Below are 104,418 nucleotides of genomic sequence, written 5' to 3' on the forward strand. Positions count from 1 at the left end.
TCTCTCCACCCCTGCCACATTTTAAAGCCTCGACTTATGTCGGGGCTTTTTCATTTCTAGTTTTGCTATTTCTTTTGTTACTCATTTAATAAACATGTTCCCCTAAAAAGCGAAGCTATAAGAAACAGTAAAGATCGTTGCGCTATAATTACTTGATTTATATTCAGATGGAATATCAAATAGATTTGAAGCATCATTGACTTGCACCAGCATTACTTCTGCTTTTAATGCACTCAAAGGGGTAAAGTGGTAAGAGGTGCCTAGTGCGATTGAAAACTGATCATAGCCTTGATAAAAGTCCGCTAAAATATGTTGCGATGTATTAATCTGCTGCGTTTGCATGTTGCTAAAAATGCCATTAGGTATCTGATTATTATCTATTTTTGTGTAGGTATTTAAGGTGTCATTTTCGGTTTTTATTTGAGAATAAAATAGGTAAGGGGTCCACTTATTGATTTTTTTTCGTAATGATATGTATCCAGAGAGAGTATTAAGACCAATATCAAGATCATTATTTTTTCTTAATATTATCTCAGAGGCTAATCTAAAATCATTACCTAGGTGTATATCGGCCCCTAAATTAAAAATAAACATATCATAGCTACTTACCGCAACTGCGCCATCATTGGGATCATTATTATAAAATCCGATATCAGGTGTTATCGCTTTGTATCCAACTTCCTTAAGCCATAGGCTAGCACCATCATTTTTGATAGTGGCCATATGCAATCCCGCTAGGTAAGTGTTTTCTGTTGTCTTATAGGTAATCGATGTACCGATCAGATCCATTGTTACTTTATTATAAGTTGCACCTGTGGAGTATGAGTTATCAAGGTCATCACCAATATAATATCGCCACTTATGTTTTGCTCTACCTGCATAGGCATCAATAATAAGCTCACTATTAGCAAATGCATAAGTATTGCTAATTGAAGCTCCTAATACGTTATAAACAGGTGATTTTGAATCAAATTCGGCAGGTAGACGAGCATAATCATAGGTGACGCCCACGTCTCGATTTACGGAATTAAGATAACCTGGAATAGGCAACATGCCTAAATTAATAACCCATTCATTATTAGGGCGATAAGATAAAAAAGCCCATGTCAGGGCTGGGGCAATGCCATTTTCTTGTGATCTATCTGCTGCTAATTTAGCTTGCATTGTTGCAGTCAATTTAGGTGAAAATTGTATGTCTAGCTGTCCCGCAAGAAGGCTATCTCGTGAAAATGTTCCTTCATTATCAATATATTGCATATATGAATAAGGTTTATCTGATATTGCATAACCTACTGTCCCAAAAGCTGAGAATGTATAATTAATTGCTGCACTGGCATTGCCATGAAACAAGATTGCAATACTGATTGCTAATAGTATTTTTATCAACAAAATCCACTCCAATTGGATGTATAATTTAAGTCCGTTTTATTACTTCAAATATGCTTTAACTTTTCGTTTTCATTATCTGTTCTAATTATCTGTTCTAGTTATCTGTTTTGATTTTTAGTTTGCTGAACGCATTCATTGCCGCATTGAGTCGCGACTGTTGATTTTTTTGATTAACACTTAGAATTTTTTCAATAGTTTAAATGAGTTAGCTCTCAATATCACTGTTTACTAATGATTTTTATATCCTTAGGAAGTGTGAGTAGGTTGGTATCGATATAACCAATTGCGCCGGGAGTCTCGACAATAAAATCAAGTGCTGAGGTGACCGATAAGAACTCTTTCGGAGGCGTTCCTTTACCAATGAAGCGCCTTACTGTCCAATAAGCTGCGTATTTATCTTCATCCTGGGATAAATATTTTTGTAAAAAACGTGCTCTTAATGGATTTGATGGATCTTGGTTAATAGGAATGACCGAAATACCATTGATTTCAATTATTTTACCCGTATAAAGTCGACTGATAATACGCGCATCAAGATCTGTAATATCCGTTTGATAGGAAGTAATCATGACAACTTCTGCTTTAACGGAGATAGATATCACAAAGGTTAATAGCAGGGAGATAAGTGTGAAGTGTTTATTTTTCATACATTCTCCCTAAAAAGCAAAACTATAAGAAATTGAAAACACAGTCGCACTATAATCCTGGGAGGCATTGCCTGAAGGAATATCGAAAAGACTAGAGGATTTATTGACTTGTACCATCATTATTTCAGCTTTCAATATATTAACAGGCGTAAACTGATATGACGTCCCTATCGCAATAGAAAACTGGTCAAAAGCTTCAAAGGAATCTGCAATAACGTGTTGTGAAGCGTTAATGTTGTTAAATGAAGGTACTTGGTTATTATTAATTTGAGAATATTTTTTCAAATCAGCACTGTTTGTTTTGATTTGAGAATAGAAAATATAAGGTGTCCAGTTATTAATTTTTTTCTTTAATGACACATAGCCTGAGATGCTATTAAGCCCTGTTTCTAAGTCATCTGAATTCCTCACTGCCAATTCCGAGGCTAATCTAACACCATCACCAAGGTAGATATCTGCACCAATATTGGCGATATATAAATCAAAACTGTCGACTGTTAAAGTGCCGCTACCTTCATCTGTATTATAATAACCAGAACCTGGAATGGCATCAGAATAACCTACATTTGCATCCCATGAATTGCCATTTCTTTTCTTTATTCTTGCTCTGTGTAAACCTGCTAAATAGACATTATCGGTAGTTTTGTAAGTGATTGATGCACCTATTACTTCAACATCTACTTTATAATAATCAGCTCCTTGATTGATGCTGTTTTCAATACTCTCGCCGATATAATATCGATAACTCGCTTTAGTTTTACCTGCGTAGGCATCAACAATAATTTCACTATCGGTAAGAGTGAAAGTTTTATTAATTGAAGCCCCTATAAAGTTATAAACAGGAGATACTGAATCAAATTCGCTAGGGAGGCGAGCATAGTCATAGGAAATACCTAGATCTCTATTTACCGAGTTTAAGTAGCCAGGGATCTGTAGTTTTCCTAATCGAATTAGCCAGTCATTGTTTGGTCGATAAGATAAAAAAGCCCATGTAATACTTGGTTCAACACCATTTTCTTGTGAGTTATCTGCTGCTAATTTTGCTTGTATTGTTGCACTAAATTTAGGATTAAATTTAATGTCTAGTTGTCCCGCAATCAAACTGTCCTTAGCAAAGGAACCTTCATTATCTATATGTTGTACATATTTAAAAGGCTGGTCTGAAATGGCATAACCCAATGTGCCAAAGCCTGAAAAATCATAACTTATTTCAGCTTTAACAGAGGGTATAAAAAGCGATGACATCAATATAATTGTTATCAGTCCTTGATAATAATAAAGATACTTTTTACTCAACTTTCATCCTTAACATATTGCTTACCATTAGATTACTTCAATTCATCCATGAACTTCTAATTTACTGTTCAACTATACTGTACGTTGGAGATTGATCTTAGTGCCTAGAAGTTATTTGCCTTAGTTGTTGATTATTTTATATTTTGTATGATAAATAATATTAATATATACCTAAATAGAGGTGTTTAACAGGTGTTGAGTCTATCAAGAGATCCCTTTAGTGCATTAATGTGAAGTTAAAAATATAAAATTAGTTGATACTAATGATTTAAGCTTTCTGTATCAGGCTTTTATTTATTCTTCGTTTGCAGTGGAGTCGTTAGTAATGACCTACTGGTTTATTATTTTTACAGAGCTAGGGACAGAAATTAAATCGGTGTCGATATAACCTATTGCACCGGGTGTTTCAGCAACGTAAGTAATAATATCTGTTACTGATGCAAATTCTTTAGGTGGGGTTCCCTTGCCAATGAAGCGTCTCACTGTCCAATATGCTGAGTATTCATTTTCATTCTGTGACAAATACTTTTCTAAAAATCTATTTCGTAAAGAAGTTGTCTGCGTGCTATTAACAGGTATCACGGAAACGCCTTCAATTTCTATTACTTTACCCGTATAAATTCGACTGATAATACGCGTATTGAGCTTTGAAAATACTGTTTTATCATTGCCTATTATTACTAGCTCTGATTGAGCAGGAGCGGAAACAAAAAGCATTAATATGAGTGAGGTAATAATGAGTCCTTGATTAGTCATTTGTCACCTCCTAAAAAGCAAAGCTATAGGAGAGAGAAAATATTGTTGTCGAGAAATCACTACTTTCATTCTGAGATGAAACATCAAATAGACTTGATGTTTGATCAACTTCAACAAACATTATTTCAGCTTTTAATACACTCACTGGGCTAAAGCGATAGGATGTACCAATGGCAACAGAGAATTGGTCATATGCTTGATAAATATCCGCTATAACATGTTGTGATGCATTGATTAAGCCTGCGTAAAGAGTTGCACTTGGGACTTGATTACTATCTATTCGCTGATGTTTCTTTAAATCATTACTGAATGTTTTAATCTGTGAATAGAAGATATAAGGAGTCCATTTATCTATTCTTTTCTGTAGGGAGACGTAACCTAAAACACCATTTATACCAATATTGAGATCATTAGTTTTTCTATATACTAACTCTGAAGCTAAGCGAAGGTCATTACCAAGAGAAATATTTGCTCCAATATTAGCAATATATAAATCAAAACGATTGGTTACAGAGGCTCCACTGCTAGGAAAATTGTTATAATACCCGATATCTGAACCCGGTATAGTCTCTTTGAATCCGATCTCTTTTAACCATTCTTCACCTCCTTCATTTTTTACTTTTACTCTATGGATTGCTGCAACAAAGGTATGTTTAGGTGTTTTGTAACTAAAGGCCAAGCCTGCAAGATTAATTTTCACTTGGTTATAGCTGCTGCCTTGAGTGTAAGCACCTGGTATCTCATTACCAATATAGTAGCGAAGATCTGTTGTTTTTTTACCAGCATAGAGATCTATAGTGAAGTCGCTGTCATCAAAGTTGAATGTTTTACTAATTGCAGCTCCTGTGAAGTGATATATGGGAGAGGTTGAATCAGCTTCTGCAGGTAAGCGGGCGTAATCATAAGTGACACCCACATCTCTATTGACTGAGTTTAGGTAACCAGGTACTTGTAATTCGCCGATACGGAATAGCCAGTCATTGGTTGGGCGGTAAGATAAAAAAGCCCAGGTGATATCAACATCCACTCCGTTAGCTTGTGAGTTATTGGCTGCGAGTTTAGCTTGTATTGTTGCACTTAACTTGGGAGAAAATCTAATGTCGAGTTGCCCTGCGATTAGACTGTCTCTTGAAAAAGTTCCTTCGTTATCAATATATTGAAGATATGGTGAGGGATTATTTGAAACAGCATAACCTAGGGTACCAAAGCCTGAAAAATCATAACTTATCTCTGCGTTTGCATTGTTATGATAAAGCATAGCCAGAGGTAACATTTTAATTAGGAGTTTGTAATGAGAAAGACTATTGATAGCCAAGTTATATTTCCAACATAAATTATTTAGTCCACTTATTGATATCAGTATTTCACAGAATCGTATTCTTTTTTATCTACTCTGTTTTGTGTTGTAAGGGTTTAAATTTAAAAAATTTATGAGTCATTTAGCTTTTGTAAGCACTTATCATTCATTATATACCCTATATTAACTATATATTAGACCATTTTATTTTTTTTATTTGATCTTTTTGGTTGTTAAATACTTATTAGAACGGGCATTTAATTTTTATTAACATTCTTAGTGACTTACATCGATATCTAAAATTTTTGAAAATAAAAATATGTCACTTTTTATTCTCAAAAGAGTTCGCCTAGTTGTAGTCTGTATTGCCGGAGTATTTATGCGGGAGAATAGGGTGATGCTTCACGTATTACGTTACCGCATCACCTAATGGGGTTTTTAGTTAATAATCATTTCAATTTTTAGGTTGGAGAAAAAAGAATAAATTTTGGCTATTTAATTCATTGATATTAAAGTTATTCATTTTACCTCCATTATTCCGCTTTCAGTTTAGGTGTAACAGCGATAAAAAGGTGAATCAAAGTAGTACGCTTTAATCATCTGGCCAGTTATCTATGATTGATATGCATTGATCTTCAATTACAAATAAAGCTTCAACAATTTCAGGGTCGAAATGATGGCCTTTACCTTTAGCAATTATCTCCATTGATTGCTGATGTGAAAAAGGTTCTTTATATGGGCGAGCACTGCGTAAAGCATCATAGACATCGGCGACAGCCATTAACCTAGCCGCTAATGGGATATTATGACCTACTAATGCTTCTGGATATCCTGAACCATCCCATTTTTCATGGTGATACAGTGCGATATCCATAGCATAACTGAGTAGTTCACCTTGCCCACCCATTAAGCCACTGGCTTGTTTTAGAATGTCATAACCACGTTGTGAATGAGTTTTCATTATTTCAAATTCAGCCTCTGTATGCCTGCCTGGTTTAAGCAAAATATTATCTGGTATGGTTATTTTACCGATATCATGCAATGGCGATGACTTGGTGATCAAGTTAATGACTTCAGGTGTTAATGTAGATGCATAATGAGGTAATTTAGACAGCTCCTCTGCTAGTGACCGAACATATTCCTGTGTGCGACGAATATGGTTACCTGTGCACTCATCTCGAAACTCTGCAAGCGAGACCATCACATATATAGTGGCATCTTGTAGTTGGTTCACTTGAGCTAAACGTCGTGACACTTCTTTTTCCAACCAAGTGTTATTATCAAGTAAATAACTTTGCCAAGCTTTCAGCTTAATATGCGTATTCACTCTCGCCATCACTATTGAGGGGCTAATAGGTTTATGTATAAAATCTACGGCACCTAATTCAAAACCATGCTCTTCATCTTCTACCGACACTTTAGCTGTTAAAAATATGATAGGGACGTGCTGTGTTATTTCACTTTCTTTTAGGCGAGTACATACTTCATAGCCATCGATATCTGGCATCATGATATCAAGTAATATCAAGTCTGGAGGAGAAGCAAGTGCAAGTTCAATCGCTTTTTTTCCATTGTTAGCCGCTACAATCCGATATTTATCTTTTAGTAAGCCCATTAAAAGGGTTAGATTTGCCGGTGTATCATCCACAATTAAAATAGTAGGTTTGTCATTTAACCCTGTCATTAATACATTCCTTCTCTATTTTTATATTCTTGTAAGTGATTTAAAGCACTATCAAATTCAAAATTATTGATGCATTGGTTAATTTGTAAAAGAGTTTTTTCAGGTAATACATCTGTTAATAGTGGATAGTTTCTATTCCATTGTTCGATAACTTCTACATCGCTCTCTAAAAGTAGACGCTCTAATAATATAAGTACATCGTTAATTGCAGTTTTTGTTGAAATATTTTGAGGTTCACTATCAAGCTGTATTTTTTTTAATTCGATTAATAATGGGGTTAATTCAGTGAGTAGTTTATTTAGGATCACTGTCGCCGAAGAGTAGCTTGCATGTTTACACACTTGCTCAAGCTCAACGGCAGGTTGAGTCAATTGATTAGCACCTATTGTTTCCGTTAACCCCTTTAAGGAATGAGCCATTAACTCCGCGTTCTTCCAATCTCTTGCTTCTAATAATAATGTAAACCTTTCAGGGAAATTTTTGAAATCGTTGAAAAAGTTAACTAACACTTTTTGGTATAAATCAGTTCTTCCGGCTGAATTTTTTAATCCCTGGGCGGTATTCAACCCTACAATAGGAGCAAATGTGTCCTTGTTATTGATTGTTTCATTCGTTTTCACTGCATGGGGCAACAGAGTCATTTTATTATGCAATTCATAAATTGTGGCGTAGAGTAATTCGGGAATTATTGGTTTTGATATATGTCCGTTCATGCCATAAAGACGGCTTTTCTTAATATCTTGCTCCATCGCATGCGCTGTCATCGCCACAATAGGCAAGCCTGCAAATTCTTGATGTTCTCGTAATAATTTAGTCGCTGCATAGCCATCCATGATAGGCATTTGCAAGTCCATTAACACGATATTATATTGCGTTATTTTGCCATTTAATATTTTTTGTACTGCTTCTTGCCCGTTATTTGCAGTATCAATTAACGCGCCCTTCATTTTTAATAATTCTATCGCGAGCTGTTGATTGGTTTTATTATCTTCTACTAATAAAATCCTAATACCCTGTAGACTTAATTCGCTTTTAGTTGAATCAGACTGAGTGAATTTGCTTTCTAAAGCGGTAATGGAGTTGAATACATTCTTCAGCGTAGTCGGCAAAATAGGTTTAGATAATAAATATTCAAGTGCATATTTTGTGGCTATTTTATGCATATTTCCATATTCATTGGCAGACATCATAATCAACTTAGTTTTCTCTAAATATCTTTTCTCGCAGTGGGATTGTAAAAACTGCTTTCCTGAAATATCTTTATTAGTCCAATCAAAAAAGACTAAATCATAAGGTGTTCCTGCATCATATTCATTTTGTATCATGAGAAGGGCTTCAAGGCCGCTGTCGGTCATTTCAATGTCATGCTCAACCTCACTGCCGACTTCAAGTTGTTGCATCATTGCTTGTAGAAGCAACCTTGATTTTTGTTGTTGATCAACAATTAACACGCGTAAATTTGCAACGTTGATTTGGTTATGGCAAAGAGGCTGCTTTTCTGGTAAATCAAATTTTGCGCTGAATGAAAAAATAGTTCCTTCATGTGGCGTGCTGTTAACCTTTATTTCTCCATCCATTAACTCGATTAAATTCTTTGTGATAGCAAGGCCTAAACCTGTACCGCCATACTTACGTGTAGTTGAGCTATCAGCTTGCTCAAACTCTAGAAACAACCGACTCACTTGCTCATCTGTCATACCTATACCAGTATCCTCCACTGAGAAGTTAAGTGTAGTTTGTGTAGCGGTGTTTTCTACCGTTGAGATAGTGAGTTTAATGTAACCACGTTGAGTAAATTTAATCGCATTTGATAATAGATTATTTAATATTTGACCGAGTCTAATGGAGTCGCCAATAAGCACTTTAGTGTCATTCAATAATGAATTACCTTTTATCTCTACTAACATTTCAATGTCTTTTTTCGCTAAGCTTTGCTTGACCAAGGACAATGAATTGGTCACCGTCGTTTCTAATTGAAATGAGGTTTTTTCCAGTTCTATTTTGCCTGCTTCTATTTTTGAAAAGTCTAAAATATCATTAATAATATTAAGTAAGGATTGTCCCGCATTATGAATCGTTTCTATGTAATTGGCTTGTTGTGAGGAAAGTTTGGTATTCAACGCTAAGTAGGCCATACCGATAATAGCGTTCATTGGCGTTCTTATTTCATGGCTCATATTCGCTAAAAATATCGATTTGGCTTGTGTTGCTTCCTGTACTATCAGGTTTGCATGTTCTAATTTCTTTTGGCTTATGTTTCTATTATCTATATCTTTGCCAATGGATTCAGACATGTGGTCCAGCGTTTTTCCTAACGTTAATAACTCTTCTGCCGCTCGCATTTTAGAAACGCGTGTCGAATATTGCCCCGCTGCTAAACATTCAGCGACTTTTGAAAGTAAACTTATAGGGTTTAAAATAAATTGCCTAAACAACAGGTAAATAAGAAAAATGAGGATAAAGGTTAATAGCAAACCGATACTCGCTTTTGTTATTAAAGTATTTAAAAGTGTGCTCGCTTCCTGTACTGCATTATCGGTTCGCTTTTGTACTTGTTGTGATAAGTTGAATAAAGCGTGTGAGAGTGTGGCTTTTTTTGCGTTATACGTATTGCTGTATATTAATTTATTCGCATACTCTACATTCGGTTCTCCGTCAGAAACATATTCATTAGCCTTAATGTCATATAACCCCTGTGTGCTGGCAAAGGCTATTTGTTCAACATTTTTTAATGTTTCGAGTGCCTTTAAAATCTCTTGAAGTAATAGCAATTCTTGTTGAGTAAAGCCTAAGCCTTTCATTTTTGTGGTTAACGAAATACCTCCTTGTGTTGCTAATGCAGTGTGAGGTTTCCTTTCGGCAATTACGTCTGCCCAATATAATGACGGGATATAGTTGTCAGGTGCATGCCTAGTGCCATTTCGAATTGCAATAATATCGTAATAATAAAAAAGATAACGTGTTTCACTGGTCGAAATAAAAAGCCTAACCAATTGCGCTAGCTCGTTAGTTTCTACTTGTAATCCATTGGTGAGGCTAATAGATGCTTTACTATGTTGTTGTGTTTGTATCAGATTGTTGTAAGCTTTTTTCACTTCCAAAGTGACATAATAATTTGCACAGAGGATCAGTGAGAGAAACAAGGAAACATAGATAGATGCTTTTGAAAGTTTCATGTTTGCCTAGATCCTCTTTAAGCACATTTTTTAATAATATTAATGGCTGATTAATGTTAATAGTGGTTACTGTTAGTATGTCTTGAATGCTCGAAAGATCATCATGTTAGAGTCAATTGTAGTGATAACGGCGCTCTTTTATGAAAAATAGCTTTGCAATAAAAGTCAAATATAACTGATTTATTGTCGATTGTTACAGGTCGTTCATTACTTTAAGTAAGCAACAAATCAGCTCCCTCAATTCATCGTAAAATGTCACTTATGTCTATTTTTTACCTCTTGATAGTTAATAGTAGGCTTTTTACTTCATTTGTACATGATCAAATTAATAAATACTGTGATTAAACATTATAATATCGAGCTTTTTTTTCTACGAATAGAGTGTTGATTATGTGATGGGCATAACTATTTTATGGTATATTATTTATCAAAAGTAATTAAATAAAACAGGAATAATATTATTATGATTGATTATGTCGCGACTTTTATTTTCTTGTTTGCAGTTATTGACCCGATTGGTACGGTTCCTGTGTTTATGGCTGTTACTAGTCATTTTGACCATAAAGAGAAACGTAAAGTAGCGCTAAAAGCGACAGGTTATTCAGCTGTTATTTTGCTTTTTTTCTTAGTCGCCGGTGAATTTATCCTGACCTCTATTGAAATTCCTCTCTCTGCTTTTCAAATAGCGGGAGGGATAGTACTGTTTTTGTTTGCTTTATCGATGATATTTGGAGAGAGTAAACCAGATATTGAACTTAAGATGTCAGCCAAGCAAAATGAAGCTGCCATTTTTCCCATCGCGACCCCATCAATAGCCAGTCCAGGCGCGATGCTAGGCATTGTCTTATTAACTGAAAATTCAAGTTATAGTATTTGGGAGCAAACTCAAACCGCGTTAATTATGCTTCTAGTCCTGTTGATTACAATGTTACTGATGTTAGCGGCGAGCCAAATACACCGGGTTATTGGCAATGCGGGTGCGAGCCTTATTAGCCGAGTGATGGGCATGATATTAGCCTCCGTAGCGGTGGCCAATGTCCTAGCAGGTATCAAGCAATACTTTTTACTTTAATTTTTTGCTCGTATGAATATGTATGTCGCTTTATTGGCGTTGTTGAATAAACTGCTCCAACTCTTTGATCGATAAAGCTCTAGAGAAATGGTAGCCTTGAAATAAATCACATCCGTATTCAGCAAGGATCTCTGCATGTTCCGCTGTTTCAACGCCTTCTGCTAATACTCGCATGTTTAAGTTTTTTCCCATACCAATAATACTTTTCACCATCGCTTTATCTGTTTTATTTTTGTTGATGTCTTGGACAAAGCTTTTATCTATTTTTAATTCATCAATGGGCACGTCTCTAAGCATGCTAAGAGAGGAGTAGCCTGTGCCAAAATCGTCTAAAGCTAAGGAGATATTGTGATCTTTCATTTTAGTAAAAATGGGGCGAAGTACATCAATGCTTTCAATAAATAAACTTTCAGTTATTTCGATAGTAATAGGCAGGTTTTTCTCACCAAAATAGAGAATACTTTTAATTAACACTTCAAAAAAATTTGTCTGTACAAACTGCCTCACTGATACATTGATCGACAAAGCAAACGTTGTTTTTGACTTGCGTTGTAAGCTACTTATTTCATACATAGCTCTGTTCATTATGTGTTGGCCTAGGATTGGCATTAAGCCAGTTTTTTCTGCAATAGGTATAAAAATATCCGGTGCTATAACACCTAACGTTTTACTTTCCCAGCGTACCAATGCTTCTACGCCGTAGAGTTTATTAAATGTGTCCATTTGCGGTTGATAAACGAGACTGATTTCATTTTTTTCAATAGCAGTACGTAATGCTTGTTCTATTTCAGTTTGTTTGAGCAGATGTTGATGGACTTCTTGTGAAAAGAAAAGATAGTGATTTTTGGTTTTTTTCGCTATCAACATACTATTTTCAGCATAGCTTATTAAAGTGTCTAACTGTTTTGCATCGCGCGGATAACAGGCTATGCCTATTGAGCTAGTAATAGTTAAGCTGCGATTAAAAATACAGTGCATCTCAGCTAAATCATCAAGTAGTTTTTTAGCAAAATCAGATATGTTTTGTTTATTTTCCATTTCTATTAATAAAATGAATTGGTCACCACTATAACGAATTAAATCACCTAATTTCCCTTTTTCCACTGTTAAACTCTGTTGAATTCGAAGACTAACTGCCTTTAATAAAGCATCCCCATACTTGTGTCCAAAAGAGTCATTAATATTTTTAAAGTTATCTAAATCGATATATAACATTGAAAATGGTTTTTTAACGTTGGTTAGATCATGGATTAAATGGGGTAATACTGAACGATTATAACAACCAGTCAAATCATCATGTTCTGTTTTATAGGCCAATTCTGTTAACTTATTTTTTTCTATTCTGATTATCCATTTGAACAGGAAAAAAATCACCGCTAAAAAGATAAAATATAAAATGAAGTAATAGGCTGATGTGTAAAGTAATTGACTGGTAATACTGGTTAATGAGCGGCTAGCATGGGTCCAGAATTGATATTGTTTATTAAAGGATAAACTATGTAATTCCTCTTTATCCTTGCTATTGAAACCAAATTGAACCACTTCTTCTGTATCACGTAACATTTCAAGCGTTAAATTTTGTTTCTTGAGTTCTTTTTCTATTTCATTGCGTTGTTGTTCTGTAAACGGAGTTGAAAAATTCTCTGCGTATTCTTTAGAGCCCATTGCAGTGTCTAAAAGACGATAGAAACTTTGATCGAGAGTCAGCATTAGTGAGTTGCCAAAGGACTTTGATTGGGGCCACTTGGGTTGTAATTTATTAATAAGAATCGCAGAAAATAAAAAACCTGTCACAGAGCCCTGTTTATCAATCAATGCTTTTCGTATCGGGATGATCCATTTTTTAGTGATAGGTGAAAAAATAGGACGGCTGATCATTAATTTATCAGCGATGACAGGACCATAAAACCCTTGTTCAATGTAGCGATCGCCTTTCAATTCAAAAAGTTTTTGCGGAAGGTTGTCACTTTTTGCACGTAAAGTACCGTCTAAATTAAATACAGCAAAACCTGCTAATAAATCCGATTTCTTTAGTATTTTTTGTAACACCGATTGATTAAATTGATGGTCTTCATTAAATCCAACATTGATAAGATCTAATATAGACTCATAGGTAGATAATAAAGAATTGATATCTGCTTTAACTATTTTAGTTATATACAGTTGTTCATATTTTCTTTTTGTTAATAATTCATCATATTTACCATATACAGTAGTGAGCAATAGAATAGTTGTGAACACGACTAGGCAAAAATAGATTAGCCAGGTATGGCGAATTAACTGAAAAATCTTCATTAATTAACGGTACTCTTTTATTTTGTGTGTATAAATAACTGATATAAATAATAAGGCGTGATTTTATCATCTAATTGGCGGTGTTAATATGAGAATAAATTCATATTTTACTCATTTAGGGTAGGAGTAAATCTATTTTTTGCATTATTTAGCCCGTTTCATGTAATAAACTATATCTTTTTGTGCCATTAAAGAAACTGATTTTCTGTCGTTTTTTTAAACGTTTTAAAAGAAGTCTGACTTAGATGATATAAATCAAACCACTGCACCCAATTAAAAGGGTAAATTACACACCATTGCGATTTGTGATCGATGTAACAAACACTTTGGTTTATAATGCGCTCCAATATTCAGAATATAACGACATAATGTTGTATTTTAGACTGCGTTAATGCAGAGCCTGTCATTATCTAGGTAACGATTGGGCCGGTAGAGAATAGGTAAGAAATTTTATAGTTTTTAAAATAGTTTTCAAAAAAGTTTTTAAAATGATTTCAAAAATAGTTTTCAAAATAAAATGAGAGGACACATCATGTCAGTAAAAAAAATGGTTGATCTAGATTTAGCCGGTAAACGTGTATTTATCCGCCAAGATCTTAACGTTCCAATTAAGGATGGCAAAGTAACATCAGATGCGCGTATTCGTGCTTCAATTCCAACAATCAAATTAGCCTTAGAAAAAGGCGCTAAAGTGATGATTACGTCACACTTAGGTCGCCCAACTGAAGGCGCGTCTGCTGAAGAAAACGCAGCGTTCTCTCTACAACCTGTTGTTGATTACTTAAATGAAGCGCTAGACGTACCAGTACGTTTAGCAACTGACTACTTAAATGGCTTAGAACTTAATGCTGGTGAAGTGGTTGTGCTTGAAAATGTTCGCTTTAACAAAGGCGAGAAGAAAAACGATGAAACATTATCTAAGCAATTAGCAGCATTATGTGATGTATACGTAATGGATGCATTTGGTACGGCTCACCGTGCTCAATCTTCTACTAACGGTGCTGGTCTATTTGCTCCTGTTGCTTGTGCTGGTCCTTTATTAGCCGCAGAGTTAGAAGCACTAGGCAAAGCAATGGATAACCCTGCTCGTCCATTAGTTGCAATCGTTGGTGGTTCTAAAGTATCAACTAAACTAACAGTATTAGAGTCATTATCTAAAATTGCAGATCAACTAGTTGTTGGTGGTGGTATTGCGAATACATTTATCGCAGCACAAGGGCACAATGTTGGTAAATCATTATACGAAGCTGATTTAGTTGAAACAGCTAAAAAATTAATGGTTGATTGTGCAATCCCTGTTGCTACAGACGTTGCCTGTGCAAAAGCATTTGATGAAAACGCTGAAGCTGAAATCAAAAATGTTGCAGACGTACAAGATGACGACATGATTTTCGATTTAGGTCCTGAATCAACAGCGGCATTAGCGGCTATCTTAAAAGATGCTAAAACAATTCTTTGGAATGGCCCAGTTGGCGTATTCGAATTCAAAAACTTTGAAGCAGGTACAGCTGGCATCGCTAAAGCGATTGCTGAATCAGATGCATTCTCTGTTGCTGGTGGCGGTGATACGCTGGCTGCAATCGACAAGTTTGGCATTACTGCAGATGTTTCTTACATATCTACTGGTGGCGGTGCTTTCCTTGAGTTTGTTGAAGGTAAAGAGTTACCGGCAGTGGCAATGTTAGAATTGCGTGCTAACGATTAATTCAAATGTTTAGAGCGAGATTTTATCTCGCTTTTTTATGCGTATTCTTTGTGACATAATTGCCTTAGAATCGCGAAACGAAACAGATTTTAATTTAAAACAATAGATAGGGTATATCTCATGACTAAGATTTTAGACGTTGTACAACCTGGTGTTATCACTGGTGATGATCTTCAAAAGGTATTTGCTGTTGCAAAAGAGCATAAATTTGCACTTCCAGCGGTAAACGTTGTTGGTTCAGATTCAATCAATGCTGTACTTGAAGCTGCTGCTAAAGTTAAAGCGCCAGTTGTTATTCAATTCTCTAACGGCGGTGCTGTATTTAACGCTGGTAAAGGTCTTAAACTTGACGGTCAAGAAGCAGCTGTTTTAGGTGCTGTTTCTGGTGCTAAGCACGTGCATGCAATGGCTGCTGCTTACGGTGTTCCAGTGATTCTACATACTGACCACGCTGCTAAAAAATTACTACCATGGATCGACGGATTATTAGATGCTTCTGAAGCACATTTCGCAGAAACAGGTAAACCATTATTCTCTTCTCACATGATCGATCTTTCTGAAGAACCATTAGAAGAAAACATCGAGATCTGTGGTAAATACCTAGCGCGTATGGCTAAAATGGGTATGACGTTAGAAATCGAACTAGGTTGTACTGGTGGCGAAGAAGACGGCGTTGATAACTCAGATATGGATGATTCTTTACTTTACACTCAACCATCTGAAGTTGATTACGCATACGTTGAATTATCAAAAATTAGCCCACGTTTCACTATCGCGGCTTCTTTCGGTAACGTACACGGTGTATACAAGCCAGGTAACGTTAAACTGACTCCAACAATTTTACGTGATTCTCAAAAATTCGTTTCTGAAAAACACAACCTACCAACTAACTCATTAAACTTCGTATTCCACGGTGGTTCTGGTTCTTCTGAAGCAGAAATCCAAGAGTCTATCGGTTACGGTGTTATCAAAATGAACATTGATACTGATACACAGTGGGCATGTTGGGATGGCGTTCGCGTTTACGAAGCAGCTAACCGTGATTTCTTACAAGGTCAAATCGGTAACCCAACGGGTGAAGATGCTCCTAACAAGAAATACTACGATCCACGTGTTTGGTTACGCGCAGGTCAAGCATCAATGGTTACTCGTTTAGAGAAAGCTTTCTCTGACCTTAATGCAGTAGACGTTCTATAATTTAACGCTTTATTCGTTAATATTATAAGAATAGAGCCAGCTTAATTGCTGGCTTTTTTTTGCCATTTTTTGCAGTTCACTTTCGACTATAAAAGCTTATGTTTTTGAAGCAATATAGATAGGCTCAATAGTCGCAGATAAAGCGCTGTTAAAGTCCGCGTCTGCTTGCTCTGCAAAGAGATTGTTGGTTAATACACGCGAGAAGCTAGCAATCACGCCATTATTTTCGGTTAATCGACGGTTTGCTTCTTCAATTGGATAACCGCCAGATAAAGCAACGACTTTAACCACATTAGGATGAGTAATACACGCTTGGTAGAAGTTTGCAGTCTCCGGCAGAGATACCTTAAGCATTACCAATTCATTACTGTTCAATAGATCTAACTGTTTTAAAATCTCTTGTTTTAATAATACTTCAGCAGCGCCTTTCTCCGGGCTATTTATATCTACTTCTGGCTCAATGATTGGCACTAAACCCGCAGCACAAATTTGTTTAGCAACTTTAAATTGCTGCTCAACTAGCGCTTGTATACCAACCGGATCTGCTAATTTAATGACTGAACGCATTTTAGTGCCAAATACATCTTTAGCTTTTGCTTTCTTTAATAAAGCGTCGAGGCCTGGAATGGCTTTCATTAATTGCACGCCATTAGCTTGCGCTTCTAAACCTTTGTCCACTTTAAGAAATGGCACTATGTTTTTTTCTTCCCATAAATAAAGTGAGGATGCCTTTCCTTCAATTTCACGGTCTAAGGTATTTTCAAATAAAATAGAACCAATCACGCGGTCACCCCTAAAAGAAGGACTAGTGATAATACGAGAACGCATTTTATGCACTAAATTAAACATCTCTTCGTCGGTATCGTAGGCATCTTCGTTTACCCCGTAAGCTTTAAGTGCAGTAGGTGTACTGCCACCGCTTTGGTCTAATGCAGCTATAAATCCTGGTTCTGTTTTAAATCTATTAAGTTGTTTCTCAAATGTTTGCATGGCTGAGCCTCTGAAAGTTAGTTATACACAACATACATTGAATATTGCTTAAATACAAATGATTATCATTTGGATTTAAGGTTCAACTCAGATTTGAATCACTTAGTATTTCCATGGTTTGAAAGGATCTTAATTTATTTTTGGACAAACAAACGTTAACAAAAATTAATAAATATCCGCTCAAAGAGACTGTCCCTATATTGAAACAAGTGGAGTTGATACATTTAACTGTATGAGTACTTACTCTATACCTAACAATCTTTGGTTAACATTAATTTTTATTAGGTTAGCGCATTTATTTTTACTGTAAATTACCAACTAAAAATAGTTAGAAAAACAGTTAAGAAAAGTAGCTAAATACGATAAATATTTAACGAATCAATAATCAATAATCAATAATCAATAATCAATAAGGAGTATCTTGTCTTTTCTGAACACTTTATACGAGCAAGGTTTGATAAAACTAGGGCGGTGCTTTACTTATAACTTAGATCGATGCTCTATCTATAAGTGAATTGATGTCATTTAATTATTTACAATCTTACACTTCTGCTACTTGGTATTAAGTGACGAACCTAGGTAATATATAGCTTTATTATTAACCGCCTAATCTGAGAGGAAACATGAAAATAATCAATGCAATACTGCTGAGCTGCTTATTAACGGTGACAACATCGGGGCAGGCTGCAACATTACCTGAACAACCGCATATATCAGTTTCAGGCGCGGCAAAAATAGCCGTGAAACCAGATACTGTTCGTATCCAATTTCAGTCTATTGCCTTAGAAAATGATGCAGATAATGCTAAACAGGTAGTGGATTTGCAAGTACAACAAGTGCTGTCTCAATTACAAAAAAATGGCTTTGATCAAGCGCTGCTAACTCGTGCTGATGTGCAATTACGCCCTGAGTACGAATATATCGAGAAAAAGCGTACTCAAGTAGGCATTAAAGCAACGCGTAATTTAAGTTATCAGTTAGACGATGTAGAAAAAATAAATAAGTTTTTACAGATTTTAGTGAAGAATGATATTTCAAATATTGGCCAAATTAACTATGCACTTAAAGACCCATTACAGTGGCAAATAAAAGCGCGTGACTTGGCGGTGCAAGATTCTATTAATAAAGCTGAAGGATTGGCTAAAAGCTATCACGCTTCATTAGGCAGTGTGTATTCAGTTAATTACCATAACAACAATGCACAGCCTATTTTGATGCGAGCAATGGAAAGTGATCAAATTGCACAAAGTTATCAAAATAATCAGATAGAAATAAATGAGCGAGTGGAAGCCGTATTTTTATTAAACCCTTAATCAACACTGATCAATAACTGTTGTGACAGTGAGTTGAAGTGCATACTTTTCAGCTCACTGGGTAAAAATAGTTGTTGTAAATGGCTGATAAAATGGGCACATCGTTGTTTTGAAAAACTGCTTTCAATGCTGAGGTAGGTACTCATTTTTTCTGGAGTTAAGTGCAGAGTAATATAGTCTGCACCACAAATAGCATTCAGAGAATAACCTTTTGGACTAAAGCTATAATGATCAATTATTAAATTACTCAGCCCTGGGCTGCATAGCGACTTATCCAATAACGAGTCATCAGATATTGAATGCTCAAATAACAATTCGATCTTTAATGCAGCTAAAACGGCTTTTTTGTCTAATATTTTTGTTTGGAGTGTGTTGGCAAAGGCGCTATTTAATCCATGTAGCATATAAATACTTTGCGTTATTATACTATTTTCAGATACCTCGCCGAATACAAATAAATCCCCTTGATAGCCGTCTCGCCAATGCATGTTTTGGCCCTTAAACTGCTTTTCTAATAGCAATGTGTCCTGTTGGAAGTTAGAACGCTGTAATTGTGGTTTTAAGGCTTGATGACGTTGAAAGAGAAGGGTGTTGATATGTTGCTTAGTAAATTGTTGCTGAACAAATAAAGCGGCTTTAACCAGTTGCGTATTGCCGCAGGTAATTAAAATCAGTTTATCTTGCCATACAAACAAACTTGATTCCGAAAGTAAGTAAGCTTTTACGTTTGCATTAGTGATGCTTGATAATACTTCTGCACCAGAGTGCGCGACTAAGTCTGACCAAAAGCTATCTGCAAAATCAAACAAGTTAAGGCCTTTAGTGCTGATCACTAAACGTTTTTCCGTCCCTTCATAAAACATTTAAGTTCGCCCTAACAACGTGCAGAAAAGACAACTTTTTAAAACAGAAAGTCTTTTCAGCTATGCACTGTTTTGAATACAAGGGCTTACTTTTAATCTTGCTGTGATCTCTTTGCATTTTACAAAATACTTTTAGGCACAATGGTGCGCGTTTTAACTTTTAAGCGTTTACTTAAATCAACCTCTTGATCAGGGTTCCAATCTACTGTTGTTTGCCATGCATTCTCTGGCTGCATTTCAACTAACATCACCTTTTTTACCTTTTTTGCAACAGGCTTTGAAGGGATCACAACAATACTTTCAGTGTTTAAGTTTGCGCTACGTGGATCTAAGTTAAATGTACCAATGACCGTTAAATGATCATCAATGACCATTGATTTTGCATGTAAACCAAAAATAGGTTGCTGTTTTAATTGACGAACCATCTCTTGAGACATGACTTTTTGCCTGATCTTGGCATCTGGCTTAAATTCAAAAATCTGTATTCCTGTTGCAAGTAATGCCTTGCGACTTCTTTGATATCCGCTAAAAGCATCTAAGTTATCATTAGAGGCCAGGCTATTGGTCAATATCTTTATTTCTACTCCCTTAGCGACGAGGGACTTAAAGAGTTCTTCACTGAGCTCTGTAGTGATCAAATAAGGGGATTGTATGGTAATAGAGCTTTTAGCTTGTTTAATCAATTGTATTAAGCGTTCAGTAGCGATCCCACTGCCACCCAGAAATGTTTTTGCATTGTTTTTACCCGGAGCATCTGATACATACTCAACATTATTTAACCAATACACATCGCCTGACTCAACCGCCAGATTAAAGGCAGCGGGCATCGCTTCTATTTGTGCTCTAACCTCGGGTAAAAAGTGTTTAGGGTTACAGGCATATTGATGTAATTTTTCAAAGTTAGGCGTTATATTAGTATCAGTTTGAGTTAATAACTCAGTGACCGGTACACTTAATTTATGCTGCCAAAATTGATTAAATGATTGCTCAATGTGTTGTGTTGCTTGACCGACTAACAAAGCATCCCTATCTCTAAAATTATACTCATGGTCATAACCAAAATATTCATCAGCTACATTACGGCCGCCAGTGATCGAGACCAGGCTATCAACGGTAAAAGTCTTATTATGCATACGTTGGTTGAATGCATGGAAGTCAGTGGCAAGGTTAGTTAGCTTTTGTAATAGATTTTTGCCAACATTAGCCAAGGGGTTATATATCTTAATACTAATATTATGGTGCGCATTTAAAGTTAATAATTCATCGCCTTTAGCATCCAACATAATATCATCAACTAATATACGTACTTTGACGCCTCTATCTGCAGCTCGTACTAAATAATCGATCGCTAATAACCCAATATTATCAGTGGAAAAAATAAAGTACTGCACATCAATCGTCTTCTCGGCATGCTCACTTAACCACGCCCTTGTAAACATCGCTTCAGTACCTTGCTCCAATACATAAACACCGGTTTTGTTATCTTTAATATAAGGTGAGTAGGGCGCAAGCTGCTCTGTTATGGTGGTATTAGTTTGAAAAGTAATATCTTGGCAATAATCTTCAGTACTAGCACTAAAACGCTCTTCTGGAGGCGTACAAGCAGACAGCAACAGTAAACTCACCGTTAAACTGAATAGCTTAAAAGAATTACAATAAGAAAATAATGGCACTCGATGTCCTTGCTTAGTCATTATGTTGATAGCGATTGATTCGCAAATAATAACAAATCTTAATCCTTTCTATTGTTTTAATTATAGATTGTTGATGATCGCTTTGTTTCTGCGCTCCTGAAGACCGCTGATAAAAGGCTGATTCAAATAAAGTAATCGCAATGACTGAGTGATCGGGGGTTGTTTTGAGGGGTTAAATAAAGAGTTAAGCCAAGGACTTTCCATTTTAGATACAAAAAAAGCCCATAGTAATAAATTACTATGGGCTTAAATGATGGTGCTTGGTCCCGCTGATTTTTAAACAAAAAGTTAAACCAAGGACATTTCCGCTCAGATACTGAAAATCCCTAAATTTTTCATACCTACGGCTTGAATGATGGTGCTTCGTCTCGCCGATTTTTAAACCAATAGCTAACCAAGGACATTTCCGCTTTAGATACAAAAAAGCCTCAAACATTTGCATGCTTGAGGCCTAAATGATGGTGCTTCGTCTCGAGGGGTTAAATAAAGAGTTAAACCAAGGACATTTCCGTTTTAGATACAAAAAAGCCCATAGTAATAAATTACTATGGGCTTAAATGATGGTGCTTCGTCTCGGAATTGAACCAAGGACACGAGGATTTTCAATCCTCTGCTCTACCGACTGAGCTAACGAAGCAAAACTTTTATTTACTAACAAAGTTAATAAATTTCATCTTACGATGATTTGTAAATGGTGCCGACTACCGGAGTCGAACTGGTGACCTACTGATTACAAGTCAGTTGCTCTACCTACTGAGCTAAGTCGGCACATAAACCGTTCTGAGCTTTCGCTCTTATTTATCGACTAATCAATAAACTTAAATAATGGTGCTTCGTCTCTGATATTAAAAGATGAACCACTTGGTGAGAGTTTTTCACTCTCTTTACTGATTGAAATAAATCTTTTCAATAAAACTAAATAATGGTGCTTCGTCTCGGAATTGAACCAAGGACACGAGGATTTTCAATCCTCTGCTCTACCGACTGAGCTAACGAAGCATCTTTTTATAACTTTTCAACTCTGTCTAATCTATTCGACTGAGTTAACGAAGTGTCTCGTTTTTACTTTTCAACTCTGCCTAATCTATTCGACTGAGTTAACTAAGTATCTTGTTAATGATTATAACTTCAATCTATGTGACCGAGCTAATGAATCAGGAACGAGGCGTATTAAATAGATTTTAGCGTCGAGCGTCAACCTATTTTTACGCATTTATTCATAATTTAATGCGTTTGTTCGTACTTTGAGCATTATGTGCTCTAAATGTAGTCACAAACAACATGGGCTTATTTGTTCTCTGGTGTGAAACCTTCAATCTCTACATCTTTATCTTCAAACAAATAACCAATCATTGCTTCTTGGATAATAGCTCGGTCATCTGGATTGAGCATTTTTAGTTTCTTTTCGTTAATCAACATGGTTTGCTTTTGTTGCCATCCCGCCCAAGCTTCTTTACTGATATTATCAAAAATACGTTTACCAACTTCACCTGGAATTAATTGAAAGTCTAAACCCGGTGCTTCTTTTTTTAAATAAGTACAAAATACAGTACGAGACATTATTTATTCCTTGTGCGTGATTTTATTAACGGCAGCAAATATCTTTTTTGTGGCAGCGGCTAATCCAATTTTTTGTGGTTGTTGTAGGTTATACCAAAGCTGGTCATTTTGTTCCATTACTTGATTTAATTCTTGTTGGGTAAAGTCCACCAAGATAGGTGAAATATCAAAATGGTAATGACTAAAAGTATGGCGAAAAGTCGCTAGTTCTGTTGTTTGATAATTTTTGATACCTAACTCAATTAAATGCGCTAAAGCAGCTTCACTATCTGTAAATTCAGGAAAACACCATAAACCACCCCATATTCCAACTGGCGGTCTCTGTATTAACTGTATTCGTCCTTCTTTATTTTTAAGTACCAACATCACCGCTGTTTTAACCGGGATTTTTTTCTTAGCTTTAGGTGTGGGGTAAGCGGTCATGCAATCGCCTGCTAATGCTAAACAATCATCGGCGACAGGGCACTGATCACATTTTGGTTTGCTTCGTGTGCAAATCATCGCGCCCATATCCATCATGGCCTGATTAAATACATTGGTATCTTTTGCTGGCGTTACCGAATCAGCGAGTGCCCACAACCTGTTTTCAACTTTCTTTTCACCCGTCCAGCCTTCAATTTTTTGATGGCGTGTCAAAACACGTTTTACGTTGCCATCTAAAATAGAGAAATGCTTATTCAAAGTTAACGATAATACAGCACCAGCTGTTGAGCGGCCAATGCCCGGTAATGCAATCACATCGTCAAACTGTTCAGGAAATTGTCCATCAAATTGGTCACGAATAATCTGTGCAGCTTTATGCAGATTACGGGCTCGTGCGTAATAACCTAACCCTGTCCAATGATGTAATACTTCATCAATAGGGGCATTCGCTAAATATGAAATAGAGGGAAATGAACGCATAAACTTATTAAAATAAGGGATCACTGTCGCCACTTGAGTCTGTTGCAACATCACTTCACTGACCCATGTCTTATACAAACTTTTGTCTAACTGCCATGGTAAGGTTTTACGGCCATGTTGTTGGTGCCAATCATTGATTCTTTGGCTAAAATGCAACTCACTCACTAGAAACTCTTCGCTAATAAAAAAGAGCAACAGTCTAGCAGAGTTGCACAATTAATATAACATTGCATAATGCACGGCAAATATTCACTCCACTAAAATAGCTGAGTAATTTAATTGGTTTTACTAAACCATGACAGCATTAAAAATTTTATAAACAGAACAATTGCTTACAGGAAATATTGCTTTGTATTGGCTGAAGTTCTTTGTTTAAAATTTAAGCTCATAATCAATGGAAGTGATATCATTAGCCCAATTACAGTTATAGCTGACCAATTAAAGGTAAAAAAATGACAGAGCACGACCAGTCTGCGACAGATAATGGAACAGAAGAAAACAGCATTGAAAGCACTAAAGAAAAATATATTCGTAAAATTCGTTCTTTTGTAAAGCGCGAAGGCCGAATGACCAAACGTCAGCAAACTGCGATCGATGATTTGTGGCCAACAATGGGTGTGGATTACCAAGAAAAACAACTCGATTTTACCGCGTTGTTTGGTAACAGCAATCCAGTAGTATTAGAAATTGGTTTTGGTATGGGCAAGTCATTAATTGAAATGGCCTTAAATGCACCAGAGAAAAACTTTCTAGGTATTGAAGTACATGGGCCCGGCGTTGGTGCATGTTTAGCGGATGCTGGTGAAGCTGGCGTAACTAATTTACGCGTGATGAATCATGATGCAGTTGAAGTATTAGAGTTTATGATCCCTGACCAAAGCTTATCGACGTTTCAATTATATTTTCCAGACCCGTGGCATAAAGCGCGTCATCATAAACGCCGTATCGTACAACCTGAGTTTATTGAAAACATGCGTCCGAAATTAGCGATTGGTGGTGTTATTCACATGGCAACTGATTGGGAAAATTACGCAGAACATATGTTAGAAGTCTTACAAGCAGCAACCAACTTCAAAAACATTAGTTCAGAAGGTGATTACGCACCTCGTCCAGACTGGCGTCCGCTAACTAAATTTGAATCTCGTGGTCATCGTTTAGGTCATGGCGTATGGGATTTATTGTTTGAGCGTGTTAGCTAAGAAAGTTATTTTTAGCGGTTGAGTACGGTCATTCTAGTTGGAAATACGCACCATCTAATTGGAAACTAACAATCTAGCTGGAAACTCCAAACAACTATTTATGAAGCGAATATTGTGAAAACAGTATTCGCTTTTTTTATGCATAAATTATTGAAAGTTTTTGTCATTATCTATAAAAACTAATTTAGAGCACTTTTTGATTTACGTTATTTTTACGTTTAATGAATATAGTCTTTTTAACTACGATTTGATTTTAAAAGTAATTAGCTGTCCAAGAAAAAGTGTCTCTCTAATTTTTAGTCATCTCTCACTAAAAATTAGAGGTGATAACTTATTCTGAAAGAGCGGGGGTAGTTGCCTATAAAATATAGATATATAAAAAAATGAGAATAATTTATCTGTTGTCTGCAGGGAGTGGTATATCTCTGAAAGCCTAGTAGTTAAGGCGTTCTATAAACATCAGAGAGCTAATGTGTTAATGAATGCGATGTTAAAGAGTTGTAAAAGTTTAAAGTGTAGCGATATTTTTTTGATGCTAATAATGTAAATTAGTGTAACTTTAATATTAAAATCAGATGAAGAAGGGCGTGTCACTTGGCAAAATCATTCACAGCACCTATTTTTCACGTCTTTATTATAATTTTTACAATAAGCTTCGTTTTTAATGCAAGTGCAAATGAAAATGCATTAAGCAACCCCAAAGCCGATGAAATTTATAACTTGTTAGAAACTGGCTATTTTATATCTGATGAAAATAACCGTGAGTTACTCGACAAGTACAAAGCTATTTTGGCTGCAGATGATGTTACTCGGCAAAAACGCTATATCCGCCTAAATTGTTGGAATTTGCCTGAGGAAACAACAGAAGATATCCAAGCTGCTATCAGCTATGCAGATAAATACCTGCAAATATTCATGCACTCTTCAACATCACCGGTTCAAATTGATTTGCAATATTGCAAAACTTGGTATCTGCATATACTGGGTGAAAATGAAGGAGTCGTTGCCCAAATTGATACCGCTATCAAACATGCTTACCAGATAGAAAATCCTCGTTTAATTGCCGACGGTCGAAGTATTAGAGGTTCAATATTGTCTTATCTAGGCAATTTTACTGATGCACTTGAAGATTTGATTGTTGCGCAAAATATATATGAATCGCTTAACTTACCTTATCAGGCTAATAATAATTTAGCTGAGTTAGCAAATAGTTATCGCCGTTTTGGGGATGTTAAAACGGCACTTAAATACCAAATAATATTAGAGCAGATTTATCTAAATAATAAGAATTTTTACGATGCGAATATGATAACTAATGATATTGCGCTTTCTTTAGAAAAACTCGAACATTACGAAGAAGCCATATTGCGTTTTCAAAAAGTTCATGACTTTTGGTTAGCAAAAGATGATCCATTGAATGCTGTTGACGCGACTATTAGTATTGCCGCTAACTTAATCAGTTTAGGTAGGCTGAAAGAAGCTGATCAATTTCTGCTACAAGCACAGCAAATAGTAAAGCCGGGCAATGATGATATATACAGTTACCTTAACTTCTTTCTGGCTCAACTTCATTACAAGCAAGCAAATTATGAGCAGGCAATAAAAAATATTCTTATTGCTGAAAAATCATTTGAATTGAGTGACCATATTCGTGGAACGCTTGATACGTTGCGTCTAAAGAGCAATATTTATGAAGCTTCTGGTCATTGGTCACTTGCTTATCAAGCATTAAATGAATTTATCACCAGACATTTATTAATAGATGAAAAGGTTTTTACTGAACGTAATGCGAAGATGCAAACACAGTTTGATACAAACAAAATTAAAACTGAAAACGAAGTACTTATTCAACGATCTAAAGATAAAGAAAGGCAATTAGATATATTGCAGAGTAACGAAAAAATGCAAGTCATCATTTTAATTTTGGTTTTTATTATTTTAGTGATTGCATTGATCTTCGCTTATAAGCAATTAAAAAGTAAACAACAATTTAAATATCTAGCCTGCACCGATGAACTTACCAAGCTTGTAAATAGACGTGAAATTTATGTACAAGGCAATCAATTTTTAAATCAAGCTAAGGAATCAGCAACACCGTTTTCAATTATCTCATTTGATGCCGATCATTTTAAAAACGTTAATGATACTTTTGGACATGATATGGGCGATAAAGTACTCACAAAAATTGCCTTAATTAGTAAAAGTATGATGCGAGATTCAGATGTAGTCGGTCGTATCGGCGGTGAAGAGTTTGTGGTGTTATTGCCTAATATCGATAAAACTAAAGCGATAGAAATCGCTAATAGGTTAGTTGAGAACATTGCTAAGTATGACTGGTCAACTATTTCTCCTAATTTACAGCAAACCGTTAGTGCGGGCGTCGCTGATTATAGTGATGAAGAAGATTTGTCGCCATTACTGATCAAAGCAGATAAAGCTCTCTATTGTGCTAAATCTGCGGGACGAAATTGCGTTAAAGTTAAGTAAATCAAAGCTGGGAGAACTGTATTTACATTGATTATTTATCTGAAATTTTTAAGCGCCGAAAGAGCTTATTAATAAAATGATCTAGATCAATAGAGTGCTTAAAAGGCTGATATTTTTGTATTTATGTTAGGTAAATACACAATCAGTTATACGTTCAGTACTAATATTATAAAGAGGCAAATAACTGAGGAGAAAACAGATGAGCTACCGTCATATTTTAGTTGCTATCGATTTCGATGAGGGGAGCCAGAATGTTCTTGAAAAAGCGGTCAATCTGGCTAAAGCATTAAATGCTAAGTTATCTTTAGTCCATTCCAACAGACAAATGTTTCATGAGTCTGGATACGGTGGGTTAATTGATATAGAGCTTGCAGGGCTGGAGTTTGAGAATCCAAGTTCGAAAGAACTGAGTGATAAATTGGGGACTTTTTCCGCTGATATTGGTTACCCTATTGAACGTAAGTTTATCGTTGAAGGGGACATCAGTCATAGTTTAGAGAAACCGGTTAAAGAAGCGGGTATAGACTTGATCGTATGTGGTCATCACCATGATTTTTGGAGTCGATTAAGTCCATCTGCTAGTGGATTAATGAATTCTTCCACGGTTGACCTACTAGTCATCTCATTGGATGGATAAAGCTTTAATACTAATAGCAAATTACTTATCAATTACTTAGTAATCATTAAACCATCACAGTTAACTCTGCTGGTGGCTTTTATTTTCTGAGATTTGTTTTCTGAGAGTTATTTTCTATATTTAGTTTCTGAAATGTATTTTCTATATTAAGTCACTGCGATTTATTCGCCATGATTTATCCGCAGCAATTTATTTATCAGTAATAAACATGCTCAATACCAATGTATCGAGCATGTTTTTTTATTGTCCTTTCAAAATCAATACCGACAAATTAATAGCGTTAACATTAGTTCGTAATCAACGCCATTATCCTTGTATCGATCTTTAACTACCGATCACACCACCATCCTCTTTACTGATCATGACAATGGTTGAGCGGGGTTTACTCGTATTACCATTAGGAAAGTGTCCACTTGGATGCTGTACTCCGACGAACATGGTTTTTTGATCTTCTGAGAAGGTTAAGCCTGTGATTTCACAACCAACTGGACCGGTTAAGAAGCGACGTACTTCACCTGTTTTAGGATCGCCACATAACATTTGGTTATTACCTTGGCCTGCAAAGTCACCTTCATTTGAGTAATTACCATCGGTTTGGATCCATAAACGTCCTGCTTTATCAAAGCCGATACCATCTGGGCTATTAAACATATTATCTTTATTAATATTGTTACTGCCTGCGTATAGGTTATCTTTATGGACGGTTGGATTACCCGCGATTAAGTATAAATCCCATTTAAAAGTTGCACTAGTGTGGTTATGGTTTGTTGGTGCCCAGCGGACGATTTGACCGTAGTGGTTTTCGGCACGAGGGTTAGGGCCTTCAACATCTTGCCCTTCTTTTACGCCTCGGTTTTTATTATTAGTTAAGGTACAGAAAACATGTTTTTTATCAGGATGAACAGCGACCCATTCTGGTCTGTCCATGGTAGTTGCGCCGACTTGTGTTGCTGCACGTCGTGCAAAAATCATCACTTCTGCTTGGCTATTAAAGCCATTTTCTTTGGTTAAGCCATTCATGCCGTAAGTGAGCTCTAACCACTGACCGTCACCCTCTAGCTTGTCTGCTTGCATTGCAAACTTAGCCACATAAAGCGTTCCTTCTTCAAGTAAGTTACGATTTTCGCTGTGGTTGCCTTCTTGGTATTTATTTTTAGTGACAAATTTATATAAATGCTCTCCACGCTCGTCGTCACCAAGGTAAACAACAACATGACCATCATCATTAACCACTAATGCGGCATTCTCATGTTTAAAGCGCCCCAAAGCAGTACGTTTTAATGGCGTTGAAGTAGGATCGTTTGGATCAATTTCAACCACCCAACCATGGCGGTTAGGTTCATTTGGGTTTTGAGCAAGGTCAAAGCGTGGATCAAAGTTATGCCATTGATATTTACTTTGCTCTGCTTTAATTCCATAACGTTTATCATCAGCTGTTAATGGCACATCAGCTTCTGCACCAAAGAACCCATTAAAATTCTCTTCACAGGTTAAATAAGTTCCCCAAGGTGTTTCACCGTTCGCACAGTTGTTAAAGGTGCCTAATACCTTTTTACCCGTTGGATCTGCTTTGGTTTTTAATAAATCGTGGCCTGCAGCTGGCCCTGTCACTAACATTTCAGTATTGGCTGTAATACGGCGATTTGCTTTGCCGTTTTTATCCATCGTCCATTGACCATTCTGTTTAGTGATTTCTACTATGGTTATACCCACTGCAGCTTGTGCTTTTTTAACATCCTCAGCGGTCATTGCTTTACCTTGATGTGCAAACAGATACTCATAATTAGTGTATTCATTGTTCACCGCAAGAATAGCGCGATCTTTGGAAAGCGGGAAAATACTCATGCCATCGGTATTATCACCAAATTGCACCGCTTGGGCTGCTGAGTCTTGTTGACCATTTGCATTAAAAGCCGGTGCATGATTGAAAATAGGATCTCCCCATGACATTAAGTTGCTCACACTGTAGCCTTTTGGCACCACAATACTGTCACTTGTTGAAGTCGGAATAGCGGTAAAGTTTAATAGAGTGCTATCCATCGTTGCCGCCACTGCTTTCGCGACAGGATTGAGTGCTAAAAATGCACCTGCACCGACTGCTGCTGAAGCAAATAAAAAATTACGGCGAGATAAACGAGCATCAACCATTTTACTGAAATCAGTTTCTTTCTCTAAAAAATGCGACATTAGACTTCCTTATTCTTGGGGGGAGTATTTATTCAATGTGCAGTAGCCTAAAGGACCTGTATGACAGCTTTATTACACTTCAAAAAATTTTACAGCCGACTTAAATAACCTTAGTCAAATATTAAAAGCCCAATAATAAAAATTGAGTAATCACGTTATTTTTTATACCAGTAGTTAAACCCAGATTGCTTGTTCAACGTATTCATTTGTTAAATAACAGTGTGGGTTCGTTTTGCTTATGCAGAACGGAGGTTAAATATTAAGGTAGGAATTTGAATGACAGTATTTAGTGAAAGTGAAGAGTCTAGGGTGATAGAAATGGCCTGGGAAGATAGAACCCCCTTTGAAGCGATTAAACAAGAGTTTGGTCTTGATGAGCAAGGCGTCATCAAACTCATGCGTAATAAAATGAAAGCGGGTAGCTTTAAATTATGGCGTCGCCGTGTCAGCGGTCGCAAAAGTAAGCACCTTAAGTTAAGGTCGCCTGAGATAAGTCGAGCCTATTGCCCAACACAATATAAGCAGCGTTGATATAAACAACATTAATTCGTTTTACTTTTAATGCTGTGTGAATAATTGTGCCGACTGGCTTTCTAAAAAGCGTGTGCCAATTTCATATCCCATTTGATAATCTGCCGCTAATGCTTGATCGCTGCTTCCCAACAAGCGGCTAGATAGCTTGTTAGCGGGCGCTATTTCAATAATCTGAGTATCTGCTGGTGGTTGATGTATAAAGTCTACTGCTTCGCTGTAGGCATTCTCATGTCCTGTAATTAAATCTAATACACGAGGGCAGCGTTGTGTTTTACATACCCAAGATTTGATCTTATGTGCCCATGGAGAATGTGCACTTTGATCGGTTGGAACGGTTCTAATTACTATTATTTTTTTAGCGCCGCGTTGATAAGCCTCTTGAATGGGTATTGGTAGTGCAACACCACCATCGACATAATAATTTCCATCAATCGCAACCCCTTTTTTATATAAATAAGGTAACGCGCTGGATGCTTTAAGCATTGTTAACCAACTGTCTGCTGTTGGTTCAAGCAACGCAGGGCGAAAGCCATTAGTGTTGGTTGCAGAGAAAAGCAGCTGACGATGTTGCAGTTGAGCTTGTGCACAGTTTAAATTAAGTTGGTATTCAGGCTCTTGAGCCTTATTAAAATACCAATCAAGATCAACCGTATGCCCGCCTAAAAATGAACGCTTCATATTAAAGAATTCTGGGTGCTTTGATAACTGCATTATTGAACGTTTAGCGTAACCCGATTGCTGAGTGAGATAAGCTGATAAATTTTGTGCACCTGCTGATGTTCCAATTAGTAATGCAAAGGGATTAAAGTCATGTGCTAACCAACTGTCTAATACTCCTGCTGTAAAAATACCTCGTTGTCCTCCTCCTTCAACCACTAGCGCAGTACCTTCAATTGGCAAGGGTGCAGAGCAATTACCAACTTTCATCGGTGAGTGGTTTTTAGACAAAGTATTATTAGTGAGTTGGTTCATTATTTCTCCAAGGTTATGTCCTAATAATTTATCCTTTTATAAGAGTTAGGTTAAATCGTTTATTGTCATTAGTGCAATAGCCAAAGACTATGTTACTAAATCTGCTGATTTTTTGTGGCAGGTCACTACTTAAGTGAGTTTGACGACTTTATGGACCGAATAGATTGCTAAAAATATTCGCTTAGGTAATCTACGCGTTTAATAATTACTTAACCTAATAGAAGAACATTATGAAACCGTCTAAGTTAACCCCTTACCGCCTGCCGCTAACAATACTTGTCTTTTTTATTGCCTATTCTCTACTGACACGTACGCCATTATTTGTTATTCCATCGGCGATCAGCCTTATGATTGGTGACATTTTTTCTGCTTTTGATGGTGCAAAAGAAGGGGAGCAAATTGCCTTGATTTTGGCTATTTTACTGTGTGTATTTGCTCATTTTGGTTCTGGTAAATATATGAAGGTCGATGATCAAGCTAATAAAAAGGGCTTACTGAAAGGCATTGGTATGGTGATTCTGATCACCGCTGCTTACATTTACAATATTGTGCAATAACACTCATTAATAGAATTGCTTGATGGCATTCTTTAACGGCATTGTTTAAGGACATTATTTAATAATATTGTTTAAGGGTGCTGTCTAAAGGCTACGTTCAATCGCTATGTTTAATCGAAATATTCAAGAATATGGCGCTGCCAAAGGAAGTTTGTAACAAGTATTTACGAGCTTAATAAAGGAGGGCAGTGTCGAAGCTTGTATTCACTTGGGTTCATACCAAAGAACTTTTTAAAGCTGCGGCTAAAGTGACTGGTATTTAGGTAACCTGTCGCAAAACAGACTTGTGTTACTGATTTATTCTTTCTTAATAAGTCGGCTGCTTTTTTAAGACGTAGTTGAAATAGAAACTCTCGTGGCGTGCTCCCTATTACCTGTTTAAATTCGTTAAAAAACTTAGTGCGACTCATGCATGAAATTTTACTCAAACTATCTATATTAATCTCTTCTCTTAAGTTTTTATGTAAATGATCAATGACGCTATTAATACCGTTATGATCGGGCTGAGCTAAACTGTGGCAAATAATAAAGTCACGGGTTTGGTGTCGCAGTAAGCGTGTAATTAACTCACTCACCGCCAAATCAATCATAAAGCTTCTGTCTTGATGGTTTTCGCTAAATATACCTATCATGCGGTCCAGTAATGCTTGAGTCTGAGTATTATGGTGAGTGTGCATTAATTTATTGTCATAGCGCCATTCTTGTTCGTAAACTGAAAGTGGCGCGCTATTATTCAATTGCTTACAAATCTTCTTTATACGTTTCTGGCTTATTTCGATAGCGATACATGTAGTAGGGCTGTCAATCGTTGCCGTAGGAAAGTCTATTTCAACCATGCGATTAGGGGCAATAATAAAGGATTCGTGCGGTAAAAAATGCGTTTCAAAATCACGCTGATTATTGTGCATTATTTTTTTACCCGTCAACATTCCACAAAACATGAGTTGATCAGAAACCAGTTCAATATTGGTTGCCTGCTCAAAAGTGTCATAAACACTCAACTCAGCTTGCTCTCCAGCAAAGGATATTTTGCTTTCTATTAAGACTTGATGTGCTTTACGTTGCTTATTAAGGCTTTCACTTATCATAAATATCATTCTCTTTAGATTTGGAACTGACAGTCAACAATTGTGAATTTACAGTCACGCAGACTACAAATTAATGAATATGATAACTATTACACAATGGAGTGAAAATAACTGAGAGGTGTTCATGATTTATCCAAATCCTGGTTCAATGGAATCGACAGTGGTCTTTAAAGCACAATACAATAACTATATCGGCGGGCAGTGGGTTGCGCCGGTTAATGGTAAGTATTACACCAACAAGACACCTGTAACCGGAGATGATGTTTGTGAAGTTGCGCGTTCTGACGGAGACGATATTGAACTTGCTTTAGATGCCGCGCATCAGGCGAAAGAAGCATGGGGTAATACCTCAGTGACTGAACGCTCTAATATATTATTGAAAATAGCAGATCGTATTGAAGCAAATCTAGAATTGTTGGCGTTAGTAGAAACATGGGATAACGGCAAATGTATTCGTGAAACAATGGGCGCAGATGTACCGCTAGCCGTTGATCATTTTAGATATTTCGCAGGCTGTATTCGTGCTCAAGAAGGCTCTATTGGTGAAATAGATCAAAATACCGTCGCCTATCATTTCCATGAACCATTAGGCGTGGTGGGGCAAATTATCCCTTGGAATTTCCCATTATTAATGGCGGCTTGGAAAATCCCACCTGCGTTAGCAGCAGGAAACTGCATTGTTTTAAAACCTGCGGAACAAACCCCTCTTTCTATCTTATTCTTGATGGAGCTGATCTGTGATCTGTTACCGCCTGGTGTGTTAAATATAGTTAATGGCTTTGGTGCAGAAGCAGGACAAGCTTTAGCCACATCAACGCGTATTGCTAAGATTGCTTTTACTGGTTCAAGCCCAGTTGGTAAACATATTTTGAAATGTGCAGCGGAAAATATGATCCCTTCGACCGTAGAGTTAGGCGGGAAATCACCTAATATCTTCTTTGCAGATATTATGAATCACGAAGATACTTATATTGATAAATGTGTTGAAGGTGCGACTTTAGCATTCTTTAACCAAGGTGAGGTTTGTACTTCCCCATCACGTTTATTGGTGGAAGAGTCAATTGCCGATGAATTTATTAAACGTCTTATTGCACGAACCAAAGCAATTATTCAAGGTAATCCGCTTAATACGGAAAGTCAGGTTGGAGCACAAGTCTCTAAAGCCCAATATGACAAAATTCTTTCGTATATTGATATCGGTCGTGAAGAGGGCGCTGAAGTACTTGCTGGTGGTGCCATTGAAAACGTAGAAGGGGCTCATGCAGGTTTTTACATTCAGCCAACGTTATTAAAAGGGACCAATGATATGCGCGTGTTCCAAGAAGAAATTTTTGGACCGGTGATCAGTGTAACAACCTTTAAAGATGAAGCCCATGCATTGGAAATTGCTAATGACACACAGTTTGGTTTAGGAGCCGGATTATGGACGCGCGATAGTAACCGAGCTTACCGAATGGGCCGAGGTATTAAAGCCGGTCGTGTATGGACAAACTGTTATCACTTATATCCTGCACACGCCGCATTTGGTGGTTACAAGCAATCGGGAATAGGGCGAGAAAATCACAAAATGATGTTAGAGCATTATCAACAAACGAAAAATATGTTGATCAGCTACGATATTAACCCAATGGGATTTTTCTAATTATTATTGCGCTTAATTGAGTTTGAATTAACTATTCAATGAACCTACCTTAATCAATAAAAGCGATTGAATAATCTATTCACTCGCTTTTATTTAAGTTTTATTAAACTAAAAATCGCTGGTGGTCAGTGTAAACAGCTGAGTCTAGTAGTAACTTGCCATTTTAATGTTTAAAAAATAACTAATTATATTTGTTAAGTCATTGCTTTCTATGTAGTTAAAATTTCGCGATCTAATACTTTTATAATATTTGCACTATGTCGGTGCTAAAAATAACCATATTGGGTACATTGCTGTACAATAAGCCGCCAGAATAAACGCTAGCGAGAAGTAAAGCAGGGATGAAAGAAACAAAAATGGAGGTGTTAAACCACCAAGGTGAATCCATGGAAGTGGATAAAGGATACCGCTTTGGGTACTCCTTTTTTAGCTTACTCGTATTTATAAAACAGACATGTTTAGAAGATAAAAACCGTAATTGCCCTGAACTGCAATGTGATATTTTTTATCGCGATATTATGAATTACGGCTTTCTTGATTCTCATAATCAGCATATGGCCGATGGTCGTTTTGACCTTGCTGCTAAAAACCTCAATGCCATGCATTATATCTCTATCGATGCACTGACGGGTCTACGTAAAAAAGAATATTTACAACGTAAATTAACCAGCCTCGAAAACCAAGTATATTACGATGAAGTTTCAGATTTTTCATTAATTATGTGTGACTTAGATAAGTTTAAAGTGATCAATGATAACTTCGGACACAGTGTGGGTGACGATACGTTAACTTTATTTGGAGAACTAATTCGGGAGAGTATTCGACCTACAGATTATGCTTATCGTTTTGGTGGTGAAGAGTTTCTTATCTTACTGCCTAATAGTAACTTAGAAGAGGCGGTTTGCGTTGCAGAGCGCGTACGCATAACCATAGAAGATAGACTGCAGCTGGGACACTACGGTTTAAGTCAGGTCACCGCCGTTGATATGCAAATATCGAATATTTCTGTACAGGAAGGGGAAGAAGCAAATGCTTTCTTTTTAGCGCGATCTGTTACCTGCAGTTTTGGCGTCTCTAATTACAGTGAGTGTGGGCAATCAACGGAACTACTCTTTACCCAAGCTGATGACAATCTTTATGTTGCGAAGAATAATGGGCGTAATCGCGTAGCGTATTAGTTTTACTTTTTAGTTTCACATCTATTCATCTGAACGCTGCAAATCAATATTTCGCTTTACCCGCTATTTTACTTATTATCGTAAAGTTCTGTTAACTGTTTAATGAAATTAACCTTGTTTGGTATTGATATTGGTATTGTGTTTATTGTTTGCTGGATGAACCAAAAGGCTTGAATGCCGACAGATAACGCGGGCTTAATGTCTTTCTCGAAGTTATCACCGACCATTGCTACTTCAGTTGCACTAATATTTAATTGATTAAGAATTGCATTTAGAAATGCAGGTGTGCCTTTTGATAGACCTAAATTAGCTTTGCAAAAGTAGCCCGAGATAAATTGATTTAAATCGACGCGTTCAAAGGCTTGTTGAATTTCTAATTCAGTGGAATCTGCGGCACCTGTTGCGATATATATCTTTGCATTTTTAGACAAAGCGGCAAGCGTTTCTTTAGCGCCTGAAACTGCTTCAACTACTTCCCAGTCATACATTTTTCCTACTGCATCGGGGAAATCAACCATCAACGTGTCACCCCAATCAAATAAATATACATTTATCATCTTAACTCCATCTTTCATCTTTGATTCATATAAAGCTTTTTGGTCACAGTGTCGTCATCTAAGGCATGATTATTGACAATAAAAAAGCCTGCGGTTAAGCAGGCTCATTAACGTGGTTAATTAACTGGTTACGTCATTAGCTCGCACTATTCATTTGTTTAATAAACTTGTTTGATTCGGCAATTGATTCATTCATATCGTTCATTAGCTGCTGAATATCACGTTTTAGATTGGTGAATTCACCTTTTATTTCTGACACTGCTTGCGCGTTTAAATTATGTTTTAAGTATAAAACGTTATCGTTTAAAGAAGATAATACCGGCTCCATCTTGCTTTCAGCGTTGCGCATAGAGCGTAAAAGAGTGCTAAATTGACTCTTTGTTTCTGCTAGCTTTTGACTGCTTTGGCGTTTTAAAGATGCACTTTTATATTGCTCAAGCTCTTCGTTCCATTCATCAAATAATGCATTAGCCACCTCTTCCACTTTATCAATGTTAGTTGATACTTCGTTTGCTGCTTTTAGGCTTGACTGGTAATCATCGTTTAATGCATCGTAAGTTTTTTGTAGTTCGCCACCTTTAAAGTCGATTAGTGTAGTTAGCCCTTCAAGTGCGGATTGAAATTCTTCTTGCGACTCTTGCTGTGACTCTTTTGTTTCTTCAACACGGTCAATAAGAATATCTCGCTTATGAAGCCCGACCTTTTCCATAGCCGAGTAATAAACTGATTCACAGCCTGATAATGTAAATGTTAGTGCAAGCAATGAAGCACATAATAGTGTCTTTTTTTTCATTTTTAACCCCTGTTTATAAGCATCAATACTATAAATTACGATAATAATCAAAGCACGATAATGACATGGATAATATGATCTCTCCTGATAAACAGCAAGCTAAGCCCAGTGGACTTAAGACATCAAACTAAGCATTCAATATTTGGACGTTCCGAACTATCCCAATTCATAGCCTGTGCGAAGGTTTATGCTCGGTAGTGTGGAAGGTTAGATACCTTTGTCTGCCCAACTAGGTAAATTACACCATAAAATAGGGTTCATGCTCAATTGCATGTAGGCATTCTTGTAAAGTTAGGTTTCGGTGCAATTCAAGCCATTTATCATTGTATCGCATATAAGATAGATTGAACTTTCCATCGCCTACATGCACCATTTTGGCAAATTTAATTTCAAAGCTAGGTGAAATTGCATTTTTTCCTGGGCTATTATGTTTAGAACAAAAATAAAAAGAATTCCCATGCCATTTAGTATATATATCGACAAGATAATTAGAGCTGCTTTCTGGAAGAGGTACTTTAACACTTCTCGGCTTCAAAATTTTATCTATTAATTTCTCTGCTTCTTTATCCAAAGCACTTTTAATTAAACTTGTAACCTTTACTGGCTTGGTTACTGAAGCCATCCATCTATTCATACCTGCAACTTCTCAATTATATTTAGGAAACGAATTATTTTTGCCTTCTCTGGAATCGCTTGTTTTTGATAGTGAAATGTAGCGTTTCTAAATAATCTCATGCATCGACAAAAGCTTTCATTAGTTAAAAGTAAATCTACACCTTCATTTGCAAAATCAAGTTCAATGTAACCTTTAATTACAACAAATATCAGACCATAAAATACTGATAAACGAGAAAATGAAGAATGCATTTCTTTAAATTGAAGCATTTCTTTAGGAAGATCTGATTTACTTTCAATAGGTGTCCAAATCACTTGTTTTACTGCATCTGCATTTAACTAATGTTTATGTGATGATATGAGTTTATCCGCACTGACTTCTGAAGGCCTGCATCGTTTTAAGTTGTTAATTACAGTTGGTTAAAATGTGGAGGCACAAACAGCAGTCAACTAACTTGCCCATCTTGAAAGCTCTTATATTATGTGCGAGCTTTAACTAGAGAGAGATACTTGCTTTCGCACTCAGAGAAAAGCGTGAATGAATTCATGCTATTACCGTAATTTTGAATTGTTAAGGTATCACCTTGCTGCATCGCACTTACTTCGATTTTTGAATTACGTGGCGATTCTGAGGCATACAACCCGGAGAATACAATTTGTTGGCCCTTTTTCATAAAAGTGCCTTTAGCAGATCGAGCATTTGTTTTAACTTTGTATACAAGCTGATTACCTTCTTGTGATAGCCCAACAACTAAGTTACATGATGATGGTTCCAAACTTTTGTAGTAAACAAAACTGGATTTAGGCAGCATAGAACACCCTGAAATGACGGTGAAACAAATGATCAAATAAAACAACTTTTTCAAATTACCTCCTAGTATATAACGCCCGCACAAACGGACAAACATTGTGGTTTATAATGTTAATCAAAATGGAATCTAATTAACTGTTTTTGTTGCGATTTGATGCACTTTTGTACGTCCAGCATGGACTAATGAGATGAAAGTCTTCTGTAGGAAGGTCACCATTTAATCACTTAGGTGATTAAACGCTAACGACTAGCGAATGGCAAGGGCTTATCCGTGAGGATGAGGCTAGTGGAGGCTGCTAGCCATCCTTGTGAATAAAGAGGGGAGCTGATGAACAAGAACATCATATGAGGCGTAGGTTAGAAGTGAGTTGGCACAAGACAATGAAACCATGTGATCTAATGACCACCGTAAATGATGCAGTGCAAAGAAAGTACATGCTCTTATCTGGGGAGATCGGCTTAACACGCGAGCGTTAACTAAACTTGTTAATGTGGGATGGTAATGAGAAAACAGATCTACAAGCTCAATCTGTATTTACGAGGATAGGGGAATTATTTTCTGATAGCCAAGGGTTGCCAATTAACGATTGAGCTGATCATTGGATCCGCCGCCGACGGTGAATGTTTTTCTCATCAATAAGTGGGGCGGTAATGGCGTAAACCAAGGACGAAATTGAGATCATTGATCAAACTTGGTGTTAGTTAGCGTTTAACTATTTTCTGTGCCAGTGGATTTATAAAAAGTACCAGCAAAGGACCTTGTCGTAGTTCGAAAACCAAAGGGATCAATATAGCGATCAGTAATGCGTTTTTAGCCTGACAAGGCTTGATACCATTAAAGGATTTGTGGATTAATATTCACTATTCATCATAAGATTAACCGACCTGTGAAGAGCCGCATGTAGGGTGGTGTGGGGCTGGAGGCTAGATAGATTAGAAAAACTCGGTTTTAATCGTTTAATGTTGATTCGTCTGCGCTCACCCTGACAGCTAGCTATTTATTTGCAGTGTTTTCGCCCTGTCGGCGACATCCTTTCTTTTACCAGAAAAGAAAGGATGCAAAGAAACTGGCCACCGAAGCGCTTTCTTATCCAAACGCTAATTGCCTTTCTTAACGCACCAGTTCATACAGCACATCCATGTGCTGAATGAACTTACAGCAAACGTCCTGTTTGCTGTTGCTGAAAGTCATTTATCGTTTGGGAAAGCTCAACGGTAGGGGAGTGACAGCCACATTGAGCATCGTTTTTCTTGAGGTTTTGTGGAAAAGTGTTTTTAAAAGGTAAAAAATATTTGAACCGATTTTCTTATTTTTTAGTTGGGTAAGGTCTTCAGCCATTAAAAGAGAAGTGGATTAGCACTTACTATTTATCATAAAATGAATCGCCTTGTTCTGAGCGGCATGCGTTGTGATGTTGATACCTGAGGCTAGATACCTCCGGCTGCCCTATTAGCTGTATTCACTTGAGTCTTACTTATATTTACGAAAAACCTAAGTAAAAAGTTGTTAAATTTAGCTTTAACGTAATCCTCGAAGAGCTCGTCTAATATCAGTTTCGACATAGCCAAGCTCGTTTTAGCCTTTTTTGTAAGTCCATTTAATTCTCTATTAAATAGTTGGCAAACTCAGGTAGTAACACCTAACGTTTTGCTCATTGCGATAACTGTATCGAGTCAATGTGCTACAACTTGTTACATTTCATCATCTGAATCTTCATTTGCCTTTTTTAGATGATTAAGATATTTTTTAAACAAACCTACTTGTTCATAGTTGTCTATATTTTTTAGCTGATTTAAATTAAATAGTTCAGAGTTTTCTATATTTTTTAGATAATTTAAATTAAATTGTTCAGAGTTAATAATTTGATTATCATTATCATGATGAAACAAGGTTTCAATACTATTTTTTTGAAATTTTTCTAACTCTTTCATTTTTTGATACTCTAATAACTCCTTTTCTCTAAGGTATTTTTCACTCTGAAGTTCCATCAATTCTTTTTGTTTAAAGAGCTTTTTCTTCTGTAATTCGAATAACTCTTTCTCTCTTTGTATTTCTAAAAATTCATTTTTTCTACGTTCATTTTCCAATGACTGTTTGAACTGTGAATTTGCATCAATTATCGAACTTTCATGAATTCCAATATTTAACCTATCTTTACCATCATTAAGAAACTGATATGTATTATACATGTGGAACATGTCAATCTTGGATTCTTTGTATATTTCATTTTGTAAGCTAGCATGAGGTCCTATTTGCTTTTTTCCTCTAGAATCAAGTATGTACCACCAATCCTCTTTGGAATCATCGGTTACAAATATAACACTCTTTATGGAGTCTTCTTTTGCTTTTATAATTAGCTGTTTCCATAAAATCAAATCACCAAATTGCCGTTGATAAGCCAGTTCGTCATAATCAAAAGTATTATCTGGAGCTTTCCCTTTAACTGCGTCTTTAAAGCCTGGTGGAATGCAGTTTTCATAACGCTTTTCCCCTTCTTTATATAAATTATCAAGCCATTCTTGACTATCTGGTCTAGCTCCAACTTTATTTTCGAAAATATCATTTATCGCCGATCTGATTATGTCGTGAGACCTAACACAGGGTTGTTTTTTGTCCCAATAATCCACAGATTTTTTATAATCTCGTAAACTTTTCTTAACTTCTGATTTTAGCTTGTCTGTATTCTCGTGCAATTTAGGGAATCGTCTTTTTAAAGCGAACTCGTTGAAGTCGTTATCAAATGTTTTTTCTATTTTTTCTAGTAGATCATTAATTTTGCTGAATACAGCCTTTTCATCTTTTACAACTTCTAAACGTCTTCGTTGATATTCAAGACCTACATGGTATGGAATCCATACTTTTTCCCCTAGACTTTTAAGGACTTCAAAAAAATCTTTTCTTGTCTGCTCCTCATATCCATACAAATTTAGAAAAACATTAGTATCAAATATAAAAAGTGTACTTTCGCTTGACCAAGCGTCAGTAAGAGAATCCGTTGTAGGGGTATGAAACCCTTTAAACATACTTTTCAATGAATTTTACTCCATAATTAAGAAAGAAATGTAACAGCTTCTTAAGCCTGAAAATTCCATACTTCTGGTAGAAATACGGAATATATTTCTTTGTTAAAAATCAATTGATAATACGCTTAATTAACAGTACATCAAATGTTTAGAGTGAAAAGTCAAAATTTAATGATGTGGAAAAACAGAATAGTTCTTTATTAACAACGTAAAGGCAGAGTAGTGTTGGTTTATTTACACTGCCTAATTTTAAGCGCCCGTCATTCGACAAGCAATACGTCTACAACTCTCCACCGTTAAGCTTTTCCAAGTAATAACCCATTTTAGCAAAACCAAGCAGGATGTTTGGATTAGTTGAAACTAGCGCATGGATATACATTTGATACGTTACGTTTAAGTTGGTTAGTTTTGGTAAAGTGCTATTTTTAAAAGATATTGAGTGTTTTGGAACGCTCAACGCGGCTACATCAATTTCCCCGTTATATTTTTCTGAATCAATGATTGCCTTTAGCAAGGTTAGGCAAGGATGCCGTTGCTAGCGAACTTCGCGGCATGGACGCCGCGTATGAGCGGTGCGTTAAGAAGGTACTCATTTATTCAGATTAAAAAATATTCGGTGTGGCCTTTTCTTTGGTTACTTTCTTTTGGCCACTCAAAAGAAAGTAACACGCCGATAAGGCGGAACACCAAGTAATAATTATTCATTAAGCTAAGTTGAGCGTAGACGAACCAACTCTTAAATATCACTGAACAATATAAAAAACACACTGTTGTTGCGACAACAAAAAAAGGCCATCTATATTTCTATAGACAGCCCACTAATTCATCACTTATTTCAGTTTTAGACGTTTTAGCTGCCCAAAACTAAACCTAATCCAAAACCTACGCTACTTGCTCAGCTTGAAGATAATTCACTAAATCATCAATACTCATTACTGGAATATTGTGTTGCTGTGCAAACTTCACCACTTCTGGTAAACGTGCCATCGAGCCATCTTCATTGCTTAACTCACAAATAACACCCGCTGGCGTAAACCCTGCTAATGTTGCTAAATCAACTGCAGCTTCCGTATGTCCTCTTCGTACTAATACACCACCTGCAACTGCTTGCAGTGGGAAAACATGACCTGGTCGAGATAGGTCATCAGCTGTTGCATTGGGTGCTACTGCGGCTTTAATAGTAGTCACACGGTCTGCTGCTGAAACGCCTGTTGTCACACCATGCTTTGCTTCAATACTGACAGTATAAGCGGTGGTATTTTGGCTAGTGTTATTGCTGACCATTTGTGGAAGTTGAAGCTTTTGCGTGGTTTTGGTGGGTAAGCATAAACATACTATGCCACTGCCTTCACGGATCATCATGGCCATTTGTGGGGTTGTTAATGTTTCAGCAGCAAAAATAAAGTCACCTTCATTTTCTCTGTCTTCATCATCGACTACTAACACGCCTGAACCATTTTGGATTGATTGAATGGCATTTAATACACGAGAATGTGCATCACCGAATAAACTTAATAGAGACTGACTCATGGTATTTTCCTTTGAATAGTTACCAGAATCAGGGCATTGAGAATCACATCATCCAATTATTAGATGATGTAAATTAGCACTACACATGCAGCACTTTGGTTTCTCTTTCATCCGGACTTTAACCGTCGGCTCTGGAATTAAACCAGATCTGCTGACCTTTATTACTACTATTACTACGTTAAATAATCAATAAAGCGCTCGCGGGCTCACCTATTAGGTTTACCGCCGGTGGGGAATTTCGCCCCGCCCTGAGAATTGCTAAGTTAAATTAGCGTGCGGATTTTAACGCTTACTCAATGAGGAAGATAGTTGAAAAAGAAGATAGTTGGATAAATTAAGGTAAGACGAAACTCAATGCTGCTAAAATTCCTCACCGTGAGTTTCCCCAAGCAATTAATTCATTTTAGTAAAACCAAACAGGATGTTTGGGTTAGTTGAGGCTAGTGCATGGATACACTTCCGAAACAGTGCGTTTAAAAATGATTACTTGATTGGGATTAAGAAGCGATTCGGTGCCAGCTTTCTTTGAGTTATTTATAGGTACAGGTTCTCTACTGTTCTAGAGAAATTAAAGCTAATAAATAGTAAGCAGCATCGATGAGCACAGACGAAACAATACTCATAATGGTGGCAACTTCCGCCGTTGAGCTTTCCCAAGCAATTAACTTATTTTAGTAAACCCAAACAGGATGTTTGGATTAGTTGAGGCTTTAAGGATCATATGCTAACTAGGTCGCTCAATATGGCTACATCAATTTCCCCGTCATATTTTTCTGAATCAATGATTACCTTCAGCAAGGTTAGGCAGCGAATTATACGACAGTATTGTGTTATGAGCAGGCGTTGCTAGCGAACTTCGCTGCATGGACGCCGCGTATGAGCGGTGCGTTAAGAAGGTACTCATTGCTATATTTTAAAAAGAGGAGATTAAAAAATATTCGGTGTGGCCTTTTCTTTGGTTACTTTCTTTTGGCCGCTCAAAAGAAAGTAACACGCCGATAGGGCGGAACACCAAGCAACAATTATTCATTAAGCTACGTTGAGAGCAGACGAATTCTGATGCTAATTAAATAGGACTTTAATTTGAAAAAGCTTCTGTTGTTGCGACAACAAAAAAGGCCACCTATATCGCTATAGATGGCCTTTTTAATCGTTACTTAACAGCAGTGATTAAAGTTCGATAGTTACTACTTCACCATCAATGGTTAACTCTAACGTGTTGCCAACCAATTTATGTGACACTTCAGTTTTAGGACCATTGATTTTGCTTGGCACTAACAGCGTTAAAATATTGTGCTCTTTCTTCGCTTTAAATTTAGCTTCAACATGGCGATGAACTTCAAGGTCTGCAAATTCAGAAGGGTCAACTTCCCCAAAGCCTTCAACGTTTTCAATGGATAAAAGATCATTCTTACTCTCATTGATAAATGACACGTCTAATAGGGCATTGTCACCGATGATTTGGAATGAGTCTTGAGCCGTTTCTGTTTTGAATGTTGTGTGTAATAACCAAGTGAGATCTTGCTCTGTTTTTAACGTCGCGGTATCACGCATTACAAAGACTTTGCCTTTAGCAAACCAAATTTTACGTTTGTAAGATTCTAAATCTGGGTTATGGAATTGGTACGATGTTGATGCATCGCCTTCCACAAATAATACGTCAGATTCTGTATCGTAATCGCTGATTTTTCCGCCTGCTTCAACACAGTAACGATCTTGGTGAACACCTTCAAACTTAGTGGTGGTGTTTTCTGCGTACTGACCTTTACCACCAAATAGCGGTAAGTTTTTAGAAAAGGTACGACGACGCCATTTGATGTGCATATCCACACCAAAACCACCGTAATAACCTGTGATTGCGGCTAAAGTATCGCCAAAGGCATGTAATGTGTAAGCATTTTGGTCACCGTGTGAATGGCTGATAGAACCAAATGGACTACATTTATAAACCATGTGAATGTGTTCTTCACGGTTGGTCATATTACTGTGAAATGCTGCCCAGCCAGTGGTTGGGAATACTTTAAGTAATGGTTTGTCTGAAGGTTTAACCTCAGGCATGTCATTCCATAGGTAATCAAAACGTAGGTCATCGTAACCAAAGTCCCACCAACCAAAGTTGTAGAATTTAGTATGTGCTTCAGTATCACGCGCTTTTAATTGGTTGTAGTACCAAATGTACTCAGGTTTGTTGTTAACGCCGGCAAAATGTTTGATGTTGTAAGCGAGTTTAAGGCCTGGGAAATCACCAATACTTGATTGGTCACAAAAGCTTGCTCGTTTTGAGTGAACAGGCATGCAATATAGCGGGAAATCACCGGTATTTTTATAGAACTCTTTATTAAACATATTGATCGAGGTGTAGCTTTTCAGTAAATCAAAAGACTCACCGAGGAATGCCATTTGCGTGTTCCAGTAATCAGGGCCTTCTGCCCACGCGCCATCTTTGCCGCCCCATGGTGGGTAATGCACTGCGTAATATTCAATACCGTATTCAATATACTCGCGCGCTTTAGGGTATTCATTGTAAAGTGCAATACAAGTAGGAATAACTGCTGAGCTAATACTACGCACACCGTGACTGTTTAGCGGGTTCGCCAATAGGTCAACGGTCACTTTGAGGTGATGCATGATCTCTTCTAAACGCACAATTAATGCGGCTTTTACAATTTCACGCTCTTCTTCTGAGAAGTAAGCGTGCAGCCAGTCATAACCCCAAGCCATTGCTGCGATAACACGGAATGCAGCTTCATCGTTATAACCGCGAGACGTTACACCTTCAGGATCGTAAGAAGCTAATTGTAATGTCCACGCTTTTGCTTTTGCGATCATAGCTTGGTCTTCTAACACTACACCAGCAATTGAAAGATTGCGGGTTGCATTGAACGCTTCTTGACAGCTAACGTACATTTGACGCCAGTAAGGACGCCATAAAGAGGCCTTGCCTACGGTTTCTTCCGGATAAGCTTTTGGCTCTGAGTAGGGGGTTGTTTCTAGGAACTTGTTTGTTGAGTTATTCAGGAATGCATCAAATTTACAGTAACCTGCGTCATTTTTAAGTTTAGTTCTGAATGCTGGAAGGTCTTTGCTTTGAACTAATAGACGAGGGTGCTCAACACTTAAATTATCAAGGAAAGACAGGTCAATATCTGCTTTTTGAACTTGAACTGGCATTACATCAAGTAGATTGCCAGCAGACTTGTCATTCTCTAGTTTGATCGCTTTTATTGCATCAAAAGACTTGTTAGACATTTAATACCTCTAATTTATGAAATTAATAAATCTATGTAATAGCCTCGTTCAATGTCACTTATTTACTGTGCTGAGCAAGGTATGTTAAATAATGCCAATGCTTTTAAGTCGCTTTATTATCTCGCAGGTTAATCGCGTTGGGGTAAAATATTGAGCTGAAATAAGGTAAATCATTCATTTGTAATGATTTCACCGTTTTATCACTCATTCGTATTGGTTGTATTGCAAGTGTGAGAGTTATTCAACACGTCATAGTCTGTATTTTATATCATTTGTATTACTTAATTACAATATGACTAGGTCGGCAGGGTGTTAATTTTAGGGCTAGCTCACAAGCTATAAAAGTCATTTAACAGGTTGAGTGCTGATTAAAGGGGAGTAGGCAATAAAAAAGCGACGGGATAAGCGTCGCTTGTGGTTTTTAGCGTTAAGACTGTGTAGCAATAAAATGTTACTTTGTTATTTTGTTGTTTTGTAACTACTCAGGCCGTTGCTATTTAAGCCTATTTCTTCGTTGAAAAATGCTCATTTAAACCACTAAACTGCGCTTTTTCGCCTTGAACTAAGCATACATAGCTTAGCCCTGAGCATTTACGTTTTTATTTTGGTAAAAAGCACTCAGTTTTAATGGGCTGAGTAGTTACGTTATTTTTACGTAAGGTTTATAGCTTTTCTATTTTTTTCTCAATCTCTGATATTTTGCTATCTACCACTAATTGTAAATGTTTTAGATCCGACAAAATTTGTTGTTTAAGTTCTTTCTCTGAACTCTCTTGTAGGCTAAGGCTATCTAGCTCTTGAATAATTTTATGTAATGTTGGATTGATTTCAGATAAGTCAGTAAACCTTTCAGTATTCTGGCCTCCACTCACTCTTTTAACTTGGCGCTGAAATTTAAATTTACTGCTTCGACCGATTAACATGCCGCTATGTTTACGGAAATATACTTTTAAAATATCTTTTTCACCTTCCTGACGTAATGAATAGCGTTTGATATTTTCTGGATTACGGATGCCGACATCTTTAAGATTTGGGTACATTTTTTCTCCTTTCAGTCTAATGCTAATGTTAATAGTATTTAAAATATTATGACTTTCAGTGTGGACTATCGAAAAAAAAGATCAATTCATATTATCTCTAATTGTTTAGTTATCCCGATCCAAGTCAATTTATAATTTTTACTATTGGTTTTATCTTTTATGCTTGAAAGTTATTAGTAAAGTTTATTTACAGTTTGAGTGGCCAGTGAATTTAAAGATTGAGTGGACAGTGTATTTAAATATTGAGTGCCAGTGTATTTAAATATTGAGTGCCAGTGCGAGAAAAGTATTCATTGAAGGAGGGAGTTAAAAGTACTGAGAGAGAAAATAAACAGCTCCAAAATAAGGACTTATTTTGGAGCTGTTATAGATTTGAGCTTGTTATAGCCTTGTATCTGCCATAAAAGCTACTTTATTTTTTTACTTCCCAAACACCTGGTTCGATTTTTTTATCTAATTCAGGCAGTTTAGTGCGATCAAAAGTCGGTACTTTTCCGGCATCAAGTTGCTGGTTGTAATCTTTTGCTAATTTAATCACTTCATTTGAAAGCAATAGAATAGCAATCAAGTTGACGATCGCCATTAATCCCATTGAAACATCTGCTAAAGACCAAATAACGCTATTACTTTGCGTTGCACCAAAAAGGATCATGGCCAATACCGTAATACGTAAAACAATTAAACCGCGTGTATTTTTATGCTGTAAAAATACAAGGTTGGTTTCTGCGTAAGAGTAATTTGCAATAATAGAAGTAAAGGCAAAGAACAATAAAGCAATGGCTACAAACGAACCACCCCAATCACCTACCTGTATATCCAGCGCGCGCTGTGTTATTTCTACGCCACCCATACCAGTGAATGATTCTAATCCACCTGATAATAGGATGATTGATGCCGTTGCTGTACAAATGATGATGGTGTCGATAAATACACCTAACATTTGTACATAACCTTGTGATGCTGGGTGTGGTGGGTAAGGAGATGCGGTTGCTGCTGCATTAGCTGCACTACCCATACCCGCTTCATTAGAGAATAAACCACGTTGTACACCGGTCATGATCATGGCACCAAAAGCACCACCTGCCGCTTCCTGCCATCCAAAAGCTGAGTCGATAATGAGACCAATGATTGCAGGTAACTGAGTTATATTAGTCACCACAACAAACAATGCGATCAATAAGTATACAAAAGCCATCGCCGGTACAATTCTTTCTGCTACTTTAGCAATACCACGAATACCGGTAAAAATAACCGCACCAGAAATAATGGCTAAGACGATACCAACTGTTAATTTATCAAACTGAAATGATTCATGTAATGCGGCGGTGATAGAGTTTGCTTGTACGGCGTTAAATACTAAACCAAAGGCAATAATGAGGAAAATAGCAAATAGGCTACCCATCCAACGTGCATTTAACCCTCGTTCCATATAATAAGCTGGTCCACCTCGAAAATTGCCATCTTCATCGTGCACTTTATAAGCTTGAGCGAGTGTACTTTCGGCGAAACTGGTTGCCATCCCCAATAAGGCGATCACCCACATCCAAAAAATAGCACCGGGACCACCAACAGTGATCGCGATTGCAACACCTGCTAAGTTACCTGTTCCCACACGTGCGGCTAAACTGGTTGATAATGCTTGAAAAGAAGAGATACCTTCTTTGTCTGATTTACGACTGCCTTTCATGACAGTGAAGGTATGAAAGAAATGACGGAATTGGATAAAACCTAATCGTATAGTGAAGTAAACCCCTGTACCGATCAGTAAATAAACGAGGATTTGTCCCCATAATAAACCATTGATGGCGTTAAGTAGCGTTAACATAAAGATACCTTTTTAATAGATTGCGCCGATCCTTTTAAATAATTAACACGCAATAGGGTGATGTATAAGGGCGGGATATTATCAAATATTAGTTTTCTTTTCTTATTTTTATGAACTGGCTTGCAGCTTTCAAAAAAATGCTTATTTTTTCTTCAGTTTTAGCGTGTTGTGCCGATAACGCTTTACATTATTTAGATTGATGAAGGTGTCTATGCAAATTAATTCGCGTCAAACTTATGTTGAAGTTGAACAAAGTGATAAAAACCCTAAAAATGAATCTGTAGCGGCTAACAATGAACCGGCTAGTACTGAAAGCTTGCAACAAATTAATAAAAAGCAGCTCAATGCAGCGATATTACAAAGTGCGATTGATCAGTCTAATAAGACGAGTAGTAGTATCAAAGATCAACCCTTAGCCCTTGTTTTAAAAACCGCATTACAAGGTATTAATGATGCATTAAAAGAGATTGAGCCAACTCAATCACTGCAACAAAGTTATGAGTCTGAAGTCGACTTTAGTCCTGAGGCAACGGCAGAACGTATTGTAACTTTTAGTACTAATTTTTTTAATGCTTATCAAGAGCAACATCCAGAATTAGATCCACAGCAGGCTCGTGATACGTTTGCTGATTTAATGTTAGAAGGTGTTGAGGAAGGAATTGGCGAAGCAAAAGATATCTTAAAAGCATTGTCGGTGCTAGAGGGCGATGTTGAACAAGATATCGACCTAACCATGTCATTCATTCTAGAAGGATTTGAAAAATTTAGAAACCCTGAGCCTACGGTAGAAAGCGAAGCTGCCGAAAGTAAGGTCGTTTAAGGTAAGGTAATTTAAGGTGGTGTCCGGAATTTAGATTCCAGTAACTTGATGAGTGCTGGGATTTTGCTCGCCCCTGTTAATAAGAATCTGTAAATAAGCCCCTGTAAATAATTCTGCTAGTTAGCCTATAACTAATTTATTGAGTATAGCTTTCTCATTTTCCTTACCTCTCCTGAAGCCCTGTCAATCCTGGCAGGAGTATTTTTTTATTGCTTTTTAAAGAAATAATTCACAATACTTTTATCAATTAAATTAATGTTGTCATAAAACTGTAACGTAACACGAATTTTGACTATCTACTTTCTTCTATTGCATCGAATCTGTTTATATTTCTTGCATAATATGAGTTAATATAGGGCTGTTTTTATTTATTGTTGATGTAGTCAATTGCGTTAACCTTTTTCAGATTGATCGTATATATGGCCCGGCATGATTTTTTTCGTAAGTTAACCTTTTTTCATCTGTTTTATTCTGTACTTTGTTTTTATTTATTAATGACTAGTTTTGCTTTTGCAATTGAAAATGAACAGTCGATTATCGATCCTGAAAAATTACATATAGGCCTGACTTTAGAGCCTACTTCATTAGATCCGACCACAGATGCTTCCGCCGTTATTCAACGTATTACCTATCAAAATATTTTTGAAGGCTTAACTCAGATTAATCAGAAAGGGCAAGTTTTACCTAGTTTGGCAAAAAGTTGGGTGGTCAGTGATGATGGCTTAACTTATACCTTCCTATTGCATGAGAATGTGTATTTTCATAATGGTGTTTTGCTTACTGCTGATATTGTTCGATCCTCTTTATTACGTCTAACGAGTAAGGATAGTAAAAACTCCATCAAGCATAAATTTACGCATATCAATACTATTACTGTAAATAATGACAATGAAGTCGAGGTGCAACTGCAATGGCCAGACATCCATTTTTTGTTTAACTTAGGTTTGGGTTGTGCGGTAATTCAAGAGCCAACGAGTTATTCGACTAATAGCCAAAAACCAACGGGGACTGGGCCTTATATTTTTCAGGAATGGGAAAAAGGAAATTTTCTAAAGCTTAGGGCTAACCCTAATTATTGGCAAACCTTACCCTCCATCAAACAAGTGCTTATTACTTTTGCGCCTACACGCTCAGAAGTCGTTGAGTTATTAGCGCAGAGTACAATTGATGGTTATGACAATATGTCGGAAATTAATTTTTTACAGACCTTGAGTACACAATCTCGTTATCAGCAAGTGTTTGGGCAGACGCAAGGTGAAATTATTATCGCCTTTAATCATGCTAATAAAATGTTAGCTTCTTTGCCGATCCGCAAAGCCATTAGTTATGCGATAGATAAAAATAAAATAAAATCTAATTTGTATTTTGGTGAAAGTGAATTGATTAGTAGTTTTTTTCCTGCTTCTCACGAAGCTAGTTTACATTTGTCTGAAGGGTATTCATTCAATTTAGATAAAGCAAAATCGTTAATGGGAGGCAATAAAGTAGCGATAAAACCATTACGTTTAATTATTCCACCAACCACCTACGCACGTTACATAGGGGTATATATTCCACAAATGTTAGAACAGATTAATATTCCAGTGACTGTGGAGTCGTTGACTTGGGAGGAATGGACAAAAAGAGTGTATATTGACAAAGACTATGATTTGTCAGTCGTTGCACATACGGAAGCGAATGACTTAGAGATTTTTGCTAAAGACAATTATTATTTTAATTATAGTAATGTTGAATATAAGCAGCTTATGAAAAAGTTAATGCAAACAACGCAGCAGTTACAGCGCAACCCTCTGCTGAAAAAGGCACAAAGGTTATTAATTGAAGATGCCGCTAGTGTCTTTTTAATGATGTTGCCGAAAACAGGTATTTGGGATAGTCGTTTGCAGGGATATTGGATAGATGAGCCATTACCGGCTCTGATTTTTTCACAAATTTCTTGGAGAAGTAAGACCATGAATGTAGTAGTGCAATAATAATATGGTACGCATACGAGACAGACTAAGTTTACGCGTCATTACCTTGACCATCGTTTTAGCTGCAATGAGTGGCATTGTTGGGGTTTCTGGCATTCTCTCGCTGCAAGAGTTCAAAGAGGATTATCAAAAAGTAAAAGATGATCACTTTGAAACACTACTCGATATAACAGAGTTAAAAGGCCAAGCTAATGAGATGTTAAGAACTACCAGTGGTATGTTTTTGGCTGAAAATAAAAATGATCTGCAGTGGGATGTTTTGCATGTCACGGATAAAAAACAATGGACGGAAAAATTATTTAAAAAAATTGCTGATGCAACCGATAATTACCAAGACTTAGATAAACTGAAACGTAGTCTGTATGAGCAGACTGATGATACCTTGGCTGCGATGTTGAATAAGTATGATATAGCCGATGATTTTTATATCCAATATACAAAAGTAGAAGCCTACAAGCATCAAAAAATGCAGCAAGGTGACCATACGTTAGTGAGTACGACTGAAAATATCCTATCTCTTTTTAATCCTATGAATAATAAAAATTTGGCCATAGAACAAACGGTGAAGTTGGATGATGTAAGCGCACTGATTAATGAAATTAAAGATAAGATACCAGAGCAAGAGTATGCCCAGTTAACGGCTTTATTTATTGCCGATGATTCGCTTTTTTCTATCTATTCAAGCTATGTTGCGCAACTTGAACGTATCAAAAAATTACGTTTGGATAATAGACAGTTGAGTTATTTAATTGCCTCTGTCACCGGTAAGAGCATTTTATCAATACAGAAAAAATTCCTGATTAATCTCCATAAAATAGAAGAAGAAATAGCAGTACGTAAAACGCGTTTGTATATTCTATTATTTATTTGTTTTTCAACGGCATTGGTTTTAGCCTTATTACAAATTGGATTTTTAAAACGTGTAGAGCTGATCCGTAAAGTGATTAACGCAGGATATAATAATACCCAGCATGAAATCCCAATTAAAGGCAAAGATGAGTTCAGTGAAATGGCTATTGCCGTTAAAAGTTATATCGATGAGCTGTTAAAAAAAGAACATGAAATATCTGAGAATAATAAAAAATTAAAACATTTAGCAACCCATGATGGTTTAACTAATATCTATAATCGTCGTTATTTTGATGCGAATTTTTTGAAGGAGCATGTACGTTATTTACGCTACAAAGAGGCTTATTGTTTAGCAATGTTCGACTTAGACCATTTTAAGCATATTAATGATGTTCATGGTCATGATATCGGAGATAGGGTGCTAATTGAGTTTACTAAGCGAGTATCTGAAAAAATGCGTAAAACAGATATATTTGCGCGTTTTGGTGGTGAGGAGTTTGCATTATTAATGCCGCGGACTAATAAGCATAATGCGACGATATTAATGCAACGCATCATTGAAGAGACTAATTCTACACCCTGTATTATTGGTAAGTTAAAAATTAGCTTTACGACCAGTATCGGGTTAGTAGAAGTGCAAAAAATAGAAGATATTCAAGATGCATCAAAACAATTGATATTTGCCGATAAAGCACTTTATCAAGCTAAGCAGACTGGGCGTAATAAGCTTTGTGTGTACAGTCCTGACATCGAGGATAATGAGTAGCGGTTGTTTATGGCATGAATTCATAACACACTTTATGACATGCGAGCATTCAGGTCGCATGTCACTGTCTTATTCTACTGCTTTGCTTTTAAATTTTCTTTAAAAGCATTTAGCGTTTTAAACAATAATTCAATCTTAACCACAATCGCTGGCAGCTGCGTCTTGTAGTGTTCTTCGTTATCCGTTTGAATGGCTTGTAAGTCTGCCGCTAATTCTTCTACGTAGGGTAAAAAAGTATCTGAGTGGTTAGTAAACGGCGTATCATTAGTGAAAATATGAGCAAAACCGGCAGTTTTTTGTTTACGTAATTCAGCTAGCGCTTTATCTGCATCTACTGCGCGGTGATAAATTATTTTAATATTCTCTTGAAGCTGTGCTTGTACGTTTTCTTTGCTCATCAGATTCTCCTGTGTGAACTTGTCGATATCAAAATCGATCTTATTGAGTGTTATTAATTCGTTGTTATTAATTCGTTGTGATTAATTACTGTTATTAATTCATTGTAATTATTTATTATAACGAATGTATTAACGTTTTACTTTGTTGTCCTGCAATTTCTCTGCTTAAGCGCGGTACTAAATAACCGGGTAGCTCTACTTGCATCGCATTATGTAGCTTTTGTGCATCTATTTCATCAATATCAAAATGTGCGGCACCTTGTACTTTATCTAATAAAAACAAATAATAAGGTAAGATATTGACGGAAAATAGTGCTTCGCTCAATGCCACTAATTGACTTGCGTGATCATTCACACCTTTTAATAGAACACTTTGATTTAATAGATGTATGCCTGCCTGATGACAACGCTGCATTGCATTTGCAAAGTCTGCATCAATCTCTTGCTGGTGGTTGATATGTAATACCAAGACGATGTTAAAGCGGCTTTTTTGTAAACGAGTCACTAGGCCTTGCGTGATACGAGATGGAATCACCACGGGTAAACGAGTGTGTATACGTAAACGTGTTAACTGTGGCAAGGCTTCAAGTTGATCAAATAACTCAAATAGCTGCTTATCCTTGGTCATTAGCGGGTCACCGCCACTGAGAATAACTTCATTCACATCAGGATTATTTTGGATATAAGCAATAATATTAGTTAGCTCTGATTTGTTAATACTATTTTCAGCATAAGGGAAATGTCGTCTAAAGCAATATCGGCAATTTACCGCACAACCTGTTTTTAAAATGAGTAAAACACGGCTTTTATATTTATGTAATAACCCTTGCTGTTGATTATTTTGCTCCACCAATGGGTCGGTAGTAAATCCCTTAACAGTCAATTCTTCATCGCTAATGGGTAATACTTGCTTTAATAAAGGATCATTAATATTGCCTTTTTGCATCTTCTTTACAAAGGGCATGGGCACCAGCATCGGGAATTGTTTTCTCGCAAGTTGACTGATTAGGTCATTTTCCTGCTCAATCTCCAATATTTCTAACAGTTGTTGCGGATTTTTCACTGCTTCTGCTAGTTCCTTTTGCCATGTTGGCAAGTCAGCGGTATTATTCACGTTAATAATTTTGGGCATTTTTTATCAGTTTAGTAATAGAGGTTATAATGGCAACATATAGTACCAGTGATTTTAAAGGCGGGCTAAAATTCATGCTCGATAATGAACCATGTGTGATCATGGAAAATGAATATGTTAAACCTGGTAAAGGCCAAGCATTCAGTCGAGTTAAATACCGCAAACTTATTTCAGGTAAGGTAGTGGATAAAACATTTAAGTCAAATGAAACAGTAGAATCTGCTGATGTAATGGACTTTGATCTTGCTTACTTATACAACGACGGTGAATTTTTCCACTTTATGGATAACAACACATTTGAACAAATCGCTGCAGATGTTAATGCAGTAGGAGATATGGACAAATGGTTAGTAGAACAAAATATTTGTACTATCACTACGTGGAATGATTCACCGATTGCGGTTATGCCTCCTAACTTTGTTGAATTAGAAGTGACTGAAACAGATCCTGGCTTAAAGGGCGATACGGCTGGAACTGGTGGTAAACCTGCAACGTTGTCAACTGGCGCGGTTGTACGTGTGCCTTTATTCATTCAGATTGGCGAAACAATTAAAGTGGATACGCGTAGCGGTGAATACGTTGGTCGTGTTAAAAAATAAGCGATTGAATGTATTGAATATTTAGCGTTGTTCATACTACGTTTAAACAAAAAAACCAGCATCTGCTGGTTTTTTTATAGCTTTAATTAAAGTAATAATAAGCCCAAATTAAACACTATTAAATAGTATTAAATAGTATTACAGACTGAGCATTTGTAATAATAAAGTAAAAACAAATACACTGACCGCAAATGCAAACCCATAACAAATTACCTGTTGCCAATCTCGACCACGTTTAATACCTAGGTCATGTAATGAATGGAAGATACGGTGTAGGGTATGCCACAAAGGTAGTGCCACTAATACCAATACGATTGGTGCGCCATACCAACTGCTTACAAACTGATGCAGTTTTTCATAGCTTAGATGCTCAGCATCAATCAGTCCTAGTGGTATTAATAGCCCTGTGACTAATACCATCACAGGTGTTAAGAAGGCCGTTAACATGCCTCCCGCGCCAAATAATCCCCAAAATATCGGTTCATGGGAGCGAATATATTTTTTCTCTGGTAATTGATTCGTTGTTGTTTGTTGAGCGTTCATGAAACCCCCTCTAGAGCATGATCAGCACTAGGCAAAAGATAGTGACAATAATGAATGAAATGTAATGACCCGCAACAATGAATTTTGCATCGAGTGGTTTACCTTTGATGTAGAGATCCACGGCTTTAGGCGCTAATGAGAACCAAGTAATGGTGTGGTAAAGGGCAATCAATAAAACCAATAAATGGAATATGATTGAAATAGGGTGTTGTAAGGCACTTAACCATGCGTTGAATGCCTCTTCACCTTGGCTCAAGCGAAACACTCCCCAAGCTAAAATAAGGCTGTATACAGTAATTAAAATACTGCTGCCTTCGCGGATCATATATTTGCTATAGAAGGCATTCTTTAACCACCAGTCATTGTTCATTTCACGTTGATACGGTTTACGTTTACTCATTTTACTTACTCCAAAATAACTGATAGCAAACTTACTGTGATCGGCATGAATATTAATACGAGTCGATATAAATAGTTTGCTATGACCTGATCAATGTTTTGTATCGTGTCTTTAGTCCGGTTTAAACATACCAATTAAGTAATCTTTACTACTTTCCACTTTTAATAGCTGGATAGCCGCTGCGGGATCAACTCCTTTTGGGCAAACTACGGAACAATAACCAACAAACGTACAAGACCATACACCTTCTTCTTGATTGACTATTTTCATACGTTCAGCGCTACCTGCATCACGGCTATCTCGGTTATATCGCGCTAATAATGCGAGTGCCGCAGGACCGGTGAACTTACTATCAAGGCCATACTGAGGGCATGCTGCATAACATAAGCCACAATTGATACACATCGAGTATTGTTTATATTTTTCCATTTGTTCTGGGGTTTGTTTGTAAGTACCTTCCGACAAGCATTTATCATCAGTTGCAGGAATAATATAAGGTTTAATCTCTTCTAACTTTTTAATGAAGTCACCCATATCGACTACTAAATCACGCTCGATAGGAAAGTTAGCTAATGCTTCAAGTTTTATTTTTTGTGGATAATAGTCTCGTAGGAAAGCTTTACAGCCGAGTTTAGGGACATTGTTAACCATTAACCCACAACTGCCACAAATTGCCATTCGGCATGACCATCTAAAACTGACGGTACTATCAAGATGATCTTTAATATATTGCAGTGCCTCTAAGATTGACATATCAGGGCTATAAGGCACTTCAAACAATTGTGGAAATGGCTTTTCATCTTGCTCTGGACGATAACGAAGGATCTCGACTTCTATTACTTTATCTGACACTGCTTGTTGAGTAGGCATAGTTTGCGCTGACATAATCATTTCTCCTTCGCTTCAGAAGCTGCACCATACACTCGTTCTGCTGGTTGGCTTTTGGTGATAGTGACATCTGCATATTTAATCACCGGTGCTTTATCTGCTTGGTAATAAGCTAGTGAATGTTTTAAAAAGTTGATGTCATCACGGGTTTGGAAGTCATCAATTCGTTGATGTGAGCCGCGTGACTCTTGGCGTAAAATCGCACTATGCGCCATTGCTTCTGCGGTATCTAATAAGTAGCCTAGTTCAATCGCATATAAAAATTCAGTATTGAATACACTGGATTTATCATTGATTTGAATGTGTTTGTAGCGCTCTTTTAACTCAGCTAATTTATCAATAGTTTGCTGCATTGATTCCTGTGTTCGGTAAATCCCAACACCTTGCTCCATACAGTCGCCCATTTCTTGGCGGATATCTGCCATTTTTTCTGTGCCATTACTGTTTAATAATGCTTCGGTGCGGGCAATTACTTGCTCTGCTTGTTCGCGTAGTGGGGCGATATCTTGGTGTGTGGTTTGTTGCGCATACTGCGCTGCCTGTTGGCCAGCTAATTGGCCAAATACCGCGAGTTCACTTAAAGAGTTTGAACCTAAACGATTAGCGCCGTGTAATCCTACCGATGCACATTCTCCAATCGCATATAAACCCGTTAAGCTAGTGGCTGTTTTTGCGTCGGTAGCAATGCCACCCATGGTATAGTGTACGGTTGGGCGTACTGGAATCGGTTCGTGCACTGGGTCAACACCAACATAAGCTTTAGCAAGCTCTCGAATAAAAGGTAAGCGTTCGTTGATTTTCGCTTCACCTAAGTGGCGTAGGTCTAAATACACCACATCACCTCGATCACCACTGATCACATTACCTTTTTGTTGTTCTTGCCAAAAACATTGGCTAATTTTATCGCGCGGACCGAGCTCCATATGTTTATTTTTAGGCTGACCAATCGGTGTCTCTGGTCCAAGCCCATAATCTTGAAGATAACGGTAACCATCTTTATTGATTAATACACCTCCCTCACCACGACAACCTTCGGTCATTAAGATGCCAGAACCAGGTAAGCCCGTTGGATGGTATTGTATAAACTCCATATCACGTAATGCCACACCATGGCGGTAGGCTAGTGACATTCCATCACCAGTTACTATGCCACCGTTGGTATTGTAAGTATAAACACGTGCTGCACCACCAGTGGCCATGATCACTGATTTAGCTTGAATAAGTTTCGCTTCGCCTTCTGAGATATCTAAAATCACAACACCTTGTATTTTGTTATCTTCAACAATTAAATCTAGGCAAAAGTGTTCATCGAATCGTGTGATCTTAGGATGTTTAATCGAAGTTTGAAAAAGCGTATGAAGAATATGAAACCCGCTTTTATCGGCAGCGAACCAAGTGCGTTCTTTTTTCATACCGCCGAAGGCACGTACGTTAATGCTACCGTCTTCTTTGCGGCTCCAAGGGCAACCCCAATGCTCTAATTGTGTTAATTGCTTGGCTGCATTTTCAACAAAGTATTGCACCACATCTTGTTCACATAACCAGTCTCCGCCAGAGACAGTGTCATCGAAATGTTGATCTAATGAATCACTATCTTGAACGACACCGGCAGCGCCACCTTCTGCGGCAACGGTGTGACTGCGCATGGGATAAACTTTTGAGATCAGGGCTATCTCAAGTTGGGGGTGATTTTCTGCAATTTCGATGGCCGCTCTTAACCCTGAACCGCCTGCACCAATAATTGCAACGTCTGTTTTGATTATCTGCATAAAACTCTCCAACAAAATGAAATATTTGTTCGAAAATCAGTCTATCAGTTTGATCCTTAAAAACATTGATCGAAACATGGTTAATTAACGTGAAATTAATATAAAAACAATGTATTAAAAATACGTCTTAAAAAACCTAATAAATGAGTTTAAATTGTTTATAAAAGTGTGTGCTTGGTAATATCTTTTTCGTAAAATTTATGAGCTTGTTTTTATGAATGGCAAGATCAAAATCAAGCCATGTTGATAAACGTTAATCGCTTTAATCTTTCTTATAATTGTTTCCTTTTTAATGTTTTTAAAGCACTATTTATGAGTCTCATTACTATCAAGCTTGCGCTCAAAAAAGGAAACAAAATGAATTGGTTACCAAGTGCCTCATTAGCACAATTACAGGCACGTGCCGATATGCTAAAAACAATCAGAGAGTTTTTTAGCGAACGGCAAGTATTGGAAGTTGAAACACCTTCTTTAAGCCAAGCAGGCGTTACGGATGTACATTTACAATGTTTTAAAACAAAGTTTGTAGGCCGTAATATTAGTGATAAACCTTTGGTTGATGGTGGCGTGGCTTTGTATTTACAAACATCACCCGAGTTTCATATGAAACGCTTACTTGCTGCTGGTAGTGGCTGTATTTATCAGATCTCAAAAGTTTATAGAAATGAAGAATCGGGACGTTTTCATAACCCTGAATTCTCTTTATTAGAATGGTACCGAGTTGGCTTTGATCACCATCAGTTGATGGATGAAATGTCTATCTTGCTCAGTGGTATTTTACACTGTGACACGCCGCTACGTTGCACTTATCAACAAGCCTTTTTAACGCATTTAAATGTAGACCCCTTAACGGCAACAATTACCGAACTTAAATCTGCTGGGGCGCATCTGCAACTAGGTGAAGTACTAGATAATGAAACCGATAAAGATACCATTTTACAATTGTTATTTTGTATTGCCATCGAATGTAAAATAGGCCAAGACGTGCCATGTTTTGTTTATGACTTTCCTGCTTCACAGGCTGCATTAGCAAGAATTAATAAAAAAGATCCACGTGTTGCTGATCGTTTTGAGGTGTATTATAAAAGTGTTGAACTCGCGAATGGTTTTTATGAGTTAAATAGTAGCAAAGAGCAACTAAGCCGTTTTCAAGCTGATAACCAATTACGACAACAAATGAAGTTAGCTGAAATGCCGATCGATCATAAATTTGTGGCTTGCTTAGATCATTTGCCTGACTGTGCCGGAGTGGCGTTAGGGTTAGATAGGTTGTTAATGTTATCGAGCAAACAATCTCATATTAATGATGTATTGAGCTTTAGCGTTGATAATGCTTAATCTTAAAGCACAAAATAGCTTGAACAAAATACAGGGAATAAAAAATGGCAAAGTTATGGTTAACCGATAAGAGCTATCCTATTTGGTCTTATCTGTTACGTATTATTTATTGGTTACTTGCTATTTATCTATCTAGCTTATTTTTACAAGCTTATGGTCAGGAAAGTTGGTCTAAAGTAGGGCTTATTGTGTTAAGTATTCTGTTTGTGATCATCTTTTTAGTGTTTGCTCGTTTGATTGACCATTTTTTAAAGGTGACGGTAAAGGACTGATGCTACACTGAAAATAAGTCCTGTATTTATCTATTATTGAAAAAGAGGTGTCTATGCCAATTAAAAAAGTGCAATCCGAATTTGATAAATTGTCAGAAGTCTTAGCTGATGGTGTGGTGGCTGACGAATGTACGGCCGGTGAATTACAAAAAGTACATGACCAATTACAATTAGCTATCCGCTCTCGTGATCCTGCACAATTAATCAGAGATAAAAAAATAACTGAACAATTACTTATGTTTGAAGAAACTAATCCAGTGGTAGGTAAAGTGGTTAAAGATTTAATTAATGCTTTATCAGGAATGGGTATTTAATCAAACTCTGTGGTTACTCGGCACGTAAATAAAAGTGAGTAAAATTTACTAAGATAAAGAGTGAATGCTCAGGGCTAATTTATTTATATAAGTACTCGTGTAAATTATTTATGCGAGTTATTTATGTTTAGCTCAGGCGAAAGAGGGCAATTTAGTTGTTTAAATGAGCATGATACGAATTTTAGTTATAAAAAAACCGACACTAAGTCGGTTTTTTAATAAGCTTCATAAAGAGCTAATTCTTAAATAAGAATTAAAGCGCTTTAATTTTAGCAGAAAGACGACTTTTCTTACGAGCAGCCATGTTTTTGCTGATCAGACCTTTAGTTGCGTAAGCATCTAAAACTGATTGTAATTTAACGAACTCAGCCGTAGCTAGTTCTTTGTTTGCAGCTTCGATTGCAACAACAACTTTCTTGATGAAAGTACGCATCATTGTACGACGACTTGCATTATGTTTACGGCTTTTTTCAGATAATAAAGCACGTTTTTTAGCAGACTTGATATTAGCCAAGACCTTAACTCCTAAATTCTGTATAACAAGGGATAATCAAAGGTCGTGGAATATGCCCTGTAACACGTATATTGTCAAATGGTTTTTTATTAACCAATAAAAGAACTGGCAACAAACCAGGTGGATGGTTAAACTGCGCGCATTTTATACTCAACCAATTACAGATGCAAATTTAGAGTCGCATGATTGCTTGATATATCGGCAGTTAACGCTATTAAATTTAATTAAAAGGTGTATTTTAGCACCCTCATTAACATCTCTTAATTAAATGAGTTATATCTCATCCAAGCGCGTAGGAATTAAAGTGTGAGTAAAAAGCTAATAAAATCAGGCATGATCGTCAGTTCAATGACATTAATTTCGCGAGTTTTGGGGTTAGTCCGAGACATAGTAATAGCTAATTTAATGGGCGCGGGTGCAGCCGCTGATTTATTTTTCTTCGCGAATAAAATTCCAAACTTTTTACGTCGTTTATTTGCAGAAGGTGCATTTGCACAAGCTTTTGTTCCGGTATTAACTGAATATGAAAAAACACAATCACGTGATCAAGTAAAAGATCTGATTTCAGCAGTTTCAGGTACTTTAGGCACAATTGTTACCGTTATTACTATTTTAGGTGTTTTAGGTTCCTCTGTTATCACTGCGTTGTTTGGTTTTGGTTGGTTTCTAGAGTGGTGGAACGGTGGCGCAGATGCGTTTAAGTTTGAACTTGCCTCAGATATGCTAAAAATTACTTTTCCATATTTATGGTTCATTACTTTTACTGCGCTTTCCGGTGCCATTCTGAATACGCTTGGTAAATTTGCAGTGGCCGCTTTTACACCGGTATTTTTAAATATCGCTATTATTGGCTGTGCTATTTTCCTTTCTCCACAACTTCAACAACCTGAAATCGGTTTAGCGGTTGGTGTGTTGTTAGGTGGTGCGATTCAGTTTTTCTTCCAAATTCCATTCTTGAAAAAAGAAAAGTTATTAGTTAAACCTAGTTGGCAATGGCACCATCCTGGCGTGGTTAAAATAAGAACTTTGATGATACCTGCTTTGTTCGGGGTGTCTGTTAGCCAAATTAACTTATTATTAGATACTTTTATCGCCAGTTTTTTACAAACAGGCTCCATTAGTTGGTTATATTATTCAGACCGTTTATTAGAATTTCCATTGGGTTTATTTGGGATCGCGATTGCTACGGTAATATTACCGAGTTTATCTTCCTCGCATGTTAATCAATCACCACAAGCTTTTGCTAAAACCATCGATTGGGGGATCCGCAGTGTATGTTTCTTAGGTTTTCCTGCCATGTTGGGCTTAATGGTACTCGCTGAGCCAATGTTGCGTGTTTTATTTATGCGTGGTGAATTTGATATACAAGATGTCAGTATGTCGGCGATGAGTTTATGGGCTTATGCCAGTGGTTTATTAAGCTTTATGTTAGTGAAAGTACTCGCGCCAGGTTATTACTCTCGTCAGGACACAAAAACACCGGTTAAATTCGGTATTATTGCGATGGTCAGTAATATGGTATTGAATGTGATTTTTGCGATCCCATTTGGTTATGTAGGTTTAGCCATCGCAACCTCATTATCTGCTACGTTAAATGCAGGATTATTATGGTTTGGTTTATATAAAAGCGGTGTCTATCAAGTGCAAAGAGGCAGTGTTGCTGTATTAATACGAATTATAGCGTCAGGTTTAATGATGGTTGCAGGTTTGTTGTATATGACGCCTAGTCTTGTCATGTGGGCTGACTTTGGTTTACTTGAGTCAGCAATGCAACTCATCGCATTAATTTTAGGTGGTGCAGCGCTTTATTTAGTGAGCAACTTTATTTTTGGATTACGACTCCATCATTTTAAAGTAAGTCGCTAGAATTAATGCTAAATCGCTAAAATGAAAGCTGATTACTTTGCAACCTTAATATATAATCAGCTCTTTTATATTTTCAACGCTATTTTTGGCAATTAATTATGACATTATCATGGAATTAATACGCGGAATTCATAATCTACAACATCAACCACAAGGTTGTGTGTTGAGCATTGGCAACTTCGATGGCATCCATCTTGGACACCATGCTGTTTTATCTCGTTTGTTAAAAGAAGCTAAACGTTTACAAGTGCCAGCCACTGTCATGACCTTTGAGCCGCAGCCCGCTGAATTATTTGCAGGTAAAAATGCGCCAGGTCGATTAAGTCGTTTACGTGATAAATTCGTACAGCTTGAAAAATTAGACTTAGATAGTTTACTGTGTGTGTCCTTTACACATGAATTTGCTAATCTCAGTGCGAATGATTTTATTGAGCAGTTATTAATTAAAAAACTCAATGTTAAGTTCTTAGTGATTGGCGATGATTTTCATTTTGGTTATCAACGCTTAGGTGATTTTGCATTACTAAAAGAAGCTGGCGAGAAATATGGCTTTGAAGTCGTTGATACAAGAAGTCTGTCACAAGATGCTTGTCGTGTTAGTAGCACGCGGATACGTAGCGCATTAGCAAAAGGCCAATTACAACAAGCAGAGCAAATGCTAGGCAGGAAATATAGTATTGCTGGTCGTGTTGGACATGGTAAGAAGTTGGGCCGTACAATCGGCGTGCCGACTGCTAATTTATTTTTAAAACGTCGTGTTTCACCCGTATCGGGTGTGTTTGTTGTGTCAGTACTTGGTGTGAATGTAGAAGGCACTGATCAACAAGTTTATCGAGGTGTTGCAAATATTGGTTGTCGTCCCACTGTGAATGGTGAAAGACAGCAATTAGAAGTACATATATTTGATTTTGAAGGTGACTTATACGGTCGTCACCTTGAAGTGTTACTTGAGAAAAAATTACGCGATGAAGTACGTTTTGATTCATTCGCAGAACTAAAAATACAGATTGATAAAGATATTCAGCAAGCTAGAGCATGGCATCAGCTTAATTAATAAATCGTTAGATGGAATAAAAACCGATGAGTGATTACAAAAGTACATTAAATTTACCAAAAACTGGTTTCCCGATGCGTGCAAACTTGGCTAATCGTGAGCCTAACATGCTTAAAAATTGGTACAAACAGGATCTTTACGGCAAGATTCGTGCTGCCAAGAAAGGTAAAAAGACATTTATTCTGCATGATGGACCTCCCTATGCAAATGGCGATATTCATATCGGTCACTCGGTTAATAAAATTCTAAAAGATATTATTGTTAAATCTAAAACATTATCTGATTTCGATGCACCCTACATTCCTGGTTGGGATTGTCATGGTTTACCTATCGAACTTAAAGTTGAGCAAAAGCACGGTAAGCCAGGTAAAAAGCTAACGGCTGCTGAATTCCGCGTTAAGTGTCGTGAATATGCCGCTCGTCAAGTTGATGGTCAACGTAAAGACTTTAAACGTTTAGGTGTATTAGGTGAGTGGGATAACCCATACCTAACCATGAACTTTAAAACAGAAGCAAATATTGTTCGTGCGCTAGCGAATATCATTAAAAATGATCATCTACACAAAGGCTCAAAACCTGTTCATTGGTGTACAGATTGTGGATCTGCCTTAGCAGAAGCAGAAGTTGAGTATGAAGATAAATTATCGCCAGCAATCGATGTTGCCTTTAATGCGGTTGATGTTGATGCAGTTTTAGCGTGTTTTGAAAAACAAGCCGATGACTTTGGTCATGGCGATATTTCTGCTGTTATTTGGACAACAACACCTTGGACACTGCCAGCTAACCGTGCCATTGCACTTGCTGCAAAAGTTGAATACTCATTAGTACAAGCCGGCGAACGTCGTTTGATCTTAGCGACTGATTTAGTGGCTGACTGTATGGCACGTTACGGTATCGAAAACTTTACTACGTTAGCTATCACTAAAGGCGCTGAGCTAGAGAAACAGTTATTCCAACATCCGTTCTTAGCATTACAAGTGCCAGCCATTGTTGCTGACCACGTGACTATCGATGCGGGTACTGGTTGTGTTCATACAGCTCCTGGACATGGTCAAGACGATTATTCTGCGGGTTTAAAATACGAACTAGAAGTTGCTAATCCTGTTGGTGACAATGGTGTTTTCCGTGAAGACACTGAATTCTTTGCTGGTTTGCATGTATTTAAAGCCAACGATAAAGTATTGGAAGTCTTAACTGAACGTAATGCATTAATCCATCATGTTAATATTAAGCATAGCTACCCGCACTGTTGGAGACATAAAACACCAATCATCTTCCGAGCGACACCTCAATGGTTTATCTCTATGGATCAAAAAGGCTTACGCGATAGTGCATTATCAGAAATTAAAGACGTTAAATGGATCCCAAGCTGGGGCCAAAACCGTATTGAAAAAATGATTGAAGGGCGTCCCGACTGGTGTGTTTCACGCCAACGTACATGGGGTGTGCCAATCACTTTATTTGTTAATAAAGAGACCGATGAATTGCACGAGAACTCTATTGAAATGATGGAGTTGATTGCACAAAAAATCGAAAAAGAAGGTATTCAAGCTTGGTTCGACTTAGAGCCTGAATCTATTTTAGGTTTTGAAGCAGAGCAGTTCCGTAAAGTGACTGATACGTTAGATGTTTGGTTTGACTCTGGCACTACACATGCATCAGTTGTTGGTGTACGCGAAGAATATACACAACCAGATGGTTCTCAAGCTACGGCTGATTTGTATTTAGAAGGTTCAGATCAACATCGTGGTTGGTTCCAATCTTCATTGTTAACCAGTACTGCAATCAACGGCGTAGCGCCATATAAAGAAGTATTAACACATGGTTTTGTGGTTGATGGCGACGGTAAGAAAATGTCTAAATCATTAGGCAACGTTATGTCTCCACAAACGGTGATGAATGACCTAGGTGCTGATATTTTACGTTTATGGGTTGCTTCTACGGATTACACTGGCGAAATTACAGTTTCTGATGAAATACTGAACCGTAGTGCAGATAGTTACCGCCGTATTCGTAATACATCACGTTTCTTATTATCGAACTTGAATGGTTTTGATCCGCAAACTGATTTAGTGGCGCCAGAAGATATGGTTGCGTTGGATCGTTGGATTGTTGCTAAAGCCTTAACGTTACAAAATGAAGTGATTGAAGCTTACGACAATTACAATCTGCATGTTGTTTATCAAAAACTAATGCACTTCTGTTCAATTGACTTAGGTAGTTTCTACTTAGACATTATTAAAGATCGCCAGTACACAGCTAAAACAGGCAGTAATGCTCATTTAAGCTGTCAAACTGCGTTGTATCATATTGTTGAATCTCTAGTGCGTCTGATTGCGCCAATTCTAAGCTTCACTGCTGATGAAATCTGGGGACGTTTACCGGGTGAGCGTAATGAATTTGTGTTTACTGAAACTTGGTATGAAGGTTTGTTTGGTTTATCTGATAGCGAAGTGATCAGTAATGATAAATGGACTCAGTTGATTGCGATTCGTGCTGAAGCGAATAAAGCTTTAGAGCTTGCACGTAAAGAAGCAGTGATTGGTGGCGGGTTAGAAGCTGAAGTCACTTTATATGCTTCAGATGAAATCAGTGCGTTACTGAATACCTTAGAAGACGAATTACGTTTTGTATTAATTACTTCACAAGCTACAGTTAAACCTTTTGCTGATGCGCCTGCTGATGCGGTTGCAACAGAATTGAAAGGCTTATTGGTACAAGTACAAAAAAGTGCTGCGGCTAAGTGTGATCGTTGTTGGCATCATCGTGAAGAAGTTGGTCAAGATGAGAAACACCCTGAGTTATGTGGACGTTGTATTACCAACGTTGACGGTGAAGGTGAAACTCGCCAATTTGCTTAATAGGCAATAACACACATTAATGCTTTTATATTAAATGCATTTTGACTAAACGCCTTGGTTATGAAAATGATTTAAGGCGTTTTTTTTAATCTTTGCCATCACCATTATTTGGGAATATCAATGACACAGAAATCAACATCCTCTAACGTTAGTTTACGTTCTGGTTTATCTTGTTTATGGTTAACTGTTGTGGTTTTAATTATTGATCAAGTGACTAAATATTTAACGATACAAATGTTAGATTTGTATGAATCCTATGAGATTTTATCCTTCTTTAATTTTACCTATGCACGTAACTATGGCGCCGCTTTTAGTTTCTTAGGTGATGCAGGAGGCTGGCAGAAGTACTTATTCACGGCGATTGCTTTTGTAGTTTCTGCTTATCTTCTGTATTCAATGAAAACTACAAGTGCAACTCACCGTTGGATTAATAGTGCATATGCTCTTATTTTATCTGGTGCGATAGGTAATGTAATGGACCGTTTAATGTTTGGTTATGTGGTCGACTTTTTAGATTTTGATTTAGGTTTTTATCGTTGGCCAACATTTAATGTGGCGGATATTGCTATTTTTATTGGTGCAGCCATGATTATTATCGATGCACTACTGTGGGCTGAAAAGCGTGAAAAACAAGCTAACGAGAACAAATAAGGAATAATAGTAATGACAGTAAAAATGGCCAATGAAACAGTCAAGAATAGCAAAGTGATCACTGCAGATAGTGAAGTTTTAATGCACTTTTCAATTAAGCTCACAGATGGCTCTGCCGTTGATAGTACTAAGGTTGACAACAAGCCGGCTAAATTTGTAATGGGTGACGGTAGCTTAACTCCGGGTTTTGAAGAGTGTCTGTTAGGTTTGACGGAAGGGGATTCGCAGAGTTTTACGCTTGAGCCTGAGTCTGCTTTTGGATTACCGAATCCAGATAACTTTCATTATATTGAACTCAGCAAATTTTCTGCCGATGTGCCTGCAGAAATAGGGACTATCATTAGCTTTACGCAACCGGACGGTAATGAAATTCCAGGTATTATTCGTGAAATAGTGGCGGATAGTGTGACTGTTGATTTTAACCATCCACTAGCAGGACAAACAGTGACTTTTGACGTTGATGTCTTAGAAGTTTTATAAATAACTGAAATATTGAGAGCATTATGAAAATTATTTTAGCTAATCCTCGTGGTTTTTGTGCAGGTGTACACCGTGCGATCAATATTGTTGAACGTGCGTTAGAGCTTTTTCCTGCCCCTATCTATGTGCGCCATGAAGTTGTTCATAATCAATATGTGGTTGATGATTTAAAAGCACGTGGTGCGGTATTTGTTGAAGAACTTGATGAAGTACCCGATGATAATATTGTTATCTTCAGCGCACATGGTGTGGCACAAAGTGTACGCGAAGAAGCAAAACGTCGTGCATTAAAAGTATTTGATGCGACTTGCCCATTAGTGACTAAAGTACATATGGAAGTAACTCGTGCCAGCCGCCGTCATCAAGAGTGTATTTTGATTGGGCATCAAGGCCATCCTGAAGTTATTGGTACGATGGGGCAATACGATAGTGAGGAAGGTGGTATTTACCTTGTCGAATCACCTGAAGATGTAGCTTTACTGGAAGTTAAAAATCCAGCCAGCTTGTGTTATAGCTCTCAAACAACTTTATCAGTTGATGATACTGCGCATGTTATTGATGCGTTGCGAGCTAAATTCCCAAGTATCGAAGGCCCACGAAAAAATGATATTTGCTATGCGACTCAAAACCGACAGGACGCGGTTAAAGATCTCGCTGATAAAACGGATTTAGTCTTAGTTGTTGGATCAACTAATTCATCTAATTCCAATCGTTTGCGTGAAAAAGCAGCCAGTGTTGGCGTCACCTCATACTTAATTGATAATGAGTTCGACATCAAAGATGAATGGTTTGAGAATATACAAACGGTAGGTGTAACAGCTGGCGCATCAGCTCCCGATGTACTAGTACAAGCGGTGATTAGAAAGTTACAAAAAATAGGTGGAAACGTGGTTATTGAGAATCCAGGTGTTGAAGAAAACACGGTATTCGAAGTCCCTGCAGAATTGCGTATTAAACAAGTCGATTAATATTTTTTACTTGTTTTCATTTATTTAAAAAAACATCGCATTTTTTGTAACACTTTTTAGGTATTTTTAGGTATTTAGACTAGTATAAATAATGACCTTGAATGAGGTCATTATTTCCATCTATTTATTTTGATACTAAGGGTGTTATGACGCGTTTTATTACCCACAAAAGAGACCAAGGTTTTACCTTAGTTGAGCTTATTATAACCATTGCAATTGCAGCAATTCTATTAAGTATTGTTGTGCCTTCGTTTGCTAATCTGATTGAATCAAGTAAAACACGTGCTACACGTGATGCATTAGTGAGTTCAATTTATAGCGCCAAAGAAAAAGCACAAAGCGAAGGTTTTTTTGTCTATCTCTGCCCAACAATCGACGGTAGCACTTGTACTAATGCCACCGATTGGGGAAATCATTGGCTGGTTTATGAAGATAAAGATAAAGATGCAGATGCAAGTGAGACTTTAGATCTAAGCAAAGGCGATATCATTATTGCCCATCTCACTTCTAAGAGCGATTCAATGAAAAGTGATGTTGCTCAAGTTAGGTTTTCTCCGACGGGGCATGCAACAGCTAACACATTTCAAATCTGTAGTAACCTCGATAATTCAGTAGTGTATCAAATTCAACTCAGTGTAATGGGCCGTGTTAGCTTTGCTAATGCCACGGGGAATTGTTCATGAGTGGTTATAAAGGTTTCACACTGATTGAGGTTTTGATTGCACTCATTATTGTTGCCGTCGGTGTACTTGGTCACGCTAAAATGCAGGCAAAATCAATGGATATGGCACAGCGAGCTAGTTTTACACAAACGGCCAATATAGCACTAACAGACTTAGCGCAAAGATTAAGAGCAAACGCTGATCTTGCTCCTAGTTTCATTAAAGATAACCTCGCAGGCAATGTCATTGTTGCCGCTAAAAATTGTTCTTTAGTCATCTGTTCCGATAACGAATTTGCAACGGCTGAACTAGCAGAATGGTTTAACCATCTACGAGGTAATTTACCTTCTCCCAGTTTCTCTATTGTTAAAAATGGTAGTGTTTACACCTTAACTTTAATTTGGGATGCGGCAAAAACAGGTGCAAGTAGCGCAGTGTGCGATGCTGGAAATCCTAATTCATACCAATGTGGGAGACTAAGTATATGGATCCCTTAAGAAAATATAATCAAGGTTTTAGCTTAATTGAGCTGATGATCGCTATGGTCATCTCATTGCTTATTGTTGCTGGGCTTTTTTATTCGGTGATGGGCGATATGCGCGCTTATGAATCTGTGCGTAGTACTCAAGCGTTAACGGCAAAAAGTAGAATGGCAGTGCAAACAATGCGTCTTTACATCCAACAAGCTGGATTTAGAGATATCGGGACACTACGAAATAGCTCACCGTTTGGCGTCGGACTTTCTTCTGCTGGTGTGAATTGGATTTCAGGGCAAACGATACAAGGAATGACAGCTTCGACTGTGCTTACCGATGAAAAAGCGGGGTCTGATATTTTAGTGTTACGTTTTTTAGGATCTGCGCAAAGTGGCGTTATTTCCTGTAATGGCAATGATGTTGGTAATAGTATTCTTCACGAGATCACCCTCTATGTAAATGCTAGTAATCAATTAGTCTGTCAGGATAACGCTAATGCAGCGCTTGTATTAGATGAAAATGTAGAGTTCTTAGAGTTGCTGTATGGCACAACAGATAACAACACGCGTTATTTTACGGCTGCAACAATGACCGATTGGAATGATATTGATCGCATTAAAATTGGCTTACTTTTATCACAAAATGTATCTGCTCACGGCTTAATTAATAGCAACGCTTATAAGCTTTTTAATCAAACGATCAGTGCCGCCAATGATACTAATTATCGATCTGTGGTGATGGAAACCGTGCTTATTAGAAATAAAGGTAATTAATATGAGTTGTATGTCGAAAAGAGGCCAATATGGCGCCGCGTTAATTACGTCATTATTGATGGTGTTAGTGATATCTATATTGGGAGTTGCTGTTAGCAAGCAAGTGATTGCCTTAAGAAGAGTAAGCTCTGTTAATTACGATCATATATCGAGTGTTAATAATGCAGAGTCCGCTCTTTCAGAGGCGCATAAATTTATTCTATTTAACTATCTAGAACCAGAGAATCTCAAAGGGAACCTTGTTACTGATACCACGAGATCTAATAATTGGTGGCATCAAGAGAGCAATTGGCAAAATCAAAAAATAGTTAGCATAGGTCTAGAAGGTTCCCCTGTTTATCTTTTGCAGGACGATGGTCTCGATGAAAGTTTAATGTTAGGCACAAATGCAATTCAACGACGTTTTTACCGTGTGACTGCAAAAGCACAGGGTAAAGGGCAAGCAGTCGCTTATTTACAAAGTTATTACGCAATACTGGAGTAATTAACAATGACGAAACACAATACACAGCGTATTACAAAGCCAAGTGAAGGCTTTACTTTAGTTGAGTTGATGGTGGTAATGGCGATTGTGGGTATTCTGGCGTCTATTGCTTACCCTAGTTATACAGGTGTTATGCAGAAAACTCGGCGCCAAGAGGCAGTACGCACATTACTAGAAGCTTCACAAATGATGGAAAGCGCTTACGCAATGAATTTTAATTACACTAGCGTAGTATCTGGTGCTGCTCTCACCTCATTTACCACCTCAGATGACTTTAGCCAATACTATAATTTAAGCGCATCGTCGAGTAGCACTACATTCACATTATCTGCAATACCTAAAAGCACACAAGCCAACGACACATGTGGCACATTAAAAATTACACAAACGGGCAGTACAACGGCAAGTACAAGCGGATGTTGGTAATGAATAAGGACATTATGATGAAAAAATTATTAAACGGAAATATACCACCAGCAACGCAGTTGTTGTCGTCAACTCGGTTACTGTCATCAACACTGCTACTGATGGTAACGTCAGTCAATGCAGCTGATTTAGATTTAGCGACTAAGCCTCTTTATACGGGCACGACAGAATCACCAATGATGATGCTAGTGATGGGGCGGGACCATACACTTTATTATGAAGCTTATAATGATGCATCCGACTTAAATGGTGATGGCATTATTGATATTAAGTTTATGCCAGATTATGCCTATGAAGGTTATTTTGATTCTAGGTATTGTTACAAACCTGAGTCTGATATCTTTGTGCCGCAAAGGGTTGCCGCTACCTGTACAGCGTCTAAAGAATGGAGTGGTAACTTTCTTAACTATTTAACCATGACTCGCATGGATGTACTGCGAAAAGTACTTTATGGCGGAACGCGTAGTACTGATGACGTAGATAAAACCATACTAGAACGTGTATTTATTCCACAAGACGCCCACAGCTGGGGTAAAGCCTATACCTCAGAAGCTATCGATGGTTATGATATTGCTGATTATGCACCTTTGTCAGTGCCAAATTCAGGAAGGAAGCATTTTTTTGGTTCTGTTACTTATACCAGCTTAACTTCGGCACCGATTTTACGAGTACGTAAAAACGTAAATGGTGACGTTTGGAACTGGGCTTCTACGGCTACCCCTGTCTTAAATGCATCTGGAACAGATTATAAGGTAAGAGTTGAGATTTGTAAGGAAGGATTTACAGATAATTCTAATTGTAAATTATATCCTAACGGCAATTATAAACCTACTGGATTATTACATAGCTACGGTGAACAAAATCAAATGCTGTTTGGCTTATTGACGGGAAGTTATAATAAAAATCTATCGGGTGGAGTACTCAGAAAAGTAATTGGCCAATTTTCAGCAGAAGTTAATGAACAAAATGGGCAATTTATAAAAGATTACAATGGCATCGTTACAACGATTAATAAACTAAGGATCCATGGCTTTAATACTAGCAATAAATCCTATAGGACTAATTGTGGGTGGATCACTAATGGGCCAATATCCGATGGAAAATGTGCTTCTTGGGGTAATCCTGCGGGGGAGATGCTTTATGAAGCAATGCGTTATTTTTCTGGCGTAGGAACAGCCAGTCCTAGTTATGATTATATTGTAAACCCTACTTATGATAATTCTAATAAAAAACTTGCTTATGATGAAGAACTCGGTTTAAGTATTTCAGCTTGGGATGACCCATTTGCTAACCGTGGTACCTGTGCCGATCCCAATGTGCTTTTAATCAGTGATATAAGTCCTTCTTACGATTCCGATCAATTACCTGGTGTTTATAGCGAGTTTATAAAAAGTATTAATAAAGATGAAGTTTATGAGGGAACAACCTTACCCAACTTTAGTGTCAGCGATTTACTTTCCATAATTTCTACTAATGAAAATAAAACATCTGGTCAATTTTTTATTGGTCAATCAGGGGTTGATAGTAATGGAGCTCCGACTGCTAAAGAAATAACAGATCTTGGTTCTGTGAGAGGGCTAGCGCCAGCGGAACCAACTAAAAAGGGTAGTTATAGTTCATCTGCTGTAGCTTATTATGGGCATAATAATGATATACATCTTAGCAAAGATAAAAATCAAAATGTAACTACTATGGTGGTGGCATTAGCTTCGACTTTACCTGAAATTGAAGTCGATGTAGACGGTGATATTATTAAAATAGTCCCTTTTGCTAAGTCGGTATTAGGGCCTAGTAGTTACCCTATCAAGTCTGCTGAAGGTGAATATCAACCTACTAATACGATTGTTGATTGGTATGTTGAATCGATTAGTTCTACCAAAGGTATATTTCGTATCAACTTTGAAGATGTTGAACAAGGTGCCGATCATGATATGGATATGATTGTTAAGTATACCTATGAAGTAAAAGACAACCTTTGCAAAACATATGAATGTAAAGAAACAGGGAAAGGAGTCGAGGTAATTGTCGATTCTATTTCTGCCGCAGGTAGTATTGATCAGCATGCTGGGTATGTTATTTCAGGGACTACTCATGATAATACCTATTTAGAAGTGAAAGATAAAAGTGGTAATGATGTTGAATATTATCTAGATACACCCACCTCAACTGATTTTAGAAATAGAAAAGAAAGTGGGAGCCATACAAAGTTAGGATATACAGCAACAAGGGTTTTCTTTCCTAGTGATACAAAAGCCGCTGACTTTTTACCTTCGCCACTTTGGTATGCGGCTAAGTGGGGAGGGTTTTCAGATATTAATCATAACCAAAAACCAGACCTTATCAGTGAATGGGATGCGGATCAAAACGGTGACCCTGATAACTATTTTCCTGTAACTAATGCTGGTCAACTACAGTATCAGTTAGCTGCTGCCTTTGATTTAGCCTATGACGGCAATGTCGCCAGTACCTCCCCTGTTTTTTCGTCTAACTTCTTAAGGGTAGGCAGTTTGGTATATCAAACTTCCTTTGAAGAATTAGCTTGGAGTGGTGATGTTGAAGCTTATATTGCAAACACCAGTGGAGAGTATCCGTCAACTGCCTCATGGAGTGCTGCTGAGCAGTTAGATGCGATGGATATTGGTACTCGTAAAATATTCTCTCGTCGTGACGATGCTGCGGCTGGAGCGCAAGGGACGGTATTTGAATTTAAAGCACCTGATACTGAACAACAACTAAATAATGACTTTACAACGGACCAAGTGAGTCTGTTGTTAAGTAACTTTATTAGTACGGGAAACACTGAACAAGCAAACGCTGAACAAGGATTTGCTTATATACAAGCCGCTATTAATTATATTCGTGGGGTGCGAACACATGAAGCAGAAAACACTGCTTATGAGTTTAGAGAGCGTAATAGCAGGCTAGGAGATATCATCTATTCCGCCCCTTATAATGTTTCTATCGGTAAAGGACATGAGGTTGAAGATGAAGTTTTAGTTTATGGTGCTAATGATGGCATGGTACATGTTGTTGATGCTAACAATGGTGAAGAGCTTGTGGCGTATATACCAAGTGGTGTTTATAGTGCTCTAGGTAATTTAGTGCACACTAGTTATACCCATGAATACTCTGTTGATGGTGGAATTACTGCTTATTCAGATGACACCGACAAGATTGATCTTACGATTGATGACGAAACAAAAGAAGTCGGCCGTACGACAGTAGTAGGCAGGTTAGGGCTTGGTGCGAAGGGGCTTTACGCGATGGATGTATCCAAAGTTAAGTCTTCAGATGGCAGTATGATGAAGTGGGAAATCACTACCGATTCTACTGGGTTTGAAGGGATCGGCAAGAGCATCGCTTCTCCCACTATCGTTAAATTACATAATGGGGAAACAGGCGTTATTTTTGAGAATGGCTTCAACTCAACGGATCCAAATGGGGCTATCTATATTGCTAATTTGAGTACGGGGGCTTTAATCACAAAACTCAGTGTTGGCAGTCAAACCGATCCAACGGGTGCTGGTAGACATAACGCATTAGCTCAACCCGCTATCATTGATAATAATGGGGATAGTATCGCTGATTATATTTATGCGGGAGATCTATTTGGCAATATGTGGGTGTTTGATATTAGTGGAAATAGCACTAACGAGTGGGGCAATAAAAAAGTTAATAATAGTCCGCTGTTTACCGCATATAGTCCAACTATCAAGGAACAAGTATACCAGCCTCAAGCTATTACAACACGTCCGTCTGTTGCTAGGCACCCAAGTGGTAGCGGTGTGATAGTCGCATTTGGTACGGGTAAATATATTGAAAATAACGACACGGATATTGAAAATCAGGCAACACAAAGTTTTTATGCTATTGCCGATCAGTTAGATACTGCGGTTGTGGATGCAACAAGAACGTTAGGTGTATTTAGCGCATTACAAAATCAAACAATTATAAAAGAAACGAGTACTAATCGAATATTATCAAGCAATCCAGTCGATTGGACTACTGTTAATGGATTTTATTTAGACCTGATTAATACCGAAGATGATGAATCAGGTGTTGCTAATACTAATAACTATGGTGAAAGGCTGATTGGGAATAGCTTAGTGTTTGCTAACAAAGTCAGTTTCACTACCTTAATGCCTAATCCTGATGTGTGTTCAGCGGGAGGAACAGGTTGGTACATGGAGTTAAACTTATATACAGGACAAACTTGGAACTTAGGAACGACCAAGGTCGATGACCCTTTAACTGCAGAAGATGAATCGATTCCCGATGATAGCTCTAATCAGTTTTTAGATGGAGTAAGTAATGGTATGACATCGGTGGTGTCTCCTAATATAGTCATTATTGAAAATGAAGATGGCACAACTACTGAAGTGCTGGGTTCTGATGAGGTTGCTTTGAAAACCTGTATTACATTAAGTACAGGCAAAGTTATTTGTTTTGACGATACAGCAATTGCAACAGGTCGCTTAAGTTGGAGACATTTATACTAACTTTAATGGTTATGCTTTAGCTGGGGAAAGCCGAGCTAAAGTAGGATTTAGGTTAAAAGTACTTTGATGACATGTTTAATTTTGGGAGAGGCTTATCATAGAAGATAAGCTCTACCATTAGGTGGCTAATTTCAAATACAGTGAGGCAAGTTATATTCACGATAAAAGTTTGTTTTTTATTGATTTATAATTAGTGTAATATCAATAGTGATATTAGCCTGTAGATTATTGGTGGAAATGAAAGTAAGTCAGCCATAACATGATGACTGTTGCTTTAGCGATTGGCTTGATTATTAACGTGAATTTTAATAATCAAATACACTACTTTCATCCATTGTACTTTGAAATCAACCTTAAGAGTTTATTATGAAAAAAATAGAAGCAATTATTAAACCATTCAAAATGGACGATGTACGTGAAGCACTTGCAGAGATTGATGTGACAGGTATGACAGTATCAGAAGTAAAAGGTTTTGGCCGCCAAAAAGGGCATACTGAATTATACCGTGGTGCTGAGTACATGGTGGACTTTTTACCAAAAGTTAAAATTGAATTAGTAGTTAGAAAAGAAGATGTTGAGCGTTGTATTGAAGCGATCATGAGCACGGCTCAAACGGGTAAAATTGGTGACGGTAAGATTTTTGTTACTCCTGTAGAGCGAGTTATTCGTATCCGTACCGGTGAAGAAGACGGCGAAGCAGTTTAAACGATTTTTAAGTAATCGTTGATATAGCCGTTATCACAGTATTAAACTGATTTCTGTTAAATAACAAACAATAAAAAGGAGAACTAAGTTCTCCTTTTTATTGTTTGGACCCTATAAATAATCCTATATTACGCTGATTATTTACAAAGATTATTACCAGTCAAATACGCTCCAGCTTTCTGTGCGTTTTACCACTCGGCTATTTGGGTAATTAAGCTTTAATACCGCTAATGCATTCTTTTCTGGTTCTACTAACCCTAACTCCCTATAGGCAATGATCATGATCTCTAGGGCATCTTTTACAGATTCTGTATCAGGGTAGTTATTGAGAACAGTTTTACCACGGTTGATCGCTGCTATATAAGCTTCACGTTTGATATACCATTCAGCAATTGATATTTCATAACGTGCGACTCTATCTTTGATAAACACCATACGTTGGCGAGCATCTTTTGCATATTGGCTATTAGGGTAATACTTTAGAATGTGATTAAAGTCTTTAAAAGCACGTTGTGCATAACTTTGGTCACGATTAAAACGGTCCACACCAAATAGATTTTGGAAAAAGTGATCGTCAGAAGATAAGTTAGTTAGTCCACGCATATAATAAAGATAATCTAAATCTTTATGGGTTGGATTTAAACGAATAAACTTATCAATATTAGCTAATGCAAGCGCCATTTCATTACGTTTGTAATAAGCGTAAATAAGGTCTAATTGCACCTGTTCTGAGTGAGGTCCAAAAGGGTAGCGACTATCTAGCGCTTCTAAAATATCAGTGGCTTTTTCAAAGTTCGCTGTTTCTAGTGCTACAGAAGCCTCTTGATATAAAATGACAGGAGGTTTGTCAGCAATCTTTGGTTTATTGCTTTTTTTCGATGAACAGCCAGTAATAAAAATGGCAATGAAAAAACTGGTCGTTATTAGTCTAAGGATCTTATTCATAAGTGTTATAATGTCGGCCAATATTAAAAAGTACAGTATCGGCTATCGCCGAAAGAAATAAAAGTAAAAAAAGATAAAATGTGACAAGATAAGTCTGTCTGACAAAATACTTTTTAAAAATCAATTACAACAGCACAAAATTACAAGAAGAGAGCATTATGAGCCAAGCATTAAACCTATCTGCAGAAGTAACAGATGAACAGTTAGGATTTCGATTAGACCAAGCGGTTGCCGCTTTGTTCCCAGATTATTCGCGTTCTCGTATAAAAGAATGGATATTAGCGGGCCTGGTACAAATTGATGGCACTGTCTCTTCTACTCCTCGTGAAAAAGTATTTACGGGTCAGATGTTAGAAGTTAACGCAGTATTAAAAGATGAAGTCACCTTTGTTGCACAAAAAATTGAAATTGATATTGTTTATGAAGACGAAGATATTTTAGTGATCAATAAACCTGCTGGGTTAGTTGTTCACCCGGGTGCAGGTAATGCAAGTGGCACATTATTAAATGCATTATTGTACCATTACCCAAGTATTGCTGAAGTACCACGTGCTGGTATCGTACATCGATTAGATAAAGAAACATCAGGATTGATGGTAGTAGCGAAAAATGTTCCTGCACAAACTCATTTAGTGATGAACTTGCAAGCTCGCCAGATGACACGTGAATATGATGCGATTGCCTCGGGATGTTTTACCGCTGGTGGTAAAGTAGATGCGCCTATTGGTCGTGATAAAGTACACCGCACTAAAATGGCCGTTAACCATACGGGAGGCAAAGACGCGATCACGCATTATCGTATTGCTGAAAAGTATCGTGCACATACACGTTTACGTTTGCGTTTAGAAACGGGACGTACTCACCAAATCCGTGTGCATATGATGTCTATCGGCCATGTATTGGCGGGTGACCCTGTCTATGGTGGTCGTCCTCGTCCACCTAAAGGCGCTTCTGAAAAATTAAGTGAAGCATTACGCGGATTTAGACGCCAAGCACTACATGCGACTATGTTACGTCTTGAACATCCAATTACCGGTGAAGAGATGGAATGGCACGCTGAACCACCTGAAGATTTTAAAGTGTTAGCGGCTGCGTTACGTGCGGATACTATTTCGCATGAAAACGAATTAGATTTATAGTTTATTATAGTTTACTTAGATGCATTTAATTAAACCTAATTGGGCAGCTCCTGCCCATATTCATGCTTACTCAACTACTCGCTTAGGTGGGATCAGTGAAGGTGAATTTTTAGGTTTGAATCTGGCTACGCACGTTGCGGATCTTGAGCTGCATGTATTAAAAAATCGAGCATTACTCACAGAATATTTACTCGTTAATGAACAACTACATGCTCCTGATTTTTGTTGGTTAAATCAAACTCATAGTCATGATTTAATAAAATTATCAGCCACGACAGCGCAAGCAATTAATGCCGATGCAAGTTGGACTAATGATAATGAAAGAACTTGTGTGGTGATGACTGCGGATTGTTTACCTGTGCTAGTGACAGATGAGCAGGGCAGTTTTGTTGCGGCTATCCATGCCGGATGGCGTGGATTATGTGATGGTATTATTGAAAACAGTATTGAACATATTTGCAATACGTTATCAGTCAAACTCGATCAACTATTAGTATGGTTAGGTCCCTGTATTGGGCCTACTGCCTTTGAAGTTGGTGATGAAGTTCGAGCGCAGTTTGTTCAACAAAATACACAAGCAAGTGAAGCTTTTGTCGCGTCTAACGATAAATGGTTAGCTAATTTGCATCTCCTAGCCAAGTTACGTTTAACAAAATTTACAGGTATTACTATTACAGAAAGTGATTTGTGTACCTTTAACGATGCAGAGTTATTTTACTCATATCGTCGAGATGGCAGAACAGGTCGTCTTGCTTCTTTTATCTGGATTGATTAAAACTAAAAATAGTTGCGATGCTTTTATCGAGCTGTAGTTATTGAAGCTTCATTTATTAGAACTTCAATTATTGCAATTTTACATGTTGAAATAGCAGTTATCCTCCCTCAGTTTTATATCTAATCTTAAATTCCCTAATCTACTCTTAGAAATAACCCTCTTATAATTAATTCTCTAACATTTAATTTATAAATATATTCTTTTTTGTTTATTATTTTATCTTTCCTACCTTGAAATAATTCTCTTTACCCCCATCTTTTATAGGGTAAACATTTCAGGAGAATCATCATGCGTTTAGATAAATTAACTAGCAAATTTCAATTGGCATTATCCGATGCTCAATCTATTGCTTTAGGCCGTGATCACCAATATATCGAAGCGACACATGTCTTGTTAGCAATGCTTAATCAAGACGGTGGCGCAATCCGCGGTATTTTGTCTGATCTTGAAATTAACATTAACCTAATGCGTTCACAGCTATCTGCAATGTTAGATAGAATGCCCAAAGTATCTGGTATTGGAGGCGAAATACAGCTCTCTAATCAGTTGGGCATTACCTTTAATTTATGTGATAAGTATGCGCAAAAAGCAAAAGATAAATTTATTTCATCGGAAATTTTCTTAGTCGCCGTTTGTGAAGATAAAGGTGAACTAGGACAAGTGTTAAATAAACTTGGCTTAACAAAAAGTAAAGTTGAAAGTTCTTTAAAGAAAATTCGTCAAGGTCAAACTGTTAATGACGTTAATGGTGACGGCCCTGAACAAGCCCTAGAAAAATATACCATCGATTTAACCGAGCGTGCTGCGGCAGGTAAACTGGACCCAGTAATTGGACGTGACGATGAAGTACGTCGCATGGTACAAGTGCTACAGCGTAGAACTAAAAATAACCCCGTGATCATCGGTGAGCCAGGTGTCGGTAAAACGGCTATTGTTGAAGGTTTAGCGCAACGTATTGTGAACGGTGAAGTACCGGAAGGTTTGAAAAATAAACGTGTATTATCATTGGATATGGGCTCGCTTATTGCGGGTGCCAAATATCGAGGTGAGTTTGAAGAACGTTTAAAAGCAGTGTTAGCGGAGCTAAACAAAGAAGAAGGGCAAATCATCTTATTTATCGACGAATTGCATACTATGGTAGGCGCAGGTAAAGGCGATGGCGCTATGGATGCGAGTAATATGCTGAAGCCTGCGTTAGCTCGAGGAGAGCTTCATTGTGTTGGCGCGACTACGTTAAATGAGTATCGTCAGTATATTGAAAAAGATGCGGCACTAGAGCGTCGTTTCCAAAAAGTACAAGTTGATGAACCAACGGTTGAAGATACGATCGCGATATTACGTGGTTTAAAAGAGCGTTACGAATTACATCATCAAGTTGAAATAACGGATCCTGCGATTGTGGCTGCGGCGACGTTATCACATCGTTATATCTCTGACCGCCAATTACCCGACAAAGCCATTGATTTAATTGATGAAGCTGCGTCGAGCATTCGCTTGCAAATGGACTCTAAACCTGAAAGTTTAGATAAATTAGGGCGTAAAATTATTCAACTAACCGTAGAGCAAAAGTCACTGCAGAACGCTACCGATGAAGCCAGTGTGAAACGGTTAAATGATATAGACCAGACCTTAAGAATTAAAGGCAAAGAATATAAGTCTTTAGATGAAGTGTGGAAAACAGAAAAAGCAGCGCTATCTGGTACGCAAAATATCAAGCAAGCTTTAGAGCAAGCGCGCATGGATTTAGAAGTCGCTAGCCGCGCGGCTGATTTAACACGTATGTCTGAACTTCAATATGGACGTATTCCTGATTTAGAAAAACAATTAGATTTAGCATCTCAAGCTGAAATGCAAGAGATGACATTGTTAAAACACTCTGTCACAGAGAATGAAATTGCGGATATTCTATCGCACTGGACCGGCATTCCTGTGTCTAAAATGCTTGAAGGCGAGCGTGATAAATTATTGAAAATGGAAAAACATCTTCATTCTCAAGTAGTTGGGCAAAATGAGGCTATTGACGCTATTGCAAATGCAATCAGACGTAGCCGTGCTGGGTTAAGTGATCCTGACCGTCCTATTGGGTCTTTCTTGTTCTTAGGTCCTACTGGGGTCGGTAAAACCGAATCTTGTAAGGCGCTTGCTAACTTCTTATTTGATAGTGTCGATAATATGGTGCGTATTGATATGTCCGAGTTTATGGAGAAACACTCTGTATCTCGTTTAGTCGGTGCTCCTCCAGGTTACGTGGGGTATGAAGAGGGCGGTTACTTAACTGAAGCGGTACGCCGTAAACCTTACTCTGTTATTTTATTGGATGAAATAGAGAAAGCACATCCTGATGTCTTTAATATTTTATTACAGGTGCTGGATGATGGGCGTTTAACTGATGGGCAAGGACGAACCGTTGATTTCCGTAATACGGTGATCATCATGACCTCCAACATAGGTTCTGAGATCATTCAAGAAGCGTTCCCTCGTGCTTCCTATGACGAAGTTAAAAATACTTTGCTAGGTGTGTTAGCGAAACAATTTAAACCAGAATTTTTGAATCGTATTGATGAAACGGTCGTGTTCCACCCATTAAGTGAAAAACACATTAAATCAATAGCAACGATTCAATTACACGCATTACAGACGCGTCTTAAAGCAAGGGATTACCACCTAACGTTTAATGATGCTTCTATTGAATTTTTGGTTAGCGCTGGATATGACCCTGCATATGGTGCTCGTCCGTTAAAAAGAGCTGTGCAGCAGTTACTAGAGAATGCATTAGCACAGAAAATATTATCGGGAGAGTTAACCACGGGTAGTAACATATTGGCAGATGTTGAAGAGGGGAAAATAGTGTTTGTGCAACAATAATGTGCTGTCATTATTTTTACTGAGCTAACTCATATTGAACGACATTGCTCAATGAAAGCTCTGTTAATGTACAATAACTGAAAGCAAAGTAGCAAAAGGCCAATGATTAATGTCGTTGGCCTTTTTATTTGCAGAAAGTGATTAACTATTTTAAGTGGAGAAAGCTGTTAAGCTTTTTATGTAAAGAAAGCAGCTAAGCTTTTTATATGAAAAACAGTTAGACCTACGGCTAGCGCATTTTAATCCCGCTCTCCAACAGGGTTGAACGATATTTATCATCTAGCCCTGCCATTTTCTTTTTGGCTGCCATACTTGCTGATTTGCTCGTATCTTGTTTGAACAATGCCATTGCCATTTTTCTCATGACATTAAAGACAAGAGGTCCTTGTCCTTTACGTATCCGTGACTCATCCTCTCTAAATGTCATATCAAGCACCCAATGCATACTTTCAACTTGCCAATGGTCTCGTATTGCATTGAGGCCCTGCTCGGCATTTAACGGTAATGAACTGATGTAACAACGCGTTTCGCTTGTTTCTTTACCTGTACTTTTTTCATAGACTTCTGCTGTTATTTTAATAAAACTGTTTAAGCCGGACCAAAGATAATCCTTACCAAGCCATTTTTTATCAATTAATAATTGCTCACAAGTTCTTGTTTCTATTCGCCCATGACCCGATGAGATTGTCGTATGCTTAGCATATTTTTCCGGTGTCAAACCTTCTCGTTGACATTTATGCCACCAAGCTTCTAACTCAGCTTGCATGCCTGAATGATTCCCTTTCAAGGCTAAAATGTAATCTGCCTTTTGTTGGATTATTTGCTTTGCTATTTCTTTCTGACACCCCATTGCATCAAGGGTAATGATGCTATTTTCTATATCTAAAAGTGAGAGTAGCTCTGGTATCGCGGTGATTTCATTTGTTTTCGCATCAACCGCTGTTTGCCCTAATACTAATTGATGTTGGCAACTCCAAGCGCTCACGGTATGCAGTGCATTTTTTCTATCTTTAGTCGTAAATGAGCGACGGGCAGTTTTTCCATCAACGGCAATCACATGGCAGCCTGTTTTTTCTATCAGGCTTGATATCCATGTTTGAAAGGCTTGTTCGATTTCACTCGCTTTTAAGCGGCTGATGACACGGGCAATAGTGTCATGTCGGGGAATACCTGCTTCAAAATCACGGTATTGACGTAGCCAGTCAAGTTTTATATGTCCAAAATTTTCAATATCTTCCCAGCCTTCGGAGCCTGACATAACAGCCGTCACGGCAAGTAACAAAATATCAAGTAGGTTATGCTTTTTGCAGCGTTCGATGCGCGGGTCGGAAATAGAATCAAAATTATTCAAAAAAGTAGCACTCATTAATATCACCAAAGCTTATGATTATCAGTATAAAATGATCTGATCGCTACTTTATTAAAAAGTTCAATTTATAATGATCTTGCCGTACAGTTAGACCTTGATCCTTTGTAATAAATCACCTTCATAAATCGCCTGCTTAATTAAAGCAAAAGCAGCAATGGTTAAATCGGGTTTTAACTCAGTTGAAGTGACGATCAGTTGATCATGAAAATTTGGCAGGGTTTGTTGTTTAATGCAATCTGCAATGGTAGAAAATAAAACTTCACCAGCTTGTAGTATTTTACCTGTGATCACTATTTTTTCGGGGCTTAATAGATTCACTAATATGGCAATATTTTTCCCCAAGTAGTGGGCTGCTTGTTGAGTGATCGTATAACATAATTTATCACCACTTGCCGCGGCTAGATAAATATCATCAATGTTCATTGTATTTACATCCAATATACATTCACTACCCGCACTGATAGCTGCTTTAACTTTCTCGTAAATCACCAGATCGCTGACTTCTGTTTCTAAACAACCAATATTTCCACAATGACAGCGCTTACCTGCAGGGTTTGTTTGGATATGACCTATTTCCCCTATATTACAACTTTTACCTAGTAGCTCTTTATTTTCGATAATAACACCTGAACCAACGCCGTGATGGACACTAATAAGCACTGAATCTTGTGTGTTCTTGGTGGCACCAAAGTAATTTTCAGCTAATGCAAGGCAGCGTGTATGATTACCGATAAAGGTAGGAATATTAAATGTACTTTCAATTTTATTCACTAAAGAGTAATCATCTAAAGGATAAGTTGGCGTATAAACCACGATGCCTTTTTTAGGATCAACCAAACCAGAAAGGGTAATTGAAATAGCAGATATTTTTTCATTAATTAACGGTGGTTGAGTCATAAATTTTGCAATTTCAGCAATCAAAAAGTCAATTAAAAAAGCACTGGTCTCAATCTTAGGAATAGTTATTTGTTTGCTCATTAACTTAATGCCAGATAAATTATAATGCGCGATCGATAATAATTTTTGGCCTAATTTAATGGCAATTACATTTACCGCATCAGAATTTGGCGCTAAAGAGATGGCTCTGCGGCCACCCGTAGATGCTTGTAATTCAACTTCTGCAATCAATCCATTTTCGATTAGTTGACGTGTTATTTTGGTCACACTTGCTGGGGCTAATCTACTTATCTTTGCTGTTTTAACGCGAGAAATAGGTGCGTATTGCTCAATAATTTTATAAATGATGGCACTATTTAATTGCTTGATTTGTTCGATATTAGCAATGTTTGTTTGCATCGTATCGTGATTGACTGTGTTCATTAAGTGATACCTACCGTGGTGTTTATCTCGCCGCAATGATAGCAGATTTTTTTAGGTCACAGATGAGGTTTAATCAAAAGGCATTAACTTTAAAAAAGTATGCCGATTGACCAGAATAATTGTTATGCGGAGCTGGTAATGACAATCGATCACGTCATTAGTGTTCATCCATTAAACGTTATATTAAACTTTTGTTATTCAGTTGCTTTATAACAACCGTTAACAACGGTCCCGGTGACTTGATAATCATTGTTAAAAATTGCTAAGTTGGCAATTTTACCCACTTCAATGCTGCCTAGTTTATTATCTACGGAAATCGCTTTCGCAGGATAAATAGTCGCCATACGAATAGCTTCTTCTAAACTAATGCCTACAAATTTTACACATTGTTCAATGGACTCTATTAAGGTGACTGCGGATCCCCCTAAAGTGCCATCTTTGCCTACACATTTTCCTTGTTTGTAATAAACAGTCGTGCCTACAAAATCAAACTCACTAATATCAGCTCCAGCAGGCGCCGTTGCATCGGTCACTAGTATTAATTTATCACCCATGATTCTTTTTGATAAACGTACATTTTCGTAAGCCACATGAAAACCATCGACAATAATGCCTGCGTAGATATTATTATCGTAAATTGCACCTACTACGCCAGGCTCTCGCCCGGTAATAGATGTCATTGCATTGAATAGATGCGTGGCAGAAGATGCGCCGTGTTGAATCGCTTCAGTAGCCTGTTGATAAGTGCCATTGCTGTGCCCTAAAGAAACCACAATACCTGCATTGGCCAGCTGTTCAATAAATTGGTTCGGCGTTTTTTCCGGTGCCATGGTTATTTGGCTAACGACATCACTATTTGCACAGATCAAATCAATCATTTCAGGATCGGGTTGGCGAATAAATTCCTGGCGATGGATACCTTTTTTCTGCACGTTAATATAAGGGCCTTCAAGATGTAATCCGAGTACTTCATTAGGCTTTTTTTGCATATATTCGCGAGTTACATGCAGTGCTTTCTTAATGCCTTGGTCGGTGTCAGTAATAAAGGTGGGAAGATAGCTGGTGGTCCCTGATTTCAGATTAGCTGCTTGCATTGTTGCTAGTGTTTGCTCTGTTACTGCGCCATTAAACATAACACCACCACAACCATTTAATTGTAAATCAATAAATCCAGGTGTTAAGTTTTGACCCTGTAGGTCAATACGATCAATATCATTGGTTAATGCATTAATGGGAATAATAGCGCTGATTTGTTGACCTTCAATAACGACTGCATGATCAATAAGAATCGCTTGAGTTGTATAAATAGTGCAATTGGTAAGTGCATACATTATAAATCTCTCCTAGGCATACTTTATTAGACAAATGGATGCGTTTAATCTAAGTGATAAATCAGGCCTAACTGTATGTCTGTTCCGTTAAACCTGATGTGAAGTGATTATAGGAAGCGAATGTTTTCTGCTTCTAGTTCCGTGAAGTACTTAAGTGTTTTAACTTTAAGCTCCATCGTTGATGCTGAATCACATACGATAATTGCTTTTTGATGTAGTTGTAATGCGGTAACAGTCCAGAGATGGTTGACGCTGCCTTCTACAGCAGTTTGCAATGCTAACGCTTTATGGTGGCCAGTGACAAGAGTTAATACTTCTTCTGCCTCTAATAATGTACCTACACCGATAGTCAGCGCTAACTTAGGCACTTTATTAATATCATCATCGAAAAAACGTGAGTTAGCAAGGCGAGTGTCGGGTGTTAATGTTTTAACACGAGTGCGTGATGCTAATGATGAACCTGGCTCATTAAAAGCAATATGACCATCACTACCTACGCCGCCCATAAATAGATTAATTTTGCCGTAGCTTTTTATTTTATCTTCATAGCGTTGGCACTCTGCGCTCAGATCATCAGCTAGACCATTTAATAAATTGATATTTTGTACCTGAATATCGACATGGTTGAAAAAGTTATTATGCATAAAGCTATGGTAACTTTCAGGATGAGCAGGCTCCAAGCCAACATATTCATCCATATTAAAGGTAACAACATGTTTAAAGCTGACCTTTCCTGCTTTATGTAACTCAATTAGGTGTTGATATGTGGCCAAGGGCGTACTGCCTGTGGGCAAGCCTAAAATAAAAGGTCGATCCGCAGTGGGGTTAAATTTATTAATTTTATTAACGATGTATTGAGCAGACCATAAACCAACATCGGCTAAGTTGTTAAGTGGAATCAGGCGCATTTTAATCTCCAGGTAATGAATATCTCTACTTAATTCTCATCGTAAATTAAGTTTGGGTTTAATGCCACTCATTTTCACTTATTAGGTCAAATATAAGTGATTTAAGTCACAGAATAGGGTGATTGCATTTGCGCGATTTAAGAAACTCTTTAGAGTCATAGCCTAGACATGTTGATGAAAGGCGTTCTATTGAACCCACGTTATAACAACAGGTTTTAATCATAATAATCAATGCGAATTAAGTCGCTGTTTCAAGGAGAGTAAAATAGTGAATATTTTAGGATATATGCAAAAAGTGGGCAGGGCCTTAATGGTTCCAGTGGCAGTATTACCCGCTGCAGCAATTTTAATGGGGATTGGTTATTGGATTGATCCAAATGGCTGGGGTGGTGATTCTCAACTAGCGGCTTTTTTAATTAAAGCGGGTGCTGCAGTAATTGACAACATGGCGCTATTATTTGCCGTGGGTGTTGCTTATGGCATGTCTAAAGATAAAGATGGTGCTGCTGCGTTATCTGGTTTAGTAGGTTGGCTAGTGGTTACTACACTACTGGCACCTGGTGCGGTTGAGCAAATTACTGGAGAAGCTGCTAATGCTTCTTTTGGACGAATTGAAAATCAATTTGTTGGTATCTTAGTCGGTATTATTTCTGCTGAGTTATATAACAAGTTTTCAGAAGTCGAATTACACAATACATTGGCGTTTTTCTCTGGTCGTAGATTAGTGCCTATCATCGTTTCTGTAGTAATGATTGTTGTATCATTTATTTTAATGGCAGTTTGGCCAATTATTTTCTCAGGTTTACAGCATTTTGGTGAAACGATTTCAGGTATGGGCGATATTGGAGCTGGTATTTATGCATTCTTTAACCGTCTATTGATTCCTGTTGGACTTCACCATGCGTTAAATTCAGTATTTTGGTTTGATGTGGCGGGCATTAATGATATCCCTAACTTTTTAGCTGGTCAGGATACGATCACTAAATTCGCTGCTGAAGGTAAAAATGCAATCGGTACTGTTGGTATGTATCAAGCTGGTTTCTTCCCTATTATGATGTTTGGTTTGCCGGGTGCTGCATTAGCAATTTATACGACAGCAAAAGCAGAGCATAAGCAAAAAGTGGCTTCTATTATGTTAGCTGCTGCATTAGCTTCATTCTTTACTGGTGTGACAGAGCCTTTAGAGTTTTCATTTATGTTTGTAGCGCCGTTATTGTATGTCGTGCATGCAGTATTAACAGGTGTTTCAGTATTTATTGCCGCTAATATGGAATGGATGGCTGGTTTTGGCTTCTCTGCTGGTTTAGTGGATATGGTACTCTCTTCACAAAACCCACTCGCTAAACAATGGTATATGCTGTTAGTTCAGGGTGTTGTCTTCTTTGGTATTTATTATTTTGTATTTTTAACATTAATTAAAACACTTAATCTTAAAACACCAGGTCGCGAAGATAACGAGACGGAAGTAGTTAATACCGCTACTAAAGCTGTTGAAGGTAATGACCAATTAGCCACTAGTTATGTTGCTGCACTAGGTGGCGCTGATAATATCGAAGTGATTGATGCCTGTATTACTCGATTACGTTTGACCTTAAAAAACCGTAGCATTATAAAAGAATCAGAACTGAAGGCGTTAGGTGCAATGGGTGTTGTGAAACTAGGAGATAATAATCTTCAAGTGATCATTGGGCCGCAAGCTGAAAGCATTGCTAATAGAATGAAGTTGCTAAAATAAACGGTAATTAATCGTTTCAATAGGCACTCAATGAGTGCCTATTTTCGTTTTGGTAGAGGGTTGTTGTTTAAACCTGTTCTTCGCAATAAAGCTGGCATTAGGCAAAAATTTCAATTGCTAGCGGGTATATTTTCATCTTTATGGCGACAATCTACTCACCTCAGAAGATACTGATTTTTGCATCTTAAAGTCACATCGATGTAGATATCACCGTGAACCTTTCATTTACCATTATTTCACTTGAGCTTAAGGCTAGAATATACGATGATTGCCCCTTTATGAATCATGTATTTTAGAGGTCACAATGTCTGAACTGGAAACACGCCCAAGTAATTTTATTCGCACCATTATTGAAAACGACCTTGAGAGTGGTAAACACCAGACAATCCATACACGTTTCCCGCCTGAACCAAACGGTTATTTGCATATTGGTCATGCAAAATCTATCTGTTTAAACTTTGGTTTAGCGCGTGATTATCCTAATGCTGCTTGTAACTTGCGTTTTGATGACACTAACCCGGTTAAAGAAGATGCTGATTACGTTGCAGCGATTGAAAAAGATGTCTCTTGGTTAGGATTTGAATGGCAAGGTGATGTACGTTATTCATCTAATTATTTTGAACAGCTTTTTGATTATGCTGTTGAGTTAATCGAAAATAACAAAGCTTATGTTTGTGAATTAAATGCAGAACAAACACGTGAATACCGCGGTACGTTGACGTCTCCTGGTAAAGATAGCCCATATAGAAATCGCCCGATCGAAGAAAGCTTAGATCTATTTAAACGTATGCGTGCAGGTGAGTTTGAAGAAGGGTCGATAATGCTGCGTGCTAAAATCGATATGGCTTCGCCTAATATGAAAATGCGCGACCCGGTTATTTACCGTATTCGTTTTGCACACCATCACCAAACTGGTGACAAATGGTGCATCTACCCTATGTACGATTTTACACATTGTATTTCGGATGCGATTGAAGGTATTACGCACAGTTTATGTACGTTAGAGTTTGAAGATCACCGTCCATTATACGACTGGGTATTAGCTAATATCAGCATTGAGTGTAAACCACGTCAAATAGAGTTTTCGCGCTTAAACTTGCAATACACATTAACGTCTAAGCGTAAATTAAATGCATTAATTGAAGAAAATATCGTCACTGGTTGGGATGACCCTCGTATGCCTACTATTTCTGGTATGCGTCGTCGTGGTTACCCTGCGGCATCATTACGTGAGTTTTCAAAACGTATTGGTGTAACAAAGCAAGAAAATACCGTTGAGTTTGCTTCATTAGAAGCTTGTGTTCGTGAAGATCTAGAAGCTAATGGCGCACGAGCGATGGCTGTGCTTGATCCGATCAAAGTAACGATAACAAACTATGAACAAGGTAAGTTAGAGCAGTTAATCGCACCAGCTCACCCTAAAGATGAAAGCATGGGAACGCGTACTGTGCCATTCTCACGTGAGTTATATATTGATGCTGCTGATTTCCGTGAAGAAGCGAATAAAAAATATAAGCGCTTGGTATTAGGTAAAGAAGTGCGTTTACGTAATGCTTATATGATTAAAGCTGAAGAGGTTATTAAGGATCAAGAAGGTAATATTACTGAAATTCTTTGTTCTTACGACCCAACTACATTAGGTAAAAATCCTGAAGACGGACGTAAGCCAAAAGGGGTTATCCATTGGGTGAGTGCCGCGTCAAATCATCCTGCTGAATTCCGTATTTATGACCGTTTATTTACGGTAGAAAATCCTGCGGCAGTGGAAGATATCCATAGTGTACTTTACCCTGATTCATTAGTTGTAAAACATGGTTTTGTTGAAAACAGTTTAGTGGACGCACAACCTGAAGTCGCTTATCAATTTGAGCGTGAAGGATACTTCTGTGCTGATAATAAAGATTCAAGTGCTGATAAGTTAGTGTTTAACCGAACGGTTGCATTACGTGACTCATGGGCTGGTTAATATAACTATAAATATGTGACTAAAAAGGTCTGCTCAAAGCAGACCTTTTTATTGCTGCTTAACTATTTTCTTTAATTACCTTTTCCAACCCTTCATACTTTCCAACCATTAATACTTTTTAATAATTTCTAAAGTTGCAGACTCAATAACTTATCTTTATTAAAAAATATCTAACATATAATACCAACTCTGTAAGAGCAATAAATCTGTTATTCCGCACTTAATAACGATTAAATTTCACCTTTAAAAAGTGATTTTAATCGCAGAGTGATGCGGTAGTGAAAAAATGATTGAGCTAGATCCTACTTTTTTGATCTATTACTCCCTTTTGAAAGGTATATAGTACGAACTATACTAAATCGCTCGAGCACCATGGATTATTAGCAGGATTTTGCAAAGAGATCAATCTAGCCAATATTATCGACCAAGCGCTAGGTACATCTGAGTATCGTCAAGTCAGCTTTGGCCACTTGTTTGTGGCAATGATGATTAATGGGTTAGGATTCACTGGCAGAACACTGCATATGTATAGTGAGTACTTTTCTGATAAACCATTAGACCGCCTTATTGCCCCAGGTATTAAACCTGAGCATATCAATGATGATGCTTTAGGACGTTGTCTCGACGCGCTTTATGGCTACGGCGTTTCTCCCCTGTATCAAAATATAGGCGAAGCCGTTATTAATTACTTAGACTTACCCTGTCACTCGGTCCATCTTGACTCGACAAGCTTCCATTATGACGGCGTAGAAAAATTATCGGATGCTGAAGATGACATTCATCCTATTCATGTTACCAAAGGCTATTCACGAGATCATCGTCCAGATCTAAACCAAGTCGTTCTTAACCTCATTTGTGAAAACCAATCAGGGATCCCGGTTTATATGAAGCCTGCCAGTGGCAACATTAATGATATGGAAGGCTTTAAAGCCATTGTAAAATCCAACATAGCCAGCTTAAAAGCGGCACAGTCCTGTCGTTATTTAGTCGCGGATGCTGCTTTATATGTGAAAGAAACCATCATTGAACTTAGCGAATTAAATCAACTGCTTATTACTCGTGTCCCACAAAAGTTAAGCGAAACTAAAGGGTTAATCAACCAAGCGAAATTGCTTAACTTTGAAGAGATTGGTAATGGCTATTCAGGGGTATGGCATCAATCCAGTTATGGGGATGTCGCGCAAAAAAGGCTGTTAGTTCATAGTGAACAAGCTAGAAAAGTGAAACCCATAGTTTAACCAAACGCATGTTAAAAAAAGCCGATGCCGAACGAAAAACATTTAAAACACTGTGCCAGCAACGGTTTGCCTGTGATGTCGATGCACAACAAGCTGTCGAATTATGGCGAACAAAACAAGTTTATAGCGATGTCATTAGTGAGATAAATGCGGTGCCTATATATGGGAAGAAAGGTCAACCAAAAAAAGACCAAGCACCTGTTCGTATGAGTACCAAATAACAGGCCATTTATTGACACCTATTGAAAGAAGAGAAAATGCAATGAAGTCGTTAGGCTTTTTTATTATTGCAACGAATGATTTTGATAGCAGTATGACCATGGAAAAAATGCTCACTACTTACAAAGATCAGCAATCAGTTGAAAAAGGATTTAGGTTTTTAAAAAGCCCTGATTTTTTAACAAACTCAATCTTCATCAAAAAACCAGAGCGAATAGAAGCCATATTAATGGTGATGACCTCCTGCTTGATGGCTTATGCCTCATTAGATACGTAAAAATTTAAAAGAAAAGGCACTCTATTTCCCAGATCAAAAGAAAAAACTTTATCAAAACCCCACTGCTCGCTGGGTGTTCCAATGCTTCCGTGGAGTGACCGTCATTTATCTTGAAGATCAGGCTTCAATGGTAGTTAATTGGAAGGAACGATAACAAATGATCATTGACTGCTTAGGCGAAAATTATAGGCAAATGTATTCTTAAAACAGGTGCGGAATATCAGTCCTTACTATTATTTTTGCTATTTCTGTAAATTTTGACTATAAGTGGTTAGTAGTATGTCTTTTAATGATCATTTATTATTATATAGAAACAACTTGGCTTTACAGTTACACATATTTGCCAATCCAATTCTAAAATCTGTAGGTGATAATGCCTATTAAAAATCAAACCTCTTTGTTGGTAGTTCAAAACTATTACACCCTATTATAATTGCTTTGGAATGATCGCCTGATTGATACAGTTTTTTTCCTATTAATGTTAAATTTATAGTAATAAAAAAGGGAAATATATGATTTGGAATGGTATTACTAAATTAGAAACTAATCTAATTAAAGGATTAGCAATATTAATGATCGTTATTCATAATTTCATGCATAGATTTCCTACTCCTAGTGAAAATGAAATGGATCTTACATTGGGAAAAATGAATCACTTATTTGATATCTTATTAACAGAACCAGCAGGAATTATTCGTGCACTCTTTAGTTACTTTGGTCATTTTGGTGTCCAAATGTTTATCCTTTTAAGTGCTTATGGCTTAATGAAAAAATATTCTAAAAATAAAAATAAATTATTATATGTAAATTTTGTAATAGACCGTATATATAAAATATATCCGATGTTTTTGCTTGCAATGCTCTCATACTTTTTTTTCATGTTTACTGTCAATGTTATTTTTAATGGTATGGGGTTTTATGAATGGTTTATTCCTATTTCGAAGGCTTTTATTTTTAAATTATCTTTATTATATAATTTCTATCCAGAAGAAGGTTTTTCATTAGTCGGACCGTGGTGGTTTTTATCCTTTATTTTTCAATTTTATTTGATTTTTCCACTGATGTTAAGCATGTATAATCGATTTGGTAACGTATTTCTAATATTTATAAGTTTGATTTGTATCGCGATCTCTTTATTAAATAATGGTTATTTGTATCATGATATTAGTGTGTTTTTCACAATTATTGGTCATATGCCAGTTTATGCTTAGGGATTTATTTAGCCCAAGATAAAGCAATAAATTTACCTAGTTGGCTTTTTTTTCTTTCAATCGTAATATATATAGTAGGCAATTTTAATAAATATGCTTTTATATTTAGCCATTTCTTTTTTTGTATTATATTAATTTTTATTTTCACTTTTTTATTAAAAAAAATTAAAAGATGTCATTTTTGTTATAAAACATGTATGTTCTTTGGCTCAATTTCAATGCCATTATTTTTGGTCAATGGCTTTTTAAGAATCCCTTGGGAAAAGATGGCTCATGAAATGAACAATGAATTAATAACCATTCTATTATGTTTAATATTTTTGACAATCGCTGCTTTTTATTCAGTTATTTTATTGAAACTCTCTAACAAATTTGATTTTTTCTTAAGATCTAAACTATGACCTTTATTTTAAAAAAAACTAAAATATTTTTTTCTGATAGAAAATACCATCTTCTATCCTTTCTCATCATTTTCCTTTTAAATGTAATCCCTTATTTTTATAGACTAGACTATGAAAAAAACATATATGACACTACTTTTATTCACGTTATTATTAATGTAATTACTCCTAGCCTTATAGCGACGTTAATCATAGTAATAATAACTAGTAACTTAAAAAAATATCATTCATTTATTGCAATATTTTTTTCAATTTTATGGCTCATAAATAGCTACATTCTAATTATTTTTGGTAACTATGATTTTAGTGTCATTGCATCCGTTATAGACTCCACTCCAACAGAATCTGTTGATTACCTCAAAAATATGCATATACCTTTACAACTATATTTTGTTGTCCCATATTTTTATTTATTAAATAGGTGCAGATGCGTTAATAATAAAAAATTTAACCTATTTTCTATTTTTACTTTATTTATTCTTTGCATTCCTCTTATGATAGATAGTTATTTTATCCTAAAGGATAAGGGGGAATTAATGGGGGAGCACGATGTAAAAGGTCAATATACAGAAGGGTTAAATATAAAAGGACTTGTTCGTAACGTAATTAGAAAAGATAACAATATCCAACTTTTACTCAGCATTAAGCGTGTTTATGTCTTCAAGGAAATTGAAAACGAACAAATAATTCCTGAGTGGACGAATATTAGAAGTAGTAAAAATAGTAAGAAATATAATTATATAATTATTATTGGTGAATCATCGCCAAGAAAAGCATTTTCATACTATCAACCCAATAGTAAATTAGATCAATACATTGGGTGGGAATTTATATCCGATGCTATATCTCCTGCCACAAACACAAGAGAATCAATAACTCGACTATTAAGTAAAAATAAAGTTGGTCATATAAATAAAAACCTTAACCTTATAGATTTAGCCAATATTGGCGGATTAGATACATATTGGTTCTCTAACCAAGGTTTTATGGGGGAATATGATACCCCAGTAACTAACTTAGCAAAAAGAAGTCAGCATACTATCTTTCACAATAAAGGCGATTTTTCTAAATCAGAAAGCGATAATAAGCTATTAGTTGATTTAAAAGAAACCGTAAGTGATAGTAATACTGGAAAGTTAATATTTCTTCACACCATCGGTTCACACCCTTCATTTTGTAGAAGAAGTGAGTATTACGAGTTACACATTAAAAACTATAATCCTGATGATGAAAGATCCTGTTTTAAAGATAATATTTACAATATCGAGTTATATATAAACAAAGTAAACACCATCATGAAAAGTACAAAAAATAATTACAAAATAATTTATTTTTCTGATCATGGGTTAACTGATGTTGATTATAGCCCGTATAAGGTTCATGGAGTTGGTAAGTTATTTTCAAAAAATGCAATAAACATACCTTTAATATTTATTAATTCAACAAACAAAAATAAGGGGAGGTTGGTTAAGAAAAAATATTATATGAGAGATTTCGTTAATACATTCTCTGACTGGACAGAAATTACTGCCAATGAAATTGATAAAGCTCTGAGTATATATAACAAAAACATAAATCAAGAAGCGTATATTTATCAAGGCAGCTCTTTACGAGAGTTATAAAATAATCGGTACTCAAAAAGAAGACGAGTCTAGGTGTCCAGTAAAATTAGAGCAGAATACTTAGTTTAGTCATATTCACCTCAATGATGTGATTATAATTCTTTATTGAAGTGCTAGGCTAATTCAACCATAACACCCTTAATGCTTGTTTAGTAACTGCTGCAGCGTGACTTTATCTATGCCACCCATCTTACTTAATTGGGCTAGTAATAATTCAGCACAAGCTAAAGCATCCGTTAATGCATTATGTGCGTTATAGATAGGCAAATTATAGCGCTCTCTACAGGCATTTAAACGCAAGCTACTGGTGTTTAAAGATTGATGTTTACGTAGTTCTCTTTTTTTATCTATCAGTAAGGTATCAATGGCAAATAGTGCAAAAGATTGTTTTTCCGCACCTACTAATGATTGCTGTAAAAACTGTAAATCTAGGCTAGCATAATGAGCAACGATGACTTTGTCTTGGCACTGCTCAAACAACCATTGCAGCACCTCTTGTAAGGGTAGCGCATTGGTCAGATGCCTATCTAAAACACCATGAATAACTGCACTTTGTCCTACGGTTCCTTGTATTTTAATGAGCTTATATTGTGCAAGTTTAGGCTGTATCTTGGCATTGATGATAGGGATCACTCCGATACTCACCATTTGATCTTTTTTGCTGTCTAAGCCTGTCATTTCAATATCTAACGCTAATAGTTTAATGTCTGAAATAGGACTATCTAGTTGGCTTAATAAATATTGATAATGATCTTGTAGGGCATTCAGCTTGCTATTTTTAACCAAGCGTTTTAATTGATACTGTAACCACCATCGTTGAAACATTAAAATTGCCTTAAGAATTTTAACCTAATTGTGCCTTGTGCTTCATGAATCACTTTAAAAGCATCCTTTAATTGATGGCGAACTAATGAAGACAGACTATCGGGTAAAATATAGTTAGAAACAGGTTGGGTATTATTAAATTGTTGTCCTTGATTGGTAAGACGTTTATGGGCAATAAACTCCCAAGCATCCAACAAATTCATCGCAACTTCTTTATCTATTTTAGATTTTTCGATTAAACTTTCTAAACGTTTGCTAGTATTTACTTCTTCTATACCTGCTGCTAGTGCGTAGGTTCTAACGATATCATTGATTAAAGCATTACCTTTATGCTTTAAATCTATTCCTTTTACTTCGCTACCATCTCGTTCAATTACAAAGCTTCTGAAAAATCCTAATGGCGCTGTTGATTGCAGTGCATTTTGACTTAGCGCTGCAAGAAATATGTCGTTTCCTTTGGTCTTGTTTAATACTGTAGTTTGTAGGGTTGTGAATAAACTTAAATCTCCATAAATACCGCGCATATCAAAGAAGATAGTCGCGTTTAATAACGCACTGGGCTGAGGGGTATTGACCCATTTTGAAAATTGTTGTTGCCACTGTTGTAGTGTTAATTGCCACTGTGGATTCTGCGCCATGATATTACCGGGACAAAATGGAAAACCACACTCATTCAAAGCACTACAAACAAATTCAGAAAGTTGTTTAAAATAACATTTGTCTTGTTCAGAAGGCGTTTTCTCTAAAATCAATGCACTATCTTGGTCTGACCCTGCCATTTGGTCTTGGCGACCCTGTGAGCCAAATGCTAGCCAACAGAACGCCATTGGAGCAGGGCCAAGTTGTTCTTGTTTTAATACTATTAAACGACGTGTTAGTGAGTCGGTAACAGAGGTAAGAATACGGCCTATTTCAATGGCTTTAGCATCGCTACTAATCAGGTTATGTAATAGGTCTGGTATCTTCTGGCTAACTTGTATCAGTGCTTCTAAGCTATTTTGACGTTCTATTTGACCAATTAATAATAATGGCTGAGAGCTTTGACTACGGATTAAATCTGTACTAGTAATGATCGCGATTGGTCTTTCTTGGTCGACCACCGGTAAATGATGAATATTATTTTCACTCATTTTTAACATCGCTTCAAAGATCAGTGCATTTGGTTCGATAACAGTTGGTTCTTTGGTCATGATTTGTTCAACCAATAGCTCACCGCCTAGCCCTTTTGCCAAAACACGATTACGTAAGTCGCGATCCGTTAAGATACCACATAATTTATCTTGGTTAACAACAACAAGAGAGGAGAGACGTTTCTTAGACATTAACTGTGCAGCTTCATGAATGGTGGCATCGGCAGTGATGGTGGTGAGATCTCTGGACATGATATGAGTGATTCGGGCAGTACTGATATGGTTGGTTTGTAACGATCCTTGGTTACGTAATCGTTTGGCAAAGGCTTGATTAAAGAAACGGTCGAAGGAATGGCTATTTGCACGTAATTGATCAAACATTTTAGCTGAAAGGTGATAAACCAGCGCATCTTCTAAAATATGCACTTGGTTGACAACTTTTTCACCCGAAAGCATGCCGCTAAAACCAAAATATTCGCCTTCCGCGACTCTATCAATAAGCTCTCCTTGTTGAGTGGTCACTTCAAATGCACCACTGCGTACAATATATAATTGTGGCTCATTACTATCTACGTTGACTAACTTTTGTTGTTTGCTGTAGTAGGAAATAGTTAATTCCTGACAACATTGTTTTATAGTTTGTTCATGTAAAGAATCAAAAGGAGCTAATCTGCGCATGAAATCAAAAATGGGTTGTAACTCACTGTTATCCATAAGCACCTAGCTATAAGTTGTGGGAATATTTGAGATTAAAAGATCTAAAAAAAGCGCCGAAGCGCTTTTAAATTAGAGATTATTTTAATGATCGTGTGCTTCGCCTGCTCCTTTAGGGAAACGAATTGATTCAACCATATCGACTACTGCTTGAGGTGTTGGCGCAGTCATTTTGCAGACTATAATAGCGACTGCAAAGTTGATCACCATACCTAACATGCCAATGCCTTCTGGCGATACACCAAACAACCAGTTTTCGGACATATTTGCAGCTGGGTTTACAAATTTAAAATAAACAATGTAAGCCGTTGTAAATGATAAACCTGCAAGCATACCTGCGATAGCACCTTCCTTATTCATTTTTCTAGAGAAAATGCCCATAGTAATAGCTGGGAATAAAGAGGAAGCGGCCAGACCAAAGGCTATGGCGACCACGGCGGCTACAAATCCTGGTGGATTAATACCAAAGTAACCCGCCATGATGATGCCGGCACCGGATGCCATTCGCGCATACATTAACTCCTTTTTATCGGATATATTGGGCATTAAGTTCTTTTTCAGTAAATCATGAGAAACAGAAGTTGAAATAACTAACAATAGACCTGCTGATGTAGATAGTGCAGCAGCTAGACCACCTGCAGCCATCAATGCAATAACCCATGCAGGTAAATTTGCCATCTCTGGTGTTGCTAGTACGATGATGTCACGGTCAACATTCATTTCATTTGTTTCAGTATTTGAATAGAACATTCTGCCGTCATTGTTCTTATCTTCCCATTTGATTAAACCTGTTTTTTCCCAGTTCTCAATCCACATAGGAGCTTCGGCATGAGGTACACCTTGGCTTTCTGGACCATTAATAGACTGGATCATGTTTACTCGGGAAAATGAAGCAAGTGCAGGGATAGTCGTGTACATAATGGCAATGAACAATAATGTCCAACCAGCAGAGCTACGCGCATCCTTCACTCTTGGTACGGTGAAAAAGCGTACGATTACGTGTGGTAAACCCGCAGTACCAAACATTAATGCACCAGTAATAAATAGCACATCAATCATGTCTTTAGAGCCTTGGGTATATAATGAGAACCCTAACTCTGTAGAAAGTCCATCCAGTTTATCCATTAAATAAACACCTGAACTATTACCCGTTGCATCCAATAATTCTGCACCGAATCCTAATTGAGGGAAGATATGACCTGTCATCATGATTGAAAGGAAAACAGCAGGTACCATGAAAGCAAAAATCATTACACAGTATTGTGCTACTTGAGTGTAAGTGATCCCTTTCATACCGCCTAAAACAGCATAGAAAAATACTACACACATACCGATATAAACGCCGGTATCAACTTCTACTTCTAGGAAGCGAGAAAATACAACACCTACACCACGCATTTGACCAGCAATATAAGTAAAGCTGATGAAGATGGCACAGACAACCGCCACGGTACGTGCAGATTGTGAATAGTAACGGTCACCAATGAAGTCTGGCACGGTGAATTTACCAAATTTACGAAGGTAAGGAACCATCAACAGAGCAAGCAGTACATAACCACCTGTCCAACCCATAATGTAAACACTACCGTCATAACCAACGAAAGAAACAATACCCGCTAGTGATATAAATGAAGCGGCTGACATCCAGTCCGCTGCTGTTGCCATACCGTTTAAAATAGGTGGTACACCACCGCCTGCTACATAGAACTCTTTTGTTGAACCCGCTCGTGTTTTAATTGCAATGCCAATGTACATGGCAAATGTAACTCCAACCACTAAATAGGTTAATGTTTGAACATCCATTTTTACTACTCCCTGTTATTCGTCAACACCATATTTTTTGTCAAGTGCGTTTGATTTTTTTACATATACAAAAATCAGTATTAAAAAGACATAAATTGAACCTTGTTGAGCGAACCAAAATCCTAATTTAAAGCCCATAAAACTGAATTGATTTAATATATCAACGAGTAATACGCCGCAACCAAATGAGACAAAAGCCCAAATAGCCAATAATTTAATCACTAGTTTTAGATTTTCATTCCAATATCCCTTTGCTTTTTCTGCGTCTTCAAAACTCACTGTCATTCTCCTTAATGGTCTTAACGAAGAAGAGATTTAAAAGCGAAAACAGGTTTTTTGTGTTTAATTTAAACATTAATCAAACAAAAAATAAGCATTCACTTTCTAGCTCTTATCTAACGACTTAAAAAATAATTTCCTTATCAAATAAGCGTGCGTTAATAGTATGTTAAATTCACTATTTTAGTACGCCGAGACAAAGAGCTAGATCATATTTTATCGAATGAAAATTGAGCAGTTCGTCACATAAGGAATCTATAGTATTGTTTTTGTGATTAAAGTTCACATAGTGAAGATAAGTATTTAGTATGACTTTATGAAGATAAATTGCTTTATAGAAAAGATAAAAAATTGAAAAATGAATTTTTATGCATTTTAATCAACATTTAATTCACATCTAAGTTTGCTTTTTAGGCTTATATTGAGTGGATTATAAATACTGCAGATGTGGATACACGTAAATGCTATTTTGGTGTAATAAAATAAGCAGAATAATGAGTAAATAAATAAAAAAATGTAATTCAAGACTATAATCAATGCAATTTAAAATTAACAGGTTAGTAGAGAAGTTATGGAATTTGAAAAAATGTTACACGAACTTGCAACTAGGGATGGTTCAGACCTTTACTTAGCTACTGGGGCGCCACCTTCTGGAAAATTTGAAGGGAAATTAATACCTCTGATAGAGACTACTTTAAAACCAGGTGAAGTGAGTGACATCGCATATCAAATAATGGATGGAGAGCAAAAAGCTGAATTTGAACAAACATTAGAGATGAATCTTGCTATCTCATTAAGTGGTGTTGGTCGTTTTCGTATTAATATATTTAAACAACGCAATGAAATTTCTATCGTCGCGCGTAATATTAAATTAGATATCCCCAAGTTCGATGATTTACGACTACCTGCAGTACTTAAAGAAGTGATTATGATGAAGCGTGGTTTAGCTTTATTTGTAGGTGGGACTGGGTCGGGTAAATCAACATCTTTAGCGGCGTTAATCGATCATCGAAACGAAAACTCATCTGGCCATATTATCACTATTGAAGATCCCGTTGAATTTGTGCATCGGCATAAAAAAAGTATTATTAATCAAAGAGAAGTAGGTGTTGATACGCGAAGTTTTCATGCTGCATTAAAAAATACCTTACGCCAAGCGCCGGATGTTATTTTAATTGGAGAAATTCGTGATAAAGAAACCATGGAGCATGCATTATCCTTTGCTGAAACTGGACATTTAGTTATTTCAACATTGCATGCTAATAATGCCAATCAAGCAATCGACCGTATTATTAACTTTTTCTCTGAAGATCGACGTATTCAATTATTAAATGATTTAGGTAATAACTTAAAAGCTTTTGTTTCACAGCGTCTGATTCAAACTGTAGATGGAAAGCGTTGTGCGGCAGTGGAAGTCATGATGGGCACATTAACCATTCGCGATATGATTAAACGTGGTCAATTTGAGTTATTAAAGGAAGTAATGGAAAAATCGAAGTCGCTTGGTATGCAAACATTTGATAGTGCATTATTTGATTTAGTGAAAGAAGGGCGCATTAGCGAAGAGGAAGCGATAAAAAATTCAGACTCGCCAACTAATCTAGCACTTAAATTTAAACTTGATAAAGGCAACATTGCAGATTTAGAAGAAGGAAGTAGTAAAAAAAGTAGCGGTTTAACACTTGAGCCAAAGAGCGATGATGAACTTAGCTTTTCGTAAATAGACGCATACATTTATGATTTGAATCCAAGATAGTTGAATCTGCCTATTATTCCCATTAAGCGCTTCGGCGCTTTTTTCATGGGTATTCCCTAACTAACCACTAACTTCACTCATTTATTGAATCCAAGACTTTAAAACCATCGAAAAGTAACTTTTATACACTGTTGCCGGAGCGGATGGAGTTTGAATACATGAACTCTGGCGAGATATACCGCATTCTTATAAATGAGGAGCCTAATAAAGAGTCAAACAACTGAGCTATTACTCATTAGAGTAATAATAGTTTAATTTTCTATGGGATTTTTTGTTTAAGAATTAATTATTAGAATTTATCTGGAAGTAAACGTTTATACCAAAAGAATTTAATTTATGATCAGATTT

Annotated in this window: 84 protein-coding genes, 4 tRNA genes and 1 riboswitch (1 of these 89 cut by a window edge); of the genes, 43 read left to right on the plus strand and 45 right to left on the minus strand. The window is 37.1% G+C overall.

The genetic code is table 11. The annotated features are described in order from the left end of the window. Window positions 1–17 (plus strand) — tRNA-Trp (locus MT390_RS11140) (it extends 59 nt beyond the left edge of the window). An 85-nt stretch (window positions 18–102) separates the two neighbouring features. Here the strand turns inward: MT390_RS11140 and MT390_RS11145 are convergent. The 7 genes from MT390_RS11145 to MT390_RS11175 all read right to left on the minus strand — a co-directional run bounded on the left by MT390_RS11145 (window position 103) and on the right by MT390_RS11175 (window position 10,245). Continuing rightward, window positions 103–1,389 carry a hypothetical protein gene (locus MT390_RS11145; protein ID WP_499441159.1) on the minus strand — a complete coding sequence of 429 codons (1,287 nt, stop codon included), beginning with the start codon at window positions 1,387–1,389 and terminating at the stop codon, window positions 103–105. 218 nt (window positions 1,390–1,607) lie between these two features. After that, window positions 1,608–2,036, minus strand: coding sequence for a hypothetical protein (locus tag MT390_RS11150; protein WP_166371719.1), 429 nt, complete (start codon window positions 2,034–2,036; stop codon window positions 1,608–1,610). Between the two features lie 9 nt (window positions 2,037–2,045). Further along, a complete protein-coding gene (locus tag MT390_RS11155) occupies window positions 2,046–3,332 on the minus strand; it encodes a hypothetical protein (RefSeq protein ID WP_499441161.1) in 1,287 nt (428 codons plus the stop codon). A gap of 330 nt (window positions 3,333–3,662) precedes the next feature. Continuing rightward, window positions 3,663–4,088: a hypothetical protein gene (locus tag MT390_RS11160; protein WP_299664403.1), complete on the minus strand. Its 426-nt coding sequence runs from the start codon at window positions 4,086–4,088 to the stop codon at window positions 3,663–3,665. A 10-nt stretch (window positions 4,089–4,098) separates the two neighbouring features. Further along, a complete protein-coding gene (locus tag MT390_RS11165) occupies window positions 4,099–5,403 on the minus strand; it encodes a hypothetical protein (protein WP_499441163.1) in 1,305 nt (434 codons plus the stop codon). Window positions 5,404–5,977: 574 nt separating this feature from the next. After that, entirely contained in the window at window positions 5,978–7,069 is a 1,092-nt protein-coding gene (locus tag MT390_RS11170; RefSeq protein WP_499441164.1) for a response regulator, read from the minus strand. Next, window positions 7,069–10,245, minus strand: coding sequence for a response regulator (locus MT390_RS11175; protein ID WP_499441166.1), 3,177 nt, complete (start codon window positions 10,243–10,245; stop codon window positions 7,069–7,071). Before MT390_RS11175 ends, MT390_RS11170 begins: the two co-directional genes overlap by 1 nt. 463 nt (window positions 10,246–10,708) lie before the next feature. Here MT390_RS11175 and MT390_RS11180 point away from each other — a divergent pair, with 463 nt between their 5' ends. Then, the gene (locus MT390_RS11180) at window positions 10,709–11,317 is read left to right on the plus strand and encodes a MarC family protein (protein WP_166371725.1); all 609 of its coding nucleotides are present in this window, start codon (window positions 10,709–10,711) and stop codon (window positions 11,315–11,317) included. A gap of 30 nt (window positions 11,318–11,347) precedes the next feature. On the opposite strand, the gene MT390_RS11185 is transcribed toward MT390_RS11180, so the two are convergent. Next, the gene (locus MT390_RS11185; protein ID WP_499441168.1) at window positions 11,348–13,612 is read right to left on the minus strand and encodes a bifunctional diguanylate cyclase/phosphodiesterase; all 2,265 of its coding nucleotides are present in this window, start codon (window positions 13,610–13,612) and stop codon (window positions 11,348–11,350) included. 532 nt (window positions 13,613–14,144) lie between these two features. On the opposite strand from MT390_RS11185, the gene MT390_RS11190 reads away from it, so the two are divergent. Beyond that, window positions 14,145–15,317 carry a phosphoglycerate kinase gene (locus tag MT390_RS11190; RefSeq protein ID WP_499441170.1) on the plus strand — a complete coding sequence of 391 codons (1,173 nt, stop codon included), beginning with the start codon at window positions 14,145–14,147 and terminating at the stop codon, window positions 15,315–15,317. Between the two features lie 120 nt (window positions 15,318–15,437). Continuing rightward, window positions 15,438–16,514, plus strand: coding sequence for a class II fructose-bisphosphate aldolase (fbaA, locus tag MT390_RS11195; protein WP_499441171.1), 1,077 nt, complete (start codon window positions 15,438–15,440; stop codon window positions 16,512–16,514). Between the two features lie 96 nt (window positions 16,515–16,610). On the opposite strand, the gene MT390_RS11200 is transcribed toward fbaA, so the two are convergent. Beyond that, window positions 16,611–17,504: a fructose bisphosphate aldolase gene (locus MT390_RS11200; protein WP_499441172.1), complete on the minus strand. Its 894-nt coding sequence runs from the start codon at window positions 17,502–17,504 to the stop codon at window positions 16,611–16,613. 623 nt (window positions 17,505–18,127) lie between these two features. Here MT390_RS11200 and MT390_RS11205 point away from each other — a divergent pair. Next, window positions 18,128–18,817: an SIMPL domain-containing protein gene (locus MT390_RS11205; RefSeq protein ID WP_499441174.1), complete on the plus strand. Its 690-nt coding sequence runs from the start codon at window positions 18,128–18,130 to the stop codon at window positions 18,815–18,817. Here the strand turns inward: MT390_RS11205 and MT390_RS11210 are convergent. The 7 genes from MT390_RS11210 to mutY all read right to left on the minus strand — a co-directional run bounded on the left by MT390_RS11210 (window position 18,814) and on the right by mutY (window position 24,002). Beyond that, complete coding sequence (locus tag MT390_RS11210) at window positions 18,814–19,680, minus strand: hypothetical protein (RefSeq protein WP_499441175.1); 867 nt, start codon at window positions 19,678–19,680, stop codon at window positions 18,814–18,816. The genes MT390_RS11205 and MT390_RS11210 overlap by 4 nt on opposite strands. 119 nt (window positions 19,681–19,799) lie before the next feature. Further along, a complete protein-coding gene (locus tag MT390_RS11215; RefSeq protein ID WP_499441177.1) occupies window positions 19,800–21,353 on the minus strand; it encodes a phospholipase D family protein in 1,554 nt (517 codons plus the stop codon). Between the two features lie 582 nt (window positions 21,354–21,935). Then, window positions 21,936–22,011, minus strand: a tRNA-Phe gene (locus MT390_RS11220). Window positions 22,012–22,066: 55 nt separating this feature from the next. Continuing rightward, a tRNA-Thr gene (locus MT390_RS11225) sits at window positions 22,067–22,142 on the minus strand. 155 nt (window positions 22,143–22,297) lie between these two features. Continuing rightward, a tRNA-Phe gene (locus MT390_RS11230) sits at window positions 22,298–22,373 on the minus strand. A 288-nt stretch (window positions 22,374–22,661) separates the two neighbouring features. Then, window positions 22,662–22,934, minus strand: coding sequence for an oxidative damage protection protein (locus MT390_RS11235; protein ID WP_028870440.1), 273 nt, complete (start codon window positions 22,932–22,934; stop codon window positions 22,662–22,664). Window positions 22,935–22,937: 3 nt separating this feature from the next. Continuing rightward, on the minus strand, window positions 22,938–24,002 hold the full coding sequence (mutY, locus tag MT390_RS11240) for an A/G-specific adenine glycosylase (RefSeq protein WP_499441179.1): 1,065 nt from the start codon (window positions 24,000–24,002) through the stop codon (window positions 22,938–22,940). Between the two features lie 287 nt (window positions 24,003–24,289). On the opposite strand from mutY, the gene trmB reads away from it, so the two are divergent. The 3 genes from trmB to MT390_RS11255 all read left to right on the plus strand — a co-directional run bounded on the left by trmB (window position 24,290) and on the right by MT390_RS11255 (window position 28,160). Further along, window positions 24,290–25,036 (plus strand): tRNA (guanosine(46)-N7)-methyltransferase TrmB, encoded by a 747-nt coding sequence (gene trmB / locus MT390_RS11245; protein ID WP_499441181.1) that lies wholly within the window; start codon window positions 24,290–24,292, stop codon window positions 25,034–25,036. A 594-nt stretch (window positions 25,037–25,630) separates the two neighbouring features. Then, window positions 25,631–27,523: a tetratricopeptide repeat-containing diguanylate cyclase gene (locus MT390_RS11250; protein WP_499441183.1), complete on the plus strand. Its 1,893-nt coding sequence runs from the start codon at window positions 25,631–25,633 to the stop codon at window positions 27,521–27,523. 199 nt (window positions 27,524–27,722) lie between these two features. Continuing rightward, a complete protein-coding gene (locus MT390_RS11255) occupies window positions 27,723–28,160 on the plus strand; it encodes a universal stress protein (RefSeq protein ID WP_166371736.1) in 438 nt (145 codons plus the stop codon). Window positions 28,161–28,484: 324 nt separating this feature from the next. On the opposite strand, the gene MT390_RS11260 is transcribed toward MT390_RS11255, so the two are convergent. Next, window positions 28,485–30,347 carry a PhoX family protein gene (locus MT390_RS11260; protein ID WP_499441185.1) on the minus strand — a complete coding sequence of 621 codons (1,863 nt, stop codon included), beginning with the start codon at window positions 30,345–30,347 and terminating at the stop codon, window positions 28,485–28,487. Between the two features lie 276 nt (window positions 30,348–30,623). Between MT390_RS11260 and MT390_RS11265 the strand changes: the two genes are divergently transcribed. Next, window positions 30,624–30,878: a TIGR03643 family protein gene (locus MT390_RS11265; protein ID WP_166371738.1), complete on the plus strand. Its 255-nt coding sequence runs from the start codon at window positions 30,624–30,626 to the stop codon at window positions 30,876–30,878. Window positions 30,879–30,905: 27 nt separating this feature from the next. Here the strand turns inward: MT390_RS11265 and MT390_RS11270 are convergent, their stop codons facing one another. Next, window positions 30,906–31,853 carry a patatin-like phospholipase family protein gene (locus MT390_RS11270; protein WP_166371739.1) on the minus strand — a complete coding sequence of 316 codons (948 nt, stop codon included), beginning with the start codon at window positions 31,851–31,853 and terminating at the stop codon, window positions 30,906–30,908. 230 nt (window positions 31,854–32,083) lie between these two features. On the opposite strand from MT390_RS11270, the gene MT390_RS11275 reads away from it, so the two are divergent. Further along, window positions 32,084–32,410: a hypothetical protein gene (locus MT390_RS11275; protein WP_166371740.1), complete on the plus strand. Its 327-nt coding sequence runs from the start codon at window positions 32,084–32,086 to the stop codon at window positions 32,408–32,410. 164 nt (window positions 32,411–32,574) lie between these two features. On the opposite strand, the gene MT390_RS11280 is transcribed toward MT390_RS11275, so the two are convergent. Continuing rightward, complete coding sequence (locus tag MT390_RS11280) at window positions 32,575–33,498, minus strand: helix-turn-helix domain-containing protein (protein ID WP_166371741.1); 924 nt, start codon at window positions 33,496–33,498, stop codon at window positions 32,575–32,577. A 124-nt stretch (window positions 33,499–33,622) separates the two neighbouring features. Between MT390_RS11280 and exaC the strand changes: the two genes are divergently transcribed. Further along, window positions 33,623–35,140: an acetaldehyde dehydrogenase ExaC gene (gene exaC, locus MT390_RS11285; RefSeq protein ID WP_166371742.1), complete on the plus strand. Its 1,518-nt coding sequence runs from the start codon at window positions 33,623–33,625 to the stop codon at window positions 35,138–35,140. Window positions 35,141–35,481: 341 nt separating this feature from the next. Continuing rightward, the gene (locus tag MT390_RS11290; protein WP_499441189.1) at window positions 35,482–36,318 is read left to right on the plus strand and encodes a GGDEF domain-containing protein; all 837 of its coding nucleotides are present in this window, start codon (window positions 35,482–35,484) and stop codon (window positions 36,316–36,318) included. Between the two features lie 68 nt (window positions 36,319–36,386). Here MT390_RS11290 and MT390_RS11295 read toward each other — a convergent pair whose 3' ends face one another. The 10 genes from MT390_RS11295 to MT390_RS11340 form a co-directional block, all read right to left on the minus strand. Then, window positions 36,387–36,875, minus strand: a complete 489-nt coding sequence (locus tag MT390_RS11295) for an HAD family hydrolase (protein WP_499441191.1) — start codon at window positions 36,873–36,875, stop codon at window positions 36,387–36,389. A 136-nt stretch (window positions 36,876–37,011) separates the two neighbouring features. Further along, entirely contained in the window at window positions 37,012–37,668 is a 657-nt protein-coding gene (locus MT390_RS11300; RefSeq protein WP_166371744.1) for a DUF2959 domain-containing protein, read from the minus strand. 238 nt (window positions 37,669–37,906) lie between these two features. Then, window positions 37,907–38,302, minus strand: coding sequence for a DUF3024 domain-containing protein (locus MT390_RS11305; protein WP_499441193.1), 396 nt, complete (start codon window positions 38,300–38,302; stop codon window positions 37,907–37,909). After that, window positions 38,299–38,598: a hypothetical protein gene (locus MT390_RS11310; RefSeq protein ID WP_499441195.1), complete on the minus strand. Its 300-nt coding sequence runs from the start codon at window positions 38,596–38,598 to the stop codon at window positions 38,299–38,301. The genes MT390_RS11305 and MT390_RS11310 overlap by 4 nt, the downstream gene beginning before the upstream one ends. Before the next feature lie 164 nt (window positions 38,599–38,762). Next, window positions 38,763–38,957, minus strand: coding sequence for a hypothetical protein (locus tag MT390_RS11315; RefSeq protein ID WP_499441197.1), 195 nt, complete (start codon window positions 38,955–38,957; stop codon window positions 38,763–38,765). A gap of 1,829 nt (window positions 38,958–40,786) precedes the next feature. Continuing rightward, window positions 40,787–42,118, minus strand: a complete 1,332-nt coding sequence (locus MT390_RS11320; protein WP_499441260.1) for a PIN-like domain-containing protein — start codon at window positions 42,116–42,118, stop codon at window positions 40,787–40,789. An 882-nt stretch (window positions 42,119–43,000) separates the two neighbouring features. Further along, a complete protein-coding gene (gene ribB / locus MT390_RS11325) occupies window positions 43,001–43,648 on the minus strand; it encodes a 3,4-dihydroxy-2-butanone-4-phosphate synthase (protein ID WP_499441199.1) in 648 nt (215 codons plus the stop codon). A 95-nt stretch (window positions 43,649–43,743) separates the two neighbouring features. Continuing rightward, window positions 43,744–43,908, minus strand: a riboswitch (FMN riboswitch). Window positions 43,909–44,818: 910 nt separating this feature from the next. Further along, a complete protein-coding gene (locus MT390_RS11330; protein WP_499441201.1) occupies window positions 44,819–46,897 on the minus strand; it encodes a DUF4962 domain-containing protein in 2,079 nt (692 codons plus the stop codon). Window positions 46,898–47,559: 662 nt separating this feature from the next. Further along, a complete protein-coding gene (locus MT390_RS11335) occupies window positions 47,560–47,937 on the minus strand; it encodes a DUF3461 family protein (protein WP_166371750.1) in 378 nt (125 codons plus the stop codon). Between the two features lie 412 nt (window positions 47,938–48,349). Continuing rightward, window positions 48,350–49,762: an alanine/glycine:cation symporter family protein gene (locus MT390_RS11340; protein WP_499441203.1), complete on the minus strand. Its 1,413-nt coding sequence runs from the start codon at window positions 49,760–49,762 to the stop codon at window positions 48,350–48,352. Between the two features lie 211 nt (window positions 49,763–49,973). Here MT390_RS11340 and MT390_RS11345 point away from each other — a divergent pair, with 211 nt between their 5' ends. The 3 genes from MT390_RS11345 to MT390_RS11355 all read left to right on the plus strand — a co-directional run bounded on the left by MT390_RS11345 (window position 49,974) and on the right by MT390_RS11355 (window position 54,170). After that, window positions 49,974–50,582 (plus strand): DUF5610 domain-containing protein, encoded by a 609-nt coding sequence (locus MT390_RS11345; RefSeq protein WP_499441205.1) that lies wholly within the window; start codon window positions 49,974–49,976, stop codon window positions 50,580–50,582. A gap of 494 nt (window positions 50,583–51,076) precedes the next feature. Then, window positions 51,077–52,555 (plus strand): ABC transporter substrate-binding protein, encoded by a 1,479-nt coding sequence (locus MT390_RS11350; RefSeq protein ID WP_499441207.1) that lies wholly within the window; start codon window positions 51,077–51,079, stop codon window positions 52,553–52,555. A gap of 4 nt (window positions 52,556–52,559) precedes the next feature. Further along, a complete protein-coding gene (locus MT390_RS11355) occupies window positions 52,560–54,170 on the plus strand; it encodes a diguanylate cyclase (protein WP_499441209.1) in 1,611 nt (536 codons plus the stop codon). A 74-nt stretch (window positions 54,171–54,244) separates the two neighbouring features. Here MT390_RS11355 and MT390_RS11360 read toward each other — a convergent pair whose 3' ends face one another. Both MT390_RS11360 and epmB read right to left on the minus strand, forming a co-directional pair. Beyond that, window positions 54,245–54,568: a hypothetical protein gene (locus tag MT390_RS11360; protein WP_299664470.1), complete on the minus strand. Its 324-nt coding sequence runs from the start codon at window positions 54,566–54,568 to the stop codon at window positions 54,245–54,247. Between the two features lie 115 nt (window positions 54,569–54,683). Further along, the gene (gene epmB, locus MT390_RS11365) at window positions 54,684–55,700 is read right to left on the minus strand and encodes an EF-P beta-lysylation protein EpmB (protein ID WP_499441211.1); all 1,017 of its coding nucleotides are present in this window, start codon (window positions 55,698–55,700) and stop codon (window positions 54,684–54,686) included. A gap of 29 nt (window positions 55,701–55,729) precedes the next feature. On the opposite strand from epmB, the gene efp reads away from it, so the two are divergent. Beyond that, window positions 55,730–56,299: an elongation factor P gene (efp, locus tag MT390_RS11370; RefSeq protein ID WP_166371757.1), complete on the plus strand. Its 570-nt coding sequence runs from the start codon at window positions 55,730–55,732 to the stop codon at window positions 56,297–56,299. A 138-nt stretch (window positions 56,300–56,437) separates the two neighbouring features. On the opposite strand, the gene frdD is transcribed toward efp, so the two are convergent. From frdD to frdA, 4 genes are all read right to left on the minus strand, one after another. Continuing rightward, window positions 56,438–56,842, minus strand: a complete 405-nt coding sequence (gene frdD, locus MT390_RS11375; RefSeq protein WP_051368907.1) for a fumarate reductase subunit FrdD — start codon at window positions 56,840–56,842, stop codon at window positions 56,438–56,440. A gap of 10 nt (window positions 56,843–56,852) precedes the next feature. Next, window positions 56,853–57,242, minus strand: coding sequence for a fumarate reductase subunit C (locus tag MT390_RS11380; protein WP_166371758.1), 390 nt, complete (start codon window positions 57,240–57,242; stop codon window positions 56,853–56,855). Between the two features lie 111 nt (window positions 57,243–57,353). After that, window positions 57,354–58,112, minus strand: coding sequence for a succinate dehydrogenase/fumarate reductase iron-sulfur subunit (locus MT390_RS11385; RefSeq protein WP_166371783.1), 759 nt, complete (start codon window positions 58,110–58,112; stop codon window positions 57,354–57,356). Between the two features lie 17 nt (window positions 58,113–58,129). Beyond that, window positions 58,130–59,899 carry a fumarate reductase (quinol) flavoprotein subunit gene (gene frdA / locus MT390_RS11390; protein ID WP_166371759.1) on the minus strand — a complete coding sequence of 590 codons (1,770 nt, stop codon included), beginning with the start codon at window positions 59,897–59,899 and terminating at the stop codon, window positions 58,130–58,132. A 357-nt stretch (window positions 59,900–60,256) separates the two neighbouring features. On the opposite strand from frdA, the gene epmA reads away from it, so the two are divergent. The 3 genes from epmA to MT390_RS11405 are packed head-to-tail and all read left to right on the plus strand — an operon-like array spanning window position 60,257 to window position 61,823. Then, a complete protein-coding gene (epmA, locus tag MT390_RS11395; protein WP_166371760.1) occupies window positions 60,257–61,237 on the plus strand; it encodes an elongation factor P--(R)-beta-lysine ligase in 981 nt (326 codons plus the stop codon). A 44-nt stretch (window positions 61,238–61,281) separates the two neighbouring features. Next, window positions 61,282–61,509: a hypothetical protein gene (locus MT390_RS11400; RefSeq protein WP_299664490.1), complete on the plus strand. Its 228-nt coding sequence runs from the start codon at window positions 61,282–61,284 to the stop codon at window positions 61,507–61,509. 53 nt (window positions 61,510–61,562) lie between these two features. Next, window positions 61,563–61,823: a DUF4404 family protein gene (locus tag MT390_RS11405; RefSeq protein ID WP_028867308.1), complete on the plus strand. Its 261-nt coding sequence runs from the start codon at window positions 61,563–61,565 to the stop codon at window positions 61,821–61,823. 253 nt (window positions 61,824–62,076) lie between these two features. Here MT390_RS11405 and rpsT read toward each other — a convergent pair whose 3' ends face one another. Continuing rightward, window positions 62,077–62,337 carry a 30S ribosomal protein S20 gene (gene rpsT, locus MT390_RS11410; RefSeq protein WP_028867309.1) on the minus strand — a complete coding sequence of 87 codons (261 nt, stop codon included), beginning with the start codon at window positions 62,335–62,337 and terminating at the stop codon, window positions 62,077–62,079. Between the two features lie 306 nt (window positions 62,338–62,643). Here rpsT and murJ point away from each other — a divergent pair, with 306 nt between their 5' ends. The 13 genes from murJ to MT390_RS11475 all read left to right on the plus strand — a co-directional run bounded on the left by murJ (window position 62,644) and on the right by MT390_RS11475 (window position 78,242). Next, entirely contained in the window at window positions 62,644–64,203 is a 1,560-nt protein-coding gene (gene murJ / locus MT390_RS11415) for a murein biosynthesis integral membrane protein MurJ (RefSeq protein WP_299664494.1), read from the plus strand. A 109-nt stretch (window positions 64,204–64,312) separates the two neighbouring features. Then, entirely contained in the window at window positions 64,313–65,257 is a 945-nt protein-coding gene (gene ribF / locus MT390_RS11420; RefSeq protein WP_499441217.1) for a bifunctional riboflavin kinase/FAD synthetase, read from the plus strand. Window positions 65,258–65,283: 26 nt separating this feature from the next. Next, window positions 65,284–68,118, plus strand: a complete 2,835-nt coding sequence (gene ileS, locus MT390_RS11425) for an isoleucine--tRNA ligase (protein ID WP_499441219.1) — start codon at window positions 65,284–65,286, stop codon at window positions 68,116–68,118. A gap of 120 nt (window positions 68,119–68,238) precedes the next feature. Further along, complete coding sequence (gene lspA / locus MT390_RS11430; protein WP_499441221.1) at window positions 68,239–68,769, plus strand: signal peptidase II; 531 nt, start codon at window positions 68,239–68,241, stop codon at window positions 68,767–68,769. A 12-nt stretch (window positions 68,770–68,781) separates the two neighbouring features. Next, complete coding sequence (gene fkpB, locus MT390_RS11435; RefSeq protein ID WP_499441223.1) at window positions 68,782–69,249, plus strand: FKBP-type peptidyl-prolyl cis-trans isomerase; 468 nt, start codon at window positions 68,782–68,784, stop codon at window positions 69,247–69,249. A 23-nt stretch (window positions 69,250–69,272) separates the two neighbouring features. Beyond that, window positions 69,273–70,217: a 4-hydroxy-3-methylbut-2-enyl diphosphate reductase gene (ispH, locus tag MT390_RS11440; RefSeq protein WP_299664511.1), complete on the plus strand. Its 945-nt coding sequence runs from the start codon at window positions 69,273–69,275 to the stop codon at window positions 70,215–70,217. A gap of 101 nt (window positions 70,218–70,318) precedes the next feature. Further along, window positions 70,319–70,900: a GspH/FimT family pseudopilin gene (locus MT390_RS11445; RefSeq protein WP_499441225.1), complete on the plus strand. Its 582-nt coding sequence runs from the start codon at window positions 70,319–70,321 to the stop codon at window positions 70,898–70,900. Further along, the gene (pilV, locus tag MT390_RS11450) at window positions 70,897–71,376 is read left to right on the plus strand and encodes a type IV pilus modification protein PilV (protein WP_499441227.1); all 480 of its coding nucleotides are present in this window, start codon (window positions 70,897–70,899) and stop codon (window positions 71,374–71,376) included. Before MT390_RS11445 ends, pilV begins: the two co-directional genes overlap by 4 nt. Beyond that, window positions 71,364–72,128, plus strand: a complete 765-nt coding sequence (locus MT390_RS11455) for a PilW family protein (RefSeq protein WP_499441229.1) — start codon at window positions 71,364–71,366, stop codon at window positions 72,126–72,128. The genes pilV and MT390_RS11455 overlap by 13 nt, the downstream gene beginning before the upstream one ends. A 10-nt stretch (window positions 72,129–72,138) precedes the next feature. After that, window positions 72,139–72,612 carry a pilus assembly PilX family protein gene (locus tag MT390_RS11460; RefSeq protein ID WP_499441231.1) on the plus strand — a complete coding sequence of 158 codons (474 nt, stop codon included), beginning with the start codon at window positions 72,139–72,141 and terminating at the stop codon, window positions 72,610–72,612. Between the two features lie 6 nt (window positions 72,613–72,618). After that, window positions 72,619–73,038 carry a type IV pilin protein gene (locus MT390_RS11465; protein WP_499441232.1) on the plus strand — a complete coding sequence of 140 codons (420 nt, stop codon included), beginning with the start codon at window positions 72,619–72,621 and terminating at the stop codon, window positions 73,036–73,038. 14 nt (window positions 73,039–73,052) lie between these two features. Continuing rightward, window positions 73,053–77,537, plus strand: a complete 4,485-nt coding sequence (locus tag MT390_RS11470) for a pilus assembly protein (RefSeq protein WP_499441234.1) — start codon at window positions 73,053–73,055, stop codon at window positions 77,535–77,537. Window positions 77,538–77,903: 366 nt separating this feature from the next. After that, window positions 77,904–78,242 (plus strand): P-II family nitrogen regulator, encoded by a 339-nt coding sequence (locus MT390_RS11475; RefSeq protein ID WP_028867321.1) that lies wholly within the window; start codon window positions 77,904–77,906, stop codon window positions 78,240–78,242. 153 nt (window positions 78,243–78,395) lie between these two features. Here MT390_RS11475 and MT390_RS11480 read toward each other — a convergent pair whose 3' ends face one another. Next, a complete protein-coding gene (locus tag MT390_RS11480; protein WP_028867322.1) occupies window positions 78,396–79,187 on the minus strand; it encodes an outer membrane protein assembly factor BamD in 792 nt (263 codons plus the stop codon). Window positions 79,188–79,345: 158 nt separating this feature from the next. Here MT390_RS11480 and rluD point away from each other — a divergent pair, with 158 nt between their 5' ends. The 3 genes from rluD to clpB all read left to right on the plus strand — a co-directional run bounded on the left by rluD (window position 79,346) and on the right by clpB (window position 83,966). Further along, the gene (rluD, locus tag MT390_RS11485) at window positions 79,346–80,326 is read left to right on the plus strand and encodes a 23S rRNA pseudouridine(1911/1915/1917) synthase RluD (RefSeq protein ID WP_028867323.1); all 981 of its coding nucleotides are present in this window, start codon (window positions 79,346–79,348) and stop codon (window positions 80,324–80,326) included. A 19-nt stretch (window positions 80,327–80,345) separates the two neighbouring features. Then, a complete protein-coding gene (gene pgeF / locus MT390_RS11490; RefSeq protein ID WP_499441236.1) occupies window positions 80,346–81,101 on the plus strand; it encodes a peptidoglycan editing factor PgeF in 756 nt (251 codons plus the stop codon). A gap of 288 nt (window positions 81,102–81,389) precedes the next feature. Continuing rightward, a complete protein-coding gene (clpB, locus tag MT390_RS11495) occupies window positions 81,390–83,966 on the plus strand; it encodes an ATP-dependent chaperone ClpB (RefSeq protein ID WP_166371773.1) in 2,577 nt (858 codons plus the stop codon). 229 nt (window positions 83,967–84,195) lie between these two features. On the opposite strand, the gene MT390_RS11500 is transcribed toward clpB, so the two are convergent. The 4 genes from MT390_RS11500 to nagB all read right to left on the minus strand — a co-directional run bounded on the left by MT390_RS11500 (window position 84,196) and on the right by nagB (window position 88,894). Then, on the minus strand, window positions 84,196–85,332 hold the full coding sequence (locus MT390_RS11500) for an ISAs1 family transposase (RefSeq protein WP_499441238.1): 1,137 nt from the start codon (window positions 85,330–85,332) through the stop codon (window positions 84,196–84,198). Between the two features lie 90 nt (window positions 85,333–85,422). Further along, the gene (locus MT390_RS11505) at window positions 85,423–86,655 is read right to left on the minus strand and encodes an ROK family protein (RefSeq protein ID WP_499441240.1); all 1,233 of its coding nucleotides are present in this window, start codon (window positions 86,653–86,655) and stop codon (window positions 85,423–85,425) included. A 194-nt stretch (window positions 86,656–86,849) separates the two neighbouring features. Continuing rightward, window positions 86,850–87,986 carry an N-acetylglucosamine-6-phosphate deacetylase gene (gene nagA, locus MT390_RS11510; protein ID WP_028867327.1) on the minus strand — a complete coding sequence of 379 codons (1,137 nt, stop codon included), beginning with the start codon at window positions 87,984–87,986 and terminating at the stop codon, window positions 86,850–86,852. A 107-nt stretch (window positions 87,987–88,093) separates the two neighbouring features. Further along, window positions 88,094–88,894 carry a glucosamine-6-phosphate deaminase gene (nagB, locus tag MT390_RS11515; RefSeq protein ID WP_028867328.1) on the minus strand — a complete coding sequence of 267 codons (801 nt, stop codon included), beginning with the start codon at window positions 88,892–88,894 and terminating at the stop codon, window positions 88,094–88,096. Between the two features lie 268 nt (window positions 88,895–89,162). Here nagB and nagE point away from each other — a divergent pair, with 268 nt between their 5' ends. The 7 genes from nagE to MT390_RS11550 all read left to right on the plus strand — a co-directional run bounded on the left by nagE (window position 89,163) and on the right by MT390_RS11550 (window position 97,563). Further along, a complete protein-coding gene (gene nagE / locus MT390_RS11520) occupies window positions 89,163–90,629 on the plus strand; it encodes an N-acetylglucosamine-specific PTS transporter subunit IIBC (protein ID WP_028867329.1) in 1,467 nt (488 codons plus the stop codon). Window positions 90,630–90,933: 304 nt separating this feature from the next. Continuing rightward, window positions 90,934–92,595 carry a glutamine--tRNA ligase gene (glnS, locus tag MT390_RS11525; RefSeq protein WP_499441242.1) on the plus strand — a complete coding sequence of 554 codons (1,662 nt, stop codon included), beginning with the start codon at window positions 90,934–90,936 and terminating at the stop codon, window positions 92,593–92,595. Between the two features lie 401 nt (window positions 92,596–92,996). Next, a complete protein-coding gene (locus MT390_RS11530) occupies window positions 92,997–93,833 on the plus strand; it encodes an IS1634 family transposase (protein WP_499441261.1) in 837 nt (278 codons plus the stop codon). Window positions 93,834–93,841: 8 nt separating this feature from the next. Then, window positions 93,842–94,054, plus strand: coding sequence for a hypothetical protein (locus MT390_RS11535; protein WP_499441244.1), 213 nt, complete (start codon window positions 93,842–93,844; stop codon window positions 94,052–94,054). An 11-nt stretch (window positions 94,055–94,065) separates the two neighbouring features. Further along, window positions 94,066–94,329: a hypothetical protein gene (locus MT390_RS11540; RefSeq protein ID WP_499441246.1), complete on the plus strand. Its 264-nt coding sequence runs from the start codon at window positions 94,066–94,068 to the stop codon at window positions 94,327–94,329. Between the two features lie 512 nt (window positions 94,330–94,841). Beyond that, window positions 94,842–95,540, plus strand: a complete 699-nt coding sequence (locus MT390_RS11545) for an acyltransferase family protein (protein ID WP_499441248.1) — start codon at window positions 94,842–94,844, stop codon at window positions 95,538–95,540. Window positions 95,541–95,937: 397 nt separating this feature from the next. Next, entirely contained in the window at window positions 95,938–97,563 is a 1,626-nt protein-coding gene (locus MT390_RS11550) for a sulfatase-like hydrolase/transferase (protein WP_499441249.1), read from the plus strand. 138 nt (window positions 97,564–97,701) lie between these two features. Here MT390_RS11550 and MT390_RS11555 read toward each other — a convergent pair whose 3' ends face one another. From MT390_RS11555 to MT390_RS11570, 4 genes are all read right to left on the minus strand, one after another. Then, complete coding sequence (locus tag MT390_RS11555) at window positions 97,702–98,388, minus strand: exonuclease domain-containing protein (protein ID WP_499441251.1); 687 nt, start codon at window positions 98,386–98,388, stop codon at window positions 97,702–97,704. Next, complete coding sequence (locus tag MT390_RS11560; RefSeq protein WP_499441252.1) at window positions 98,388–100,232, minus strand: DUF294 nucleotidyltransferase-like domain-containing protein; 1,845 nt, start codon at window positions 100,230–100,232, stop codon at window positions 98,388–98,390. The genes MT390_RS11555 and MT390_RS11560 overlap by 1 nt, the downstream gene beginning before the upstream one ends. An 84-nt stretch (window positions 100,233–100,316) precedes the next feature. Then, window positions 100,317–102,035, minus strand: a complete 1,719-nt coding sequence (locus MT390_RS11565) for a sodium:solute symporter family protein (protein WP_499441254.1) — start codon at window positions 102,033–102,035, stop codon at window positions 100,317–100,319. A 15-nt stretch (window positions 102,036–102,050) separates the two neighbouring features. Then, entirely contained in the window at window positions 102,051–102,320 is a 270-nt protein-coding gene (locus MT390_RS11570; protein ID WP_499441255.1) for a DUF4212 domain-containing protein, read from the minus strand. A 565-nt stretch (window positions 102,321–102,885) separates the two neighbouring features. Here MT390_RS11570 and MT390_RS11575 point away from each other — a divergent pair. Continuing rightward, a complete protein-coding gene (locus MT390_RS11575) occupies window positions 102,886–104,034 on the plus strand; it encodes a PilT/PilU family type 4a pilus ATPase (RefSeq protein ID WP_499441256.1) in 1,149 nt (382 codons plus the stop codon). Window positions 104,035–104,418 lie beyond the last annotated feature (384 nt).

The sequence above is a fragment of the Vibrio sp. 2-Bac 85 genome (assembly GCF_037546705.1).
Classification (GTDB): Bacteria; Pseudomonadota; Gammaproteobacteria; order Enterobacterales; family Psychromonadaceae; genus Psychromonas.

Coding starts and splice junctions, on each gene's coding strand:
- MT390_RS11575 (WP_499441256.1), top strand. CDS start 102,886: ATGGAATTTGAAAAAATGTTACACGAACTTGCAACTAGGGATGGTTCA.
- rluD (WP_028867323.1), top strand. CDS start 79,346: ATGAGCCAAGCATTAAACCTATCTGCAGAAGTAACAGATGAACAGTTA.
- MT390_RS11340 (WP_499441203.1), bottom strand. CDS start 49,762: ATGTTAACGCTACTTAACGCCATCAATGGTTTATTATGGGGACAAATC.
- MT390_RS11205 (WP_499441174.1), top strand. CDS start 18,128: ATGAAAATAATCAATGCAATACTGCTGAGCTGCTTATTAACGGTGACA.
- MT390_RS11280 (WP_166371741.1), bottom strand. CDS start 33,498: ATGATAAGTGAAAGCCTTAATAAGCAACGTAAAGCACATCAAGTCTTA.
- MT390_RS11265 (WP_166371738.1), top strand. CDS start 30,624: ATGACAGTATTTAGTGAAAGTGAAGAGTCTAGGGTGATAGAAATGGCC.
- MT390_RS11505 (WP_499441240.1), bottom strand. CDS start 86,655: ATGAACACAGTCAATCACGATACGATGCAAACAAACATTGCTAATATC.
- trmB (WP_499441181.1), top strand. CDS start 24,290: ATGACAGAGCACGACCAGTCTGCGACAGATAATGGAACAGAAGAAAAC.
- MT390_RS11345 (WP_499441205.1), top strand. CDS start 49,974: ATGCAAATTAATTCGCGTCAAACTTATGTTGAAGTTGAACAAAGTGAT.
- MT390_RS11255 (WP_166371736.1), top strand. CDS start 27,723: ATGAGCTACCGTCATATTTTAGTTGCTATCGATTTCGATGAGGGGAGC.
- MT390_RS11290 (WP_499441189.1), top strand. CDS start 35,482: ATGAAAGAAACAAAAATGGAGGTGTTAAACCACCAAGGTGAATCCATG.
- ileS (WP_499441219.1), top strand. CDS start 65,284: ATGAGTGATTACAAAAGTACATTAAATTTACCAAAAACTGGTTTCCCG.
- MT390_RS11315 (WP_499441197.1), bottom strand. CDS start 38,957: ATGAAAAAGGGCCAACAAATTGTATTCTCCGGGTTGTATGCCTCAGAA.
- MT390_RS11350 (WP_499441207.1), top strand. CDS start 51,077: ATGACTAGTTTTGCTTTTGCAATTGAAAATGAACAGTCGATTATCGAT.
- MT390_RS11455 (WP_499441229.1), top strand. CDS start 71,364: ATGGATCCCTTAAGAAAATATAATCAAGGTTTTAGCTTAATTGAGCTG.
- fbaA (WP_499441171.1), top strand. CDS start 15,438: ATGACTAAGATTTTAGACGTTGTACAACCTGGTGTTATCACTGGTGAT.
- MT390_RS11275 (WP_166371740.1), top strand. CDS start 32,084: ATGAAACCGTCTAAGTTAACCCCTTACCGCCTGCCGCTAACAATACTT.
- ribB (WP_499441199.1), bottom strand. CDS start 43,648: ATGAGTCAGTCTCTATTAAGTTTATTCGGTGATGCACATTCTCGTGTA.
- MT390_RS11270 (WP_166371739.1), bottom strand. CDS start 31,853: ATGAACCAACTCACTAATAATACTTTGTCTAAAAACCACTCACCGATG.
- MT390_RS11355 (WP_499441209.1), top strand. CDS start 52,560: ATGGTACGCATACGAGACAGACTAAGTTTACGCGTCATTACCTTGACC.
- MT390_RS11320 (WP_499441260.1), bottom strand. CDS start 42,118: ATGTTTAAAGGGTTTCATACCCCTACAACGGATTCTCTTACTGACGCT.
- lspA (WP_499441221.1), top strand. CDS start 68,239: ATGACACAGAAATCAACATCCTCTAACGTTAGTTTACGTTCTGGTTTA.
- MT390_RS11170 (WP_499441164.1), bottom strand. CDS start 7,069: ATGACAGGGTTAAATGACAAACCTACTATTTTAATTGTGGATGATACA.
- MT390_RS11535 (WP_499441244.1), top strand. CDS start 93,842: ATGTTAAAAAAAGCCGATGCCGAACGAAAAACATTTAAAACACTGTGC.
- ribF (WP_499441217.1), top strand. CDS start 64,313: ATGGAATTAATACGCGGAATTCATAATCTACAACATCAACCACAAGGT.
- epmB (WP_499441211.1), bottom strand. CDS start 55,700: ATGCCCAAAATTATTAACGTGAATAATACCGCTGACTTGCCAACATGG.
- frdD (WP_051368907.1), bottom strand. CDS start 56,842: ATGAACGCTCAACAAACAACAACGAATCAATTACCAGAGAAAAAATAT.
- glnS (WP_499441242.1), top strand. CDS start 90,934: ATGTCTGAACTGGAAACACGCCCAAGTAATTTTATTCGCACCATTATT.
- MT390_RS11305 (WP_499441193.1), bottom strand. CDS start 38,302: ATGAATAGATGGATGGCTTCAGTAACCAAGCCAGTAAAGGTTACAAGT.
- MT390_RS11555 (WP_499441251.1), bottom strand. CDS start 98,388: ATGTTTCAACGATGGTGGTTACAGTATCAATTAAAACGCTTGGTTAAA.
- MT390_RS11465 (WP_499441232.1), top strand. CDS start 72,619: ATGACGAAACACAATACACAGCGTATTACAAAGCCAAGTGAAGGCTTT.
- MT390_RS11400 (WP_299664490.1), top strand. CDS start 61,282: ATGGCAAAGTTATGGTTAACCGATAAGAGCTATCCTATTTGGTCTTAT.
- MT390_RS11380 (WP_166371758.1), bottom strand. CDS start 57,242: ATGAGTAAACGTAAACCGTATCAACGTGAAATGAACAATGACTGGTGG.
- MT390_RS11260 (WP_499441185.1), bottom strand. CDS start 30,347: ATGTCGCATTTTTTAGAGAAAGAAACTGATTTCAGTAAAATGGTTGAT.
- MT390_RS11210 (WP_499441175.1), bottom strand. CDS start 19,680: ATGTTTTATGAAGGGACGGAAAAACGTTTAGTGATCAGCACTAAAGGC.
- MT390_RS11295 (WP_499441191.1), bottom strand. CDS start 36,875: ATGATAAATGTATATTTATTTGATTGGGGTGACACGTTGATGGTTGAT.
- MT390_RS11470 (WP_499441234.1), top strand. CDS start 73,053: ATGATGAAAAAATTATTAAACGGAAATATACCACCAGCAACGCAGTTG.
- MT390_RS11565 (WP_499441254.1), bottom strand. CDS start 102,035: ATGGATGTTCAAACATTAACCTATTTAGTGGTTGGAGTTACATTTGCC.
- MT390_RS11570 (WP_499441255.1), bottom strand. CDS start 102,320: ATGACAGTGAGTTTTGAAGACGCAGAAAAAGCAAAGGGATATTGGAAT.
- MT390_RS11475 (WP_028867321.1), top strand. CDS start 77,904: ATGAAAAAAATAGAAGCAATTATTAAACCATTCAAAATGGACGATGTA.
- epmA (WP_166371760.1), top strand. CDS start 60,257: ATGAATTGGTTACCAAGTGCCTCATTAGCACAATTACAGGCACGTGCC.
- clpB (WP_166371773.1), top strand. CDS start 81,390: ATGCGTTTAGATAAATTAACTAGCAAATTTCAATTGGCATTATCCGAT.
- MT390_RS11545 (WP_499441248.1), top strand. CDS start 94,842: ATGATTTGGAATGGTATTACTAAATTAGAAACTAATCTAATTAAAGGA.
- MT390_RS11500 (WP_499441238.1), bottom strand. CDS start 85,332: ATGAGTGCTACTTTTTTGAATAATTTTGATTCTATTTCCGACCCGCGC.
- MT390_RS11360 (WP_299664470.1), bottom strand. CDS start 54,568: ATGAGCAAAGAAAACGTACAAGCACAGCTTCAAGAGAATATTAAAATA.
- frdA (WP_166371759.1), bottom strand. CDS start 59,899: ATGCAGATAATCAAAACAGACGTTGCAATTATTGGTGCAGGCGGTTCA.
- MT390_RS11330 (WP_499441201.1), bottom strand. CDS start 46,897: ATGTCTAACAAGTCTTTTGATGCAATAAAAGCGATCAAACTAGAGAAT.
- MT390_RS11460 (WP_499441231.1), top strand. CDS start 72,139: ATGTCGAAAAGAGGCCAATATGGCGCCGCGTTAATTACGTCATTATTG.
- nagA (WP_028867327.1), bottom strand. CDS start 87,986: ATGTATGCACTTACCAATTGCACTATTTATACAACTCAAGCGATTCTT.
- MT390_RS11160 (WP_299664403.1), bottom strand. CDS start 4,088: ATGACTAATCAAGGACTCATTATTACCTCACTCATATTAATGCTTTTT.
- MT390_RS11180 (WP_166371725.1), top strand. CDS start 10,709: ATGATTGATTATGTCGCGACTTTTATTTTCTTGTTTGCAGTTATTGAC.
- MT390_RS11335 (WP_166371750.1), bottom strand. CDS start 47,937: ATGTACCCAAATCTTAAAGATGTCGGCATCCGTAATCCAGAAAATATC.
- MT390_RS11385 (WP_166371783.1), bottom strand. CDS start 58,112: ATGCCTACTCAACAAGCAGTGTCAGATAAAGTAATAGAAGTCGAGATC.
- nagB (WP_028867328.1), bottom strand. CDS start 88,894: ATGCGCCTGATTCCACTTAACAACTTAGCCGATGTTGGTTTATGGTCT.
- MT390_RS11445 (WP_499441225.1), top strand. CDS start 70,319: ATGAGGTCATTATTTCCATCTATTTATTTTGATACTAAGGGTGTTATG.
- MT390_RS11200 (WP_499441172.1), bottom strand. CDS start 17,504: ATGCAAACATTTGAGAAACAACTTAATAGATTTAAAACAGAACCAGGA.
- MT390_RS11300 (WP_166371744.1), bottom strand. CDS start 37,668: ATGAAAAAAAAGACACTATTATGTGCTTCATTGCTTGCACTAACATTT.
- MT390_RS11150 (WP_166371719.1), bottom strand. CDS start 2,036: ATGAAAAATAAACACTTCACACTTATCTCCCTGCTATTAACCTTTGTG.
- exaC (WP_166371742.1), top strand. CDS start 33,623: ATGATTTATCCAAATCCTGGTTCAATGGAATCGACAGTGGTCTTTAAA.
- MT390_RS11185 (WP_499441168.1), bottom strand. CDS start 13,612: ATGAAGATTTTTCAGTTAATTCGCCATACCTGGCTAATCTATTTTTGC.
- efp (WP_166371757.1), top strand. CDS start 55,730: ATGGCAACATATAGTACCAGTGATTTTAAAGGCGGGCTAAAATTCATG.
- pgeF (WP_499441236.1), top strand. CDS start 80,346: ATGCATTTAATTAAACCTAATTGGGCAGCTCCTGCCCATATTCATGCT.
- MT390_RS11405 (WP_028867308.1), top strand. CDS start 61,563: ATGCCAATTAAAAAAGTGCAATCCGAATTTGATAAATTGTCAGAAGTC.
- MT390_RS11480 (WP_028867322.1), bottom strand. CDS start 79,187: ATGAATAAGATCCTTAGACTAATAACGACCAGTTTTTTCATTGCCATT.
- ispH (WP_299664511.1), top strand. CDS start 69,273: ATGAAAATTATTTTAGCTAATCCTCGTGGTTTTTGTGCAGGTGTACAC.
- pilV (WP_499441227.1), top strand. CDS start 70,897: ATGAGTGGTTATAAAGGTTTCACACTGATTGAGGTTTTGATTGCACTC.
- fkpB (WP_499441223.1), top strand. CDS start 68,782: ATGACAGTAAAAATGGCCAATGAAACAGTCAAGAATAGCAAAGTGATC.
- MT390_RS11550 (WP_499441249.1), top strand. CDS start 95,938: ATGACCTTTATTTTAAAAAAAACTAAAATATTTTTTTCTGATAGAAAA.
- MT390_RS11235 (WP_028870440.1), bottom strand. CDS start 22,934: ATGTCTCGTACTGTATTTTGTACTTATTTAAAAAAAGAAGCACCGGGT.
- MT390_RS11190 (WP_499441170.1), top strand. CDS start 14,145: ATGTCAGTAAAAAAAATGGTTGATCTAGATTTAGCCGGTAAACGTGTA.
- MT390_RS11560 (WP_499441252.1), bottom strand. CDS start 100,232: ATGGATAACAGTGAGTTACAACCCATTTTTGATTTCATGCGCAGATTA.
- MT390_RS11175 (WP_499441166.1), bottom strand. CDS start 10,245: ATGAAACTTTCAAAAGCATCTATCTATGTTTCCTTGTTTCTCTCACTG.